The organism is Streptomyces sp. NPDC090106 (assembly GCF_044747265.1).
Classification (GTDB): Bacteria; Actinomycetota; Actinomycetes; order Streptomycetales; family Streptomycetaceae; genus Streptomyces.
Genome location: NZ_JBIVDS010000004.1, coordinates 616,505 through 716,576 on the forward strand (window position 1 = coordinate 616,505; position 100,072 = coordinate 716,576).

Below are 100,072 nucleotides of genomic sequence, written 5' to 3' on the forward strand. Positions count from 1 at the left end.
GCCCCGGTGGTCGCGGTGCCCACCACGTTGCCCGCCGCGTCCACGAGCGTGACGCGCGCGTCGGACAGCGGCCCGTGCGGTGCGCGGACGACGCCCTGGACCTCGGCGCCGGAGTCCAGGTCCACCTCGATCCGGGTGACCCCGGTCCCGCCGACCTCGACGGGCAGGGCGCGCGGCCGGTACCCGGCGGCGTTGACCGCGACGGTCACGGCCCCGGGGACCAGCTCGGCGAAGCCGAACTCGCCCTGCTCACCGGTGGTCCCGGTGGCCAGCAGATCACCGCGCACGTCCGTGACGATGACCATCGCGTCCTTGACGGGGAGCGCGCTCTCGGCCGCCCGGACGACACCGGTCAGCCCGCTCGTACCGCTGAGCAGGATGTCGAAGGCGACCGGCTCGCCGTTCACCACGACCGTGGAGGCCTGCGGCTGGAAGCCGTCGGCGGAGGCGATCAGGACGTACGAGCCCACGCTCGGCGCGTCCAGCGCGTACGAGCCGTCGGCCTGGGTCACCGACCGGCCCAGCTGCCGTCCCGCGAGGGAGATCAGCGTGACCGCGGCCTGCGGGACCGGCGCGGACTCGGCGCCGCGGACATGACCGCTGACCGGGATGCCGCCGCCGGAGGCGACCGTGGCCACACGGGTGACCTGGGCGATCGGTGCGGTCTCGGGCGTCTCGGCCCAGCTCGGGACCGGCACCGCCTGCTCGGCGGCGGGGGCCGCGGCCCCGGCCTCGGCGGGCGCCTGCTCCCCGTCCTCCGCGGACGCGGCCTGCGCCAGCGCACCCTTGGTCCGCAGCGGGACCTCCTTGATGAACAGCGTGATCAGGAAGGCGACGGCGGCGAGGCACGCGGCGATCAGGAACACGTCCGCGATGCCGTGGCCGTACGCGCTCTCCATGACCGTGCGCAGCGGCGCGGGCAGGGCGTCCATGTCCGGGATGCTGCTGGAGCCGTTCGAACCGGACGCGGCGGCGGCGTACTTGGGGCCGAGGGCGGCGATGCCGTCCGTGGCGTAGTCGGTGATCTTGGTGGCCATCACGGCGCCGAGCACCGAGACGCCCATCGCGCCGCCGAGGGACCGGAAGAAGGTGACCGTGGAGGACGCGGAGCCGAGGTCCTTGGGCTCGACCTGGTTCTGCGTGCACAGCACCAGGTTCTGCATCATCATGCCGATGCCGAGACCCAGCAGGGCCATGAAGATCGCGGTCTTCCAGTAGTCCGTGTCGTAGCGGATGGTGCCGAGCAGGCCGAGGCCCGCCGTGATGAGCACGCCACCGCTGACCAGCCACGCCTTCCAGCGGCCGGTGCGGGTGATGAACTGCCCGGAGACGGTGGAGGAGACGAACAGTCCGCCGATCATCGGGATGGTCAGCACACCGGACATGGTCGGCGACTCGTCGCGGGCCAGCTGGAAGTACTGGGCGAAGAACACCGTGCCGGAGAACATCGCCGTACCGACGAACATGGAGGCGATCGACGACAGGGTGATGGTCCGGTTGCGGAACAGCCGCAGCGGGATGAGCGGTTCGGCCGCCTTCGACTCGACGAGCACGAAGAGCAGGCCGAGCAGGATCGACCCGCCGACCATCGCGTACGTCTGCCAGGAGACCCAGTCGTACTTGTCACCGGCGAAGGTGACCCAGATCAGCAGCAGCGAGACGGCCGCGGCGACGAAGAACGCGCCCGCCCAGTCGACCTTCACGTCCCGCTTCACGACCGGCAGGTGCAGGGTCTTCTGGAGCACGATCAGCGCGATGACGGCGAAGGGGACGCCGACGTAGAAGCACCAGCGCCAGCCGAGCCACGAGGTGTCGGTGATGACACCGCCGAGCAGCGGGCCGCCGACGGTGGCGACGGCGAAGGTCGCGCCGAGGTAGCCGGAGTACCGGCCGCGCTCGCGCGGGGAGATCATCGCGGCCATCACGATCTGCGCGAGGGCGGACAGACCGCCGACGCCGATGCCCTGGACGACCCGGAAGGTGATGAGCATGCCCGCGTTCTGCGACAGACCGGCGGCGGCCGAGCCCAGGACGTAGATGACGAGAGCTATCTGGACGAGCGCCTTCTTGCTGTAGAGGTCCGCGAGCTTGCCCCACAGGGGCGTCGACGCGGTCATCGACAGGAGGGCGGCGGTGACGACCCAGGTGTAGGCGGACTGGCCGCCGCCGAGGTCGCCGATGATCTCCGGGAGGGCGTTCGAGACGATCGTGGACGACAGGATCGCCACGAACATCCCGAGCAGCAGCCCGGAGAGCGCCTCCATGATCTGACGGTGCGACATGGGGGCTTGCTCGGAGTGCGTGGCGCCTCCCCCGTGCTTGGCGTGGGCCCGCACACCGGCTGGTGTGGTCGTTGCCATGGGCTTCCTTCTCTACTGTGCGCTTCTCACGCGCTCGCGGGTGTACGGGTGGTCTCGTCGGACACGGGGTGGGGCGGGTGGGCGCGGCAGTCGTCGAAGCTCGCCCGGAGCCGGGCCATCAGGCCGGTCAGCTGCGCGACCTCGTCGTCGCTCCAGTCGCCCAGCCGCTCGGCGAGCAGCTGGCAGGTGCGCCGGGACAGTTCGTCGAGCCGGTCCTGGCCGGCCGGGGTGAGGCGCAGGATGCGCGAACGCTTGTCCGCGGGGTCGGGGGAGCGGTCGATCCAGCCGCGCTCGGCGACGTGGGCGACATGGCGGCTGGTCACCGACATGTCCACGGCGAGCAGCTCGGCGAGCCGGCTCATGCGCATGTCCCCGTGCCGGCCCAGCAGCGTCAGCACCGCGGCGGAACCGCTCGGGCAGTCGGACGGCAGGATCCGTCCCAGCTCACGCTTGACCGCGCCGAAGGCGCTGAACTGACGGACCAGTTCCTCGTACTGCGGCTGCCCGGCCATCCCACCTCCCGTGTTCGTTGCTTAGGGCAACCATAAGTTCTGATGGTTGCTACAGGCAAACAAATCGGCCGGGTGCGGCATAAAAACTTGGCAAAGGCAAGTATTGCGAACGTAAACGCCCACTTGGGAAGCGTTACGGCAGCTCCTGGCCCCCTACTTGGGCCGCCCGGGCGAATTCGCTAGTGTCTCGTGGCATGGCTAACACCCAGGGCCCCCAGGGCCACCACGACCCCGCCGGCAGCACCCAGATGTTCCGCGCGTTCGTCGACGAGGCCCCCCAGGGCCAGCAGCAGGCGGCCACCTCCTCCGGCCCCCGCATCGGTCTGATCATCGGCGTCGTCGCGGCCGTGGTGATCGTCGCGGCGGTGGCCTGGCTGGCGCTCAAGTAGGACGCGCCCGCCCCGGATCACGTCACTCCCACCGGACGTCCACGTCCCGTGTCTCGACGTGCATCCCGAGCGGCACCCGCCACTCGTCCACGCACACCGTCCAGGTCCTCTCCTTCCGTGCGCCGGCTCCGACCGGCGCCGGAAGAGCAACCTCCGACCCGACGGTGCCCCAGTCGATCCCGAGCGCGCCGATGATGTGCGTCCCGAACGAGACGGTGCCCGAACGCACCGCCGTGCCCCCGGAGTTGCGGAACACCAGGGTCACCTCGTCGCACCACCGCCGCTCACCGGCGGCCCGCACGGGCTCACCCCAGGACAGGGCGGCAGGCGACGCCGTACCGCTCTGATCCGGCGCCGGGGACGCCGAACCGGACGCCGCTGGAGGGGAGTTCGGTCCCTCGGACCCGGAAACGGTCCCGGCACCGGTCCCGGGAGTCGTGGGCGCGGTCTGCGAACCCCCGCTCCCCGGAGCGGACTTGCCGCCGCCGCCCGCCGCGTCCCCGGTCGCCGTGCCGCCCTCGGCCGCCCCGCCGCGAGCATCCTCCCGGGTCGGGTGCGGGGTCGGGTCCAGGGGCACCACCCGCACGTTCCCCGTCGGCCGCACGGCCGTGGGCGTACCGCCCGCCGGACCGACGGCCGTGTACCCCTCGCCGGCGCTCCCGCACGAGGCCAGCGCCAGGCCCAGACAGACGACGGCCGCCGACGCGCCGATCGCGGCGCCTCGACGGCCAGGTGTCCCTGTCGTACTCGTCGTACCCGGTGACACGCTCGATGTCGTACGAAGCATCGGGCCATGGTGGCTGACACTCCGTCAATTATGAAGACCTCTGCCGGACCGGCGAAGGTCAGTCGGAGATGAGCCCTTCGCGGAGCTGGGCCAGCGTGCGGGTCAGCAGCCGGGAGACGTGCATCTGGGAGATGCCGACCTCCTCGCCGATCTGCGACTGGGTCATGTTGGCGAAGAAGCGCAGCATGATGATCCGGCGCTCACGGGGCGGCAGCTTGGCCAGCAGCGGCTTCAGCGACTCCCGGTACTCGACGCCCTCCAGGGCCGTGTCCTCGTAGCCGAGGCGGTCCGCGAGGGAGCCCTCGCCGCCGTCGTCCTCCGGCGCCGGGGAGTCCAGCGAGGAGGCGGTGTAGGCGTTGCCGACCGCGAGGCCGTCGACGACGTCCTCCTCCGACACACCCAGCACGGCGGCGAGTTCGGGGACGGTCGGGGAGCGGTCGAGCTTCTGGGCGAGCTCGTCACTGGCCTTGGTGAGGGCCAGCCGCAGCTCCTGGAGCCGGCGCGGCACCCGCACCGACCACGACGTGTCGCGGAAGAAGCGCTTGATCTCCCCGACGACGGTCGGCATCGCGAACGTCGGGAACTCCACGCCGCGTTCGCAGTCGAAGCGGTCGATCGCCTTGATCAGGCCGATCGTGCCGACCTGGACGATGTCCTCCATGGGCTCGTTGCGGGAGCGGAAGCGGGCCGCCGCGTACCGCACGAGCGGGAGGTTGAGCTCGATCAGCGTGTCCCGGACATAGACGCGCTCGGGGCTGTTCTCGTCCAGCGCGGCGAGCCGCAGGAACAGGGAGCGGGACAGGGTGCGGGTGTCGATGCTGCCCGAGGTCGGCAAGGCCGGCGCCGGGAGGTCCTCGGCGGCGGGAGCCGGGAGGTCCTGGGCCGGAGCGGCCTCCAGGACCGCCACGTCGTCGATGGAGCCGAGCGCGGCGTCGGCGGGCGCGGACTCGCTCTTCACGAGCGTGAGCACCTTCGAGCTGCCCTGGTCTGCGGACATGCCACCCCCTCTGGGTCGCGGGACGGTCGCGGCGAACGCTCCGTCGAGGAACGCCAGCCTTCACCTGAATACCGGCGCCGAAGCTCCGGCAAACGCGCTTCCGGCAGAATGTCACATGTCGGCAACACGCTGTAGTGACATGTCGACATGCGAGACACGAATCCGCCCTGGATAAAGGGGGTCTGACGGTATTTCGGCTGAATCCGCCGGGATCCACGCCGGTGAGCGATTCGCTCGCGACGGTGACGACTAGCTCGGGCATTCGAGGAGCCCTGGTCCACCTCTCGACCAGGGCTCCGGCGCAGGTGCCCGCCGCGCGCTATGCCTCGATGCGGTTCGCCGACCTCAGCCGCTGGAAGCTGCGCGCGAGCAGCCGGGAGACATGCATCTGGGAGACACCGAGTTCCGCGCTGATCTGGGACTGGGTGAGATTGCTGTAGTAGCGCAGCATCAGGATCCGCTGTTCCCGCTCCGGGAGTTGCACCAGCAGATGCCGGACCAGGTCGCGGTGCTCCACGCCGTCCAGGGCCGGGTCCTCGTACCCGAGCCGGTCCAGCAGCCCCGGCAGCCCGTCGCCCTCCTGGGCGGCCTCCAGGGAGGTCGCGTGGTACGAGCGCCCGGCCTCGATGCAGGACAGCACCTCGTCCTCGCCGATGCGCAGCCGCTCGGCGATCTCGGCGGTGGTCGGGGTGCGCCCGAAGGACGTCGTCAGGTCCTCGGTGGCGCCGTTGACCTGGACCCACAGCTCGTGGAGGCGGCGCGGGACGTGCACGGTGCGGACGTTGTCGCGGAAGTACCGCTTGATCTCGCCCACGACCGTCGGCATCGCGAAGGTCGGGAACTGCACGCCCCGGTCCGGGTCGAACCGGTCGATGGCGTTGATCAGGCCGATCGTGCCGACCTGGACGACGTCCTCCATGGGCTCGTTGCGGGAGCGGAAGCGGGCCGCCGCGTAGCGCACGAGCGGGAGGTTCGCCTCGATGAGCGCCCCGCGCACGCGGTTGTGCTCCGGCGTGCCCGGCTGGAGCTCCTTGAGCTGGCCGAAGAGCACCTGGGTCAGCGCCCGGGTGTCGGCCCCACGACTGCGGGGCGCGGCCGGGGCGGGGGCGGCAGCGGCGGGAGCGGTTTCTTCCTGTGGTGGCGCAGTACTGGCCGACACGGTCAACGCCACCTCTTCATCGGTCTCATCGGTCAACTCATCCGTCAAAAGCGGTCATAGCATCACAAGACATGTGCACTGTGTGCAAGCACCGCATAACGCCGTGTTGGGTGACGAGTTGGGGCGTAGGACGTGAAAAGGCCCTCCGTGGTTCCGGCGGGGGCCGGGACGGAGGGCCGGAGCGGAGGGCCCGTACGAACGGGTGCCCGACTCAGTACGTGTAGTCGGCGATCACCCAGGTGGCGAACTCGCGCCACAGCGCCACGCCCGCCTGGTGCTCGGGGTGCTCCACGTATCGCCGCAGCGACTCGGCGTCCTCGAAGCCGGAGTTGATGGCGAAGTCGTAGGCGATGGGCCGGTCGCTCAGGTTCCAGCCCAGCTCCCAGAAGCGGATCTCCTCGATCCTCCCGTCCAGCGCCCGGAAGGCCTTCTCGCCCTCCACCACGCGCGGGTCGTCCCGCTCGACACCGTCGTTGAGCTTGAAGAGGACCAGATGGCGGATCATGTGTGCTCCTGGCTACTGCGCCCCGTCGGCGAGCCAGGTGAAGAACTCCCCGATGGCCTTGGCGGCGTCCGATATGCCCTCGAAGCCTATCTGGACGTAGTCGGCCGCCTTGGACGGGTCCGTGATGATCACGTACAGCACGAACACCACGACCAGATAGACGGCGATCTTCTTCGAATTCACCGCCATCGCGGCCTCCCCCGTGACTGTGACTGTGCTTGTCGTGATCAGTTGGGACTGCTGTATCGGCGGCGAGTGTAACTTCACGTCGTATTTAAGGACCAACGACCTGCCGTTACGGGTCCGTTGCGGTCCCCGGCGAGCGGCCCCGCGGCGCACGACGGAAGAGCCCGGAACGCACGAAGGGCCCCGTCTTTCGACGGGGCCCTTCAGAAGCGGTAGCGGAGGGATTTGAACCCTCGGTGACTTGCGCCACACTCGCTTTCGAGGCGAGCTCCTTCGGCCGCTCGGACACGCTACCGAGAGAGACCCTACAGCACGGTGGCCCGTGCTCTGAAATCCGTATTCAGGCGGTGCGGAAGAAGCGTGTGAGCAGGGCGGAACAGTCGTCGGCGAGGACGCCTTCGACGACTTCCGGGCGGTGGTTGAGGCGGCGGTCGCGCACGACGTCCCAGAGGGAGCCGGTGGCGCCGGCCTTGTCGTCGCGGGCGCCGTAGACGACCCGGTCCACGCGGGACTGCACCAGGGCGCCCGCGCACATCGTGCACGGTTCGAGGGTGACGACCAGGGTGCAGCCCGACAGCCGCCACTGCCCGAGCGCCGCCGCCGCCCTGCGGATCGCGAGGACCTCCGCGTGGGCGGTCGGGTCGCCGACCGCCTCGCGTTCGTTGTGGGCGCTGGCCAGGACCGTCGTACCGTCCGGAGCCAGTACGACCGCCCCCACCGGAACGTCCGGGCCGGCCCGCCCGGCCGCGTCCAGGGCGAGCCGCATCGCGGCCCGCCAGCGGTCGCGCACCGGGTCCGGCGGGCCGGCGGCCGGCTTCTCGGTCAGCGGACGGTCTCCAGGACGTCCGAGGCGCCCAGCGCCTCGGCGATCTCGCCGAGGGCGTCCTCCGAGAGGGCCTTCAGCTCCTTCTCGCTGACACCCAGGTCGTCGAGGACCCCGGCGTCACCGACCGGACCGTGCGGCACGGCCTCGGCGGAGCCGCCGCTCTCGCTGTCGTCGTCCCCGTCCTCGTCGTCCTCACCGTCCTCGGTGCCGTCGAGGTCGAGGGTGTCCAGGTCGTCGGCGTCGTCGGGGTTCCTCCCGAGGAGTTCGTCGGTGAGCAGGATCTCTCCGTAGCTGCTGCGGGCGGCGGCGGCGGCGTCCGAGACGTAGATACGCGGGTCGTCCTCGCCGTCGATCCTGACGACACCGAACCAGGCGTCCTCCTGCTCGATGAGCACGAGCACCGTGTCGTCCTCGGGCGAGGCTTCACGGGCCAGGTCGGCCAGATCCGCCAGCGTCTCCACATCGTCGAGCTCTGTGTCGCTCGCTTCCCACCCGTCTTCGGTGCGCGCGAGCAGTGCGGCGAAGTACACCGTGACTCTCCCACTGGTCTTAGGCGTGCCGGTTGGGGGTCCCCCCGGCGAAGGTGTGCGGGCGGAGAGGAGGCTTGCGCTCCGAGCCCCGCCCACTCGGAATCGTGGCAGAAACGAAGCGTTCAGGGGACGTCTTCGGCACCCTGTGTCCGCTCGTTTTGATCGTCCACCAGCGGGATCGTACGCGGCCCGGACGACGGAAACGTACGCGGGCGCCTGTGAATCCGGGTCCGTCTACCAGCGGAAGGTGCGCATACGCATGGCGTGGCGCAGCCGGGCCGCCTTGGCGCGCCGGGGCTGGACGCGGTCGCGCAGCTCGCGCGCCTCGGCGAGGTCGCGCAGGAACTGGGCCCGCCGGCGTCTGCGCTCGGCGTCGGTCTCCGGCCGCTGCGGCCGTGAGCCGTCGTCTGGGAACAGCTGATCGGACATCTCACCACCCCGTCACGTCCCTCCCACTTTCCCCCTGATGGCCGGTTTGATGCCAACGCACGGGTGACAGGGGACGGCGAGCGGTTTGGGCGGCGCCGGGACGACCGGCGAGCCGGGCCCGGCTAATGTTGTGGACATGCGTCTCCACGTCGTCGACCACCCTCTGGTCGCCCACAAGCTCACCACGCTGCGCGACCAGCGCACCGACTCCGCGACCTTCCGCCGTCTCGCCGACGAGCTGGTCACCCTGCTCGCCTACGAGGCCACACGTGACGTGCGCACCGAGCAGGTCGACATCAGGACGCCGGTCGCCGGGACCACGGGCGTCAAGCTCTCCTACCCGCGCCCGCTGGTCGTGCCGATCCTGCGCGCCGGGCTCGGCATGCTCGACGGCATGGTCCGGCTGCTGCCGACCGCCGAGGTCGGCTTCATGGGCATGGTGCGCAACGAGGAGACGCTGGAGGCGTCCACGTACGCCACGCGCATGCCGGAGGACCTCTCCGGGCGCCAGGTGTACGTCCTGGACCCGATGCTGGCGACCGGCGGCACGCTGGTGGCCGCGATCCGCGAGCTGATCCGGCGCGGGGCCGACGACGTGACCGCCGTGGTGCTCCTCGCCGCGCCCGAGGGCGTGGAGCTCATGGAGCGGGAGCTGGCGGGCACGCCGGTCACCGTCGTCACGGCGGCCGTGGACGACCACCTGAACGAGCTCGGGTACATCGTGCCGGGCCTCGGCGACGCGGGCGACCGCCTGTACGGGGCAGCGGAGTAGTACCGCGCCCTTCCCGATCCTGACCGAGACCCCGGAGCCACGGCCCCGGGGTCTCAGGCGTTCAGCACGCCTTGTGCGACGGCGTGGCCGTGGGCTGGGGGTGGGTGAGCGCCGTGAGCGCCTTGTCGGCGGCGGCCTTCGTCGTGAGCGTCTTGAAGCCGCTGCCGATGATCAGGTCGACGTCGGTGCCCTTGCGGCCGTCCGCGCGGCCCTCGGCGCCGGTGACCTGGGTGCCCAGAACCGTCAGCGAGGTGTTGAGCGCGGCGGGCGGACCGAGCAGCACCGCGGTGCCCTTGACCTTCTTGTCGTAGGCGGCGGGCGCGTTGCCCACGTCGCCGATCTTGAAGCCGCGCTTCTTCAGTTCGTCGGCGGTCTCCTTGGCCAGCCCCGCGGTGGGGGTGGCGTTCAGGACGTTGACGGTGATCTGCGCGGGCTTCGGCAGCGCGGCGGAGTCGCTCTTCGCGGCCGACGAGGAGGGGGACGGCGAGGCCGACGCCCCGCTCCCGCAGTCCGCCGTGGCGCCGGCCGCCGAGGCCTTGTCGCCGCCGGTGAAGACGTCGATGAGCTGGAGGACGCCCCAGCCGGCCAGGCCCAGTGCGGCGACGGAGGCGACCAGCGCGAGGCCGAGCCTGCCGCGCCGTCCGCGGCGGCGCATACGCGGGTACTTGTCCCCCGTGATCCGGTACTTGCCGCCCATGCCCGGGGGAGTCAGCATGCTCATGGGCGCAGCGTAGTGCGCCGCGGCGGCGATGCCTACTAAATGATCATTCGACGCCGGACAGGTGAACCCGAAAGGGCCAACCCTTCACACGAGCGCCACTCAGTCGAGTTCGAGGACCCGTGCGTGCAGCACCTGGCGCTGCTGGAGTGCCGCCCGGACCGCTCGGTGCAGGCCGTCCTCCAGGTACAGGTCGCCCTGCCACTTCACGACGTGCGCGAAGAGGTCGCCGTAGAACGTGGAGTCCTCGGCGAGCAGGGTCTCCAGGTCGAGCTGGCCCTTGGTCGTCACGAGCTGATCGAGGCGGACCGGGCGCGGCGCGACGTCCGCCCACTGCCGGGTGCTTTCCCGGCCGTGGTCGGGGTACGGCCGGCCGTTTCCGATGCGCTTGAAGATCACACGGAAAGCCTACCGGTCAAGACGTTCCGGGCGCAGCCATGGCGACGGAGTGCGAGGCTGGAAAAGATGGGGTGAATCGGGGCGAACCAGAACAGGTGCCTGAGATGAGTGACAGCGAGACCATGCCGCCGGCCGCCGCTCCCGAGGCTCCGGGCAGCGCCCCCGCGCTTCCGGAGGAGGCCCTGGAGATCGCCTCCGGGTACGCCTTCACCGGGCCCGCGCTCGACCTCGGCGCCCTGCTGTGGGACGGGGCGTGTCTGCCGGACGCGCAGGTCAGGATCCCGCTGCCGATGCTCAACCGGCACGGCCTGGTCGCGGGTGCGACCGGCACCGGCAAGACGAAGACGCTCCAGCTGATCGCCGAGCAGCTCTCGGCGCAGGGCGTCCCGGTGTTCCTCGCGGACGTGAAGGGCGACGTGTCCGGGATCTCGGCCCCGGGCGCGGAGAACGACAAGGTGCGCGGGCGCGCCGCCGACGTCCACCAGGAGTGGACCCCCACCGGTTTTCCCGCGGAGTTCTACGCGCTGGGCGGCATCGGCCACGGCGTCCCCGTGCGGGCCACGGTCACCGACTTCGGTCCGCTGCTGCTCTCCAAGGTCCTCCAGCTCAACCAGACCCAGGAGCAGTCGCTCGGCCTGATCTTCCACTACGCGGACCAGAAGGGGCTGGAACTCGTCGACCTGAAGGACCTCAGGTCGGTGGTGACCTTCCTGACCTCGGACGAGGGAAAGCCGGAGCTGAAGAACATCGGCGGGCTGTCCACCGCCACGGCCGGGGTGATCCTGCGGTCCCTGACGGCCTTCGAGGCGCAGGGCATGGCCGACTTCTTCGGTGAGCCGGAGTTCGACACCGCCGACCTCCTGCGCACCGCCCCCGACGGGCGCGGCGTCGTCTCCGTCCTCGAACTGCCCGCCGTGCAGGACAAGCCGGCGCTGTTCTCGACGTTCCTGATGTGGCTGCTCGCCGATCTCTTCCACGACCTGCCCGAGGTCGGGGACGCCGACAAGCCGAAGCTCGTCTTCTTCTTCGACGAGGCGCATCTGCTCTTCCACGACGCCTCGAAGGCGTTCCTCGACTCGATCACGCAGACCGTGCGGCTGATTCGCTCGAAAGGGGTCGGCGTCTTCTTCGTGACGCAGACACCCAAGGACGTACCGGCCGATGTCCTGGCCCAGCTCGGCAACCGGGTCCAGCACGCGCTGCGCGCCTTCACCCCGGAGGACCAGAAGGCGCTCAAGGCGACGGTGAAGACCTTCCCGAACTCGCCGTACGACCTGGAGGAGCTGCTCACCGGGCTCGGCACCGGGGAGGCGGTGGTGACGGTGCTGAGCGAGAAGGGCGCCCCCACACCCGTCGCCGCGACCCGGCTGCGCGCCCCCGAGTCGCTGATGGGGCCGATCGAGACGGCCGCCCTGGACGCGGCCGTCGCGGCCTCGCCGCTGCACGGACGTTACGCACAGGCTGTGGACAGGGAGTCGGCGTACGAGAAGCTCGAAGCGGCGCGCGGGGCGAAGGGCCCGGACGGGACGACGGCCGCGCCCGGGGGTGGGGCGCCCGAGCCGCAGCGCAAGGTGCCCAAGGCCGCGAAGGAGGACCCGTCCGTCGTCGAACAGGTCGTCGGCAGCGGCATGTTCAAGTCCCTCGCGCGCTCGCTCGGCACCCAGATCGGCCGGGAGATCACCCGCTCGATCTTCGGCACCGCGCGGCGGAAGCGGTAGGCGGCTGGCCCACCGCTCCCGCCGCGTGCGCTCAGGCGCGCTTGTCGTCCGCTCCCGCGGGCTTCTGCTCGGGGGCCGGTGCGGGGGGCTTGGGCGCGCTGCGGGCGGCTTCCGCGCGCACCAGGGCGCGCAGGATCGCGTACGGGTCGATGGACATGCCGGTGGTGCTCCTTGCGTGGGGGGTGGACGGGCCTCTTCGTGAGGGCCTGTCAGCAGCGCAGGACCACCGACCGCAGAAACCGCGGGGCGTACGACGGGTCCGGCGGCGCCGGGAGCGGGCGCGTCACCGGGACGAGGGGTGCGGGGGCCGGGAGAGCGGGGCGCAGGGGTACGGCGGGGCGGGGGTCGGTGCGGTGCACCGGCCGCACGACGGTGTCGAGCGCGTCGTACTCGGCGGCCTCCCCGGCGACGACCGGCGACGCGACCGCGTGCGCCCCGGTGTGGGCCCCGGGCATGAGCAGGGCGAGCAGCAGGACGAAGGCGCGGAGCCAGGTTCTGGTGCTCATGGTTGCTGATCTGCCCCGGGGCGGCCGGTGTTCATCGCGCCGCCCCCGAGATCCGCCCGCACGGGGGACTCACACCTCGCGGGGCACCCGGTGGGCGCGGCCCCGCATCCGGACCGCCGTGACGATCTCGATGACGCCGACGGCGACCAGCCAGATCCCGCCGACGACGGTGAGGACGGCAACCGACTCGAAGGGGGAGTCGATCAGCACGATCCCGGCGACGAAGGTGACCACGCCGAGGAGGATCTGCCAGCCGCGGGCCGGCATCGACGGGTCGGAGGCGGCGGCGAGGGTCTGTGTGATGCCGCGGATCAGCCAGCCGATGCCGATCCACAGGGCGAGCAGCAGGATCGACTGCATGGGGCCGCGGAAGCAGAACAGGCCCAGCAGGATCGACAGGGCGCCGCTGATGAAGGCGAGCACGCGCAGTCCGGTCGTGCGGTGCGTGCCGAACGCGGAGACGAGCTGGAAGACGCCGCTGACGACGAGGTAGACGCCGAAGAGGACGCCGGTGGCCAGCAGGGTGGAGCCGGGCCAGATCAGCACCAGCACGCCGAGGACCAGCGAGGCGATGCCGGTGAGCAGCACGATCTGCCAGGCCGCCTGGGACAGCGCGTGCAGGGGGCCCTCGAAGGGCGGCTCGGGCTCGTGGTCCCGGCGCTGCTGCGCGTGGACCCTGCGGTCGTCGTACTCCGGGCTCCAGGAGGAGCCGCTCGATGCCTCGGTCATGGTCCATGCTGGGACCGCGCCGGGCCGCCGCGCGAGACGGACTGCGCCGTACGGCTTACTTCCCGGGGCTCTTGGCGGCCTTCGCGGCCTTGGCGGCGGCCTTCATCTCCTGCTTGTGCGCCCGCACCTTGGTCAGCGACTCGGGGCCGGTGATGTCGGCGACGGACCGGAAGGACCGCGCCTCCCCGTAGGCGCCGGCCGCCTCCCGCCAGCCCTTGGGGGTGACGCCGAGCTGCTTGCCGAGCAGGGCCAGGAAGATCTGGGCCTTCTGCTTGCCGAACCCGGGCAGGTCCTCCAGGCGCCGCAGCAGTTCCCCGCCGTCGGTCACGCCCTTCCAGACGAGTTCGGCGTTGCCGTCGTAGTGCTCGACGAGGTACTGGCACAGCTGCTGGATCCGCTGGGACATCGAGCCCGGGTAGCGGTGCACGGCCGGCTTCTCCGACAGCAGCGCCGCGAAGGTCTCCGGGTCCTGGGCGGCGATCTCGTGCGCGTCGAGGTCGTCGCCGCCGAGCCGGTCCGCGATGGTGCGCGGGCCCTTGAACGCCCACTCCATCGGCACCTGCTGGTCCAGCAGCATCCCGACGAGCGCGGCGAGCGCCGACCGGCCGAGCAACGCGTCGGCCTCGGGCTCCTGAGCGAGGTGGAGGGTGACGTCCATGCCCTTGATCATGCCCCGCTCCGGAGCACATCTCCACGCGGGGCGGCCCGGCGCGGGGGTCAGGCGCGCCAGTAGCCCATCGCGTGCACCCGCTCCTTGGCCAGGCCGAGGTCCTTGCGGACGTAGGAGGAGAGCGTGCGGGTGGTGCGGGTGTCGCAGGTGATCCAGACGTAGGCGTCCGGGTGGGCGGCGAGCAGGTCGGGGAGGTCGCGCTTGACGTCGGTGACGAGGTCGTCGGTGGCGCGTACCTCGTGGCGGGACGGGTGGGTGCGGAGGGGCAGGCCGGCCGCGGAGCCCTCGAACCAGATCGTCGCCGGGGTGTCAGGAAGGGCCGCGAGCAGGGAGTTGACCGCCGGCAGGGAGGCCGGGTCGCCGATCGCGAACAGGCGGGAGGGCGTGGGGTCCGGGTGCTCGAAGCCGGTGCCGTGGACGGTGGCCTCGATGGTGTCGCCGGGCCGGGCGGCGCGCGCCCAGTCGCTGGCCGCGCCCTCGTGCAGGGCGAACTCCAGGCTGAAGGTGCCGGTCGAGGGATCGGCGTCGACGAGCGTGTAGGCCCGCTGGTGCGGCTTGCCCGCCGACGGGATCCAGAGGCGGACCCACATCGTGGGGTGCACGCCCGTCTCGGCGAGCATGCCCCCGTCGGTGAGGTGCAGCCGCCGGTAGTGCGGGGTGACGTCCTCGGCCCGGGTCACCTCGAGGACGTAGTCCCTGGCCCGCAGCAGTCGGAGGACCGCGCCCTCCCAGCCGTGCCCCTGCGCCATCGCCTTTTCACCCCTCGCGTACGATTTCACCACAACCTACTTAGGTGAGCCTAACCTAAAGCACGGGAGAGACACAGAGTGAGCGCCGAGATCTACCGGGATGCCTGGGGCATCCCGCATCTGCGTGCGGACGGCGCGCGTGAACTCGCCTACGCCCAGGGTCTGGTGACGGCACGTGACCGGGCCTGGCAGCTGGAGGTCGAACGGCACCGCGCCCGCGGCACCGAGGCGACCGTGCTCGGCGCCGACTCCGTGCACTGGGACACCTTCGTCCGCCGGGCCCGCCTCGACGACACCGCGCGCCGCTGCTTCACCGCCCTGGAGGACCGCGACCCCGAGACCGCCGACTGGGTACGGGCGTACGTCGACGGCGTCAACGCGGGCCTCGCCGAGGCGGACCTCCCCGTCGGCGCCCCCGGCCGCTGGGAGCCCTGGACCCCGCTCGGCGTCTGGCTGTCCACCCACATCCTGTTCGCCGGTTTCCCCGCCAAGCTCTGGCGCGAGGAGGCGATCCGGCACCTCGGCGAGGAGGCCGTCGGCCTGTTCGCGATCGACGGCCCCGGCACCTCCGGCAGCAACGGCTGGCTGGTGGGCCCCGAACGCTCCGCGACCGGCGCCGCGATCATCGCGGGCGACCCGCACCGGTTCATCGAGGACCCCGGCGTCTACCAGCAGATCCACCTCTCCTGCCCGGAGTTCGACGTCGTCGGCCTCGCCGTCCCCGGCGTCCCCGGTATCGCCCACTTCGGCCACACCGGCACGGTCGCCTGGGCCATCACCAACGCCATGGCCGACTACCAGGACCTCTACGAGGAGCGGCTGCGCCGCACCGGCGACGGCGGCGTCGAGTCCCTGGAACCCGACGGGACCTGGCGCCCCGCCCACCGGCACACCGAGACCGTCGAGGTGCGCGGCGCCGGCCCCGTGGACGTCGAGATCGTCGAGACCGCGCGCGGCCCCGTCATCGCGGGCGGCCCGGACACCCCGCACGCCCCCGCCCCGCTCAGCCTGCGCATCCCGCCCCGCGTCACCGGCGACCTCGGCTTCGCCGCCCTGCTGCCCCTGCTGCGGGCCCGTAGCACCGCCGACGTGGACCGCGCCTTCGACGCCTGGGCCGAGCCGGTCAACGTCGTCCTGGCCGCCGACACCGAGGGCGGCGTCCTGCACCGGGTCGCGGGCCGCGTCCCCGTCCGCCCGGCCGCGAACCGCACCCGGGTCGTGCCCGCGTACCGGCCCGGGCACGAGTGGACCGGCTGGCACGAGACGCCCGACGGCGCACTCACCGACGGTGTCGCCGTCATGGCCAACCAGCGGGGCGTCGCCGCGCCCCTCGGCGTCGAGTTCGCCCCGCCGCACCGCGCGCACCGCATCGCCGCCCTGCTCGCCGGGAAGGAGAAGTGGACCGCCGCGGACATGCCGGCGATCCACATGGACACCCATCTCGCCTCCGCCGGGCCCCTGCTGGACCATCTGGCCGCCCTGCCGGACCTCGGCCCCGAAGCCGCCCGGCTCCGCGACACCCTCCTGGCCTGGGACCGCCGCATGGACGCCGGCAGCACGGCCGCCGCCTCGTACGCGGCGGTGCGCAGCGCGGTCGTCCGCCGGCTCGCCGCGCACCCCGCGTTCGCCGCGCTGACGGCCGTCCCCGACCGCCCCGCGGTCCTGCTGCCCTGGCTCGCCCTCACCCCACGCATCGGCTACGCCCTCGAACACCTCCTGCGCGCCGAGGAGCTGTACGGCGTCGACCGGCCCGCCGAGATCCGCGCCGCCGTCGAGGAGGTGGCCGCCCGGGAGCCGGCCGGGACCTGGGGCGAGACCCACCGCCTGTTCGCCTGGCGGGCGCTGCCCGAGGAGTTCGACGGGCCCGGCCTCTCCGGCGACCACGACTGCGTGCTGTGCACCTCCGCCGTCCCCGGCGTCACCGACCTCGCCGCCCGCGGACCCGCCGCCCGCTACGTGTGGGACCTGGCCCGGCGCGAGGAGAGCCGCTGGGCCGTCCCGCTCGGCGCCTCGGGCCGACCGGACTCCCCGCACCGGCGCGACCAGCTCCCCCTGTGGACACGGGGCGAACTCGTCCCCGTCGTCACCGACTTCGCCCAGCTCACGAAGGAAACCGATGTACGTTCATGAACAGGCCGTCGACGGCTTCGGCACCGTCCGCATCCGCCCCCTCGACGCGCGGGGCGACGCCGCGACCGTGCACGCCTGGGTGCGTGAGGAACGCGCCGTCTTCTGGGGCATGAACGGCCTCGACGAGGACCAGGTGGCGGACGTCTACGCCCACATGGCCACCCTTGACACCCACCACGCCTTCCTCCTGGAGAAGGACGGCACCCCCGCCGGACTCCTCCAGACCTACGACCCCGAGGCCGACCGGGTCAGCGAGTGCTACCCCGTCGAACCCGGCGACATCGGCGTCCACCTGCTGCTCGCCCCCGCCGGACCGGACGGCGCCAGCCCCGGCTGGTCCGGCGCGCTGCTGGGGGCCGTCGCCTCGTACGTCCTGGTGACGCTGGACCGGCGGCGGGTCGTCGTCGACCCCGACGTCCGCAACGCGCCCGCCATCGCCCGGTTCCTCGGCCAGGGGTTCACGGCCGGGGAGCGGGTCGTGCTGCCCGAGATCGACATCCCGGACGTGCACCTGCCCGAGAAGCACGCCCAACTGGCCTTCCTGAGGCGGGAGGTAGCCTTCCCGGCGTGACCCCTGACGAGCTCGTCGCCCACTACGGACTGGAACCGATCCCCCGCGAGGGCGGCCTGTTCGCCCGGACGTGGGCGGGCCCCGAGCGCGCCGACGGCCGCCCCGAGGGCACGGCCATCGTCGCCCTGCTCACCGCCGGGGACCACTCCGCCCTGCACCGGCTGCCCAGCGACGAGGTCTGGCACTTCTACCTCGGCGACCCGCTGGAACTGCTCCTGCTCGCGCCGGACGGCTCGTCCCGCACCGAGGTGCTCGGCCCCCGCGTCGGCGCGGGCCAGCACCTCCAGCTCACCGTCCCGGCGGGCACCTGGATGGGCGGCCGGACCCGAGGGGCCTGGACGTTCTTCGGCTGCACGATGGCACCCGGGTTCACCTACGAGGGGTACGAGCACGGGGACCGGGCCGACCTCGTGGCGCGTTACCCGGGCGAAGCCGACCGGATCACGGCACTGTGCCGTCCATGACACAGCCAGAGAGCTCCCCACGGCTCCTCCACGGGCAGACCGCCCTGGTCACCGGCGCGGGCGGCGGCATCGGCCGGGGCATCGCGCTCGGGTTCGCCGCCCAGGGGGCGGCGGTCGCCGTGCACTGCCGGACCTCGGTGGCGGGGGCGCGGGACGTGGCCGCCCGGATCGAGGAGGCGGGCGGCCGTGCCGTCGTCCTGCGCGCGGACCTGCGCGAACCCGACGACTGCCGGCGGCTGGTCCTGGAGGCCGCCGAGTGGGGCGGCGGACTGACGGCACTGGTCAACAACGCCGGCGTGCAGCCCGTCCGGGCGCTGCCCGGGATGACGGCCGCCGAGTGGCGGGAGGTCCTGGACACCAACCTCACCGGCGTGTTCGCCTGCACCCAGGCCGCCGCCGAGGTCATGCGGAGCGGCGGCTCCGTGACCCACATCGCCTCCGTCGAGGGTCACGCGCCCGCCGTCGGCCACGCCCACTACGCCGCCTCCAAGGCCGCCGTCCTGCTGCACGCGCGCTCCGCCGCCCTGGAGTACGGCCCCTCCGGCATCCGCGTCAACACGGTCTCGCCCGGCCTGATCGACCGGGAGGGGCTCGCGCGGGACTGGCCCGAGGGGGTGCGCCGATGGGAACAGGCGGCTCCGCTGGGCCGGCTGGGACGCCCGCAGGACGTGGCGGACGCCTGTGTTTTCCTGGCCTCGCCGCTGGCCTCCTGGATCAGCGGACAGGACCTGGTCGTCGACGGAGGGGTGTCCGCACGGCCCACGTGGTGAGCAATCCGCCGCCCGTGTCCGTACTGCACCCGGAAGCAATCGCTAAGGCGGGTACTCACGTGGAGCGTGGTCGTGAACGAGGACGGCAGCGACGGCGGCGAGTTCAAGGGCTGGTGCTGCTGGGCACCCTGCTGGTCGTGCTCCTCGGCGGAGCGGGAACGGCGTCAGCGCACGCGGCCCTCCGCTCCACCGACCCCGGGGACGGAGCCGTCCTCAAGTCCGCCCCCCGCCACATCACCCTCACCTTCACCGAAGGCGTAGGCCTGCTCGACGACTCCTTCCGGGTCCTGAGCCCCGAGAACGAACGCGTACGGGTCAGCGACCCCGGCCACGCGCCCGGCCGCTCCGACACGGCCCGGGTGACCCTGCCGGACGGCCTCGGCGAGGGCACCTTCACCGTGGCCTGGCGGGTCGTCTCCGAGGACAGCCACCCCGTCGCGGGCGCCTTCACCTTCTCCATCGGCAAGCCCTCGGCGACGGCCGCGGTCCTGGACACGGGACCCGTGGAGAACCCGACGACCCAGAGCCTCTACAACATCGCCCGCTATCTCGCCTACCTCGCCGCCGCCCTGCTCATCGGCACCGCCGTGTTCCTCGCCGTGTGCCGTCCGGCGGACGCGAGCGTCCTGCCCCGGCTGCTGTGGGCGGGCTGGTGGACGCTCGTCGCGTCGAGCGTCGCCCTGCTGCTGCTCCGGGCGCCCTACGAGGCGGGCACCGCGCCCACCCTCGGCGGCCTCGACCGCACGCTGACGACCCGGCCCGGCCAGGTCCTGCTGGCCCGCCTCGCGCTGCTCGCGCTCACCGCCGGATATCTGCGCTGGGTGCGCCGGTCCTGGACGGCCCGCCCGGCCTGGGCCGCGGGCGGTGTCCTGAGCCTCGGCCTCGCCGTCACCTGGGCCGCCGGGGAGCACGCCTCCGCCGGCATCCAGGTACCGGTGGCCATGGTGTCGTCGGTGCTGCACGTCCTGGCCATGGCGGTCTGGCTCGGCGGCCTCACCGCCCTGGTCACCACCCTGTACCGGGCGCGCACCGTGGAGCCCGGCACGGTCACCCGCTTCTCCCGCCTCGCCTTCGGCTGCGTCACCGTCCTCGTCGTGACCGGCGTGTACCAGTCGTGGCGGGGCCTCGGCTCCTGGAGCGCCCTCGCCGAGACGGGCTACGGCAGGCTGCTGCTGTTCAAACTCGCCGCGGTGCTCCTCCTGCTGGGCGCCGCCGGGCTGTCCCGCCAGTGGACGGCCCGCCTGGCCACCGCCGACGCCGAGACCGTCGTCCGGGAGCCCGTGCTGGTCGGCGGGCCCCCCGCCGCCGGGGAGCGGCCGGAGGGCGCCGGGGAACGGACGGAACGGGACGACGGCGGGGTGTGGCGGCGCGGGCTGCGCCGGTCCGTCGGGGCGGAGGTGACCGTCGGGGTCGTCGTCCTGGTGCTCACCACCGTCCTCACCGGGACCCTGCCCGGCCGGGCCGAGGAGGAGGCGGCCGTCGCCGCGACGACGAGCGGCGCCGGGCTGCCCACCGCGTCCGTGACCCTGGTGCCCTTCGACGTCGGCACCGCGGGCGGACGGGGCCAGGTGCAGATCACCCTGCTCGACGGCCGGGTCGGCGAGAACAAGGTCGAGGCCGTGATCATCGGAGCGGACGGCGGCCTCAGCTCCGTCCCCGAACTCCGGCTCGCCTTCACCCTGAAGTCCCAGGACATCGGCCCGCTCGACGCCAAGCTCACGGACCGCGGCGGCTACTGGGCCACCGACGACCTCAACCTGCCCATCGCGGGCACCTGGACGATGAAGGTGACCGTGCGGGTCTCGGACATCGACCAGGTGAGCGTGACGAAGGACGTGGCCGTCGTCGGCTAGGACGCGCGGCTCAGAACAGCACCTGGACGAGCTGGTACGGCACCATCCACAGCCCGGCGTACAGCATCGCCGTACCGAAGACCGCGACGCCCAGGGTGCGGGCCACCCAGGTGCGGACGGGCAGCCGCGCGGCCACACGGTCCGGCTTGCGCGGATCGTAGGAGACCTGGACCCGTCTCGGGGTGGTGTGCGCCGAGACGGGCTCGGCGGCGCTGTCCGGCTCGCACTCGCGCCGTACGCCCTCCAGGTCGGTGAAGGCGTAGATCTCCTTCTTGCCGGTGCTGTGCGAGCGGGTCGCGAGGACGGTCACGCCGCGGCGGCGCAGGATCGCCCGGTCGTAGAGCGCGGACCCGGCGAGGAAGTAGACGGCCAGGCCGCCGATCAGGGGTTTCGTGCCGAGGACCCAGAGGATCGCGCCGATCAGGTCGGAGTGCCACAGCAGGGTCACGAACCCGGCGGCCCAGCCGCCCCCGAGGACCCCGACCACCGCCCAGATCACCCAGTCCCCGGAGCGCCAGTACGAGGAGCGCGGCGGCGCCTGCTCGCTGACCACCAGACTCTCGCCGTCGACACCGTCCCGGTCCCGGCCCGGAGGCAGCGCCGCGTTCACGGCGGAGACGAACACGGCCGTCTCGGCGGCCTTGCGGTGGGCGAGACGGTAGACGGTCGGCGCGGCGCCCCCGGAGGCGGTCAGCACGACCTCGACGCCGTGCGGGGCGGCCGTCGCGGCGCGGACCTCCTCGACGGCCGCCAGCGGTATGCGTCTTCGGACGCCGTCCTGTTCGAGGAGCAGCTTCCCGTCCTCCGCCCACAGGGCGCCGGAGCGCCCGCGCAGCGCGACGGAGGGGAGGTGCGATGCCTGGTGCGGTGTGGTCATGGCGGCAAACTAGCGGCGCGTTCGACCGGGTGACGGTGATTCGGGTGATCGGTGCCGCTCCGGCACGCCCCGGTCACATTTCCACAAAGGTGTCCGGTACCCCTTGCTCGCTGACAGGACATACGGCTGTCATGACGCCGACGCCGATCCGCACAGGAGTCGCCGCACGCCCGAACCCCCCGGCCTCCGCCCCTGCCCTCCGCCCGAAAGCGAACCACCGTGTCCCTCACCCCCGTCGCCACCGTCCCCATGGACCCGCGCAACGCCCGCGTCCACGAGGAGGGCTGGCAGTCCTGGAGCCCCAGCGGCGCCTACGCCCTGCGCGACCGCCCGCACCGCCCGGCCGGCGCCGACCGGGCGGCGGTGTGCCACCGCCCCGGCACCACCGTCCCCGCGGGCGCCTTCCAGGGCGAGGGCCTGCTCGCCCTCGACCCCGGGGACGGCTCGCCGGTCCGGCTGTGGGCGGCGGCCGACCCGCTGCTGGAGGTGCCGTCGATCCGGCTGGTGAAGGGCCTGGGCGATGTCGTGGAGGTCACGGCCGACGGCCCGGTCAAGGAGTGGACGGGCACCGACTTCCCCTCCCTGCTCGGGAGTTGGGCCACGTCCCTGGCGGTTCCGGCACCGCGCCCGGCCCCCACGGTCTGGTCCTCCCGGTACGCGTACGCCGGCGAGTGCACCGAGGAGGACGTCCACGAGAACCTGCGGGCGATGGACACCCTCGACCTCCCGATCGACGTGGTCCAGCTGGACGACGTCCCCCGGCGGGCACCGGGAGGCTCCGGGTTCCGTTCCCGCTGCGGGGAGGGCCTCGCCGCCACGATCCGCGCCCGGGGCCGCCGGGCGGGCATCCGGACGGCCCCCTTCCTCGTCGACCCCGCGAGCGAACCGGCCGTGGCCCACCCCGAGATGCTGCTGCGCACCCGCGACGGCGGCCCCGTCCACGCCGGCCCCGGCCTGCGCGTCCTGGACACCACCCACCCCGCCGCCGCGGCCCACCTCACCACCGTCTTCCGCGCCCTGCGCGCCGAGGGCCACGACCACTTCACGCTCGACCTCCTCCACGCGGGCGCCCTGGACGGCGTACGGCACGACGACATGGACGCGCTGACGGCGTACCGGGCCGGCGTCCGCCTGATCCGCGAGGCGATCGGCGCGGAGTCCTACCTGCTGGGCTGCGGCGCCCCGCTGCTCCCGTCCATCGGCCTGTTCGACGCGATGCGGGTCAGCCCCGGCACGGCACCCCACCGCCGCCCCGAGGCCGACGACTTCAGCCGGCCCGGCCAGGCCGCCGCCGAGTTCACGGGCGCGTCCCGCCAGTGGCAGCACGGCCGTCTGTGGACCAACGACCCCGACTGCCTCCTGGCCCGCCCCGGGGTGGAGACCCGTGAACGCTGGGCCGCGCACGTCGGGTCGACGGGCGGTGTGAGGGCATCGGGCGACCGGCTCCTCTCCCTCGACCCGTGGGGAGTGGAGACGACCCGCGGGCTGCTGGACGGAGCCGGGGACTGAGAGCCAGTGGGACCAGGAGGACCAGGAGGACCAGGAGGGCCAGAAGGGATGCCGGGCCGCGGGACCGATGAGTTCCGGGGGCCGGTGCGGTCCTACTCCCCGACGGACGACACCCCGCACCACTGCGAACCCGACCGAGCAGGGACGTGAACGAGATGACGACGGAACCCGTGAAGGGCCCCGCGAGCTACTTCCCCTCCATCGAGAAGAAGTACGGCCGCCCGATCGCCGACTGGACCGACCTGATCCGCTCCTCCCCCCTCACCCGGCACATGGAGCTCGTCACCTGGCTCAAGACGGAACACGGCCTGGGCCACGGCCACGCGAACGCCCTGGTCGCCCACACCCTGGCTCAGGGCACGTAGCCGGATGGCCGGTGCCTGCCGGGCTGGAAAGATCACCAGCCATGGAAGCAGCGGACACGGCAGACACGGCAGACACGACGGCAACGGCGGATACGTCGGACACGGCGGGCACAGCGGCGGACGAGCGCCCCGTGGCGCTGGTGACCGGCTCCACCTCGGGGATCGGCGAGGCGGTCGCGCGGCGGCTCGCGGCGGACGGCATGCGGGTCGTCGTGCACTCGCGCCGGAGCGGGGAGAAGGGCGAGCGGCTGGCCGCCGAGCTGGGCGGCACGTACGTCCGGGCGGACCTGGAGGCGGAGGACGAGACCCGGGCGCTGGTCGAGACGGTTCTCGACCGCTGCGGCAGGCTCGACGTCCTGGTGAACAACGCCGGCATCAGCTGGCCGATCCCGCACGCCGACCTGTCCGCCGCCACCCCGGCGGACTGGCGCCGCCTCCTGGAGGTGAACCTGATCGCCCCCTGGATCCTGTGCACGACGGCCCTGCCCGCCCTGCGCGCCGCCTCCGGCACGATCGTCAACATCACCAGCCACGCGGGAGTCCGCCCCAAGGGCTCCTCCGTCCCCTACGCGGCGAGCAAGGCGGCCCTGAACCACGTGACCCGGCTCCTGGCGGCGGCACTGGGCCCCGAGGTCCGGGTGAACGCGATCGCCCCGGGCCTGGTGGACACCCCGATGACGCAGGACTGGACGGATGCGCACGCGCTGTGGCGCACGGCCTCGCCCATGCGCCGCCCGGCCCGGCCCGCGGACGTGGCGGACCTGTTGTCGTCCCTGGTCACGAACACCTACCTCACGGGCGAGGTGATCGTCCTGGACGGAGGCCTGAACCTGAGGTGAACCGGGCCGCGAGGAGCGGCGGACGGCCGGTCAGGCGGCCCTGCCGTTCTCGTCGCTCTCGGAGGAGGAGAAGGCGTCTGTTTCTGCTGCGAAGTCCGGTGCCTGGAAGGGGTCCGTCGCCGGTCGCGGCGACGGGGCCTGGGACTGACGGGGTTGCCCTTCCAGGGCGGAGAACAGCGAGGTCGATTCGATGAGAGGTCTACCTTTCGGACAGGGAGAGTCCCTACAGCTTGGTCATCTTGGTGTACGGGCTCAGGATCCGCATCTGCGTGGACCCGAAGTCCACGAGGGCCGCGATCCCGTCCTCGACGCCGACCACCCGTCCGAGACCGTACATGTCGTGAGTGACCTGATCCCCCGTTTCGAACTGCTTGGGGACCGGCGCGACAGGCGCTCTGAACGGGCTGGTGGGCAAGTGACGCTTCGATGCCGCAGGCTTTGTCATGGCTCAGTATGAGCCCACGAACATCCGCCTCGCTGTGGCCATCGGCACAGATCAACACCACCCGCCGCACGTCCCCCCGGCTGACCTGGCCTTTCGCTCCAGCCCACGCCGAAAACTCACCCCGGGACGAATGCCCTTCTCCCTGACGGGCGCGCACGGCCGGGAAAGAGGCGGCGCGGAGACCGCAGTCGGAGCCGGACAACGTCGAAGGGCCCCACCTCGCGGTGGGGCCCTTCGACATCGTGCCCGGTGAGGCACTGGCGGAGGATACGAGATTCGAACTCGTGAGGGGTTGCCCCCAACACGCTTTCCAAGCGTGCGCCCTAGGCCTCTAGGCGAATCCTCCGCGGCAAACAATACAAGACGTTGAGGAGTGCTCGCGAACTCGTTCCCGCCCCCTGCCATCGGGTACTGTTTGGGCAGCCCCTCACGCGGCGCTATCTGACTGAACTCCCCCAGGGCCGGAAGGCAGCAAGGGTAGGTCGGCTCTGGCGGGTGCGTGGGGGGCGCTTGCGTTCCCGGGAGCGGAGGCGGGCCCGGTTGTCAGTGGGCGCCTATAACCTCGTACGCGTGTCGTCTCTCGCGCTGTACCGCCGTTATCGCCCGGAGTCGTTCGCCGAGGTCATCGGGCAGGAGCATGTCACCGACCCGTTGCAGCAGGCGCTGCGGAACAACCGGGTCAATCACGCGTACCTGTTCAGCGGGCCGCGCGGCTGCGGGAAGACGACGAGCGCGCGCATCCTCGCCCGCTGTCTGAACTGCGAGCAGGGTCCCACGCCCACCCCCTGCGGGGAGTGCCAGTCCTGCCAGGACCTGGCCAGGAACGGGCCGGGTTCCATCGACGTCATCGAGATCGACGCCGCTTCGCACGGTGGTGTCGACGATGCCCGTGAGCTGCGCGAGAAGGCCTTCTTCGGGCCCGCGAGCAGCCGCTACAAGATCTACATCATCGACGAGGCCCACATGGTCACGTCGGCCGGCTTCAACGCGCTGCTGAAGGTCGTCGAGGAGCCCCCGGAGCATCTGAAGTTCATCTTCGCCACCACCGAGCCCGAGAAGGTCATCGGGACCATCCGCTCCAGGACGCACCACTACCCCTTCCGGCTCGTGCCCCCCGGCACCCTCCGGGAGTACCTCGGAGAGGTCTGCGGGCGCGAGGCCATCCCCGTCGAGGAGGGCGTGCTGCCGCTCGTCGTCCGCGCGGGCCAGGGCTCGGTGCGTGACTCCATGTCCGTCATGGACCAGCTGCTCGCCGGTGCGCGGGAAGAGGGAGTGACGTACGCCATGGCGACCTCCCTGCTCGGGTACACCGACGGGTCGCTGCTCGACTCGGTGGTGGAGGCCTTCGCCACCGGTGACGGCGGCGCCGCCTTCGAGGTCGTCGACCGGATCATCGAGGGCGGCAACGACCCGCGCCGTTTCGTCGCCGACCTGCTGGAGCGGCTGCGGGACCTGGTGATCCTCGCCGCCGTCCCGGACGCCGTGGACAAGGGGCTCATCGACGCCCCCGCCGATGTCCTGGAGCGGATGCAGGCCCAGGCCGGGACCTTCGGCGCCGCCGAGCTCAGCCGCGCCGCCGACCTCGTCAACGAGGGCCTCACCGAGATGCGCGGCGCCACCTCGCCCCGCCTCCAGCTGGAACTGATCTGCGCGCGCGTGCTGCTGCCCGCGGCCTACGGCGACGAGCGTGCGCTGCTGGCCCGGCTGGACCGGCTGGAGCGCGGCGTGAACTCCTCCGGGGGCGGCGGCGCCCCCGCCATGGCCTACGCCCCGCCCGCGGGCCACGCCCCTCCCATGGCCCCCGCTCCCGCACCCGTATCCGACGTCCACGCGGGCATGGCCCCCGCGGCCGAGGTGCCCCCCGGCGGGGGCGTCGCCGCCGCCCGGGCCGCCGTCCGCGGCGCCGGTCCGGCCGCCCCCGCGCAGGCCGCGCCGACGCCTCCCGCCCCGGCCCCCGCACAGGCGGCCCCCGCGGCTCCCGCGGCCCCGGCACCCGCGCCGCCCGCTCCGGAACCCGCCGCCCCGGCCGCCCCCGGCGCCTGGCCCACCGCCACCCCGGTGGGCGGCGGCCGGCGCCCCGGCGGCTGGCCCACGGCCGCCCCGGCAGCACAGGCCCAGCCCGCACAGCCCCAGCCCCAGGCCCCGTCGCAGCCCCAGGCCGCCGCCCCCGCGCAGGCCGCCCCGGCGTCGTACGCGCCCCCGGCCGGTGGGATCGACCCGCGGATGCTCTGGCCGAACATCCTGGAGGCCGTGAAGAACCGCCGTCGCTTCACCTGGATCCTGCTCAGCCAGAACGCCCAGGTGGCCGGCTTCGACGGCACCACCCTCCAGCTCGGATTCGCCAGCGCGGGCGCCCGGGACAACTTCGTGAGCAGCGGCAGCGAGGACGTCCTGCGGGCCTGCCTGACGGAGCAGTTCGGCGTGCAGTGGAAGATCGAGCCGATCGTCGACGCGTCCGGCGGCGGTGGCGGCGCCGTACCCCCGCCGGGCGGCTACTCCGGCGGTGGCGGCGGTGGTGGTTACGGCGGTGGCGGCGCGCCCGGCGGTTACCCGCCCCCGGCCCCCGCCCCGGCACCGCAGTCCACGCCCGCCCCGGCCCCCGCGGCCCCGGCGCCTCCCCCCTCCGCCCCGGCGCAGGCCGCTCCGGCCCCGGCCCCCCGGCCCGCCCCGGCCCCGGAGCCGCCCCCGGTCGCCCCCGAGGACGACATCCCCGAGGACGACGACCCCGACCTCAACGAGTCGGCCCTCTCCGGACGGGAGCTGATCGTGCGGGAACTCGGCGCGACGGTGATGGAGGAGTTCACCAACGAGTAGCGGCCCGGCCGTATTCGTACGAACCTCCAGCCGTCCCGCCCCCCGGACCTCGGCGACCCGCACAACCCCGGGCCCGTTACCCTGAACCCCGTGAAGGTCCTCGTCATCGGCAGCGGTGCCCGCGAACACGCCCTGTGCCGCTCCCTGTCCCTCGACCCCGATGTCACCGCGCTGTACTGCGCGCCCGGCAACGCCGGCATCGCCGAGGTCGCCGAGCTGCACCCGGTGGACGCCCTGGACGGCGCCGCCGTGTCCGCGCTGGCGCTCGAGCTCGGCGCCGAACTGGTCGTCGTGGGGCCGGAGGCGCCGCTGGTCGCCGGTGTCGCCGACGCCGTGCGCGAGGCGGGCATCCCGGTCTTCGGCCCGTCCGGCGAGGCCGCGCAGCTCGAAGGGTCCAAGGCCTTCGCGAAGGACGTGATGGCGGGCGCCGGAGTGCCCACCGCCCGCTCCTACGTGTGCACCACCCCCGAGGAGGCCGAGGCCGCCCTCGACGCGTTCGGCGCCCCCTACGTCGTCAAGGACGACGGGCTCGCCGCCGGCAAGGGCGTCGTGGTCACCGGCGACCTCGCCGAGGCCGCCGCGCACGCCGCCGCCTGCGACCGCGTCGTCATCGAGGAGTTCCTCGACGGCCCCGAGGTCTCCCTCTTCGCCGTCACCGACGGCACGACGGTCGTCCCCCTCCAGCCCGCGCAGGACTTCAAGCGCGCCCTGGACGGCGACGAGGGCCCCAACACCGGCGGCATGGGCGCCTACTCCCCGCTGCCCTGGGCCGACCCGAAGCTGGTCCAGGAGGTGCTCGACACCGTCCTTCAGCCCACCGTGGACGAGCTGCGCCGCCGCGGGACCCCGTTCTCCGGCCTGCTCTACGCCGGTCTCGCGATCACCGGCCGCGGTGTGCGGGTCATCGAGTTCAACGCCCGCTTCGGCGACCCGGAGACCCAGGTGGTCCTGGCCCGGCTGAAGACCCCGCTGGCCGGTCTGCTGCTCGCCGCCGCGAACGGCACCCTGGAGGACCTGCCGCCCCTGCGCTGGAGCGACGACGCGGCCGTCACCGTCGTCATCGCCTCGCACAACTACCCCGGCACCCCCCGCACCGGCGACCCCATCACCGGCCTCGACGAGGTCGCCGCCGAGGACGCCCCGCACGCGTACGTCCTGCACGCGGGCACCCGGCGCGACGGTGACGCCGTGGTCAGCGCCGGCGGACGCGTGCTGTCCGTCACGGCGACCGGCGCGGACCTCACCGAGGCCCGCGAGCGCGCGTACACCGCCATCGGCCGCATCCGGCTCGACGGCTCCCAGCACCGTACGGACATCGCCTCGAAGGCCGCCGCGGAGGCCTGAACCGGCCCACCCGGTGAGTGAACCCGCCAGGCCCCGAACCCGTCTGAGGATTCGGGGCCTGCGCCCTGTCCGGCACCGTTCCGGCGCACCGCCCCCACGCTGAATCCGAGTCAGTAACCCGGGCCTGATCCTCGCTGTCCGTCATCCACCTTTCCCCAAAGCCATTCCATCGAGTGACCGATGTCTTTTCCGGCTGACGAGGGCCTGACCCCCAACTAGGGTGCGGCGCAAGCGTTCCGGCACTTGGCCCACCGGCATTGCGATGTCGGAAGGGGCTGCCACAGTGGGGGAGTGAGCAACGCCAGGACGGCAGGGCCGCGGCGGCAGCAGCCGGCGCGGCCAGGACGACAGGGAGGGGGTGGCATCCGATCGTGACCGGTATGGGTGTGGAGGCGGGTGCCCAGGCGGCCCGTTCCCGGGCGCTGGCGGTGCTGCGCGTGCGCAGTCGCGCGCTGGCCGTCGCCCTGCTGCCCGCGGCCGTCGGCGTGATCCTGCTCGCCGGGGCCTCCACCGGCCGTCTCGTGGGCCCCGGCTGGCACGCGGCCCGCTGGGCCGTGCTCCCGTTCGCCGCCCTCGTGCTGCTCGCCGCCGCCGGGATCTCCCTGGTCGTGGCCCGGGCCCGGCCGGCCGTGAGCCCGACCGTCCCGATCGCGGAGGAGTCGGCCCCGGACCTGTACCGGATGGTGCGCGACCTGGCCGACCGGCTCGACGTGCCCGCCCCGTCCGCGATAGCCCTGACCCCGGACTGCGACAGCTGGCTGGAGGACCGCACCCACCCGGCCCACGGCCCGCCCGCGCGCGCCGACCGCGCCGACGAACTCACCGGCGCGAGCGGCTCCAACGGCACCCGGCGCACCCCTGCCGCCCCGGTCCTCGTCATCGGCTCCCCCTTCCTGTGGTGGATGCGCGTCGGCGAGCTGCGCGCGGTCCTCGCCCCGGTCGTCGCCGGTACGGGACCGTCCGCGCACCCCGACATAGCCGCGGCCCGGCGTTTCGTCCGGGGCCTGGACGCGGCGGTCGCCGTCTCCTCGACGTCCGGCCGCTGCCCCGCCACCCGCGTGGTGTGCGCGGGCGTCGGCCGGGTGGCCCGGCTGCTCCTGCGCAGCTGTGGGGAGCACGCGTCCCAGATGGAGCGGGGGGTCGCCGCTGCCGCCGCCGAGCGCGCCCAGGCCGTGGACTACGGGCTGCGGATCGTCGCCCAGGAGCAGGTGGGACTCGCCTACGCCGGCTGGGACCGGCTGCTGACCCGGGTCGCGCTGCCCGCCTGGCGCATGGGCCGCTGGCCCTCCCGGCTGGACGCGGGCGTGGTCGCCGCCCTCACCGAACTCTCCCGCCGGGACCGCCTCGCCGAGGGTTTCGCCTCCCGGCTGGGCGAACGCCCCGCCTGCGACCTCCTGGAGGAACCCGGCGCGATCGACGAGGCCACGTCCCTGCTCGCCGCCCGCCTCTTCCACGGCGGCCCCGCCGAACCCGGCCCGGACTGGACCCCGGTCGACTGGCAGGACTACCCGGAGGAGGTCGTCGACCGGAAGTGGCGCACGGACGCGGCCCGGCTGCACCGCATCCTCGGCGACGAGGGGGTGAGCCGGACCCCGGAGACCTCCGGGACCGACGGCCCGACGCTCGCCCGCATCCTGGACCACCTCGCCACCCCGTACGGCCCCGGGCCGGGCACCCCGGCAGCCGGCCCCGCCACCCGCGCCGGCCGGACCGCCGATCCCGCCGCGGAAGCCGACCCCGAGGAACCCCGCGCCGACACCCGCGCGGACCACCTGGCCGCCCGCATCGCCGCCGAACTCGCCCGCGAGGAGACCTCGCCCGGCCCGGCCGCCCCCACCGCGCCCCCCTGGGACCCCGGCACCCTGCCCCTGTTCCCGCTCCAGCCCCCGCGCACGGCCCGTGAACTGCTCGCCGACCACGTCACCGCGATGGTGTGCTGCGCCGCGATGGACACCGCGGGCGCCACCCCGGGGCTCGACTGGCTCGACGGCCCGGTCCTGCTGTTCGACGGCGACCGCGCCACGGACCTCGCCCCGGGCGTCCTCAGCCTCGTCGAGGACGGCGACCCCACCTCGCTGCGCCACTGGCTGGCCCAGGCGGGCATACGCCCGGAGAAGCCGGTCCGTCTCGTCTGACCTCCGTGTCTGGTCCCGCCGTCCCGTCGTATCGGAGCGGGTGATTCCACTTTCGGTCAATTCGCAACGAACAGTGACCGCGTGCGTGCGTAATGTGATGTGCTGGGACCGGTCGCGCACATGGCAAGAGCTCGCGGCACCGGTCGCGCACGGGGGCGAGGAGGAGGGGGCGCAGCCATGGCTTCGGAGCACATCCGCCGCTGGGAGTCGGGAGCCCTGGCGCACGCCGTGACGGACCCCTTCGGCCAGGGCCCGGTCCCCTGGCTCCGCGGCGGCGAGACGTACTTCGACGACACCGGCCAGGTGGTCCCCTGGTACGCGGACTCGCCCACCGAGGACACCCCGCGCCTCCCGGCGCCGCGCAGCGCCTCCGGGGGCGGCCCGCGCGCCGCCGACGACGTGCGCCGGCAGATCAAGGGCTTCGCCTCGACCGGCGCGGTCGCCCCCGGCGAGGCCATCGACTTCCATGTCACGGTCGACCCGCCGCAGGAGTTCTCCGTCGACGTCTACCGCATCGGCCACTACGGCGGCGACGGCGCGGCGAAGATCACCACCAGCCCGCGGCTGTCCGGCATCGTCCAGCCCCCGCCGCTGACCGCGGACCGTACGGTCTCCTGCCACCACTGGTGGCTGAGCTGGCGGCTCCAGGTCCCCTCGTACTGGAGCGTCGGCGCGTACGTCGCCGTTCTCACCACCGCCGACGGATACCGCTCGCACGTCCCCTTCACGGTCCGCCACGGAGAGTCGGCCGACCTCCTGCTCGTCCTCCCGGACGTGACCTGGCAGGCGTACAACCTCTACCCGGAGGACGGCCGCACCGGCGCCAGCCTCTACCACGCGTGGGACGACGAGGGCCGGCTCCTCGGCGAGTCCGGGGCGGCGACGACGGTCTCCTTCGACCGCCCCTACGCGGGCGCCGGACTGCCCCTGCACGTGGGCCACGCCTACGATTTCATCCGCTTCGCCGAGCGCTACGGCTACGACCTCGCCTACGCCGACGCCCGCGATCTGCACTCCGGCCGCGTCGACCCCACCCGCTACCGCGGCCTGGTCTTCCCCGGCCACGACGAGTACTGGTCGGCGAACATGCGCCGCACGGTGGAGCGAGCCCGCGACCACGGCACCTCGCTCGTCTTCCTCTCCGCCAACACCCTCTACTGGCAGGTGGAGCTGGGCCCCTCCCCGTCCGGCGTGCCGGACCGCCTGCTGACCTGCCGCAAGCGCCGGGGCCCCGGCAGGCCCGTCCTGTGGCGCGAGGTCGACCGCCCCGAGCAGCAGCTGATCGGCATCCAGTACGCGGGCCGGGTCCCCGACCCGCACCCCCTGATCGTGCGCAACGCGGACCACTGGCTGTGGGAGGCGACCGGCGCCCACGAGGGCGAGCCGATCGAGGGACTGGTCGCCGGCGAGGCCGACCGCTACTTCCCGCGCACCCCGCTGCCCGAGCACGACGCCCGCATCCTGCTCGCCCACTCCCCGTACACCGACGCCGACAACACCTCCCGCCACCAGGAGACCTCCCTGTACCGGGCCCCCTCGGGCGCCCTGGTCTTCGCCTCCGGCACCTTCGCCTGGTCGCCGTCCCTGGACCGCCCGGGCCATGTGGACGCCCGCGTCCAGCGCGCCACGGCCAACCTCCTGGACCGCATCTGCAAGCGGGACTGACCCGCCCCCGGCGCTCGGACACCCCAGGTCAACGGCGAGGTTCCGCATACGGGACAATCGAGCCAGTTGGACAGAACCACGGGGAGGAACCGTGTCCGGATTCGTAGAAAAGCCCGAGCCGCTCCAGGTTCCGGGCCTGGTGCACCTCCACACCGGCAAGGTGCGCGAGCTGTACCGCAACGAGGCGGGCGACCTCGTGATGGTCGCCAGCGACCGCATCTCCGCCTACGACTGGGTGCTGCCCACGGAGATCCCCGACAAGGGCCGGGTCCTGACGCGGCTCTCCCTGTGGTGGTTCGACCAGCTCGCCGACCTGATCCCGAACCACATCGTCAGCACCGAGCTGCCCCCGGGCGCCCCCGCCGACTGGGCGGGCCGCACGGTCGTCTGCAAGTCGCTGCGCATGGTCCCCGTCGAGTGCGTGGCCCGCGGCTACCTCACCGGCTCGGGCCTGGCCGAGTACGACGTCTCGCGCACCGTCTGCGGTCTCGCCCTGCCCGAGGGCCTGACCGACGGCAGTGAACTGCCCGCCCCGATCTTCACCCCGGCCACCAAGGCCGAGGTCGGCGAGCACGACGAGAACGTCTCCTTCGAGGAGGCCGCCCGCCAGGTCGGCGAAGAGACCGCCGCGGAGCTGCGGGAGGCGACGCTCGCCGTCTACGCCCGGGGCCGGGACATCGCCCGCGAGCGCGGCATCATCCTCGCGGACACCAAGTTCGAGTTCGGCTACGACGGCGACACCCTCGTCATCGGCGACGAGGTCCTCACCCCGGACTCGTCCCGCTTCTGGCCGGCCGACCAGTGGCAGCCGGGGCGCGCGCAGCCGTCGTACGACAAGCAGTTCGTGCGGGACTGGCTGACGTCGGCGGAGTCCGGCTGGGACCGCAGGAGCGAGCAGCCCCCGCCGCCGCTGCCGCAGCAGGTCGTGGACCGCACCCGCGCCAAGTACGTGGAGGCGTACGAGCGCCTGACGGGCAGCAGCTGGGCGTAGGGCGTCTCCGGCGCACGAAGAAGCCCCCCGGTCGGAACCGGGGGGCTTCTCGCTGGAGCGAACGACGAGGTTCGAACTCGCGACCTCAACCTTGGCAAGGTTGCGCTCTACCAACTGAGCTACGTTCGCATGCGCCGTGGCGCGAGAACCACTATACCCAACCTCTCTCCCGCGCGAGACGCACCGCGGAGTGCCGGTTCTCCGCACCGAGCTTGGAGACGGCCGAGGAGAGATAGTTCCGCACGGTCCCCTGGGACAGCGCGGCCCGCTCGGCGATCTCCGCGACGGGCGCCCCGTCGGCGGCGAGTTCCAGCACCTCGGCCTCGCGCACGGTCAGCGGCGAGTCCCCGGCGGAGATCGCGTCGGCGGCCAACTCGGGGTCGACGTAACGGTTTCCGGCGTGCACGGTACGGATGATCTCGGCGAGCTTCTGCGCGCTGACCGTCTTCGGGACGAACCCGCGCACACCCGCCTCAAGAGCCCGCTTCAGATGCCCGGGGCGGCCGTGGCTGGTCACGATCAGCACCCGGCAGCCGGGCAGTTCGGACCGCAGCGATGTGGCGACCTTCACACCGTCCAGTCCGGGCATCTGCAGATCCAGTACGGCGACGTCGGGCGTGTGCGCCCGTGCCATCGCCAGCGCCTCGGGCCCGGACGCGGCCTCGGCGACGACGACCAGGTCGTCCTCCAGGGCCAGCAGCGCGGCCAGCGCGCCCCGGATGAGGTGCTCGTCGTCCGCCAGCAGCAACCGCACGCTCACGCCGTGACCTCTCTCACGCCGAGCGGCACCTCGGCCGTCACCCGGAACGCTCCACCCTCCACCGGCCCCGCCTGCAGGGTCCCCTCGACGGCCGCGAGGCGTTCCCGCAGCCCGGCGAGCCCGGACCCGGCGGCGCCCGCCGCGGCGGCGGCGCCGTCGTTCTCCACGGTCAGCACGACCCGCTCCCGTTCCCTCGTCACCAGCACCGAGCACCGCCCGGCGTTCCCGTGCCGCAGCACGTTCGTCGTCGCCTCCCGGACGACCCAGCCCAGCGCCGACTGCACGTCGGCGGGCAGCCCGGAGGCCGTCCCCGACACCTCGCAGCGGATGCCGGCCGCCTTCAACACACCCTGGGCGCCGGCCAGTTCGGCCGTCAGATCGGCCTCCCGGTACCCGCGGACGACATCGCGGACCTCGCGCTGCGACTCCCGGGCGATCCGCTGCACCTCGACCATCTGCCCGACGGCCTCCTCCCGGCCGCGCCGGGCGAGCTGCACGGCCAGTTCGCTCTTGAGGGCGATGACGGCCAGGTTGCGCCCCATCACGTCGTGCAGATCCCGGCCGAAGCGCAGCCGCTCCTCGGCGACGGCGAGCCGGGTCCGGGTCTCGCGGGCCGCGTCGAGTTCGTAGACGGCCCGCAGCAGCCACACCGAGAAGACGGCCGTGAAGGAGAGGAACCCGCCGCCGAACAGCACGACCAGGGCGGTGAGCAGCGCGCTGAGAAGGTCCCCGCTCAGGGCGAGGACGCCCAGCGCCGTGCCCGCGGCGAAGCCCGTGACGACGGCGTACACATGCCGGCGCTCGCGCAGCCCGAGGGCGATGATGCCCACCCCGAAGATCGTGACGACGCCGAAGACGGCGCCCGCCGCCGAGGCCGCGTCGTCGTCGCCCGGACCGTACCGGGCGAGGGCGAAGGAGGAGAGCGCGAGCACCGCGGTGAGGGCGCCGAGCGTCCACAGGAGCCGCACCGGCTGCTCCCGCCCGCCGCGCACCCAGTCCACCGACCGGGAGACGGTCAGCAGACAGACGGCGGCGTGCGCGCAGACCAGGGCGAGCAGCAGGGCGCCGGCCCCGCCGCCGATCTCGCCGATGACCGGCAGTCCGATCCCGGCGAGCTCCATCACCGCGAAGAAGTGGAACGACGCCCGTGTGTACGTCTCCACCTTCGCCGGGGTGCTCTTGCCCCGCCACCACCTGCCCGGCCCGCGCATGCTCACCCCGTACGTCAGCGCCGTGGCTCCCACCGGAACCACCGCCCTACAGCAAACACCGCGAGCACGGTCCAGGCCAGGGCGGTCGCGAGGGCGCCCAGCGCCTCGTAGGCCGACAGGTTCCCGGACCAGCCGCCGCGCACCAGCGTGATCACCGGCGACAGGGGCAGCAGTTCGCAGACCGAGGCGAGCCGGTCGGGCAGCAGCTCCAGGGGCACGGTGACGCCCGAGGCGACCATCGAGACGAGGACGAACGGCAGCGTGGTGACCTGCGCGCTCTCCACGGTCCGGGTCACGGTCGCGGTGACGGCCCCGAGCGCCGCGCACATCACGAGGCCCAGCAGCAGCCCCAGGACGGCGAGATGGGGTGCGGAGGGGGCGGGCAGGTCGAGCAGCGCCGTGGCTCCGGCGACCAGCACCAGCGACTGGACGAGCCCGGTCGCCACGATGGGCAGCGCGGTCCCGCACAGCACCTCGACGTCCCGCAGCTCCCCGGTGCGCAGCCGCTTGAGCACCAGTTCCTCGCGCCGCGAGGTGAAGATCCCGACGAGGGCGCCGTACACGCCGAACAGCAGGGAGAACCCGAGCCCGGCCGGGAGCAGCACCAGTCCGACGCTCAGCCCGGCGTCCTCGATGTCCATCTGGTCGACGGCGGTGCGCAGGCTGAACGGCAGCACCAGCGGGATCAGCAGGGCCGTGACGAGGGTGGCCCTGCTGCGTCCCAGGAGGGTGAACTCGGCGCGGGCGAGGGCACGGAGCCGTCCCGCGGGGGTGGTGAGGCGTTCCTCGGGGGTGGTGAGCGTGCTCATGCCGCAGCCTCCTGCCGCTCGGCGATCCCCAGGAACGCCTCCTCCAGTGACGCCGACCGCACGTCCAGCCGCCGCAGTTCCACCCCGGCCGCCTCGGCCCATGCCAGCAGCCCGGTGGCGGTCCGCTGGAGGGCGTGCGTGCGCAGCCGTACGAGGGTCCCGTCGACCTCGTGGCCGCTGACCCCGAGCCGGTCCAGGGGTGGCAGGTCGCCGAGGAGGTAGCCGTCGGGGAGCTCGAAGGAGATCCGTGAGGGCTGCTCGGCCGTCACCTCGGCGGGGGTCCCGGTGGTCGCGATCCGGCCCTCGTGCAGGATCGCCAGCCGGTCGGCGAGGTTCTCGGCCTCCTCCAGGTAGTGCGTGGTCAGCAGGACGGTCGTCCCCGCGTCGCGCAGGGCCCGGACCAGCTCCCAGGTGTCGCGGCGCCCTTCGGCGTCCAGCCCGGTCGTCGGCTCGTCCAGGAACAGCACCTCGGGACCGCCGAGGAGGGCCAGCGCCAGGTCCAGGCGCCGCCGTTCGCCGCCGGAGAGCTGCTTGACGCGGACGTCGCCCCGGCGGGTGAGCCCGACGGTCGCGAGCGCCTCCCCGACGGGGCGTGCCCCGCTGACGCAGCCCGCCCACATCCGGGCGGTCTCGGTGACGGTCAGCTCGGACGGGAAGCCGCCCTCCTGGAGCATCACGCCGGTGCGCGGCCGGACGGCGGCGCGTTCCTCGTAGGGGTCGTGTCCCAGTACCCGGACCCGGCCCGAGGCGGGCCGGGCGAGCCCTTCCAGCAGCTCGACCGTGGACGTCTTGCCGGCGCCGTTGGTGCCGAGCAGTGCGAAGACCTCGCCCCGGGCCACGGTGAAGCCGATGCCGCGGACCGCTTCGAACCCGCCCCCGTAGACGCGTCGCAGGTCGGTGACCTCAATCACGTTCGTGTTCATGCATCCCAGCTTCGCGGCGCCCGGGGCCCGGCAGGAGTGCGCGCTGTCACCACTCGGCATGACAAATGTCAGACGCCCGGGACGGCCGGCCCGGGACAGTTGCTCGGGGACAGGCGCTCCGGGCCAGTCGCTCGGGGACGCGAAAAAACCCCGGTCACCAGGACCGGGGTTTTCAATGGAGCGGACGACGAGGCTCGAACTCGCGACCTCAACCTTGGCAAGGTTGCGCTCTACCAACTGAGCTACGTCCGCATTGCCTCCGACCGGCTCTCACCGATCGGCGCGAGCATCAGCCTACCTGATCCACAAGTGGACCGGACCGGCGATGCAGAGCGGGTGACAGGAATTGCACACTGCGCCTTCCCCCTGGAAGGAGGATGTTCTGCTACTGAACTACACCCGCATGTACCTCGTGGGCTGGGCTTTTCCGTCCCCGCCCCTCGGCGTGCTCCAGACTCTAGCTGACCTGTGGGGGTGCAGCGCAAGTCGGTTGTCCCGAGGGGCGGATGACCGGGCGTCGGAGCCGGGGCTCACTGCGCGGCGGCGAACGCCTCGTAGACCTTCTTGGGGATCCGGCCGCGCGCGGGGACCTCCATCTTGTTCGCCTGGGCCCAGGCGCGGACGGCCGCCGGGTCGGGGGCCACCTCCGTCTGCCGGTAGGCCTTGCCGGACTTCGACCGCTTGCGGCCGGCCTCCACGTACGGCTCGAGCGCCTTACGCAGTTTCTTGGCATTGGCTTGATTCAGGTCGATCTCGTACGACTTGCCGTCGAGTCCGAAGGCGATCGTTTCCGCCGCTTCCGAGCCGTCGATGTCGTCAAAGAGCGTGACCACGACTTTCTGCGCCACGAATATCCGGTCCCTTCGTGCGGCACTTGCCAATTCATTTGTACAGTGCCCGACAATGCATTGGGAAGCTCGACTAAATCCTTCCGCGTGTCTAAAAGCAAGAGCGGAGCGGAGCGACTTCGTTTGAAGGGTGGTGGCGGGAGACGGGCGGGCGCAATAGGTGTCGGGTGTCGATCGCGGATCTTTCCCGGAAATTTTCGTCGTGGGCCTCACCGATGCCGGATCGTGATGGCGGTCACGTAGATTCCTACAAGTCGACGCGCGTAGAAATTTTGTGCAGGTAGTCTGAAGCCACCTGTAGGAGACACCCGCAGGAACCTTGCTCAGCACCACACACCGGGAGTGCCAGTGGCACGCGTCGTAGTCGACGTCATGCTCAAGCCGGAGATCCTCGACCCCCAGGGCCAGGCGGTGCAGCGCGCACTGCCGCGGCTGGGTTTCGAAGGCATCTCGGACGTCCGTCAGGGAAAGCGATTCGAACTGGAAGTTGACGGACCGGTCGACGAGGCCGCCCTCGCGCGCATCCGTGATCTCGCGGAATCCTTCCTCGCCAACACCGTGATCGAGGACTTCACCGTCAAGGTCGAAGAAGTCGCGGAGGCCGCGAAGTGACCGCTCGTATTGGCGTCGTCACTTTCCCGGGCAGCCTGGACGACCGGGACACCCAGCGCGCGATCCGTCTCGCGGGTGCCGAACCGGTCGCTCTCTGGCACAAGGACAAGAACCTTCACCAGGTGGACGCGGTCGTCCTTCCGGGCGGTTTCTCCTACGGCGACTATCTGCGCGCCGGTGCCATCTCCCGCTTCTCGCCGGTGATGGAGACCGTCATCGAGCAGGCGAAGGCCGGTCTCCCGGTCCTCGGTATCTGCAACGGCTTCCAGATCCTCACCGAGGCGCACCTGCTGCCCGGCGGGATGCTCGGCAACGACCACCTCCACTTCATCTGCCGCGACCAGAAGCTGCGGGTGGAGAACACCTCCAGCGCGTGGACGGCCGACTACAGCGCGGGCCAGGAGATCCACATCCCGCTGAAGAACATGGACGGCCGGTACGTCGCCGACGCGTACACGCTCGACCAGTTGGAGGCCGAGGGCCGCGTCGCGTTCCGCTACGTGGACTTCAACCCGAACGGCTCGCTGCGCGACATCGCCGGCATCACCAACGAGGCCGGGAACGTCGTAGGCCTCATGCCGCACCCCGAGCACGCCGTCGAGCCCCTCATCGGGTCCGGCCGCACCGACGGGCTCCCGTTCTTCACCTCGATCCTCAAGAAGCTGGTCAACGCATGAGCCGGACGCCTCTGGACACGGTCGAGCACGCGGCCGCGACCCCCGACGTCGAGCTGCCCTGGGCCGAACTCGGTCTGAAGAAGGACGAGTACGAGCGCGTGGTCGAGATCCTCGGCCGCCGGCCCACCGGCGCCGAGCTCGCCATGTACTCCGTCATGTGGTCCGAGCACTGCTCGTACAAGTCCTCCAAGGTCCACCTCCGCCAGTTCGGCGAGAAGGCCCCGCAGTCCGACGCGCTGCTCGTCGGCATCGGCGAGAACGCGGGCGTCGTCGACGTCGGCCAGGGCTACGCGGTCACCTTCAAGGTCGAGTCGCACAACCACCCGTCGTACGTCGAGCCCTACCAGGGCGCGGCCACCGGCGTCGGCGGCATCGTCCGCGACATCATCGCGATGGGCGCCCGCCCGGTCGCGGTCGTCGACCCGCTGCGCTTCGGCGCGGCCGACCACCCCGACACCAAGCGCGTCCTGCCCGGCGTCGTCGCCGGCATCGGTGGCTACGGCAACTGCCTGGGCCTGCCCAACATCGGCGGCGAGGTCGTCTTCGACGCCTGCTACCAGGGCAACCCGCTGGTCAACGCCGGTGCCATCGGCGTGATGCGGCACGAGGACATCCACCTCGCGAAGGCGTCCGGCGCCGGCAACAAGGTCATCCTCTACGGGGCCCGGACCGGTGGCGACGGCATCGGCGGCGCCTCGATCCTCGCCTCCGAGACCTTCGACGACGCGAAGCCCTCCAAGCGCCCGGCCGTCCAGGTCGGCGACCCCTTCCAGGAGAAGCTCCTCATCGAGTGCACCCTGGAGGCCTTCGCCGAGAAGCTGGTCGTCGGCATCCAGGACCTCGGCGCGGCGGGCCTGTCCTGCGCCACCAGCGAGCTGGCGTCCAACGGCTCCGGCGGCATGACCGTCACCCTGGACGACGTCCCGCTGCGCGACTCCACGCTCTCGCCCGAGGAGATCCTCATGAGCGAGTCGCAGGAACGCATGTGCGCGGTCGTCGAACCGGCGAAGGTCGACCGCTTCCTGGAGATCTGCGAGAAGTGGGACGTCATCGCCACCGTCATCGGTGAGGTCACCGACGGCGACCGGCTGGAGATCTTCTGGCACGGCGGCAAGATCGTCGACGTCGACCCGCGCACGGTCGCGCACGACGGCCCGGTCTACGAGCGCCCCTACGCGCGCCCCTCCTGGCAGGACGCGCTCCAGGCGGACGACGCGAACAAGCTGCCGAGGCCCGCTTCGAGCCAGGAGCTCAAGCAGCAGGTCCTCCAGCTGGTCGGTTCCCCGAACCAGGCGTCCAAGAAGTGGATCACCTCGCAGTACGACCACTTCGTGCAGGGCAACACGGTGCTGGCCCAGCCCGAGGACTCGGGCATGATCCGCATCGACGAGGAGTCCGGCCTCGGCGTCGCCATCGCCACGGACGGCAACGGCCGCTACGCCAAGCTGGACCCGTACGCGGGCGCCCAGCTGGCCCTCGCCGAGGCCTACCGCAACGTCGCGACCACCGGCGCCAAGCCGCTCGCGGTGTCGGACTGCCTGAACTTCGGTTCGCCCGAGGACCCGGCGGTCATGTGGCAGTTCGCGGAGGCCATCCGCGGCCTCGCCGACGGCTGCCTCCAGCTCGGCACCCCGGTGACCGGCGGCAACGTCTCGCTCTACAACCAGACGGGCGAGGCGGCCATCCACCCGACCCCGGTCGTCGCGGTCCTGGGCGTCATCGACGACGTCGCCCGCCGCACCCCGGTCGCCTTCCAGGAAGAGGGCCAGCTCCTCTACCTGCTCGGCGACACCCGTGAGGAGTTCGGCGGCTCGGCCTGGTCCCAGGTCGTCCACGACCACCTCGGCGGTCTGCCCCCGAAGGTCGACCTGGAGCGCGAGCGCCTGCTGGCCGAGATCCTGATCTCCGCCTCCCGCGACGGCATGATCGACTCCGCGCACGACCTGTCGGACGGCGGTCTCGTCCAGGCCGTCGTCGAGTCGGCGCTGCTGGGCGGCAAGGGCGCGCGACTGGTCGTCCCGGACGGGCTCGACGCGTTCACGTTCCTGTTCTCCGAGTCCGCCGGGCGCGCGGTCGTCGCCGTCCCGCGCTCGGAGGAGGTCCGCTTCAACGACATGTGCGGGGCGCGCGGCCTGCCCGTCACCCGCGTCGGCGTCGTCGACGGCGACTCGGTCGACATCCAGGGCGAGTTCGCCCTCTCCCTGGAGGAACTCCGCGAGGCCCACGAGGGCACGATCGAGGCCCTGCTCGCGTAAGGCCCCGTTCGCAGGCACGACGGTGAAGGCCCCGCCCGGAAGACGAACCTCTTCCGCGCGGGGCCTTCCTGCCGGGTCGGACGGTCCCGGCGGACACCCCGTGACGGCATAGGGTCGCTGACATGCCCCCGGCCAAGAAGCGCGCCCGTACGTACGATCCGGCGAAGATCCGTACCGCTGTCCTCGCTCAGTTCGAGCAGGTCAGGGAGAGGGCGCGGACGCTGACGCCCGAGCAGCTCGCGCTGCCGACCCGGCTCGGGGACTGGACCGTGCGGGAGCTGGCCGCGCACATCGGCACGGCGCTGACGGCGGTCGGGCGGGCGCTGGACCTGCCGGAACCCGCCAAGCAGGACGCGGTGCTGCTCGACTGGCCGTTCGCCACCTCCGCGCACTCCGCCGCCATCGAGGAGTTCGCGAGGAAGTCGGCCGCGGACCACCCCGACCTCGACGCCCATCTCGCCGCCTGCGCGCGGGACCTCACCGAGCGGCTGGACGCCCACCCGGGCACCCGGCTGCTGCCGACCAACGCCGGCGTCCTCCCGCTCGCCGACTACCTGGTCACCCGTACCGTCGAACTCGTCGTCCACACCGACGACCTGAACGCCGCCGTTCCCGGCCTCGACATCCCCTGCGACCGCCAGGCACTCGCCGCCTGCACCCGCCTCCTCGCCGACGCCCTCGCCGCGAAGGCCCCCGGCGGCTCGACCGAGGTGCGCGTCCCGCCGTACGCCGTCGTGCAGTGCGTCGAGGGGCCCCGGCACACCCGCGGCACCCCGCCGAACGTCGTCGAGACCGATCCGCTGACCTGGATCCGGCTGGCGACCGGCCGGGTGGCGTGGCGGGACGCCCTGGACGAGGCGAAGGTCCGCGCGAGCGGGGAGCGGGCCGACCTCGGCGGGCTGCTCCCGCTGATGGGCTGACCCCGGCGGCCGACCCCGGCTGAACCCATCGGGCACCTCGTGCGTCCAAGGGACATGAAACGGACGACACGTACGACACGGACGACGTACGCGGTCGCTCTCGCCGGCACCGCGCTCCTCGCCTCCTGCGGCACGGAACCGGGAGGGGACGCGGCCCGCAGCGCCGCCGGCACCGGCGTCGCGGACGTCGAGTGGGTGCCCCGGACGGTGACCGCCGACGGCGAGACCCACGCCCTGCCCGCGGACGTCGACGACGCCCGCATCACCTTCGCGCCCGGCGGTGCCGAGCCCGGGGAGGCCGGCGGGGCGTCGGGCGGCTCCGTGGGCTGCAACCACATCGGCGCCGACGTCGCGATCGACGGCGACACCGTGAAGGTCACCGACCTCGTCCGGACCGAGATGGCCTGCTCAGGACCGGTCGGGCGGTTCGAGGACCTCTTCGTCGACGCCCTCGCCGGCACCCACCGGGCCGCGGTCGAGGACCGCGACGGCACCAGGACCCTCACCCTGACCGGCTCGGACGGCGAGGCCATCACCCTGGTGGAGCGGACCGGCGGCGGGACCGAGGCCCGGGAAACCGCCCCTGACCGGCACCCGCTGGACCCTCGGCGGGGACGCGTACCTCACCCTCGGTGAGGACGGCACCGCGAGCGGCGACCTCGGCTGCAACACCTTCCGGGGCCGGGCCGCCGTCAAGGACGGCACCCTCGCCTTCGGACGCCTGTCCACCACCCGCATGGTGTGCGCGGGCCCGGTCATGAAGACCGAGCGGGAACTGGCCGGCATCCTCACCGGCAAGGTCTCCTACCAGCAAAAAGGCCGGAACCTGACCCTCACGGGGCCGACCGGGGACACCGTCGTCGCCCGCGCGAAGTAATCAAGCCCACTCTCAGCGAATTCGGACCAGTGGTCGATCTCGCCTACACTCGGAGCCGTGCCACGTGGTGACGGTCGACTCAATCATGATCTGCTCCCCGGCGAGAAGGGCCCCCAGGACGCTTGCGGCGTCTTCGGTGTCTGGGCTCCGGGTGAAGAGGTCGCCAAGCTCACTTACTTCGGGCTCTACGCCCTCCAGCATCGGGGCCAGGAATCCGCGGGTATCGCGGTCAGCAACGGCTCCCAGATCCTCGTCTTCAAGGACATGGGACTCGTCTCCCAGGTCTTCGACGAGACCTCTCTCGGTTCGCTCCAGGGTCATATCGCGGTCGGTCACGCCCGCTACTCGACCACCGGGGCCTCCGTGTGGGAGAACGCCCAGCCGACGTTCCGCGCCACCGCGCACGGTTCGATCGCGCTCGGCCACAACGGCAACCTGGTCAACACGGCGCAGCTCGCCGAGATGGTCGCCGACCTCCCCAAGGACAGCAACGGCCGCGCCACCCGGGTCGCCGCCACCAACGACACCGACCTGCTGACGGCCCTGCTGGCCGCCCAGGTCGACGAGGACGGCAAGCCGCTCACCATCGAGGAGGCGGCCCACACCGTCCTCCCGCAGGTCCGCGGCGCCTTCTCGCTCGTCTTCATGGACGAGCACACCCTCTACGCCGCCCGTGACCCGCAGGGCATCCGCCCGCTGGTCCTCGGCCGTCTGGAGCGCGGCTGGGTCGTCGCCTCGGAGGGCGCCGCCCTCGACATCTGCGGCGCCAGCTTCGTCCGCGAGATCGAGCCGGGCGAGTTCGTCGCCATCGACGAGAACGGCCTGCGCACCTCGCGATTCGCGGAAGCGAAGCCCAAGGGCTGTGTCTTCGAGTACGTCTATCTGGCCCGCCCCGACACCGACATCGCCGGGCGGAACGTGTACCTCTCCCGGGTGGAGATGGGCCGCAAGCTCGCGCAGGAAGCCCCGGTCGAGGCCGACCTCGTCATAGCGACCCCGGAGTCCGGCACCCCGGCCGCCATCGGCTACGCGGAGGCCTCCGGCATCCCGTTCGGCGCCGGACTCGTCAAGAACGCCTACGTCGGCCGGACCTTCATCCAGCCCTCGCAGACCATCCGCCAGCTCGGGATCCGGCTGAAGCTGAACCCGCTGAAGGAAGTCATCAAGGGCAAGCGCCTGGTCGTCGTCGACGACTCGATCGTCCGCGGCAACACCCAGCGGGCCCTGGTGCGCATGCTCCGCGAGGCGGGCGCGGCCGAGGTCCACATCCGGATCTCCTCGCCGCCGGTGAAGTGGCCGTGCTTCTTCGGCATCGACTTCGCCACCCGCGCCGAGCTGATCGCCAACGGCATGACGATCGACGAGATCGGCACCTCGCTCGGCGCCGACTCCCTCTCCTACATCTCCATCGACGGCATGATCGAGGCGACCACCATCGCCAAGCCGAACCTGTGCCGCGCCTGCTTCGACGGCGAGTACCCGATGGAGCTCCCGGACCCCGAACTGCTCGGCAAGCAGCTTCTGGAGACCGAGCTGGCGGCCGGTCCTGCCGCCACGGCCGCGGCCGACGCCATCCGTCGCCCGTAAGCCCGTATCACCTGCAGTACGACACGAAAGTTCTCACCGTCATGTCTGAGACAACTGGTGCCAGCTACGCAGCCGCGGGCGTCGACATCGAGGCCGGCGACCGCGCCGTCGAGCTCATGAAGGAGTGGGTGAAGAAGACGCAGCGCCCCGAGGTCCTCGGCGGCCTCGGCGGCTTCGCCGGACTCTTCGACGCCTCCGCCCTCAAGAACTACGAGCGCCCCCTGCTCGCCTCCGCCACGGACGGCGTGGGCACCAAGGTCGACATCGCCCGGCAGCTCGGCGTGTACGACACCATCGGCCACGACCTGGTCGCGATGGTCATGGACGACATCGTGGTGTGCGGCGCCGAGCCGCTGTTCATGACCGACTACATCTGCGTCGGCAAGGTCCACCCCGAGCGGGTCGCCGCGATCGTCAAGGGCATCGCCGAAGGCTGTGTGCTGGCCGGCTGCGCCCTGGTGGGCGGTGAGACCGCCGAACACCCCGGCCTGCTGGGCGAGGACGACTTCGACGTCGCCGGCGCCGGTACGGGCGTCGTGGAGGCCGACCGGCTGCTGGGCGCGGATCGTATCCGGACGGGTGACGCGGTCATCGCCATGGCGGCGTCCGGGCTTCACTCGAACGGGTACTCGCTCGTCCGGCACGTCCTGCTGAACCAGGGCAAGCTCTCGCTGGACGCGCGGATCGACGAACTGGGCCGCACCCTCGGCGAGGAGCTGCTGGAGCCGACCAAGATCTACTCGCTGGACTGCCTGGCGCTCACGCGCACGGCGGACGTCCACGCGTACAGCCACGTCACCGGCGGCGGTCTGGCCGCCAACCTGGCCCGTGTGATCCCGGACACCCTGCACGCGATCGTCGACCGCTCCACCTGGACCCCGGCCCCGATCTTCGACCTCGTCGGCAGGACGGGGCAGGTCGAGCGCCTGGAACTGGAGAAGACGCTCAACATGGGCGTGGGCATGATCGCGATCGTGCCCGAGGAGTCCGCCGACGTGGCGCTCGCGACGCTGGCCGACCGCGGTGTGGAGGCCTGGGTCGCCGGTGAGATCACCGAGCGCGGCGAGCACACCACGGGCGCGGAGCTCGTGGGCGACTACGCGAGCTGAGGCGCACGAGGCAGCGCAAAACCCGGTCCGGTGGTGGTGGCCACCCCGGACCGGGTCGAGCACAGCTGATGCGTCAAGCGCCGCGGCGTTGCGACGTGGGACCGGACTCGTCGTCCTCGTCCTCGTCGTCGTCGTTATAGAGATCCGCGTACTGGGCGTACGGGTCGTCTTCTTCGTCTTCGTCGTCCTCGAACGGCTCGCCATTCGGCGGCTGGCTCGAAGTCGAAGCGCCCAGCTCATTGGCCAGACGCGACAGGTCAGTCCCGCCGCTGCTGTACTTCAGCTGGCGGGCGACCTTCGTCTGCTTGGCCTTTGCCCGGCCGCGCCCCATGGCTCGACCCCCTCGGATACGGGGCTCGGTGGCCCCAGAGTCTTGACACGCGTTCATGATCTGGAACGGGCTCTCCGTGGAGAGACCGGTCCGTAGGGCTTCCACGGTACCTGAGCCCACGCCCATACGGTACGTCGCCCACAGGACGTGCCTGGACCGACGACCCTCGGGATGCCCTGTACCCGCTGGTCAACCGCGATTTTAACCACTTCTTGGCGGCCGACCCGCCGACGGGAGTGAGAGTTCTCTCCAAGTGCCCGCCGGCGGGTACCGGACCGCTCCCCGGCCGGAGCCCTCGGTCAGCGGGCCCGGCGCGCCGCGTCCGCCTCGTGGATGCGCTGTTCCGCGATCCGGTCGGCCGCGGCGGCCGGCGGAATCCCGTCCGCCTTCGCACGTGCGAATATGGCGAGCGTGGTGTCGTAGATCCTCGCCGCCTTCGCCTTGCACCGGTCGAAGTCGAAGCCGTGCAGCTCGTCGGCGACCTGGATGACACCGCCCGCGTTCACCACGTAGTCCGGCGCGTAGAGGATGCCGCGGTCGGCGAGGTCCTTCTCCACCCCCGGGTGGCCGAGCTGGTTGTTGGCCGCGCCGCAGACCACCTTGGCGGTCAGCGCGGGGACGGTGTCGTCGTTGAGGGCGCCGCCGAGCGCGCAGGGCGCGTAGACGTCCAGGTCACGGACCCGGATCAGGGTCGCGGTGTCGGCGACGGCCGTCACCCCGTCCGGGTGCGCCGCGAGGATCCGCCCGACGGCCTCCTCGCGCACGTCCGTGATCACGACCTCGGCGCCCTCGGCCCGCAGATGCCCGACCAGGTGGTGGCCGACCTTGCCGACGCCCGCGATACCGACCTTGCGCCCGGCGAGCGAGGCGTCGCCCCACAGGTGCCGCGCGCTGGCCCGCATGCCCTGGTAGACCCCGAAGGCCGTCAGCACGGACGAGTCGCCGGCGCCGCCGTTCTCGGGGGAGCGTCCGGTCGTCCACCGGCACTCGCGGGCGACGACGTCCATGTCGGCGACGTACGTGCCGACGTCGCAGGCGGTGACGTAGCGCCCGCCGAGCGAGGCGACCATGCGGCCGTAGGCGAGGAGCAGTTCCTCGCTCTTGTCGCGGTCCGGGTCGCCGATGATCACGGCCTTGCCGCCGCCGTGGTCCAGGCCGGCCATGGCGTTCTTGTACGACATCCCGCGCGCGAGGTTCAGCGCGTCCGCGACGGCCGCTTCCTCGTCGGCGTACGGGTAGAAGCGCGTGCCGCCCAGAGCGGGGCCGAGCGCGGTGGAGTGGAGGGCGATGACGGCCTTGAGGCCACTGGCACGGTCCTGGCAGAGCACGACCTGCTCATGGCCTCCCTGGTCCGAGTGGAACAGGGTGTGCAGGACGCCGGCTGATACTTCGGTCACTGTGGTGACTCCTGGATGCGTAGCGGCGGTTGGAGACCAGCTCCCGTGAAGGTGGCGGGCGCTGTGGGCACGAGATTAGGGCCTGGGCCCTCGAGCCCAGCTCGCCGTGCTCAGGATCACCCACCCCAGGGGTGCGCCCGTGCGACGATTTGCATAGATTTCCCGCCCGTTTGTGAGCGGGTTCCGCAGGTTTTCCTGACAGTGGGCGGGGGATGGAGCAGGCGTGCCCAAGGTGTCCTCGGTGGTCGTCCCGTACGCGACCTATCTGCGTGTGTACGAGCCGCTGGCGGCCTTCCCGGAGCCCGAGCGCGGCCACTGGACGCGCTACGCCCGCCGGGCGGACCGTCCCTCGTACCAGGACGAACTGCGGCGCTCCCTGGCCGACTTGCTGCCCACCCCGCCCGTCCCGGTGCCGGTGCACGAGAGCGCGGACGCGTTCGTCCTGGAGGTCGACGGGATCGTCTGCGTCTGCCCGTGGCGGACCCGGCTGCGCGGCTGGCAGGCGCTCGGTGAGCTGGCCGGGGAGCTGCCCGGGCCGGTCCTGGAGGCCGTGCTGCCCGAGGTGGTGCGCCGACAGGCCGCCCAGGACTACGAGCGCTGGCTGCTGCGCAACCCGGACGCCCGGCCCTGGATCCGCACCTCGACCTGGCAGGTGCCGCTGCACTGGTTCGTCCTGGTCGGCGACGAGGAGCGGCGCTACGACAAGGGGACGGCCGACGTCCCGCCGATGCTGCGCTACCGCACCCCGATGGTGCAGGCGCGGCGGCGCGTGGCGCGGGCGCTGCGCACCCTGAAGGACACCCTCGACGAGGGGCCGCTCATCGACGGCCTGGTGGACGTGGGGCGTTGGCTGGAGGAGTTCCACCCCCGCTCCCATGTCGAGCTGGACTACGGCGGGCTGGTGCACGCCCTGCCCGCGGGCGAGTTGGAGGACGACCACTCGGCGGCGGACGTGGCCGCGGGCGTCGAGGCGCTGCGCAAGGGCGACGGGGCCGGCGCCGGGGAGGCGTACGCGCGGCTCGTTGAGCGGTGGCGCTCGGTGCGGGACCGGCGTTCGGCGAACTGACGGGGTGTGACGCGGGTCACCCGGTGGGGCCTTGGTGGGCTGCCCGGTCGCGAACTGGCGTTTGACCTGACGCCCGTTTTGGGGTTTCGTCCTCGCACAGCGTGTTCTCGGGTTTCCCCTGATGTCCCGCCAACAAGGGACGTAGGTCCCTATCCGGGCGTTCGCCTCACTGTGTGTCAAGCGTGACGGACCGCACGTACCCGGCTCTTGCGCCTCTTCCCCCTCCTCGTGCCAAAATAGGACAAGGGGCCCGGGGGAGGTTCCGCTTTGGGGGGTCTGGTGACTCCTGATCGCCCTGTGACTGATCGTCACAGTGGCGTGACTGTCCGCTATGGCATGGTCCATCGGCTTCCGTCGCCGATGAACACCTGGGGGGCAATTCCATCGGTTTGGCCGACGCGGCTGGACGGATGGTGTAGTTGTAGTGCCGAGGACAAGCCGTTCGTCCTATAACCGACTCGACTCGCGTCCGCCATTTCGGGCAACGCGGGTCAAGGTGCAGAATTTAGAGGAAAGAACCGAGAACGATCGGTTCTCCCGAGGAGGCCGCTCATGACCGCTCGCACCCCTGATGCCGAGCCGCTGCTGACCCCGGCTGAGGTCGCCACCATGTTCCGCGTCGACCCCAAGACGGTCACGCGGTGGGCGAAGGCCGGAAAGCTCACTTCGATCCGCACGCTCGGCGGGCACCGCCGCTACCGCGAGGCGGAGGTCCGTGCACTGCTCGCGGGCATCCCGCAGCAGCGCAGCGAGGCCTGAACCAACTGAATAGCGGGCAAACCGGCAGGTCCCCCAACGTGCCGAGATGTCCGTGACCAAAGCTCCAAGCGACGCGGGAACCGCCCCAACGGGACCCACGCCCAAGTACTTCCCAGAACATCACAGGGTGTGTCGTGGATCGCGCTGGACTCCGCCGAGTCCAGCGCGATCTTTTTTGTGTGCGTGCGTGCGTGTGGGGGCAGCGTGACAAGGGGGTCTGTGTGTGGCCTTGTCGGACCCTGTCGGTATGCCCTCCGAGGTAGTGCAATTGCACATATTAAATTGACCTGTTGTAGGCGAGGTGTAAGAACCCAGGTTTCAAAAACTCATGCGGTGACACCCGTCACATGCCAGAGTCCTTGTCGCTCGCGTCGAGGGTGCGCTAGAGGAGCCTCGCGTTCCAGCGTCCCACGGGGGCAAGGGTGTTGGGGCCTGCGTCGGTCACGCGGGGGCGGGACTCTCGTCCCCGGCCGGCTCGTCGGGGACCTCGGCGGTGCCGGGGGGCGAGGCCATCGCCAGACGCAGCAGCTGACGGCAGACCGGACAGTGGTGGGTCCGATGGCGGTACGCGGAGGCGGCTGACAGGTGCGCGCGGAGCAACGCCCGCGTCTCGTGCCGTGCCGAAGCCGCCATGCGCCACCTCCACGGGCCGCACGGGGAACGGGGCCCTGTCTTCTGGGTACCGAGCGAATGTGACGGAGTCAAGATGCCCCGACCGCATGAGCCGTGCCGCGCGCGGCCCTGTGGGGCGCCTTGCGCGGCCTTTCGGCCCTCGGGGGCGGTAAGAAGTCCGGCACCCCGGGAGGGAGTTCGAGAGGGCCGCACAGCCGCCGCCGGTGGAAGGGGAGTTGCGGGTGGTCCCTGGGAGGCTCGAGGGCTCAGGGGCAACACAAGAAGGCCCGGATCCGAAGATCCGGGCCTTTGCTGCGGTCCTGACGGGATTTGAACCCGCGGCCTCCACCTTGACAGGGTGGCGAGCACTCCAAACTGCTCCACAGGACCAGGTTTCGCAGTGCGATTCGTGCGTTGCGCTGCGAGAAGAGACTCTACAGGAGCCGGTGCCCACCAGTCGAACTCACCCGGTGTGCAGGGCCGGTCACGGTACGGCGGCGTCGATCGCCTTCACGATGCGCTTGTCCGAGATGGGGTACGCCGTGCCCAGCGCGTGGGCGAAATAGCTGACCCGGAGCTCCTCGATCATCCAGCGGATGTCCAGGACCGTGGACGGCACCGGGCGGCCCTGCGGCATCTGCTCGAGGAGCCAGGCGTACTCGTCCTGCATCTCGTGGACCTTCTCCATGCGGGTGGTGTCCCGCTGGACGCCGGTCGGCATCTGCTGGAGACGGCGGTCCGCCGCGACCAGGTAGCGCATCAGGTCGGGCAGCCGGCGCAGCCCCGTCAGGGTCACGAAGCCGGGCTTCACCAGGGCGTTGAGCTGCTTGCGCACATCCGTCAGGTTGGCGAGCAGCGCCGGGCTGCTCACCGCCTTCAGGCGCCGTTCGCAGGCATGCCAGGCGGCGAGCACCTGCTGGACCTGCCCCACCGTACGGACCGTGGTGTCCACGATCTCCGCGCGGACCTTGTCGTACAGCTTCCGGTACGACTCCTCGTCCCATGCGGGGCCGCCGAAGTCGCCGATCAGCTTGTCGGCGGCGGCCATCGCGCAGTCGTCGAAGAGGGCCTGGATCGTCCCGTGGGGGTTGGCGGACAGGGCGAGCTTCTGCGGGTTGGTGAGCTTCTCGGAGGCGAACTTGGCCGGGTTCACCGGGATGTTGCGCAGGACGAGCCTGCGGGTGCCCTTCCACATCGCCTCGGCCTGCTCGGCCTCCGTGTCGAAGAGACGCACGGAGACGGTGTCGCCGTCGTCGACGAGGGCCGGGTACGCCTTGACCGGCTGGCCCGCGCGGCGCGTCTCGAAGACACGGGTGAGGGTGCCGATCGACCAGTCCGTCAGCCCCGAACGCTCCAGGGACTCGCCGCCCTCGCGGGAGGCGGTCGCCGCGGCGGCCTGGGAGATCGCCTGGCGCGCCTTCGGCCTCAGGCGCAGCCTCAGCGTCTCCAGGTCCTTGTCCTCGGCGAGCTTGCGGCGCCGCTCGTCGACGATCCGGAAGGTGATGCGCAGGTGTTCGGGGACGCGCGCCCAGTCGAAGTCCTCGGCCTCGAAGGGGACACCGACCATGCGCTTCAGCTCGCGCGCCATGGTGGTCGTCAGCGGCTCCCGCAAGGGCACCGCCGCGGCCAGGAAGCGCTGGGCGAAGTTCGGGGCGGGGACGTAGTTGCGGCGGATGGGCTTGGGCAGGGACCGGATCAGCTCCGTCACCAGCTCCTCCCGCAGGCCCGGGATCTGCCAGTCGAAGCCCTCGTCGGTGACCTGGTTGAGGACCTGGAGCGGGACGTGGACGGTCACACCGTCGGCGTCCGCGCCCGGCTCGAACTGGTACGTCACCCGGAACGTGAGCTGCCCCTGGCGCCAGGAGTCCGGGTAGTCGGCCTTGGTGACCGCCTCCGCGGACTCCCGGATGAGCATCTCCCGCTCGAAGTCCAGGAACTCGGGCTGTTCGTGCCGCTTGCGCTTCCACCAGGAGTCGAAGTGGGCGCCGGACACGACGTGTTCGGGAACGCGCTGGTCGTAGAAGTCGTACAGGGTCTCGTCGTCGACGACGATGTCCCGGCGGCGGGCCCGGTGTTCGAGCTCCGCGACCTCGCTGAGCAGCTTGCGGTTGTCGGCGAAGAACTTGTGGTGGGTGCGCCAGTCGCCTTCGACGAGCGCGTTGCGGATGAACAGCTCACGGCTGATCTCCGGCTCGATCCGCCCGTAGTTGACCTTGCGCTGGGCGACGATCGGCACGCCGTACAGCGTGACCTTCTCGTAGGCCATCACGGCCGCCTGGTCCTTCTCCCAGTGCGGCTCGGAGTAGGTCCGCTTCAGCAGGTGCCCGGCGAGCGGCTCGACCCACTCCGGTTCGATCCTCGCGTTGACGCGGGCCCACAGGCGGGAGGTCTCCACCAGCTCGGCCGACATCACGAAACGCGGCTGCTTCTTGAAGAGCGAGGAGCCCGGGAAGATCGCGAACTTGGCGCTGCGGGCGCCCAGGTACTCGTTCTTGTTGCCGTCCTTCACGTCCTTCATCCCGATGTGGGAGAGGAGGCCGGCCAGCAGGGAGACGTGCACGCTCTGGTCGGCGGCGTCGTCCTCGTTGAGATGGATGCCCATCTGCTTGGCGACGGTGCGCAGTTGGGTGTAGATGTCCTGCCATTCGCGAATGCGCAGGAAGTTGAGGTACTCCTGCTTGCACATCCGGCGGAAGGACGACGAGCCCCGCTCCTTCTGCTGCTCGCGGAGGTAGCGCCACAGGTTGAGGTAGGCGAGGAAGTCGCTCGTCTCGTCCCGGAAGCGGGCGTGCTGCTGGTCGGCCTGGGTCTGCTTGTCGGCAGGGCGCTCGCGCGGGTCCTGGATGGACAGGGCCGACGCTATGACCATGACCTCGCGGACACAGCCGTTCTTGTCGGCCTCCAGGACCATCCGGGCCAGGCGCGGGTCCACGGGCAGCTGGGCCAGCTTGCGGCCGGTGTCGGTCAGCCGCTTGCGCACGTCCTTCTCGGCCGGGTCGATCGCGCCGAGTTCCTGGAGCAGTTGCATGCCGTCGCGGATGTTGCGGTGGTCCGGCGGGTCGATGAACGGGAACTTCTCGATGTCGCCGAGGCCGGCCGCGGTCATCTGGAGGATGACGGAGGCGAGGTTGGTGCGCAGGATCTCCGCGTCCGTGAACTCCGGGCGGGCGAGGAAGTCGTCCTCGGAGTAGAGGCGGATGCACACACCGTCGGACGTACGGCCGCAGCGGCCCTTGCGCTGGTTGGCGCTGGCCTGGCTGATCGCCTCGATCGGCAGCCGCTGGACCTTGGTGCGATGGCTGTAGCGGGAGATCCGCGCGAAGCCCGGGTCGATGACGTACTTGATGCCGGGCACGGTGAGGGACGTCTCGGCGACGTTCGTGGCCAGAACGATCCTGCGCCCGGTGTGCGGCTGGAACACGCGGTGCTGCTCGGCGTGGGACAGCCGGGCGTACAGCGGCAGCACCTCGACGCCCTGCCGATGGGTGCCTCCGGCGCGGGGGTAGCGCTTCTCCAGCGCGTCCGCCGTGTCCCGGATCTCCCGCTCGCCGGAGAGGAAGACCAGGATGTCGCCCTGGCCCTCGCCCTGGAGCTCCTCGACGGCGTCGCAGATCGCGGTGATCTGGTCCCGGTCGGAGTCGTCCGAGTCCTCCTCCAGGAGGGGCCGGTAGCGCACCTCCACGGGATACGTGCGCCCGCTGACCTCGATGATCGGGGCGTCCCCGAAGTGCCGGGAGAACCGCTCGGGGTCGATGGTCGCCGAGGTGATGACGACCTTCAGGTCGGGTCTGCGGGGCAGCAGCTGGGCCAGGTACCCGAGCAGGAAGTCGATGTTGAGGGACCGCTCGTGGGCCTCGTCGATGATGATCGTGTCGTAGGCGCGCAGCTCGCGGTCGGTCTGGATCTCGGCGAGCAGGATGCCGTCGGTCATCAGCTTGATGAACGTGGCGTCCTGGTTCACCTGGTCGGTGAAGCGGACCTTCCAGCCGACGGCCTCGCCGAGCGGCGTCCGCAGCTCCTCCGCGACCCGCTCCGCGACCGTACGGGCGGCGATCCGGCGGGGCTGGGTGTGCCCGATCATGCCGCGCACGCCCCGGCCGAGCTCCACGCAGATCTTGGGGATCTGGGTGGTCTTCCCGGACCCGGTCTCACCGGCCACGATGACGACCTGGTGATCGCGGATGGCCTCCGCGATGGCGTCCTTCTTCTGGCTGACGGGCAGCTGCTCGGGATAGCTGACGGCGGGCACGCGCTCGCGGCGCAGCGCGATCCGTTCCTCGGCGCGGGCCACCTCGGCCTCGATCTCGGCGAGGACGGCGGCCTTGGCCTCCGGCTTGCGGATCTTGCGTGCGCCTTCGAGCCTGCGCCCGAGCCGCTGCGACTCACGCAGGGACAGCTCGGTCAGGCGGGGGGCGAGGGTGCCGAAGCTCGGGGCGCCGGGGGCGGGATGCGTAGACATACGCGATCCAGGATCTCATCCCGGGGAAATCCCTGGCGAACCCTTTTGCCCCCGCCGGTCCGGGCCGCCTCCGCGGCTACACCTGCGGCTCGCTCCGGGGCTGTCCCTGGGGCTGCCCCTGCCCTTGCTGCGGCTGCGGCTGCGGCTGTGTCGGCACCGGCACCGGCACCGGCGTCTCGGCCTCGCGGCGCCTGCGGGTCTCCTCCAGGGCGATGGACTTGGCGGTGTTGGAGACGGCCTTGATGCCCAGATACGCGGTGGTCATGCTGCTCACCGCGGTGAACGCCGCGGTGAGCACCCCCACGATCACCGCCTTGTCGCCGTCCAGCCGCCACACCCCGACGACCGCCACCACGGCGATCGCCAGATTGCTGAAGAGAACCGCGAACAGTCCGTACCGCGCCCGGGCCACCTCGACCCGGTCCCCCTGTGCCGCCATCGCCCTCGTCCTTCTCGCCGAAGCGACGAAAACCCCTCCGGTGGCCCGGAGGGGTTTTCGTACTGAGTGGCTGGGGCCGGGGTCGAACCGGCGACCTATCGCTTTTCAGGCGATCGCTCGTACCAACTGAGCTACCCAGCCACGAAGTTCACGAGGAACTTCAGCGGTCCTGACGGGATTTGAACCCGCGGCCTCCACCTTGACAGGGTGGCGAGCACTCCAAACTGCTCCACAGGACCAGGCGTTGCGTACGACAGTGTCGCACAGAGCGAACCAGGTCTTCAAAGTGGATCTGGCCAGGCTCTCAGGAAGCTGACTTCCCTTGGCTGACCTGCACTTTGTCGGTGCCCGATGTCGCTGGATCAGCATATCAGAGCTCCGCAGGTGTCCCGCACCGCTTATTCAGGGGCCGGTGTGGACGAATTATTCAGGGGCCGGTGTGGACGAACGCCGCCCACCACAGGGGATGCGCGTCCGGCTGCCGGCGCAGCCGGCCGACCGCCTCGTGGAGCGCGTGCGCCGCGCGGTCGGGGGCGAGCGCGGGACCCGAGCGCAGTCCGCCGTAGAAGGTCTCGGCGACCTGGGTGGCGCGGGCGTCGTCGACGACCCACTGGGCGGCCACGACATGCGTGAAGCCCGCCAGTTGCAGCGCCCCGGCCAGATGGACCGCCTCGTCGGGCAGCACGGCGGCGCCCCGTGCCGTCTCGCAGGCCGACAGATACGCCAGCCGCGCCCGGCGCAGCCGCAGCCGGGAGATGTCCGCGACCGTCAGCGGGCCCGCCGTCGCGTGGTCGTGGAGATAGAGCGCGCCGCCCGCCGAGTCGGTGGGGTCCTGGGTGCCGTGCCCGGAGAAGTGGAGACAGGGGTGGGCGGGCAGCGCGGACAGCAGTCGCTCCCGGGTGGCGGTGGCGCCGGCCAGGACGGTGGCGGCGCCGCCGAGCGCGCTCGTCAGGTCCTCGATCTCCTGGCGGGCGTGCGGCAGGGGAGGCAGCCCCGGGGTGTCCGACTGGTCGACGGCGAGCAGCCGCCCGTCCTCCTCCTCGTCCGCCGCGGCGGAGTTCCCGGCCGCCAGCGCGCGCAGCGTCGTCGTGTACGAGCAGACGTACCGGTCGGGGAGGTTGCGGTCGCCGTCCTCGTCGTAGTGGCCCGCCGCGTGCAGGGGGAGCAGGGAGAGCAGGCCGGTGGGGCACCACCACAGGCGCTCCCCGGCGTCGAGGCGGGCGAGGGCCTCGGTGACGGGGCCCGCGACGGTGTCCCACAGCCAGGCCAGGGTGCGGGTCAGCAGCTGCCGGGCCCGCCAGGTGTCCGCCGCGGAACGGCCCGCCGCGGCCAGCGCCTCCAGGAGCGCCCCGGTCCGCTCGGCCAGCCCGTCGTCCCCGGTCAGCCCGAGGCCGGGCAGCGGTACGGCGTGCACGTCGTCGGCGGTGACGATCAGGGCGTCGCAGCGCAGGAAGCTCGTGTTGACGATGACGACCGGGCCGTGCGCGGCGGCGGTGCGCAGCCGCTCCAGGGAGGGCGGACGCAGGAAGTCCTCCAGGCCGGGCAGTTCACGGACCCGGGCGGTCAACTCGTCCAGTTCGCGCGCCAGTTCCGCGGTCCTGTCCCGGTGCTCGGGGGACGTGGCCTGCGCGCCGGGGTGCTCCAGCAGGGCGCGGATCTCGCGGATGCGGGTGGCCGCCTCGGGGGCGCGTTCCCGGAGTTCGGCCATCTCGTCGCGGGCGTCCAGGGCCTGGGCCAGGAGAACACCGCGGCCCTGTTCCAGCAGGCGCAGCGCCTCCTGGAGGCGTCCGCAGTTCAGGGCGGCCGCGGCGGCCTCGCCGGCCAGGCCCGCCGCGCTGCCCAGGGCGTCGAGCCGGTCCCGGCGGTCCAGGCCGTGCCAGGCCATCAGGGGGAGTTCGGCGACGGCGGCGCGATGGGCGTCGAGGGAGTCGGTCCAGTCACCGTTCAGGGAGGCCGCCCGGGCCCAGGCCACGGCCGTCCGGAACCGGCCGAAGGACGGGGCGACGGTGACGGTCGTGGCCTCGCGCAGCAGGTCGTAGGCCAGCTGCCGGTCGGCCTCGGCGGTCTCCTCGTCGGGGTCCAGCGTGGCCCGCAGCACCAGCGCGACGCCGAGGGCGCTCAGGCACATCTGGCGCTGCGGATGGTCCCCGGGCACGGCGCGCAGGGCGGCGCGGGCGGCGAGCGCGGCCCGCGCGACGTCCTCGGCGGCGGCGTCGTCGCGCGGGGTGCGCGGGTCGATGCCGCCGCTGCGGGCGAGCAGCGCGGTGACGAGGTTGACGAGGTAGAAGGAGCGCTGCGGATGACCGGCCGGGCACAGGCGCACGGCGTGCCGCAGCCGGTCGACGGCCTCGTCGGCGTCGCCGGGCGTGCCCTGGCTCTCGTACCGGTGGCCGAGGGCGCGGCCGAGGTTGGACAGGTGGTTGGGGCGTTGCGGGTGCTCGTCGCCGACCCCGTCGGCCGCGGCGCGGGCGGCCCGGATCGCGGCGTCGAGGTCGGCGGCGTCCTCGGCGCGTTCGTAGCGGGACATGAAGGCGACGGCGAGGTTGCCGTGGTGCAGGGCGGCGTCCACGTGCGCCGGGGGCAGGGCGGCCACGGCGGCGCGGTGGGCCTCCACGGACTCGTCGAGGTCGGCCAGCGCCCCCGACCACTCGTGGCGGCGGCGCAGGACCGACCCCAGGTTCGTCAGATGGACGACGAGCGCGCCGGTCTCGGCGGCGGCCGTGCCGGCGACGGCCTCCCGGGCGGTCCGGACCGCCTCGGTGAGGTCCCGCTGGTCGCCCGCCCAGGTGTAGCGGACCGTCAGGGCGGTGCAGACGTTGGTGAGATACGTGGCCCGGTCGGGGTGACCGGCGGGCAGGGCGTCCACCGCCTGGAGGCTCAGCTCGACCGCGCGGTCCAGGTCGGCGCGGTCGCCGAGGCGTTCGGCGCGCACCCGCAGCACCGCCCCCAGGTTGGACAGGTGCAGGGCGTGGCCGGCGTCGGAGTACCGCGGGGAACCGGTGGCGCGCCCGGCCCGCAGGGCGCCCTCCAGCCGCCGGACCGCCTCGTCGAGCGGGGCGAGGCCGCCGTCGCGCTGGTGGACGGCCTGGAGGGCGCGGCCGAGGTTGAACAGGACCTGCGCGGCGTGCGGGCCGCTCTCGTCGGGGAGGCGCTCCAGGGCGCCGCGGCTCAGGCGCACGGACTCGTCGAGGTCGCCGTCGGCGCCGGTGACGCCGTGGCGCAGCAGCAGCGTCCCGGCGAGGTGGGACTCGTCGACGACCTGTTCCGGGGTCCCGGTGGGGTGCCGTACGGCCTCGCGGAAGACGTCGACGGCCTCGTCCAGGGCGGCCGGGTCGCCGGTGAGGAGGTGGCGCCGGCCGAGCGCCAGGCCGAGTTCCGACAGGCACTTGGCGACGGCGGTGGGGTGGAAGCCGGTGAGCAGGGCGCGGGCCTCGCGCAGGGCCTCGACGGCCGCCTCGATGTCCTCGGCGGAGCCGGTGCGCTGCGACCGCCGGCGCAGGGCCTCGCCGAGGCCGCCCAGGAGCAGACCGCGGTGGGCGGTGCCCGCGGCGACGCCGCCCAGCCCGCGCCGGGCGGCGTCGATCGCGGCGTCGGCGTCGGCCGGGTCCTCGGTGGCGTGGAACCGGGCCAGCAGGACCGAGCACAGGTTGAAGAACAGCTCGGGCGGGCTGCCCTCGCGGACCTGGTCCCCCAGCAGGGTGACCGCCTCGTCGATGTCCGCGCGCCGTCCGGTGTGCCCGAACCGGTCCCGCAGGGCGAGGGCCAGCCGTTCGGCCACGCCGTCCCGGTCGGCGTGCGCGGCCGGCACGGCGTCCAGCGCCTGGCGCCCGGTGCCGACGGCGGCGTCCAGGTCGGCGGACGCCCCGGTCCGGTTCGCCCGGGAGCGCAGGATGTCGCCGAGCGCGGAGAGCGCGGAGGCCCGCAGGGGGTGCCCCGGCGGGCAGCCGTCCACGGCCTCGCGGGCGGCGTCGGCGGCCCCGTCCAGGTCGGCCGCCCGGTGATGGCGCCCGTACCGCTGGTGCAGCGCCCGGGCCAGGTTCGACAGGTACAGCGGGCGCTGCGGGTCCGTGCGCTCGGCGCGGCGCACGGCGAGCCCGAACTGCTCGGCCGCCCGGTCCGGATCGGCGGGGTCGGACGTCGTCTCGTACCGCATCAGCAGGGCGATGCCCGCGTTGGAGTGGAACAGGGAGTGCGGCTCGGGGGCCACCCGCACGGCCTCGGCGCCCGTCTCGACGGCCTCGTCCAGCACCGCGGGGTCGCGGCCGGCGAAGCCGTGGTGCAGGCTCAGCGCGCCGGACAGGTTGGCCAGGTACAGGCACAGGGCCGGATCGCCGGGGTGCGCGGCCCGGACGGCCTCCCGGCCGAGGACGACCGCCTCCTCCAGGTCGGGCAGGGTGCCCTGGACCGTGAAACGGAAGCGGAGCGCGCTGCCCAGGTTGGACAGCATCATGGCGCGGCCGTTGAACCAGCCGGGCAGGATCTCGACGGCGGTGCGCCACACGGAGATCGCCTCGGCGAGCGCGGCCGGGTCGCCGCCGGCCTGCCAGCGGACGAACGACTCCAGGGCGCGGTTGGTCTCGGGGCCCAGTTCCCGCACGGCCGGGACCTTCATCCCGGCGATCAGCTCCTGCGCCTCCTGCGGCACCTCCTCGGGCGCGATCCGCCCCAGCACCGCGTAGAGCATCACCGCGAACCCCAGTTCCTCGACGGTCTCCGGGGTCTCGGTGCGGTGCAGGGTGCAGCGGGCGTGGAACAGCTGGGCGAGCCCCCGCAGCAGGTCCCGGTCGAGGACGTGGACGGGCTCGGTGGGACCGTCCGGGGTGACCAGGGCGGCCTGGCTCAGCTCCTCCGCCTCGGTGACGGCGGCCGGGTCGAGCACCGCCTGCGCGTCGCCGTCGGTGACGAAGGCGTCCAGCCGCTGCCCGAGCCGCTCGGCGAGTCCTTCGAGGCGTCGCCAGATGTCCTCGTTCCGCATCGTCCGCCCCCGTCGGCCGCCGCGTGCGCTGTGCTTGTGTGCATCATGATGATTCATCAACTCCCCGGGGGAGGAGAGGAATTCGTGGAGATGCCGGAGCTGTTGGGCGCACTGTGCCGGGAGCTTCCCGGACTGCGGTCCGCCGCCCGTGACCTCGGTGAGGGCCCGGCGATGGAGGAGCTGCTGGCCGCCGCCCGGCGCGGTGAACCGGTCGAGGACCGGCTGCGCGCGCTCGGCCTCCTGGACCCGCTCGGCCCGGACCGGCCCGGCACCGGCCGGAACGTCCCCGGCCAGTCCGGCGGCGCCCTGGTCCCGGTGCACGGCGTCGACGCCTCCGGGCACGTCGCCCCCGGCCACTACCGGTGCCCGGTGGACATCTGTTCGCGGGTGGAACGGCCCCGCCCCGGCGACGACCTGCCGCTGTGCGCGCTGCACGGCCGCCCGCTGAGGTTCGGCTGAGCCCGGCGTGAACACCGTCCTCGCCGAACTGGGCCGCAAGTACGCCGAGCGCTGGGTCACGCTGCTCCTGCTGCCCGGGACGCTGTACGTCGCCGGGACGGCCGCCGCCTGCCGGCTGGGCCACACCCACTGGGCCGATCCCGGCCGGCTGACCGCGCTGACGGAGCGGGGCGGGCCGATCGGCGGGCGGACCGTGTCGTCGGTGTGGCTGCTGGCCGTCGTCGTGCTGCCGGTGCTGTCGGCCGCCGCCGGGCTCGCCGCGCGGGGCGCCGCCGCCGCACTGGGCCGGCTCTGGTTCGACCCCTGGCCACGCGCCCTGGACCGGCCGGCCCGCCGGCTGACAGCCGCGCGCGCCGCGCGCTGGGAGGCCGCCGAGGCGGAGTACCGCGCCGAACTCGAGGGGCCGGCCGTGCCCGACCGGCTCGACGCGCTCGCCGCCCGCCGCAACGCCGTCGCGCTGGTGCCGCCGCGGCGGCCCACCTGGTGCGGGGACCGGCTGCGGGCGGTCGACGCGCGGGTGTGGGGCTGGTACCGGCTGGACGTCGTGTTCGGCTGGCCCCGGCTGTGGCTGGTCCTGCTGCCCGCCGAACAGGAGGCGCTGCGGGCCGCCCGCACGGAGCTGGACGCGGCCGTCGCGCTGTGCGGCTGGGGCGTGCTGACCCTGCTGCCCGCGCTGTGCTGGTGGCCCGCGACGGCGGTGGCCGCGGGCCTGTTCGCGGTGGGCCTGCGGCGCACCCGGGCGGCCGTGGACACCGTCGCCCATCTCACCGAGGCGGCCTTCGACCTGCGGGGCGCGCTGCTCGCCCGCCGGCTCGGCTTCGACGTACCGGCGCGGTCACGGCTGACGCCGCAGGTGGGGGCGCGGGTGACGGCGCATCTGCGCAAGCACGCGTGAAGGGGAGCCGGACGGGCGCGAGGACGGCCGAGGGGGAGCCGGACGGGCGCGAGCACACGTGAGGGGCGGCCCGGCGGGCGCGGGAAACGCGAAAACCCGTTCCTGGGAAGGAACGGGTCACTTGTGGTACCCCCAACGGGATTCGAACCCGTGCTACCGCCTTGAAAGGGCGGCGTCCTAGGCCGCTAGACGATGAGGGCAAGAACGAGAGCAGCATATGGGATGCCGGGAGCGATCGCCAAAACGGTTTACGACGGGCTGGGCGCGGGGCGGGGTGTCCCGGTCGCCGTGGGGTTCGGTGCGGGGCTCGGCGTGGGGCTCGGCGTGGGGCTCGGACCCGGTGTCGGCGTGGCCCCCGGCAGGTTCTCCTCGGGCAGATGGCGGCTCACCTCGGCGGTGGTGAGGCCGAGCCCGCCGAGCTTGATCTCGTCCCACGCCTGGAGGCGCCGGGTGTCGCGGTCGAAGTAGAGGATCGACGCCTCGATCGGGTCGGGGTACCTGCCCTCGACGGCGCGCAGTCCGCTGCCGCCGGTGGAGCCCTCGACGCGCAGCCGGGTGCCGTTGTCCATGACCTCCATCTCCTGGTGGTGCAGATGCCCGGAGAGCACGAGCGGGACCGAGCCGTCGACCTCGCGGGCCGCCGAGGGCTCGTGGATCACGGCGACGTCGACCGGCTTCCCGGCGGTCGTCCAGTCGCGCAGGCTCGCTGCGAGCCGGGCGCCCGCGGCCTCCTGGGTCTCCTCGGTGCCGGACCCCTCGCTGCGGTCGGGGGTGAACTGGGGGTCCCCGAGCCCGGCGAAGCGCAGCCCGGCGACGGTCACGGCCCGGCCGTCGTCGAGGACGCGCACGTTCTTCATGCGCTCCAGGTAGCGCTGGGTGATCCGCGAGTCGTGGTTGCCGCGCACCCAGACGTAGGGGGCGCCCAGGTCCTGGATCGGGTCGAGGAAGCCGTTCTCGGCGGCGGTGCCGTGGTCCATGGTGTCGCCGGAGTCGACGATCACGTCGACCTGGTACTGCTCGACGAGCGAGGCGATGATCTTCCAGCTCGCCGGGTTGAGGTGGATGTCGGAGACGTGCAGCACCCGCAGGGTCGTCGGGTCGGGCTGGTAGGCCGGGAGCGTGGACGTGACGTCGTACAGCTTGGTCACGTTCGTCACCAGCCGGGCCAGCTCCTTCTGGTAGACGTCGAACTCGGTGACGATGCTGCGCGCGTTGCCCACCAGCGACGGCGCCGAGGAGAGCAGGCCGGAGAAGCGGGGCTGGAGCACCGAGTCCGGGTTCCAGGTCGCGTACGCCGTGCCGCCCGACGCGGCGAGCAGGGTGAGGGCGAGACCGCCGGCGGCGAGCGCGCGGCGCGGGCGGCGGTAGACGGCGAGGCCGAGCGCGGTGGCCCCGGTGACGACGGCGACGCAGCTGCGCAGGGCCAGGTCGAGGGTGCCGTGCTCGACGTCCTGGGCCACCTCCTCCTGGAGGCCGGAGATGCGTTCGGGGTGGTCGACGAGGGCTTGTGCGCGGACCGGGTCGAGCTGGTCGACGTTGACGTCCAGGCGCACGGGGGCGTGGTGGCTGTCGAGGTGCAGGGCGCCCAGCGGCGACACGTTGATCTTCGTGCCGCCGGTCAGGGAGGGGCGCAGGGTCATCGTCGTGTCCATCGGCCCGACGGGCGCCCGCACGTTGCCGACGACCAGCAGCCCCAGCCACGCCCCGCACAGCACGACCGTGGTCAGACCGAGTGCGCGGGCCCAGGGGTGGGGCCGGTGGACGAGCTCCGGGGCGGGCGGCGGGCGGTGAGCGCGGTATCGGCGGACGAGGCCGCGGGGCGCGCGGCGTACACGGGTCAGAGCGGTCAGGACGGCGACGGGGACGCGAGCCATTGGTCGCGTATGCCCGGTTGGGCGGACGGATATGCGGCCCGGTTCCCGACGGGCCCCGGCGCCCCGGCCGGCGGCTCCCGGCGGTCCCTGGCGGTCCCCGGCGGTGGTCGCGTGGGGCTCCGGCGGGGGTCGCGTGGGGCTCCGGGTTCCGCGTCCCGTGCCTCCGCTGGCCCGGCGGGCTCCGCCGGAGGCGTTCCGTCCCTGACAATGGCTCTGTGCTGGAGATGACGCGCGAAGCCTTCGAAGAGCTCGTGAGCCAGGCCCTGGACCGGATCCCGCCCGAGCTGACGCGGGTCATGGACAACGTGGCCGTGTTCGTCGAGGACGAACCTCCGGCGGACGACCCGGAGCTGCTCGGGCTCTACGAGGGGACGCCGCTCACCGACCGGGGCGAGTGGTACGCGGGCGTGCTGCCCGACCGGATCTCCGTCTACATGGGGCCCACGCTGCGGTTCTGCGAGACCGAGGACGACGTGGTGCACGAGGTGGCGGTGACCGTCATCCACGAGATCGCCCACCACTTCGGCATCGACGACGAGCGGCTGCACGAGCTCGGCTGGGGCTGACCGCCCGTACGTACGCGTGTCCTCTTGCGGGCGGCGGGAGTTGGGCAGGGCGACTCCTTCACACCGCCCTCGGAGGTGGCTGCCCGTGCGCCGCTTGTACGTACCCGTCCGTCTGGCCGCCACGGTGATGGCCGTCGCCGCGGCCGCCGGCTGCATGAGCGTGGGCGACGACGACGGCGGCAGGAGCGCCAGGCCCAGCCACTCGACGGGCCGCGAGGGCGGTGACGCGCCCGACGGCGGTCAGGCGGTGTCCGGCGGCGGCTCGGGCGGGTTCGGGGCCGCCGGGGCCGACGGCAAGCACGGGAGGAAGAAGGGGCAGGAGGACGGCGCGGAGTCCGCCTCGCCCTCCGCCTCCGCGTCCGGTTCGCCCGGCGCCTCCCCGTCCACGGGCGCCGAACCGACCCAGCCCGGACAGCCCGGCCGGCCCACCCCCACCAAGGCCGACCCGACGCCCACCAGGACGCCGGACCCGGAGCCCACCCCGACGCCCACCACCGAGCCCTCGCCCCCGGACACGCCCAGCGCCGAGCCGTCCTCCTCCGCGCATCCGGAGACCGAGCCGCAGCTGGTGCAGCGGGAGCCGGCCCCGGCCGCGGGCACACCGGCGTAGCGGTGGCGGCGGACGCGGCCGTGGAGGTGCCCGCGGGTGGGACCGCGTGGGACCATGAGTGCGTCCGTGGACATGTCCACCGACGTGCCCACGGATGTGCCGTGGATGCGTCCGTGGCCGTGTCCGTGGCTGTGTCCGTGGATGTGACTTACGTCAAATGCCGCAGACTTGATTTGCCTTCGCCCGTGGCAGGTGCGTAAGGTGGTAGATCGTTTGATCCCATTTGCCCGGCGCCAAAGCAGAGAGCGCCGCGTGGCGCGTTCTCTCCCTTGCCGTGGCTGACCGCATTGAGGCGGTCTTATTGCGAATTCACGGAGTTGACGGGCGCGTGCCGACGAGACTCCGGAAGGTTTCGCATACGCATGTCCATTTCCAGTACTGATCACGTCGTCGTGCCCGAGAACGGCGAGAACGAGACGGCCGCCGAGGAGACCCCCACGGTCACCTTCGCGGACCTCGGTCTCCCCGAGGGCGTCGTGCGCAAGCTCGCGCAGAACGGCGTGACCACCCCCTTCCCGATCCAGGCCGCGACCATCCCGGACGCCCTGGCCGGCAAGGACATCCTCGGCCGTGGCCGCACCGGCTCCGGCAAGACCCTCTCCTTCGGTCTGCCGACCCTGGCGCGTCTCGCCGGCGGTCGCACCGAGCGTCACAAGCCCCGCGCGGTCATCCTCACCCCGACCCGTGAGCTCGCCATGCAGGTGGCGGACGCCCTCCAGCCCTACGGCGACGTCGTCGGCCTCAAGATGAAGGTCGTCTGCGGCGGCACGTCGATGGGCAACCAGATCTACGCCCTGGAGCGCGGCGTCGACATCCTCGTCGCCACCCCGGGCCGTCTGCGCGACATCATCAACCGCGGCGCCTGCTCCCTGGAGAACGTCGAGGTCGCCGTCCTCGACGAGGCCGACCAGATGTCCGACCTGGGCTTCCTGCCCGAGGTCACCGAGCTCCTCGACCAGGTCCCGGCCGGCGGCCAGCGCATGCTGTTCTCCGCCACCATGGAGAACGAGATCTCCACGCTGGTCAAGCGCTACCTGGTCGACCCGGTCAGCCACGAGGTCGACGCCGCCCAGGGCGCCGTGACGACCATGTCCCACCACATCCTCATCGTGAAGCCCAAGGACAAGGCGCCGGTCACCGCCGCGATCGCCTCCCGCAAGGGCCGCACGATCATCTTCGTCCGCACCCAGCTGGGCGCCGACCGCATCGCCGAGCAGCTGCGCGAGGCCGGTGTGAAGGCCGACGCGCTGCACGGCGGCATGACCCAGGGCGCCCGCACCCGGACGCTGGCCGACTTCAAGGACGGGTACGTCAACGCGCTCGTCGCCACCGACGTCGCCGCCCGCGGCATCCACGTCGACGGCATCGACCTGGTCCTGAACGTGGACCCGGCCGGCGACCACAAGGACTACCTGCACCGCGCGGGCCGCACCGCGCGCGCCGGCCGCACCGGCACGGTCGTCTCCCTGTCCCTGCCGCACCAGCGCCGCCAGATCTTCCGCCTCATGGAGGACGCGGGCGTCGACGCCGGCCGGCACATCATCCAGGGCGGCACGGCCTTCGAGCCGGAGGTCGCCGAGATCACCGGCGCCCGGTCCATGACCGAGGTCCAGGCCGAGTCCGCGGGCAACGCCGCCCAGCAGGCCGAGCGTGAGGTCTCCTCCCTCGCCAAGCAGCTGGAGCGCGCCCAGCGCCGCGCCGCCGAACTGCGCGAGGACGCGGACCGTCTCGTGGCCCGCGTCGCCCGTGAGCGGGGCGAGGACCCCGAGGCCGCCGTCGCCGAGGCGCAGGCGGAGGCCGTGGCCGCCGCCGAGGCCGCCGAGGCGTCCGCGCCCGAGCAGCCCGTCGCGCAGGACACCGACCGTGGGTTCGAGCGTCGTGACAACGACCGTGGCGGCTTCCGCCGTGACGACCGTCCGGCCCGTTCCTTCGAGCGTCGTGACAACGACCGTGGCGGCTTCCGCCGTGACGACCGTGGCGGCGACCGCCCGTTCAACCGTGACCGCCGCGACGACCGTGGTGGCGAGCGCGGTGGCGAGCGTTCCTTCAACCGCGACCGCGGTGACCGTGGGTTCGAGCGTCGTGACAACGACCGTGGCGGCTTCCGTCGCGACGACCGTCCGGCCCGTTCCTTCGACCGCCGTGACGACCGTGGCGGCGACCGCCCGTTCAACCGTGACCGCCGCGACGACCGTGGTGGCGAGCGTGGCGGAGACCGTCCGTTCAACCGCGACCGTGACGACCGTGGGTTCGAGCGTCGTGACAACGACCGTGGCGGCTTCCGCCGTGACGACCGTCCGGCCCGTTCCTTCGACCGCCGTGACGACCGTGGCGGCCACCGTGGCAGCGACCGTCCCTTCAACCGCGACCGCCGCGACGACCGCCCGGGCTTCCGCTCCGCCGGTCACGACCGTCCCCACGGCCGCCGCGACGACCACCGCGGCACCGGCGGCAACTCCTCGTCGTCCTTCGGCCGCCGCGACGACAAGCCCCGCTGGAAGCGCAACGGCTGACCCGGGCTGAGCCTCGGCGAGGCTCTTCCCGAGAAACACCCCCGCAAGGGCCCGCACGACTCCGGTCGTGCGGGCCCTTCGGCGTCTGTCCCGTTGCGAAAACCAACTATCGCGTCCAGAGGGCCAGTTGTTAGCATTCCCCGCGCTCGCGTGGCGGAATGTGGCCGAGGGGGAATGTGACGAGGCCTGCCGCGGCGCCTTCGTCCGAGCCTTCTGACATCCCTGGGGAGGGAACCTTGACCCGGCGTGCCCGGATCACTCTCGCTCTCGTCGGCCTGGCCGCCTTCGGCGCCGGCTCACTCACCACCGCGGGCCCGGCCGCCGCGGACACCACCCCGACGCCGATCAGCACGAGCGGCGTCTGGGGCCTCGACTTCGCGGGCGGTTTCCTGACCGATGTGGAGGTCGCGCCGAGCGGCTACCAGTGGGTGATCGGACGCCAGATCTCCGCCGACGGCTCCACGGTGCTGTCCTCGACGTCCCGCGGCTACGCGGAGACCTACGCGGGCGGCAGCCACATGCAGCGGGTGCCGTGCGACGCGGGCACCTGCGTGCCGCTGCGCACCTTCGGCAGCACCTACGTCGGCTACTTCATGGACGACGGCACCGGGAAGCAGACCGCCGAGATCCGGCTGACCGAGGACTCCCTGAGCGGCACGGACCAGCCGACGGTCACCGGTGGCCGCTTCGTCGACGTCACCGGCCGCTACTACGTCTACCAGGCGACCTCGACCGGCAGGCAGTACGTCGACGCCGTGGACACCTACCGCACCGCGGACGTCCGGCTGACCCGCTCCGTCACCGCCGCGTCCGTGTGGGGTTCGGCGCTGTGGACGCCCGGCTCGGGCAACGGCGTCGTCACCCAGTACGACCTGGAGTCGAGGAAGACGGTCGCCACCGTCTCCACCGGAGCGCCCTGCACGGTCAAGGAGCTCCAGGTCGTCGGCCGCTGGATCTACTGGAACTGCGGCGCGACGGGCGCCGCGGGCGTGTACGACCGCACGGCGAAGAAGAACATCACGGTCCCCTCCGGGCCCGCTCTCGTCGGTGACGGCTATCTCGTCCAGCACGACCGGAGCGCCGGGAAGCTGATGCTGACGGACTTCCACTCCGGTACGTCCGCCGCCGCGCGCGGGATCGCCGACCTGCCCGCCGGGAGCACCGCCGACCAGCGGCGGCTGACCTGGACGGTGGACAAGCTCGGCGGCGACATCGCGTACGTGGGCGCGGACGCGGCGATCCGGATCGTGCCGAGCGGGGTGCCCGCCCAGTCGCTGGCGAAGATCGAGTCGGACGTGGCCGGCGACGCGGTCGACGTCAAGGGCAGGAACGGCGTCGAGTACTGGGGCAGCTTCTGGCATCTGAACAAGCCCGCCGACTGGACCTTCACCGTCAAGGACGCGCAGGGCCGCACCGAGCGCACCATCACCGGCAGCGGCGCCGCCGTCGACGTCGACTGGGACCTGAGGTCCGACGCGGGCGCGTACCTCTCCAACGGCCCCAAGACCTGGAGCCTGCGTGCCGTCGCCCAGGACGGCGGCGGCACCTACACCACGGGCGGTTCGCTCGGGTACGGCGGCGGCCTCGCCGGCTTCCACGACCAGGGCTACTACAACTACGGCGAGCTGGTCACCCTCAACTCCTCGGGCGGCCTGACCCTGCACTTCACCAAGGGCAAGGGCACCTTCGACTTCAAGTACTCCGGCTCCGGCTGGCCCGCCGGGTCGCTCGCGGTGCCCTTCGCGGACATGGGCAGCGACCGGTGCGCCGAGATGCTGGTGCGGATGCCGGGCGGCGAGCTGCGGCGCTACACGGGCCGCTGCGGCAACACGTACAAGCCGTCCAACAGCTACGTCTCGCTCGGCACCGGCTGGAACGCGTACGACGTCCTGACCTCGCCGGGCGACCTCACCGGAGACGGCCGCGCCGACCTCCTCGCCCGCAAGGCGTCCAACGGCGACGTGTACCTCTTCGCCAACGGCGGCAACGGGAAGCTGAAGGAGGGCGTCAGGATCCGCACCTGGTCCGGCTACAAGAAGATCGTCGGCGCGGGCGACCTGAACGGCGACGGCTACGGCGATGTCCTGGCGCTGGACAAGTCCAACACTCTGTGGCGCTACGACGGTACGGGCGCCGGCCAGGTCAAGGAACGCGTCAAGCTCTTCACCGCCTGGGGCGGTTCCTACAACGCCGTCGTCGGGGTCGGTGACATCACCGGGGACGGGAAGGCGGATCTGGTCTCGCGGGACTCGGGCGGCACCCTGTGGCGCAACACCGGCAACGGCAAGGGGTCCTTCGCGGGCCGGGTGAAGATCGCGACGGGCTGGCAAGGTTACAAGGGTGTTTTCTAGCCGCACCGTTCTGTTTCTAGCCAAGTTGTGACGTGTGTCACGCCCCCGGCGAGGGCATTGCTGGGGGCATGACAGATGACGCGATAACGAGCGGGCCGTCCAAGGCCGCGTCCCAGGGCGAGGCCGGCCTCTCGGACGAGGAACGGCTCGCTCAGCTCGGCTACACGCAGGTCCTGGCCCGCCGGATGTCGGCGTTCTCCAACTACGCGGTCTCCTTCACGATCATCTCGGTCCTGTCGGGCTGCCTCACCCTCTACCTGTTCGGCATGAACACCGGCGGCCCGGCGGTGATCACCTGGGGCTGGGTGGCCGTCGGCCTGATGACGCTGTTCGTCGGCCTGGCGATGGCCGAGATCTGCTCGGCGTACCCGACGTCCGCGGGTCTGTACTTCTGGGCGCACCGCCTCGCGCCTCCGCGCACGGCGGCTGCCTGGGCCTGGTTCACCGGCTGGTTCAACGTGCTCGGCCAGGTCGCGGTGACCGCCGGCATCGACTTCGGCGCGGCCTCCTTCCTCGGCGCGTACCTGAACCTCCAGTTCGACTTCGAGGTGACGCCGGGCCGCACGATCCTCCTCTTCGCGGGCATCCTCGTCCTGCACGGCCTGCTGAACACCTTCGGCGTGCGGATCGTCGCCCTGCTGAACGACATCAGCGTGTGGTGGCACGTCATCGGCGTCGCGGTGATCGTCGGCGCGCTGACCTTCGCGCCGGACAAGCACCAGTCGGCGTCCTTCGTCTTCGGCGAGTTCGTGAACAACACGGGCTGGGGCAGCGGCGTCTACGTCGTCCTGATCGGCCTGCTGATGGCCCAGTACACCTTCACCGGCTACGACGCCTCCGCCCATATGACGGAGGAGACGCACGACGCGTCGACGGCGGGCCCGAAGGGGATCGTGCAGTCGATCTGGACGTCGTGGGTCGCCGGCTTCGTGCTCCTGCTGGGCTTCACCTTCGCCATCCAGTCCTACGACGGCGCCCTGAGCTCCCCGACCGGCGCACCGCCCGCCCAGATCCTCCTGGACGCGCTCGGCGCGACGGCGGGCAAGCTGCTGCTCCTCGTCGTCATCGGCGCGCAGCTGTTCTGCGGGATGGCCTCCGTCACCGCCAACAGCCGCATGATCTACGCCTTCTCGCGCGACGGCGCCCTGCCGTTCTCGTCGGTCTGGCACACGGTGAGCCCTCGTACCCGGACCCCGGTGGCGGCGGTCTGGCTGGCCGCGCTGGGCGCCCTCGTCCTGGGTCTGCCCTACCTGATCAACGTCACGGCGTACGCGGCGGTGACCTCCATCGCGGTCATCGGCCTGTACATCGCGTACGTCATCCCGACCCTGCTGCGGCTGCGCAAGGGGGACGAGTTCCAGCGGGGCCCCTGGCACCTGGGGCGCTGGTCGAGGGCGATCGGCGTGGTCTCGGTGGCCTGGGTCGGTGTGATCACGATCCTCTTCATGCTGCCCCAGGTCTCCCCGGTCACCTGGGAGACCTTCAACTACGCCCCGGTCGCCGTCCTGGTCGTGCTGGGCTTCGCGGCCACCTGGTGGTGGGCGTCGGCCCGCCACTGGTTCCTCAACCCCGACCACGAACGCACCCGGGCCCGGCTGGCCGCCCGCGCGCTCAAGGATGCCCCCGAACCGGTCGATCCCTGACCCTTCACCCCCGGGACGCGGCCGCGTCACCGATACCCGATCGGAGACGCGGCCACCTCCCGCTATGCTCGGGGAGGCAACATCGCCTGGGCCCTTAGCTCAATTGGCAGAGCAGTGGACTTTTAATCCATTGGTTGTGGGTTCGAGTCCCACAGGGCCTACCGGTCGCGGCAGCGCCCGATCCGACGTCCGTCGGGTCGGGCGCTGCGGTGTGTCCGGGGGCGGGGCCGCTCAGCCCGCCGTGCGGTCCGTCAACTCGCCGAGCGGCAGCGTGTGCTGGGTCTGGAGGACCTTCGCGCGCAGGTAGCGGACGTTGTGGGCGGTGGTGAAGACGCCCGTGGGGACGCGGTCGTGGACGTCGATGCCGAGCTCGCGCAACTGGCCCGCCTTGTCGGGGTTGTTGGAGAGCAGGTCCAGGGAGTCGATGCCGAGGGCGCGGAGCATCTGGGCGGCGGCCGTGTAGTCCCGGCCGTCCTCCGGCAGGCCCAGCGCGGTGTTCGCGGCGTAGGTGTCGAGGCCCTGGTCCTGGAGGGCGTAGGCGTCGAGCTTGTTGTAGAGGCCGATGCCGCGGCCCTCCTGGCGGAGGTAGAGCAGGACGCCGCCGCGCTCGGCGATCCGCTCCACGGCCTCGCGCAGCTGCGGGCCGCAGTCGCAGCGGGCGGAGCCGAAGACGTCGCCGGTGAGGCACTCGGAGTGCAGCCGCACCAGCGGTACGGCTCCCTGCCCGGGTTCGCCCAGGACGACCGCTATGTGTTCCTGGCCGTCGGTCAGGCCGTGGAAGGTGACCAGCTCCGCGTCGACGCTGTAACCGTCCCCGAAGCGCAGCGGAACGCGGACACGGGAGCGGAGGGTGGCGGCGGGGAAGTCGGTCATGGGGGTCTCCGGGTCCGTCTGTCGGCAGCTGCTTCAGTTTTGAAGCAGATCCATGGTCCGGAACCCTACCTATGTTTTAAATTTGAAGCAACAGTTTTCGGGAGGGGCCCCTGTCAGGCGTGGCTCATGAGGTGCCCGGACACGGACCCGATCCCGACGAACGCCGTCGCCACGGCACGTCCTCCGGCGTCGGGCGCTCCTCGTCGCTCTCCAGGGCCCGTACGACCCCCGTGAAGATCTCCTCCAACTGCCCCACCTGCTCCGGGGTGAGCTGGTCGAAGAGCAGCGAGCGCACGGTCTGTACGTGTCCGGGCGCGGTGCGCTCCAGGACCGCCATGCCCTCGTCGGTCAGCGAGGCGAAGCTGCTGCGCTTGTCCCAGTCGCAGTCCCTGCGGCTGACCAGCCCGTCCTTCTCCAGCCGGGTCACCGCGTACGTCAGCCGGCTCCGGGTGATCTTCGACTTCGCGGCCAGGTCGGTCATGCGCAGGCTGCGGTCCGGCGCCTCGGAGAGGTTGGCCAGGATGGAGTAGTACAGATGCGGCATGCCGGCGTCCTGCTGGAGCTGCCGGTCGATCGCGTCCTCCAGGAGGTGCGTCGCCGCGATGTACGCGCGCCAGGCGCGCTGCTCCTCGTCCGTGAGCCAGCGAGTCGTCATACCGCCAGTGTAAGTTTGTTTCAAACTTTAACCAAGCCCGCCCGTTCGGCAGTGAGAGTGAGCGCGCCCCATGCCCCCGTACCCCTACGTCCTGCTGTCCGCCGCCGTCTCCCTGGACGGATACCTCGACGACACCAGCCCCGAGCGCCTGCTCCTCTCCAGCCCCGCCGACTTCGACCGCGTCGACGACGTGCGCGCCTCCGTCGACGCCATCCTCATCGGCGCCGGCACCCTCCGCGCCGACAACCCGCGTCTGCTGGTCAACTCCGCCGAGCGGCGCGCCGCCCGCGTCGCCTCCGGCCGGCCCGCGTACCCGCTGAAGGTCACGGTCAGCGGCTCCGGCGACGTCGACCCGGCCGCCCGCTTCTGGCACACGGGCGGCGACAAGGTCCTCTACACGACGGCGAAGGGCGCCGAGACGGCCCGCGCGCGCGAGATCGCCGCCGACGTCGTCCCCCTCGGCCCCGACCTCGACTGGGACGCGCTGCTCCGGGACCTCCACGCCCGCGGTGTCCGCCGCCTCATGGTCGAGGGCGGCGGGCAGATCCACACCCAGCTCCTCCAGCGGGGTCTCGCCGACGAGCTCCAACTCGTCCTCGCCCCCCTCCTCGTCGGCGACCCGGACGCGCCCCGGCTCTTCGGCCCCGGCGCCTACGGACCCGGCCGGCTCCGGCTGGTGGAGACCCGGCGGATCGAGGACGTCGTCCTCATGCGCTACGAGCCCACCGCCCCCGGCCTCGCCTCCGCCGACCGCCACTGGCTGGCCCTCGCCTGCGACCTGGCCGCCCTCTGCCCGCCCTCCGAGACGGCGTTCAGCGTCGGCGCGGTCGTCGTCGCCTCCGACGGCACCGAACTCGCCCGCGGCCACTCCCGCGAGGGCGGCGACCCCGTCGTCCACGCAGAGGAGGCCGCCCTCGCCAAGCTCGACCCGGCCGACCCGAGGCTCCCCGGCGCCACCGTCTACAGCAGCCTCGAACCCTGCGCCCGCCGCGCCTCCCGCCCCGCCCCCTGCGCCCGCCTGATCCTGGACGCCGGCGTGCGCCGGGTGGTCACCGCCTGGCGCGAGCCCGACACCTTCGTCGCGTCCGCCGACGGCAACGGCCTCCTGACGGCGAACGGCGTCGACGTGGTCGTCCTGCCGGAGTATGAGAGCCGGGCCAAGGCACCCAACGGCCACCTGCCGGGCTGACGGGCAGCCACCTGCTGGCCTAACAGATCCTGCGGCCCGCCCCCGGGCACGTGACGCTGCCCCTATGAGGTCAGCCCGAATTCTCGCCGTACTGCTGGTCGTTCCGCTGCTCGGCACCGCGTGTGCGGTGACGGGCGGGGACGGGACCCGGACCATGGCCCGGGCGCTGCCGCCCGACGCGTCGTTCACCCACCCCGGGGTGCTGGTCAGCGACGCGCAGCTGAACGCCGTGCGCGAGAACGTCACGGCGGGCAAGGAGCCGTGGCTGACGGCCTATCTGGCGATGCGGGACAGCACGTACGGTGCCTACAAGTACCGGGCCGAGCCGTACGCGAGCGTGGACTGCCCCGGCGGGGACCACGCCGACCGGCCCGCGCACGGGTGCGTCCAGGAGCGCGAGGACGCCATCGCCGCCTACACCCAGGCGCTGCTCTTCCGGGTCACGGGCAAGCGGCAGCACGCCGTGAAGGCGCGGGAGATCATGGACGCCTGGTCGGCGAAGATGCGCCGGCACACCGAGGAGGACGCCGGGCTCCAGACCGGCTGGGCCGGCTCCACCTGGGCGCGGGCCGCCGAGATCGTCCGGCACACCGACGGCGGCGGCTGGCCCGAGGACCGGGTCGCCCGGTTCGAGCACATGCTGCGCACCGCGTACCTGCCGGCCGTCACCCGCAAGGTGCCCGACTACAACGGCAACTGGGACCTGGTGATGACCGACGCGGCCATCGGTATCGCCGTCTTCCTGGAGGACCGCAAGGCGTTCGACCACGCCGTCGAGCGGTTCCGGGAGCGCGTGCCCGCCTACTTCTACCTGGAGAAGGACGGCAAGGTCCCGCTCACCCCCGCCGGATCGACGGTCGGCACCCCGCAGAAGCTCACGACGTACTGGTTCGGGCAGAAGACGTACAAGGACGGGCTCTCGCAGGAGACCTGCCGCAACTTCAAGCACGTCGGGTACTCCGTCGCCGCGACCGCGCACATCGCCGAGACCGCCTGGCACCAGGGCGTCGACCTGTACGGCGAGGTCAAGGACCGGCTGGCCGACACCCTCGACTTCCACGCCCGCTACCAGTCCGGCGAGTCCGCGCCCGCGTGGCTGTGCGGCGGGAAGGTCGACCGGAACATGGGACCGGACCTGGAGGTCGCCCTCAACCACCTGGAGGGCCGGCTCGGCCTCTCCGTCCCCGCCGCCCACAAGCTCGCCGAGGAGAACCGCCCCGCCGGAACCGACGATCTCTTCGTCTCCTGGGAGACCCTCACCCACGCGAACAACCCCACCGACTGAGGAGAACCGCAGGTCAGGAATGTGTGCGACGAGCACTCCGGGAATGGGGTAAGGTTGGTCTCACCGACGCGGGGTGGAGCAGCTCGGTAGCTCGCTGGGCTCATAACCCAGAGGTCGCAGGTTCAAATCCTGTCCCCGCTACTCACGGCTCAGGGCCGGAAGTCATCCGATGACTTCCGGCCCTGAGTGTTTTGCGGCCCCCGGTTTCGCCCGGTCGGTCCACACCGCTCGCCGCCCGGCCCCGCTCCGGGAAATCTGGACCCGTGGCGGAGACGGCGGCGAGGGCGGCGGAAGGGCGGCGCGTCTTAGCCGTACGCCTGCTCCCGGTCCTGCTGATCGTCGCCGGCATCCCCTACGACGTGCTCACCCCGCGGGATTTCACCGCGATCCCCTTCTTCACCGCCGCCCCGCTGGTCGCCGCCCCCGTCTACTCGCTGACCGGCACCGCCGTCATCGGGGCCGCCTCCCTCGCCGCCACCTACGCCGTGCACGTGCGCTTCGGCGACGGCGTCGACCCGGACACCCTCACCGAGACGCTCACCGTGTTCACCGTCGCCGTGCTCGCCGTCGTCCTCAGCCAGGTCCTGCGCCGCGGCGACCGGCTGCTCGCCTCCCAGCGGGTGATCGCCGAGGCGGCCCAGCGGGCGGTCCTGCCGGTGCCCGGGGAGCGGACCGGCGGCTACGACGTCGCCGTGCGGTACGAGGCGGCGCAGCGGGACGCGTTCATCGGCGGGGACCTGTACGCCGTCCAGGACAGCCCCTACGGGGTGCGGCTGGTCGTGGGGGACGTGCGGGGCAAGGGGATGGGCGCGGTGGCCGCCGTCGCCGTCGTCATCGGGGCGTTCCGGGAGGCCGCCGAGCAGGAGGCCACCCTGGAGGCGGTCGCGGGGCGGCTGGAGCGGGCGCTGGCCCGCGAGGGCGGCCGGCGCGAGGGGTTCGACGCCGCCGAGGGGTTCACCACCGCCGTGCTCGCCGAACTCCCGCACGGCGACGGGACCGTGCGGATCGTCAACCGCGGCCACCCGCCGCCGCTGCTGCTCGGCCCGGACGGCACCGTGCGCGTCCTGCGTCCCACCGAGGCCGCACTGCCGCTCGGCATGGGCGACCTCGGCGGCCGGCCCGACCGCGCGGACGAGACCGGCTTCCCCGGCGGCGCCACCCTGCTGCTGTACACCGACGGGCTCTCCGAGGCCCGGGACCGCCACGGCGAGTTCTACGACCCCCGGTCCTGGCTCACCGGCCGGGTCTTCCGCGACCCCGGCGCCCTGCTCGGCGCGCTCGCCGCGGAGGTGCGCCGGCACACCGGGGGAGCGACGACCGACGACATGGCGCTGCTCGCCGTACGGCGGCCCTGAGGCCCTCGCGCAGCCGTTGCTACGGGGGGTGATCGGGCGAGCGCCCTCCGCATAACAACTGACATACCGTCAATACCTGTGAGATCACTGAGGCGCGGTCAACTCGCCCGTTTTTCACCGTCCATGACCCCTACGTCCAGCGGAAAAACGTTAACGATCAACGGGAACGGCTTGGAATACGGGGCCCGGGTCTATTAACGTTCGATAACGCAGCGCGGTCGTCCCAGCCGTCACAAGAGTCGGCTCCGTGCGCACGCGCCGAATCCCGCGAGGGAACCGGGGAACCACCACCTTGGGGTGAATCGCTCGTAAGTCGCCGTGGCAGCACGGCGGTTATACGCGCGTAGGAGACCTTCCTGCTCCGAACCCGTCAGCTAACCCGGTAGGCGAGAAGGAAGGAAAGGAGTACGCCCACGTGGCGTCGAACAGGCCTGCCCCCGAGGCCCCGTACATGCCGAGCCAGCGCTCCGAGAGCGACGTTTTCGGTTACGGCAGTTACCACCACGACGAGGGCCCGCAGGAGGTCTGGAATCCCACCGAGGAGTCCGTCCGTCCGGTACGCGGCAAGCACCGGGTCGCCAAGCAGCGCAGCAACGGCTTCGCGCGCAGCTCCACGGTTCTGGGCGTCGGTGTCATAGCCGCCGTCGGCGGGGCCGGCATGGCCAGCGCCAACACCGGCAAGCCGCCGGTCTCCATCTCCATGCCCGACGTCGTGCCGTCCTTCATCTCCGGCGGCGACGAGGAGCCCGAGGGCTCCACCACCCCGCTCAGCGACCTGGCCAAGTCGGCCACGGCGACGGCCGCGCCCACGGTCACGGCCGCCGGGTACGACGAGGACTCCACCTCCGGCGCCGGCGAGTCGCTGCGCAACCGGATCATGGCCCAGGCCGAGAGCCAGCAGAACCAGGTCGACAACAAGGAGCAGCTCGCGGTCCAGACCGCCGCTGCCGACCAGGTCGCCAAGGCCGAGGCCGCCGCCGCCAAGGAGGCCGCGGAAGAGGCCGCCGACGCGAAGAAGGCCGCCGAGAAGAAGGCCGCCGAGGAGGCCGAGGCCAAGCGTCTCGCCGAGCTCGCCAAGCAGTACACGCTGCCGACCTCGTCGTACACGATCACCTCGACCTTCGGTCAGGCCGGTTCGCTCTGGTCCTCCGGGTACCACACGGGCCTCGACTTCGCCGCTCCCACGGGCACCCTCATCAAGGCCGTGCACTCCGGGACGATCACGGAGGCCGGCTGGGCCGGCTCCTACGGCTACCGCACGATCCTCACCCTCGACGACGGCACCGAGCTGTGGTTCTGCCACCAGTCCTCGATCAGCGTCAGCGTCGGCCAGAAGGTCGCCACCGGTGACGTCATCGGCCGCGTGGGCGCGACGGGCAACGTGACCGGCGCCCACCTCCACCTGGAGGTCCACCCCGGCGGCGCCGAGACCGGCATCGACCCGATGGCCTGGCTGCAGAGCAAGGGCCTGACCCCCTGATCCGTCGCTCCTCCGGAGATGTCCGGCAGTCCTGACGCTCACCCCCCGACGTCAGGGCTGCCGGTTTTTGCGCGCCTTTGCCGACGGGCCGGAATAGGGTCCTTCGCCACCGGGGTTGTCACTGTCCATGACTTCTCTTCGCAAGCTGGGCACGTCCGACCTTGAGGTTTTCCCGCTCTCCCTGGGCGGCAACGTCTTCGGCTGGACCGCCGACGAGGCGCAGTCCTTCGCCGTCCTCGACGCGTACACCGCCGCGGGCGGCAACTTCGTCGACACGGCCGACTCCTACTCGGCGTGGGTGGCCGGCAACTCGGGCGGGGAGTCCGAGACCGTCATCGGCAAGTGGCTCAAGGCCCGCGGCAACCGCGACGACGTGGTGATCGCCACGAAGGTCAGCCAGCACCCGCGGTTCCAGGGGCTGACGGCCGCCAACATCAAGGCGGCGGCCGACGCCTCCCTGGCCCGCCTCGGCGTGGACCACATCGACCTCTACTACACCCACTTCGACAAGCCCGAGGTGCCGGTCGAGGAGATCGTCGGCGCGCTGGACGAGCTGGTGAAGGCGGGCAAGGTCCGGCACATCGCCGCCTCCAACATCTCCCCCGAGCGCCTGGACGCCTCGCTGCGCTTCTCCGAGCGCGAGGGACTGGCCCGCTATGTGGCCCTCCAGCCCCACTACAACCTGGTCTCCCGGGACACCTACGAGGGTGAGCTCCAGGACACGGCCGAGCGCTGGGGCCTCGCCGCGGTGCCGTACTACGCGCTCGCCGCGGGCTTCCTCACCGGCAAGTACCGCCCGGAGGCCACCGTCGACAGCCCGCGCGCCGCCGGCGCCGCCAAGCACCTGGACACCGAGCGGGGCCGCAGCGTCCTCGCCGCCCTCGACGACATCGCCGAGGCCCACCTCGTACCGGTCGCGACGGTCGCCCTCGCCTGGCTCGCCGCCCGCCCCACGGTCGCCGCGCCCATCGCCTCCGCCCGCACCGTCGACCAGCTCCCCGCGCTGCTGAAGCTGGCGGACCTGACCCTGACGGACGCGGAACTCGCCCGCCTCACCGAGGCGTCGGCCTGACCCCCTAGGAGCGGTACGGGTTGTACGACGGGTGCGGTCCCGCCGGCTGCCCGTACCCGTAGGCCTGCCCGTGGCCGTACCCCTGGCCGTACACCCCGGGGATCGGCCACGGGGGCGCGGCCACCGGTACCGGCGGGGCCGTCATCCGGGCGGCGTGGTCCAGCGCGGGCCGGGCCGCGTCCCGCCGGGCCCACAGCTGCTGCAGCAGCTCCCGCTCCCGTACGACGAAGTCGGCGCCGGCGCGGCCGTGACGGCCCCGGTGGCGCAGGAACGCCAGCGAGGTCGCGTACGCCTCGTACTCGGCGACCGCGCGGGCGGCGGAGCGGCCCGCGTGCAGCTTGGCGTACTGGCGGGCGATCCGGCGGGCGCGCATGGAGCCGAGCGCGAAGGGTTCGGCGGGGATGAGCCAGCCGGCGACGGCGTAGGCGGGGAGTTCCTCGCGGACGGTGCGCAGCTCGCGCTGGCGGGTCCACACGACGAGCCAGGTCAGCAGGCCGAACGCCGGGACCATGAAGGCTGCGTACACGGCGAAGAAGCCGAACTCGCCGAACGCCGAGGAGCCGTTCCACAGGGCGTGCATGCCCATCGCGAGCAGCAGCCCGGACAGCGGGAACAGGACGCGGCGGATGTGGTGGCGGTCCGCGGACAGCGCCGCGATGCCGAAGCCGATGCCGGTCAGCACCGTGAACAGGGGGTGCGCGAACGGGGACATGATCACGCGCACGAAGAACGTGGCGGCGGTGACGGAGGCGATGCCGCTGTCGCCGGTGAGCTGGTCGGTGCCGAACGCGGTACCGAGGTAGAGGATGTTCTCGGTGAACGCGAAGCCGGTCGCGGTGACCCCGGCGATCACCACCCCGTCGACGATCCCGGTGAAGTCCCGTCTGCGGAAGAGGAAGAGCAGCAGGACCGCCGCGGCCTTCGCCGACTCCTCGACGACCGGGGCTATGACCGTCGCGCCCAGGGTGTCCGCGCCGGACGGGTCCGCGGTCGCCGTCGCTATCCAGCGGGTCGCGAAGCTGTTGGCGACGATCGCTATCAGCGCCGCCGCGCAGGCGCCCCAGGAGAACGCGAACAGGGTGTTGCGCCAGGGGCCCGGCTCGACCCGGTCCAGCCAGCGGAACGCGGCTATCAGCAGCGGCACGGGCAGGATCGCCAGCCCGAGCCCGACCAGGAAGCCCTCCGTGCCGGTCTGTTCGCGCACGAGGGCGAGGATGACCAGCCCGGACAGGGCGAGCAGGGTGATGAGCGCGCCGTAGCGCACCCATCCGCGCTGCCACCAGTGCGCACGCCGTGGCGCGGCACCGCCGGGGGGACCGGTGGGGTGCGGCGGATACGGCGGAAGGGCGGTCACGGCATCGACCCTAACGAGCGAGGGGTTGTCCCCGCTGTACGCGACGGAACAACAGGTCGTTCACGACATGACCCTTGTCCAGTCCCTGGCCTTCGAAACGGGTCAGCGGCCGGTGGCCGGGACGTGGCGCGAAACCGCCGTGGGCCTGGGTGTTCTCGAAGTCGGGATGGGCCGTGAGCACTTCGAGCATCTGTTCGGCGTACGGCTCCCAGTCCGTCGCGCAGTGCACGATCGCGCCGGGCCTGAGCCGGGTCGCGGCGAGGTCCAGGAACTCGGGCTGGAGCAGCCGCCGCTTGTGGTGCCGCTTCTTGGGCCAGGGGTCGGGGAAATAGACGCGCAGCCCGTCGAGGGAGTCGGGGGCGAGCATCTCGCGCAGCAGGATGATGGCGTCCCCGTTGGCGACCCGGACGTTGCTCAGCCCGCTCTGGTCGGCGAGGTTGAGCAGATTGCCCTGCCCCGGGGTGTGCACGTCCACGGCGAGGATGTTCGTGCCGGTGTCGGCGGCGGCCATCTGCGCGGTCGCCTCGCCCATCCCGAAGCCGATCTCCAGCACCACGGGGCGGGCGTTGCCGAACAGCTCGGCCAGGTCGATCACCGCGTGCCCGTCGATGTCCAGCCCCCACTGGGGCCACAGCCGCTGCAACGCGTCCGCCTGCCCGGCCGTCACCCTGCTGCGCCGCGGCTGGAAGCTGCGGATGCGCCGCTCGAAGTGCGACCCGGCGGGATCGGCCTTCGGCCCGTCGGGGAACCGAGGCTCGCCCTTGCCGCGGGTGTGCCGGACGGAGACGCCGGGAGTGTGCGCGGACGCGTCGTCGGGCCGGGACGCTTCGGGGGTGTTGGGGAAGTCAGACACAGTGCGCCCGATTTTACGTTCTCGACGAGAGGACCACGCCCTGGTGCGCCGCACCACGTCCCGGGGCGCCCGGGGGTGCCCGAGGGCCTCCGGGGAGGACGGTCCCGGCCCGGGGTGGGACCGGGCATCCCTCGGTGCGGCCGGGCGGCCGGGTGGCTTGGCGGCTCGGCGCGGTGGAGCCTGCCGTGGTGCGTGCGGGGTGCCTCCGGCGCGGCGGCCCGTTCCCGGGTGGGGCCGGGTGCTCGCGGCGCGTGGCTCGGGCGACGGTCCTCCTCGGTATGGCGGACCAGGATCAGGCGTTCCCCGGTGCGCTGGGCATTCCTAGGTGCGGCTGGGCGGCCGGGCGGTTTGGTGCGGCGGGTCCTGCCGCAGCGTTTCCGGGGTGCCCCGGTGCGACGGTCCGTTCCCGGGTGGGGCCGGGTGCTCGCGGTGCGTGGCTCGGGCGACGGTCCTCCTCGGTATGGCGGACCAGGATCAGGCGTTCCCCGGTGCGCTGGGCATCCCTAGGTGCGGCTGGGCGGCCGGGCGGTTTGGTGTGGCGGGTTCTGCCGCAGCGCTTCCGGGGTGCCCCGGTGCGACGGTCCGTTCCCGGGTGGGGCCGGGTGCTGCCGGTGTGCCGCCCGTGCGGTGGGGCTCGCCGGTAGGCCGGACCAGGTGCGGACGCTCCAGGGGCGCCGGGCATCCCCAGGTGCGGCCGGGTGGTTCGGGGTGGTGGGGCGCTTCGTGGTGGGGTCGGGGTGTCCCCGGTGTCGGGGTGTTCCCGGTGGGTGGGGGCGGCCTCAGTCCGTGGCCAGAGCCGCCAGTGCCCGGCGGGCCACCTCCCGGCCGATCGGGAGTGAGGCGGTGGCCGCGGGGGAGGGGGCGTTGAGTACGTGCACGGTCCGCGGGCCCTCCTTGATGAGGAAGTCGTCGACCAGCGTCCCGTCCCGCAGCACGGCCTGGGCCCGCACCCCGGCCGCCGTCGGCACCAGGTCGTCCTCCCGTACCGCGGGCAGCAGCCGCCGCACCGCCTGGGTGAACGCCCCCTTGGACACCGACCGCCGCAGCTCGCCGGCGCCGTAGCGCCAGTGCCGCCGGGCGATGTGCCAGGAGCCGGGCCAGGCGAGCGTCGCCCCCAGCTCCCTCGGCCGCACGACCCCCCAGCCGTATCCCTCGCGGGCCAGCGCCGGCACCGCGTTCGGCCCGATGTGCACGCCGCCGTCGATGCCGCGTGTGAGATGCACGCCGAGGAAGGGGAACGCCGGGTCCGGCACCGGGTACACCAGGCCCTGGACCAGCTCCGGCCGCGCCAGCTCGTAGTACTCGCCGCGGAACGGCACGATCCGCATCTCCGGGTCGTCCCCGGCCAGCCGGGCCACCTCGTCGCAGTGCAGTCCGGCGCAGTTCACCAGCGCGCGGGCGCGCAGGACGTCCCCGGTGGCCGTGCGCACGGCGACCCCGAGCGACGGGCGGCGGTCGATGCGCTCGACGCGCGCGCCGTACCGGATCTCCGCGCCGGACGCCTCGGCGAGCTGCCGGGCGACCCCGACGAAGTCGCACACGCCGGTCGTCCCGACGTGGATCGCGGCGAGCCCCACCACCCGGGGCTCGTACTCGGCTATCTGCGCGGCGCCCAGCTCCCGCACCGGGATGCCGTTCTCCCGGCCGCGCTGGACCAGGCCGTGCAGGCGCGGCAGCTCGTCCCGTTCCGTCGCGACGATCAGCTTGCCGGTGACCGCGTGCGCGATGCCGTACTCGGCGCAGAACTTGACCATCTCGGCCGCGCCCCGCACGGCGTACCGCGCCTTGAGCGAGCCGGGGCGGTAGTAGATCCCGCTGTGGATGACCCCGCTGTTGCGCCCGGTCTGGTGCCGGGCGGGGCCGTTCTCCTTCTCCAGCACGGTCACCCGCGTCCCGGGTGCGGCCCGCGTGATCGCGTACGCCGTGGACAGCCCGACGATGCCCCCGCCGATCACGAGCACGTCACAGTCGTGAGCGACCGCAGAACGCACGTGCACCACCTCCCACCTCGATAGTGCACTGTGCCACTGACAACGCGTTCAAACGCCCGAAGGGCCGCCTCTCTAGGCCGGGGCCATCAGCAGCGGCCTCGCCCGCTCGCGCAGCTCCACCACGCGCGGCTCGTCGCCGTACGGTTCCAGGCGGTGCAGCAGGTCCTTGACGTACTCGGTGGTGCGGGCGGAGGAGATCCGTCCGGCCACCTCCACGGCCCGCACGCCCTGCTCGCAGCAGGCGTCGAGATTGCCCGACTCCAGCTCGGCGACGGCCGAGACGACGAGCCGCAGCCCGTGCGAGCGCACGAACTCCTCCGTCGGCTTCGACAGGGCCTGCTCGGTGAAGCGCCGCACCTGGCGGGGCGCCTTGAGGTCCCGGTAGCACTCGGCGGCGTCGGCGGCGAACCGGTCGTAGCCGTAGAAGCCGAGCCAGGACGGGTCGGCGTCGCCGTCGCGGGCCCGCTCCAGCCAGCCCTCCGACGCCTTCAGGGCGGCTCCGGCGGCGTGCGCGTCACCCGCGCGCGCGTGGGCGCGTGCCTCGACCAGGCGGAAGAAGCTCATGGTGCGGGCGGTCGCCAGGCCCCGGTTGCGTTCCACCGCGGCCTGCGCGAGGTCGACGCCCTCGTCGCCGAAGCCCCGGTAGGTCGCCTGGAGGGACATGGAGGCCAGGACATAGCCGCCGAGCGGCACGTCGGCCGCCGCGCGGGCGAGCCGCAGCGCCTGGATGTAGTAGCGCTGCGCGGCCTCCTGCTGGCCGGTGTCGAACGCCATCCACCCGGCGAGCCGGGTCAGTTCGGCGCTGGCACCGAAAAGTGCCCGGCCCACCTCGTCGGAGTAGGAGCCGAGCAGCAGCGGTGCCGCCTCCACCCGTAAGCACTCCGGCACCATGGACGAACGCCAGTCGCCACCCCCGTACTTGGAGTCCCAGCGCCTCGCGTCCTCGGCGGCCTCGCGCAGCTTCTGCACATCGCTGTGGCCGACTTTGAGCGCCGCGGCGGCGCCCCCGTCGGGTCCGACCTCCCGGGCGACCGAGCTGTCGGCCGGGGTTATCAGCCACCGGGAGGCGGGCGTCGCGTAAGCGCTCACCGCGAACGAACCCGCCAGTGACTGCCAGATACCGCCCGTACCGGCACGGCGGCCGGCGAGGTCGAGCCGGTACAGCTCCGTCGCGGACCGGACGGCCTGGCCCACGTCCCTGGGGAAGGCGAGCCCTACTTCCGGTGCGGGATCCGCGTCCGCCAGACCGATCTCGTGGAGCGGTACCGGGCGGCCGAGCTTCTGGCCGATCGCGGCGGCGATGAGGTGCGGCGCGGCGCCCTGCGGCACCATGCCCTTGGACACCCAGCGCGCCACCGACGTCTTGTCGTAGCGAAGTGTCAACCCGCGTTGAGCGCCAAGATCGTTGACGCGACGCGCGAGGCCTGCGTTGCTGATTCCCGCGAGGGCGAGAACGGCGCCGAGTTTTTCGTTCGGCCCGCGTTGCTCCCTGGACATGCGCCACCCCTCGACACAGACGGCTGCCGCGCTGGCATAACCACGCGGCATTCGTAAACCCAGCGTAGTTCGCCGCATCCCAAGCGTTAAGGGGCATTGTTCCGGTTGGCGGGATTGTGGTCCGTACGCGCGTGCGGCCTCCCTACGCACCGTCGTGGCGTGCTCCCGTTGTGTGGCCGTGCGCCCGTGCGTGCGCTCTTCTCCGGCCACACCGGGAGCGGTTCCATGGATCGTGCGTGGGTCGGCCCGCTGTACTGGATCCAGTGGGCTGGGGGATTCCGCCGCCTCCATCCCCGCGGGCGGCGGAACGGTCCGGGGGGCGAACTCCGTTCCCCGGACTGCGCGTTGCCCAGGCGGTGCGCAGAGCCTGTACGGAGCGTGCGCGAGCCTGTCCCCGCTCCACCGATTTGGCCGAAAACCGACCCCTCGTCTCCTGGGCGATTAAGCCTCCCACCACGGAAATTGACGGCGCGAAGGGCGTTCGGGGGGAGCATTCCGGGGGCGCATTCGCGTCGCAGACACCGTGCCCCGTACGGGTGTTCAAGCGTTTGCGGGCAGGTGCGCGGGGCCGGGTCCGACGGATCTCGAGCGGCTCCGTCGGCCCTCCGGCATGCCTCCTTCATGGCAGCATGGTGAACCGGTTCGTACGGTGCACTGGTTGTCCACAGCCTGTGGAGGCGTCCATGCGGTGGTTGGTGGGATGGAGCAGCACCGCAGCGGGAGCAGTCGAGACCGGCTCCGCGGGCGCCCACGGCGGCGACGGCGAGACGGTGCATCCGGTCGGCTCCCACCTGCTGTGGGGCGACCCGGATCCGCTGTGGGCGGTCGGCGACTGGCGCCCCGACGAGGTCCGCGTGATCACCGTCGACCCCCGGACCCGGATCGCCGTCCTCGGCACCTGCGGTGCGAGCGACGAACAGCTCAGGGTCGGCCTGCTCGCCGCGCGCGGCGGGGCGCTGCGCCATCTGACCCACTGGTCGGGCAGCTACACCGCGGTCGTCCAGGTCGGCCGCCGCCTCACCGTCTGCGGCGATCTCGCGGGCGCCCGCCCGGTCTTCTACAGCCCCTGGGCCGGCGGCACCGCCTACGCGACGGCCGCGCTCCCGCTCGCCGACCTCATCGAGGCCAACCTCGACTTCGGGCACCTGGCGGCGCTCCTGGCCGCCCCCGACGTCCCCGCCGCCCTCCACGACTCGACCCCCTACGAAGGCGTACGGCGCATCCCTCCGGGGCACGCGCTGATCCTGCGGGCCGGGGCGCGCGAGATCGCCGGGTACGACCCGGTGGCCTCCCTCGCCGTCGCCGCGCCCGCCGCCGACCCCGACCGCGCCGTGGACGCCGTACGGGACGCGCTCGTCGAGGCGGTACGCGCCCGCCTGTCCGCCCCGCGCCACGTCCCCGGTGCCGACATCGACCCCGGCCCCGTCCCCGGCATGGGCCCCGCCGAGCGCCGCGCCGCGCGCGGGACCCCGGTCCCCGGCATCGGCGCGGACCTCTCCGGCGGCCCGGCGTCGGGCACGCTCGCGCTGCTGGCCGCCGGACTGCCGGGCGCCCCCGGAACCGTCCTCGGGCACGGCACGGGGGCCGGGGAGCGCCTGCTGGCGGTCACCTTCAACGACCTCGCGGTCGGTGGCCGGGAGGCCGAACTCCAGCGCGCGGGCAACCTCGCCGCCAACCCCCGCTTCCACCACGTGGTGGTCGCCGGGGGCGAGGAGACCCTCCCGTACGCCGACCTGGACGGCCCGCTCACCGACGAACCCGGCCCCAGCCTGGTCACCGCGGCCCGCCACCGCGCCCGCCTCGCCTCCGGCAGCGCGGACCACTTCACCGGCTACGGCGCCCGCCAGGTCCTCGACGCCCATCCGGCGCGCCTCGCCGACCTCCTGATGGACCGCAAGCGCCGCCATCTCGTCCGCCCCGTCGCCGCGCTGGCGAAGGCGGACGGCTCGGTGCTGGTCCCCGCGCGCGTGTACGGCGCCGCCCGCCGGCTGGCCCGCACCCCCTACCGGACCGGCCTGGAGGCGCTGTCCGACCGGCTGATGGCCCGCCGCTTCGAGGAGCCCGGCGGGGCCGTGGGAGCCTCCCTCGCCGCCCTCACCTGGGCCAGACCCGGCCCCGCGGCCCGCTGGCTGACCGGCGAGGCCCTCGCTGAAGTATCGGTTCGCCTCCAGGGTGCGACGAACCGCTCCGGCATCGGCCCCGGCCAGCGCCCCGGCGACTACCGCGCGCGGGCCGCGCTCGCCCGGCACGCCGCGGACCTGCGCGTGCTCGAACAGGCCGCCGAGATCCGCTTCCAGCGCCTGCACGCCCCCTTCCTCGACAACCAGGTCGTCCGCGCCTGCCGGGCCCTGCCGGAGGCGCTGCGCGTCCAGCCGGGGGCGCGGGCCGCGATCCTGCGCACGGTCCTCCAGGGCGCTGGCGTCGGCGACCTCCCCCCGGGCTGGGGCGCGCCCTCCCACGCCCCGGCGGCCGTCGCCGCCCGCACCGGGCTGCGCGTCTCCGTGGACTCCCTGATGTCCCTCTTCGGCACCCCGCTGTTGGCCGAGGCCGGTCTCGTCGAGGCCCGCGTGGTGCGCAAGGCGCTCCGCGCGGCGGCGGAGGGCGAACCCCTCCCCCTGGACGGCCTCGCCGACCTCGTGGCGCTCGAACTCTGGCTCCGCCGCCTCCTGGCCCGCCGAGGCACCTGCTGGACCGGCACACCGGCCCGCGCGCGTGCGGTCCCGGCGGGCATCACACCGCAGAGGGGGGTGCTGGGGGCGGGGGCGAGAAGGGGCTGATTCCAACGCCGGGTCAGTCGCCGGGTCAGTGGCTTCAGCCCGTCCGGCGTGTGAGGACGAGGCCCGTTCGGGGCCGATGGCGGCGGCCAGGGGGCAGCGCCCCCTGGTACGGGAAAGGGAAAGGGCGGCGGGGGCGAAAAAAGCCCGCCCGTGCATCCCCCGTCCACAAAGCCCGTGCTCCCCACAGCCACCCCGGCGACAATGACTTGGTGCGGTACAGAATCCTGGGCGTCACCCAGGCCGAGGACGATCACGGCGACGCCCTACCCCTGGGCGGCCCCCGCGTCCGCGCCCTCCTCACCGCCCTGGCCCTGCGCCCGGACACCGTCACCACCCCCACCACCCTGATCGACGAGGTCTGGCCCGACGACCCGCCCCAGGACGCCCCCGCCGCCCTCCAGGCCCTCGTGGGCCGCCTCCGCCGCGCCCTCGGCCGCACGGCCGTCGCCTCCGCCCCCGGCGGCTACCGGCTCACCGCCACGCGCGACGACATCGACCTGTACGTCTTCGAACGCCTCGTGGCCGAGGGCACGGCGGCCCTGCGCGCCGGCGACGCGCGCACCGCCGCCCGCACCCTGGACGAGGCACTCGCCCTGTGGCGCGGCCCCGCCCTCGCGGACCTCCCCGACCGCACCGCCCCCGCCACCCGCCCCGAGGCCCTGCACCTGGAGGCGACCCGCACCCGCGCCGAGGCCCGCCTGACCCTCGGCCAGGCCCGCGAGGCCGTACCGGAACTCACCGAACTGACCACCGCGCACCCCTACGACGAGCCGCTGCACGCCCTCCTGGTCCGCGCCCTGCGCGACACGGGCCGGGGCGCCGACGCCCTCGCGGCGTACGAACGGGCCCGCCGCGCCCTGGCGGAGGGCCTGGGCACCGACCCGGGCCCGGAACTGCGTGCCCTGCACGCCCAGTTGCTCACCCCTGCCCCGGCGGCCCCGCCCCGGCGCCGTACCGGCAACATCCGTCCCCGCCTCAACTCCTTCGTGGGCCGGGAACCGGAACTCGACGCCATCCGGTCCGACCTGCGCGGGGCCCGCCTCGTGACGCTCACGGGCCCCGGCGGCTCCGGCAAGACCCGCCTCGCCGAGGAGGCCGCCGCCGGCACCCCGCAGGCGTGGCTCGTCGAACTGGCGCCGCTGGACCGTCCCGAGGCGGTGCCCGGCGCGGTGGTCAGCGCGCTCGGCCTGCGCGAGACCGTGCTGCTGACCAACGAACTCACCGCCCCGCAGGACGACCCCGTCGCCCTGCTCGTCGAGCACTGTGCCCCGCGCGATCTGCTCCTGGTCCTCGACAACTGCGAACACGTCATCGAGGCCGCCGCCCGCCTCGCCGAGACCCTCCTGACCCGCTGCCCCGGGCTCACCGTCCTCGCCACCAGCCGTGAACCCCTCGGCGTCCCGGGCGAGTCGGTGCGCCCCGTCGAACCCCTGCCCCCTGATCCCGCGCACCGCCTGTTCACGGAACGCGCGACGGCCGTGCGCCCCGACGCCGCGGAGACCGTGCTGCGCGACGGCGACGCCGTGGCGGAGATCTGCCGCCGCCTCGACGGCCTGCCCCTCGCCATCGAACTCGCCGCCGCCCGGCTGCGGCTGCTCACCCCGCGGCAGATCGCCGACCGCCTCGACGACCGCTTCCGTCTCCTCACCTCCGGCAGCCGCACCGTCCTGCCCCGCCAGCAGACCCTGCGCGCGGTCGTCGACTGGTCCTGGGACCTGCTCGACGAGCGTGAACGGACCGTCCTGCGCGAGGTGTCGGTCTTCGCCGGCGGCTGGGACCTCGCCGCCGCCGAGGCCGTGTGCACCGGCCCGGCCGCCGAGCTGATCGGCGCGCTCGTCGACAAGTCCCTGATCGTGGCCGCCCCGTACGAGGGCACCGGCGAGCGCACCGGCGACGGCACCATGCGCTACCGCCTGCTGGAGACGATCCACGAGTACGCCGTCGAGCGCGCCGCCGAGATCCCCGGCCTGCGCGCCGGAGCCGAGCGGCGCCACCGCGCCTGGGTCGACGCCCTGCTCACCGAGGCCGGGCCCGAACTGCGCTCCGCGGGCCAACTCCCGTGGATCTCCCGCCTGGAGACCGAGCTCGACAACATCCGTGCCGCCCTCCACCGCGCCGTCGAGGCGGGCGACGAACGGGAGGCGGGCGGCCTCGTCCTCGCGATGGGCTGGTTCTGGTGGCTGCGCAACTACCGCTGGGAGGCGGTGGACTGGACCGACCGCGTCCTGAGACTGGGCATCGCCCTGGACGGACACGAGGGCGACCCCGTCGACGCGCTCCTCACCGCCCCCGACGGCGAGGCCCACCACCCGCTGCACGCGCTCCGCATGGACGTACGCATGCTGGACCTCCTCCTGCGCTCCGAGATCGAGCCGCTGCGCCACGCGTCGGACACCCGCCGTCTGCGGTACGTCGGCCTGGTCCGCGCCTTCTACGAGCGGGGCGGCCCGCAGGCGGCCCGGATGCCCGGCCTGATCTGGCCCCTGACCGCGTTCTTCATGGCCGGCGCGGGCGCCGGGAGCGAGGGGGAGGACGGCGGCACGACCGACATCCGCGTCCTGATGGACAGCGCGGTCGCCAACGCCCGCGCGCACGGCGGCGCCTGGGAGATCGGCGCCACCCTGATGTTCCGCACACACATGGTCGTCGACTCACCCGGCGGCATGGCCGGCGTGGACGACGACCTCGCGGAGCTGCGCGACCTCAGCCGCCGCGCGGGCGACCGCTGGCTGCGCGCCCAGGTGTGCAGCGCGGCCGGGGAGACCGCGATGGCCCGCGGCCGGCTGGAGGAGGCCGAGGAAGAGTTCGAGGAGGCGCTCCAACTCGCCTACGAGGTCGGCGCGTACACCGAGACGCCGTTCCTGATCGCCCGGCTCGGCGAGATCGCCTACCGCGCGGGCGACCGTGCCGCCGCGCTGAAGGCGCTGGACGAGGCGAGCACCGCCGCCGAACGCCACAACGCGGCCGACAGCCGGGGGTTCGTGCTGCTGATGCGGGCCCACATCGCGCTCGACGAGAAGGAGCCCGCTGTCGCCCGCGCGCTGGTGGAGGAGGCCCGCGCGGAGGCCGAACGGGGCACCCCGCCACCGCAGTTCATGGTGATGCTGAACTCGGTTGCGGCGAGGGTCACGGTCGCCGAGTCGGGCCCCGAGCACGGCCTGCCCCAGATGGCCGCCGCCGTCCGCGAGGCGGTGGAGCGGCGGTGCGCCGACCTCGTCGTGGCGACGCTCCTGGAGGCCGTGGCCTGTCTGCTCTCCGACCTCGGCGACCAGGCCCGCGCGACCCGGCTCCTGGCGGCCGGTGAGCGCTGGCGCGGTGACGGGCAGCTCTCCGTCCGCGAGACCGAGAGCGTCGACCGGGCCGGGGCCGCCGCCCGTGCCGCGCTGGGCCCGGTCCGCTACGGCGTGGAGTACGCCCGGGGCGCCGCCTACACCCAGGGCGACGCCCTCACCGACCTCGACGAGGCCCTGGGCCCGGCTACGAGCAGGTGAACCGGGACTCCGCCCAGTCCGCCAGCATCAGGTCGTCGAACTCGCTGTGCGGCTCGACGACCAGCCGTACCGTCTCGCGCCCGGCGATGTTCACGTGCACCGGCACCGCGCCGTCCCCGCCCTCGACCATCGAGGACTTCCACAGCGGGACCCCGTCGGCGTAGACGGAGAAGTACACCTTCCCGAGCCCGAGCGTCATGTCGTCGACACCGACCAGCGCGTCGTACGTGGTGCACGCCCGGTTGAGGTCGATCGTCACCGAGGACCGCCCGTGGACGGTGACCCCGTGCGCGTAGCTCTTCCCGGCGATCGACACCCCGGACCGCTGCCACGCCCAGCTGCTCTCGCCGATGCGCATCTCGGGCTGCGACCCGTCGCCGCTGACGTCGTACGCCAGCTCGCTCCACTGGTACACGGCCGGGGCGGGCGGAGGCGTGGGCGTGGGAGTCGGGGTCGGGGTGGGCGTCGGCGTCGGGGTCGGTGTGGGGGTGGGCGTCTGCTTCGGGGTCGGCGTCGGGCTGGGGGTCGGCGTGGGTGTGGGGGTGGGGGTCGGCGCGACGACGGGCACCTGCGGCGCGGACGCCTTCCTCGGCGGCGTCGGGGTGGGCGTCGGCGTGGGCTCGGCGGGTTCCACCACCGGCGTGGACACGGGCGCCTTGGCGTCGGGCGTGATCGGCTCGGCGTTGTTGGTCAGCGCGTACACGACCCCGGCGACCACGGCCGCGGCCACCCCGACCCCGATGGCGACCTTCGCCGGCAGCCCCACGCCCTCGGAAGCCGCCGCGCCGCCGCCCGCGCTCGCGCCGCCCGACGAACCGCCCGCCGCGGCGGCGGCACCGGCCGCGCCCGCCGCGCCCGCTCCGGCACCGCCCGCGACGAGCGCCGCGGCCTTCGCGTACCCGGCGGCACCGAACCAGCCGATGACGGCGACGGGCACCACGGCCGGGATGCTGCTCGCGACCTCCTCGATCTGGAGGGCCGCGAGACGGCACTTGGCGCACTCCTCCAAGTGCTTGCGCACCCCGCGTTCGGCCCGGGTGCGCAGCCGGCCGCGGGCGTAGGTGCCCAGCTGGTCGGCGTAGCGGGCGCACTCCTCGTCGTCGGCGAGGGTGGCGCTGACGTGGGCCTGGAGGTAGGCCTGCTTGAGGCCCTCACGGGCCCGGGAGGCGAGCACGCGCGTGCCGTTGGCGTCGAGCCCGAAGAGCGTGGCCACGTCGCTGGGCGATTCGTCCTCGACCTCGGTGTGCCACAGCACGGCCTGCCAGCGCTCGGGCAGCGACCGGAACGCCTGCATCGCCATGGACTGCTCGGCCTCGTGCATCGCCCGCACGTCGGCGCCCAGGTCCAGGGTGTCGTCGTCGGACACCTCGGAGGAGCGCGCGGCCTGCGTCGCGAACAGCGCGAAGTCGTCGACGAGCTGCTCCCGCTTCGCCGACTTCGTCCAGTTCGCCGCGACCCGGCGCACGGTGGTCAGCAGATAGGCGCGGACGGCGTGTTCGGGACCCGAGCCGCCGCGCACCGCCTGGAGCATGCGGGCGAAGACCTCGGCGGTGAGGTCGTCGGCGGTGTGCGCGTCACGGCAGCAGGTGCGGGCGTAGCGGCGCACCGCGTCCGCGTGGCGGCGGTACAGCTCCTCGTAGGCCGAGTCGTCGCCGGAGCGCATCCGGCCGATGAGGTCGGCGTCGGCGGGCGGTGTGTCGCGCGGCGGCGGCAGGACGCCCTCGTCGCGCCAGTCGCGCTGGGGCGGGACATTGCCGTCCGGCGGCGGCAGCGGGCTCGGCGCCGGTTCGCCGCCCAGCGGCCGGGCGGCGCGTCCGCCCTGGCTCGGCACCTGCGGCACCGCGTGGCCGCCGGCCTCCGCGTCACCGTCGCCGTGCGACCCGTCCCGCCCGTCAACGCTCATCGCGGAAAGCCCCCGAAGCCTGCCCAACCGTCCCTACCACCGGGTCAGAGTGCCATATTGGCTTTTGTTCAGGACCCGGAGGTGCGCGGCATCCACTCGTCCGTGGGGTCCGGGCGCACGGCTGTCATAGTCGTCACCCGTTCGGGGCAGGCTCAACTGACGTTTGCCGAACAGAAGTTGGGTGTCGTTCCGGAGATTCCGGACATGCGTGCCGAGGTGCGGGTGCGCGCGGCACCCACACCTCGTGGTCACTCCTTCGAGTCACCGGGTCACGCCAGGTTCACGCGGGCCGTGCCGGCATCGCGCGCCCGGCCAGGTTCACGCGGGCCGCGAACGCAGCCCCTCCAGCAGGATGTCCAGCAGCCGCGCCGAAGCCGCCGCCTGCTGCGCGGCGTCCGGCAGTGAGGGCGCCGCCGTCGCGATCACCAGCAGCACGTCCGCCACGGACACGTCCGCCCGCAGCTCACCCGCCGCCCGCGCCCGCTCCACGAGCTGGCCGACCACGTCGAGCAGCGCCGCCGCCCCCGCGTCGTCCTCCGCGCCCGTCCCGGAGGAACTCTCCTCCGGCACCAGCCGCAGTTCGCCCGTGCCCGGCTGCGTCCGCTGCTGGGGCACCCGCGTCTCGTCGAAGACCGGGACACCCGCCTGCTCGGTGCCCTCGTCGGAGACCCCCACGCGCAGCACCTGCGGCGGCAGCAGCCGCCCGGCGCCCGAGGCCACCGACGTCCGCAGGAAGCGCGACAGCGCCGACCACGGCTCGTCCTCCTGCCCGAGCGCGGTGCGCGCCTGGTCGGTCAGCCGGGAGGTCTCCTCCTCGGCTATCCGCCGGACCAGGACGTCCTTGCTCGGGAAGCGCCGGTACACCGTGCCGACACCGACCCGCGCGCGCCGCGCCACGTCCTCCATCGGCGCGCCGTAACCCAGCTCGCCGAAGACCTCGCGCGCCGCACGCAGCACGTGCTCCAGATTGCGCTGTGCGTCCACGCGCAGCGGTGCCGCGCGACCGTCCCCACGGCCGTTGCCCGCCGCGCTCATCGCTCCGCCACCTGGTGCGATGGCAGACGCGGATGACCAATGAGAGTCCTGAACATGCATAAGCGATCCCCCGGTAATGACGTCTCCCCCCGGAGACACTCCCCGCCATATGAAAGCCGGAGCACGTGGGACAAGCCCGGGACCCGAGCCCGCCCGTCGCGGGCTCGATGAGCGCATCCCCCTACACTCCGTCGACACACGAACATAGTTGAGTGGGAGTCAATTCAGAAGGGGCACGTTCCGCACGGAGCGCCCCCCGATCGGAGTACGGGTCGTATACGTCCCGAATGCACCCCCATCAAGCCCCCGGCGCACACCCGCTGACCTGCATTCCTTCCACACGCGCCGACGATTCGGCCAACCCCGCGCGCGGCAGACGCGCGGTCACACAATGTGCCGAGGCTGTGGACAAACTCAAGCGCCGGGTGCGTCATGGGGTGGTGAAGGAACGTGCGCGCATTCTCGTTGTCGGCGGCGGCTACGTCGGGATGTACACGGCTCTGCGTCTTCAGCGGAAGCTGAAACATGAACTCCGGCGCAAAGACGTCGAGATCACGGTCGTCACCCCCGACCCCTACATGACCTATCAACCGTTTCTTCCGGAAGCCGCGGCAGGCTCGATCTCACCCCGGCACGTCGTCGTCCCCCTGCGCCGCGTCCTCGACCGGTGCGAGATCGTCGTCGGCGAGATCACCGCCGTCGACCACGCCAAGCGCACCGCGACGCTGACCACACTGGCCACGGACGAAGAGGGAACCGGCGCCCGCCAACTGCCGTACGACGAACTGGTCCTCGCGCCCGGTTCGGTCTCCCGCACCCTGCCCGTTCCCGGTCTCGCCGAGCACGCCATCGGCTTCAAGACCGTCGAGGAGGCCATCGGGCTGCGCAACCACGTCATCGAACAGATGGACATCGCCTCCTCCACCCGCGACCCCGCGATCCGCGACGCGGCCCTCACCTTCGTCTTCGTCGGCGGCGGCTACGCCGGGGTGGAGGCGCTCGGCGAACTGGAGGACATGGCCCGCTACGCCGCGCGGTACTACCACAACGTCCGCCCCGAGGACATGAAGTGGATCCTCGTGGAGGCATCGGGCCGCGTCCTGCCCGAGGTCGGCGAGGAGATGGGCCGCTACACCGTCACCGAACTGCGCCGCCGCAACATCGACGTGCGCCTCGAAACCCGCCTGGAGTCCTGTACCGACCGGGTCGCCGTCCTCAGCGACGGCGCCCGCTTCCCGACCCGTACGGTCGTCTGGACGGCCGGCGTCAAACCGCACCCCCTGCTCGCCGCCACCGACCTCCCGCTCACCGGACGCGGCCGGCTCCGGTGCACCCCCCGGCTCACCGTCGAGGGCGCCCCGCACGCGTGGGCCGCCGGAGACGCCGCGGCCGTCCCCGACGTCACCGCTCCTGGCCAGGACACCGCCCCCAACGCCCAGCACGCGGTACGCCAGGCCAAGCTCCTCGGCGACAACATCGCGCACGCCCTGCGCGGCGAGGAACTGGAGACCTACTCCCACCGGTACGTCGGCTCGGTGGCCTCCCTCGGACTCCACAAAGGTGTCGCGCACGTCTACGGACGCAAGCTGAAGGGCTACCCTGCCTGGTTCATGCACCGCGCCTACCACCTCAGCAGGGTGCCCACCTTCAACCGCAAGGCCCGGGTCCTGGCCGAATGGACCCTGTCCGGACTCTTCAAGAGGGAGATCGTCTCGCTCGGATCCCTCGAACATCCCCGAGCGGAGTTCGAACGCGCGGCCGGTGGAAAGGCTCCCGGTGACCCCGACGACGACCCGAAGGGGTCGTCCTGACCGGACCCAGGAACTCCAGCGGCGCGGCAGGCGTCTGACGGATGTCGGCCCGGTCGGTCACACTGCCACACTGATTCCCGACCCGCACGGGTCACCGAACCGCGAGGACCTGGGTCAGGTCCGGAGCCGGCCGAAGACGACGACACGAGGCAAGGATTCGTGAACTTCACGCGCTGGAGCGCCCGGCTCCCCGGAACGCAGCGCCGCGCAGCAGCGCGGACCGACCACGAGCTCACCCCCGACCGTCCGGGAGAGGGCTCGGTGCCCGCGGCCCGCGCCGAACAGCTCACCGACGACGCACCCCCCACCCCCGCCGTCGACGAACTGCGCGTCCGCGAGGTCCTCGACCGTGTCCCGGCGCTCGTCGCCCTGGTCCACGGCACCGACCACCGCCTCGCCTACGTCAACGACGCCTATGTGGCGGCCTTCGGCCCGCGCACCCAGGGCGCCCCCGCGCGCGAGGCCCTCCCCGAGCTGGACGAACTGAGCCTGCTCCCGCTCCTGGACCAGGTCCTGCGCAGCGGCAAGCCCCGCACGGTCAAGTCCCGCAAGGCCCCCGACGGCCGCTCCTACACGTTCACCTGCACCCCGGTCACCGAGGGCGACCTGGGCGGCGTCCTGATCTTCGCCATCGACGTCACCGACCACGCCGAGGCCGCCGAACGCCTCAGAGCCAGCGAACGCCGCCAGCGCGAGACGGCCGTCACCCTCCAGCGCAGCCTGCTGCCCCAGGTCCTGGAGGAGCCCGACGACCTCCGCATCGCCGCCACCTACCAGCCCGGCGGCACCGAGGCCGCGGTCGGCGGCGACTGGTACGACGTCATCACCCTCGGCGGCGGCCGGACCGCCCTCGTCATCGGTGACGTCATGGGCCGCGGCGTCCGCGCGGCGGCCGTCATGGGCCAGCTCCGCACCGCGGTCCGCGCCTACGCTCGCCTCGACCTGCCCCCGCACGAGGTGCTGAACCTCCTCGACGGCCTCGCCACGGAGATCGACGCCAACCAGATCGCCACCTGCGCGTACGCCATCCACGACCCCAACGAGGGCAAGCTGGTCTACGCCTCCGCCGGCCACCTCCCGATCCTCGTCCGCGACGAGAGCGGCGCCGTGCAGAGAGCCGACGAACCGACCGGCCCGCCGCTGGGCACCGGCGGCTGGATGCATTCCTCCGGCTCCATCCCGCTGGGCCCCGGCTCCACCGCCGTCCTCTACACCGACGGCCTGGTCGAACGCCGCAACGAAGACCTGGACGAGGGAATCGCCGCCCTGGAACACGCCCTCTCCGGCGCCACCGGCACCCCGCAGGTCGTCTGCGACCGCCTGGTCCGCTCGGCAGGGGTGACCGCCGACCACGACGACGACGTCGCCGTCCTCGTCCTCCAGCACCCCGCCCGCACCGGCCACGACAGCGACCTCTTCCGCAACGCCGCGCTCGAACTCCTCGGCGGCGTCGAGGCGGCCCCCCGCGCGCGTGCCTTCGCCTCGGGCGTGCTCACCAGCTGGCGGTTCCCGGCGGAACTGCACGACCTCGGGGTCCTCGCGGCGAGCGAACTGGTCGCCAACTCCCTCCAGCACGGCACCCCGCCGATGAGGCTCCGCCTGCGCCGCACCGACCGCCGCCTGATCATCGAGGTCACCGACGGCGACGACCACCTCCCGCGCCGCCGCCGCGCCGAACCCGGGGACGAGTCCGGCCGGGGCATCGCCATCGTGGCGACCATCGCCTCCCACTGGGGATCGCGCCGGACACCGGGCGGCGGCAAGGCGGTCTGGTGCGAGTTCCTGCTCCCCAAGGGGTAGCCCGGTGAGAGCGGGCGAGGTCAGGCGGCGACGGACTCCTGCGGCGCGCCGCCCTGAGCCACCACCCGGCTCCTCGCCCGCCACGGGTGGTCCTGCACCGGCGTGAGCTGCCGGCCCAGCCGGACCGCGAGGTAGGAGATCCCCAGCGAGAACAGCAGGAACGTCACGATGTACGGGGCGTGCAGCGACGCCCCCATCGGACCGCCCACCGCCGGACCGATCGCCAGCGCGAGCTGCTTGACCAGCGCGAACGCCGAGTTGTACTGCCCGGCCATGCCCGTCGGCGCCAGATCGGCGACCAGCGGTGCCACGGTCGGCGACAGCATCGCCTCCCCGAGCCCGAACAGCGCGTACGTGGAGATGAACGCGGCCGTCGCCATGGTCCTGCTGCCGTGCCCGAGCCCCGCGTACCCGGCCGCGACCCAGGCCACGGCCCAGATGATCCCGACCGCGGCGATCACCCGGGACCGCCGGCGCCGCTCGACGAACCGCAGCACGGCGAACTGCGCGACGACGATCATCGCGGTGTTCGCGGCCAGCGCCGTTCCCAGCGCGGAGGTGGAGATCCCGGCGGCCTCGACGCCGTACGCGCTCAGCCCCGACTCGAACTGCCCGTAGCAGGCGAAGAACAGCACGAAGCCCAGCACGCACAGCTGCACCATGGCCCGGTTGCCCAGCAACTGCTTCCAGCTGCCCTTGGCGGACCGCGGCGCCCCCTCGACCCGCGGCGAGTGCGGCAGCCGCACGGTCGCCATCACGACGACCAGCACCAGGAACATCGCCGCCTCGATCGAGAACAGCAGGGTGAACGACGACACGTCCGAGGTGTCGACGAGATGCCCGCCGATGAGCCCGCCGACGCCGAGACCGAGGTTCTGCAGGAAGAACTGCATGGCGAACGCGCGCGACCGCGTCTCGGCCGTGGAGCAGTCCACGATCATCGTCGCGAGCGCCGGAGACATGACGGCCTGCCCGGCCCCCAGGGTCATCGCGGCGAGCAGGACGGCGGTGGCGTTGCCCGCGAGCCCCAGCGCCAGCGCGCCGACGGAAGCGGTGACCAGGGCGGCGAGCAGCACCGGAAGCGGGCCCCGCTGCACGATCGCCCGACCGGCGAACGGCAGCACGATCAACGCGGCCACGGCGAAGACGGCGAGGACGAGCCCCGCCGTCATCGAACCGAGGCCCCGCACCTGCGCCACATAGACGTACAGGTACGGGACCGTGAAGCCGAGCCCGAACGCGCTGAGTGCGTTGCCCACGTGAATCCGGCGCATCGCTGCGCCCATCGCCCTGGTCACGTTCACCTCTCTCAGATAGTTGGAGTCCCTCAGTTCTTACGACCGAAGACTTCAAAGCTAAAGTTCGAAGCTAAAGAGTACACAGAGAAGGACTTCAACGCCAAGCGGTCGCGTGCGATACTGACCGCCATGACGGCCACGGGCGCCACCCCCGGCAGTGCAGGGAGGGAGAGGGCATGAGCAGCGAGCTGACCCTCGAAGAGCAGATCGCCGCCTACCAGCGCGAGTTCCGGGACCTGGACCCCCAGGTCGAGCAGATCGTCTCGGCCCTGTCCCGGCTGAACCGCCGCATGAACGTGGCGTACGGCCGTCAGACCGCGGCGCTGGGCATCAGCAGCACGGACTGGGAGGTCCTCAAGGCCCTCGTCCTCGCCGGCGCCCCGTACCGGATGGGCCCCAGCGACCTGGCCAAGCGGCTCGGTCTGACGCCGGCCGCGATGACCCACCGCATCGACCGCATGGTCACGGAGGGTCTGGTCACCAGGGAGCGCGACGAGACCAACCGGGTCCGGGTCATCGTCGAGCTGACCACCGAGGGCCGCGAGAAGTGGCTGGAGGCGATGCGCCTCGCCACGGTCTTCGAGGAGGACCTGCTCCAGGACCTCACCGCGCAGGAGCGGACCACCCTCGGCGACGTCCTCACCCGCCTCCTGCGCAGGGTGGAGCACGCCCAGCCGGACGCGGGCGGCCGTCTCAGCGATCTCGATTAAAAGATCTTGACAGCGCGGGTTGACATCCCCCTACGCCATCCGTAGAGTTCTTCGGGTTGCCGCTGAGCCGTAACGGTTCGCCGGTGACACCTTCCGCCGCGAGAGCGGCAACTCAAACCACCAGCACTACCTCCCAGCCGGGATGAATTCGGCGTGCCCGAATTCAATTCGATTTGGGGCCGGCCGCTCGATTAGGAACTGCCGGACGGATCCGCTAAGGTTTGAGACGTCGGAACGGCCCAACAGCCGCGAAGGCGAAACCCGCTGACTGGGAGTCAGGCCCGAAAGGATCTGATAGAGTCGGAACCGCCGGAAAGGGAAACGCGGAAGCGGAAACCTGGAAAGCACCGAGGAAATCGGATCGGGAAACGGTCTGATAGAGTCGGAAACGCA

83 protein-coding genes, 11 tRNA genes, 1 other RNA gene and 1 riboswitch (1 of these 96 only partly in view) are annotated in these 100,072 nt (G+C 72.6%); of the genes, 46 read left to right on the top strand and 49 right to left on the bottom strand.

Going from position 1 to position 100,072, the window contains the following annotated elements; all coding sequences use genetic code 11:
- Both ACIPSE_RS16575 and ACIPSE_RS16580 read right to left on the bottom strand, forming a co-directional pair.
- Positions 1-2,360: the 5' portion of an MFS transporter gene (locus ACIPSE_RS16575; protein ID WP_401662930.1), read on the bottom strand. Its footprint begins 145 nt before the window's first position; the window shows 2,360 of its 2,505 coding nt (coding positions 1-2,360); its start codon is at positions 2,358-2,360; the stop codon falls past the left edge of the window.
- A 26-nt stretch (positions 2,361-2,386) separates the two neighbouring features.
- The gene (locus tag ACIPSE_RS16580; RefSeq protein ID WP_401662932.1) at positions 2,387-2,872 is read right to left on the bottom strand and encodes a MarR family winged helix-turn-helix transcriptional regulator; all 486 of its coding nucleotides are present in this window, start codon (positions 2,870-2,872) and stop codon (positions 2,387-2,389) included.
- A 194-nt stretch (positions 2,873-3,066) separates the two neighbouring features.
- Between ACIPSE_RS16580 and ACIPSE_RS16585 the strand changes: the two genes are divergently transcribed.
- Positions 3,067-3,261 carry a hypothetical protein gene (locus ACIPSE_RS16585; protein ID WP_401662934.1) on the top strand — a complete coding sequence of 65 codons (195 nt, stop codon included), beginning with the start codon at positions 3,067-3,069 and terminating at the stop codon, positions 3,259-3,261.
- A 22-nt stretch (positions 3,262-3,283) separates the two neighbouring features.
- Here the strand turns inward: ACIPSE_RS16585 and ACIPSE_RS16590 are convergent, their stop codons facing one another.
- The 9 genes from ACIPSE_RS16590 to ACIPSE_RS16630 all read right to left on the bottom strand — a co-directional run bounded on the left by ACIPSE_RS16590 (position 3,284) and on the right by ACIPSE_RS16630 (position 8,680).
- Positions 3,284-4,048 (bottom strand): hypothetical protein, encoded by a 765-nt coding sequence (locus ACIPSE_RS16590; RefSeq protein WP_401662936.1) that lies wholly within the window; start codon positions 4,046-4,048, stop codon positions 3,284-3,286.
- Between the two features lie 58 nt (positions 4,049-4,106).
- Complete coding sequence (locus ACIPSE_RS16595) at positions 4,107-5,045, bottom strand: RNA polymerase sigma factor SigF (RefSeq protein WP_401662938.1); 939 nt, start codon at positions 5,043-5,045, stop codon at positions 4,107-4,109.
- A gap of 319 nt (positions 5,046-5,364) precedes the next feature.
- Entirely contained in the window at positions 5,365-6,216 is an 852-nt protein-coding gene (locus tag ACIPSE_RS16600; RefSeq protein WP_401663131.1) for an RNA polymerase sigma factor SigF, read from the bottom strand.
- A 199-nt stretch (positions 6,217-6,415) separates the two neighbouring features.
- On the bottom strand, positions 6,416-6,709 hold the full coding sequence (locus tag ACIPSE_RS16605; RefSeq protein ID WP_401662940.1) for a Dabb family protein: 294 nt from the start codon (positions 6,707-6,709) through the stop codon (positions 6,416-6,418).
- 12 nt (positions 6,710-6,721) lie between these two features.
- Entirely contained in the window at positions 6,722-6,898 is a 177-nt protein-coding gene (locus ACIPSE_RS16610) for a hypothetical protein (protein WP_401662942.1), read from the bottom strand.
- Positions 6,899-7,105: 207 nt separating this feature from the next.
- Positions 7,106-7,190, bottom strand: a tRNA-Ser gene (locus tag ACIPSE_RS16615).
- A 45-nt stretch (positions 7,191-7,235) separates the two neighbouring features.
- Positions 7,236-7,661 carry a tRNA adenosine(34) deaminase TadA gene (tadA, locus tag ACIPSE_RS16620; protein ID WP_401663133.1) on the bottom strand — a complete coding sequence of 142 codons (426 nt, stop codon included), beginning with the start codon at positions 7,659-7,661 and terminating at the stop codon, positions 7,236-7,238.
- Between the two features lie 56 nt (positions 7,662-7,717).
- Positions 7,718-8,251 carry a hypothetical protein gene (locus tag ACIPSE_RS16625; RefSeq protein WP_401662944.1) on the bottom strand — a complete coding sequence of 178 codons (534 nt, stop codon included), beginning with the start codon at positions 8,249-8,251 and terminating at the stop codon, positions 7,718-7,720.
- Positions 8,252-8,485: 234 nt separating this feature from the next.
- Positions 8,486-8,680, bottom strand: a complete 195-nt coding sequence (locus tag ACIPSE_RS16630; RefSeq protein WP_401662946.1) for a hypothetical protein — start codon at positions 8,678-8,680, stop codon at positions 8,486-8,488.
- 136 nt (positions 8,681-8,816) lie between these two features.
- Here ACIPSE_RS16630 and upp point away from each other — a divergent pair, with 136 nt between their 5' ends.
- Positions 8,817-9,452 (top strand): uracil phosphoribosyltransferase, encoded by a 636-nt coding sequence (upp, locus tag ACIPSE_RS16635; RefSeq protein WP_401662948.1) that lies wholly within the window; start codon positions 8,817-8,819, stop codon positions 9,450-9,452.
- Positions 9,453-9,513: 61 nt separating this feature from the next.
- On the opposite strand, the gene ACIPSE_RS16640 is transcribed toward upp, so the two are convergent.
- On the bottom strand, positions 9,514-10,173 hold the full coding sequence (locus ACIPSE_RS16640) for a LytR C-terminal domain-containing protein (protein WP_401662950.1): 660 nt from the start codon (positions 10,171-10,173) through the stop codon (positions 9,514-9,516).
- 99 nt (positions 10,174-10,272) lie between these two features.
- Entirely contained in the window at positions 10,273-10,569 is a 297-nt protein-coding gene (locus tag ACIPSE_RS16645; RefSeq protein WP_003999914.1) for a type II toxin-antitoxin system VapB family antitoxin, read from the bottom strand.
- 104 nt (positions 10,570-10,673) lie between these two features.
- Here ACIPSE_RS16645 and ACIPSE_RS16650 point away from each other — a divergent pair, with 104 nt between their 5' ends.
- A complete protein-coding gene (locus ACIPSE_RS16650) occupies positions 10,674-12,287 on the top strand; it encodes a helicase HerA-like domain-containing protein (protein WP_401662952.1) in 1,614 nt (537 codons plus the stop codon).
- Between the two features lie 31 nt (positions 12,288-12,318).
- Here the strand turns inward: ACIPSE_RS16650 and ACIPSE_RS16655 are convergent, their stop codons facing one another.
- The 5 genes from ACIPSE_RS16655 to ACIPSE_RS16675 all read right to left on the bottom strand — a co-directional run bounded on the left by ACIPSE_RS16655 (position 12,319) and on the right by ACIPSE_RS16675 (position 14,941).
- Positions 12,319-12,444 (bottom strand): hypothetical protein, encoded by a 126-nt coding sequence (locus tag ACIPSE_RS16655; protein ID WP_401662954.1) that lies wholly within the window; start codon positions 12,442-12,444, stop codon positions 12,319-12,321.
- A gap of 52 nt (positions 12,445-12,496) precedes the next feature.
- Positions 12,497-12,793 carry a hypothetical protein gene (locus ACIPSE_RS16660; RefSeq protein WP_401662956.1) on the bottom strand — a complete coding sequence of 99 codons (297 nt, stop codon included), beginning with the start codon at positions 12,791-12,793 and terminating at the stop codon, positions 12,497-12,499.
- A 69-nt stretch (positions 12,794-12,862) separates the two neighbouring features.
- Entirely contained in the window at positions 12,863-13,522 is a 660-nt protein-coding gene (locus ACIPSE_RS16665; RefSeq protein WP_401662958.1) for an HdeD family acid-resistance protein, read from the bottom strand.
- Between the two features lie 55 nt (positions 13,523-13,577).
- Entirely contained in the window at positions 13,578-14,180 is a 603-nt protein-coding gene (locus ACIPSE_RS16670; protein ID WP_401662960.1) for an HhH-GPD-type base excision DNA repair protein, read from the bottom strand.
- 59 nt (positions 14,181-14,239) lie between these two features.
- Positions 14,240-14,941 carry a siderophore-interacting protein gene (locus ACIPSE_RS16675; protein WP_401662962.1) on the bottom strand — a complete coding sequence of 234 codons (702 nt, stop codon included), beginning with the start codon at positions 14,939-14,941 and terminating at the stop codon, positions 14,240-14,242.
- Between the two features lie 78 nt (positions 14,942-15,019).
- Between ACIPSE_RS16675 and ACIPSE_RS16680 the strand changes: the two genes are divergently transcribed.
- From ACIPSE_RS16680 to ACIPSE_RS16700, 5 genes are all read left to right on the top strand, one after another.
- Positions 15,020-17,071, top strand: coding sequence for a penicillin acylase family protein (locus ACIPSE_RS16680; RefSeq protein ID WP_401662964.1), 2,052 nt, complete (start codon positions 15,020-15,022; stop codon positions 17,069-17,071).
- Positions 17,058-17,642 carry a GNAT family N-acetyltransferase gene (locus ACIPSE_RS16685; protein ID WP_401662966.1) on the top strand — a complete coding sequence of 195 codons (585 nt, stop codon included), beginning with the start codon at positions 17,058-17,060 and terminating at the stop codon, positions 17,640-17,642. The genes ACIPSE_RS16680 and ACIPSE_RS16685 overlap by 14 nt, the downstream gene beginning before the upstream one ends.
- A complete protein-coding gene (locus tag ACIPSE_RS16690) occupies positions 17,639-18,106 on the top strand; it encodes a cupin domain-containing protein (protein WP_401662968.1) in 468 nt (155 codons plus the stop codon). Before ACIPSE_RS16685 ends, ACIPSE_RS16690 begins: the two co-directional genes overlap by 4 nt.
- Complete coding sequence (locus ACIPSE_RS16695) at positions 18,103-18,876, top strand: SDR family NAD(P)-dependent oxidoreductase (protein ID WP_401662970.1); 774 nt, start codon at positions 18,103-18,105, stop codon at positions 18,874-18,876. The genes ACIPSE_RS16690 and ACIPSE_RS16695 overlap by 4 nt, the downstream gene beginning before the upstream one ends.
- A 113-nt stretch (positions 18,877-18,989) precedes the next feature.
- A complete protein-coding gene (locus ACIPSE_RS16700; protein WP_401663135.1) occupies positions 18,990-20,729 on the top strand; it encodes a copper resistance CopC/CopD family protein in 1,740 nt (579 codons plus the stop codon).
- A 10-nt stretch (positions 20,730-20,739) separates the two neighbouring features.
- Here ACIPSE_RS16700 and ACIPSE_RS16705 read toward each other — a convergent pair whose 3' ends face one another.
- Positions 20,740-21,606, bottom strand: a complete 867-nt coding sequence (locus ACIPSE_RS16705; RefSeq protein WP_401662972.1) for a hypothetical protein — start codon at positions 21,604-21,606, stop codon at positions 20,740-20,742.
- A gap of 249 nt (positions 21,607-21,855) precedes the next feature.
- On the opposite strand from ACIPSE_RS16705, the gene ACIPSE_RS16710 reads away from it, so the two are divergent.
- The 3 genes from ACIPSE_RS16710 (at position 21,856) to ACIPSE_RS16720 (ending at position 24,319) form a co-directional block, all read left to right on the top strand.
- Positions 21,856-23,115, top strand: coding sequence for an alpha-galactosidase (locus ACIPSE_RS16710; RefSeq protein WP_401663137.1), 1,260 nt, complete (start codon positions 21,856-21,858; stop codon positions 23,113-23,115).
- A gap of 155 nt (positions 23,116-23,270) precedes the next feature.
- Positions 23,271-23,480, top strand: coding sequence for a DUF4287 domain-containing protein (locus tag ACIPSE_RS16715; RefSeq protein ID WP_401662974.1), 210 nt, complete (start codon positions 23,271-23,273; stop codon positions 23,478-23,480).
- Between the two features lie 41 nt (positions 23,481-23,521).
- Entirely contained in the window at positions 23,522-24,319 is a 798-nt protein-coding gene (locus ACIPSE_RS16720; protein WP_401662976.1) for an SDR family NAD(P)-dependent oxidoreductase, read from the top strand.
- A 223-nt stretch (positions 24,320-24,542) separates the two neighbouring features.
- Here ACIPSE_RS16720 and ACIPSE_RS16725 read toward each other — a convergent pair whose 3' ends face one another.
- A complete protein-coding gene (locus ACIPSE_RS16725) occupies positions 24,543-24,764 on the bottom strand; it encodes a hypothetical protein (RefSeq protein ID WP_401662978.1) in 222 nt (73 codons plus the stop codon).
- 258 nt (positions 24,765-25,022) lie between these two features.
- Positions 25,023-25,110 (bottom strand) — tRNA-Ser (locus ACIPSE_RS16730).
- A gap of 72 nt (positions 25,111-25,182) precedes the next feature.
- Here ACIPSE_RS16730 and ffs point away from each other — a divergent pair.
- The 6 genes from ffs to ACIPSE_RS16760 all read left to right on the top strand — a co-directional run bounded on the left by ffs (position 25,183) and on the right by ACIPSE_RS16760 (position 33,713).
- Positions 25,183-25,281: signal recognition particle sRNA small type (gene ffs / locus ACIPSE_RS16735), an RNA gene on the top strand.
- 53 nt (positions 25,282-25,334) lie between these two features.
- The gene (locus ACIPSE_RS16740) at positions 25,335-27,578 is read left to right on the top strand and encodes a DNA polymerase III subunit gamma and tau (RefSeq protein WP_401662980.1); all 2,244 of its coding nucleotides are present in this window, start codon (positions 25,335-25,337) and stop codon (positions 27,576-27,578) included.
- Positions 27,579-27,668: 90 nt separating this feature from the next.
- On the top strand, positions 27,669-28,922 hold the full coding sequence (gene purD / locus ACIPSE_RS16745) for a phosphoribosylamine--glycine ligase (RefSeq protein ID WP_401662981.1): 1,254 nt from the start codon (positions 27,669-27,671) through the stop codon (positions 28,920-28,922).
- A 380-nt stretch (positions 28,923-29,302) separates the two neighbouring features.
- Entirely contained in the window at positions 29,303-31,057 is a 1,755-nt protein-coding gene (locus ACIPSE_RS16750) for a hypothetical protein (protein ID WP_401663138.1), read from the top strand.
- Positions 31,058-31,234: 177 nt separating this feature from the next.
- Positions 31,235-32,722 carry a N,N-dimethylformamidase beta subunit family domain-containing protein gene (locus tag ACIPSE_RS16755; RefSeq protein ID WP_401662983.1) on the top strand — a complete coding sequence of 496 codons (1,488 nt, stop codon included), beginning with the start codon at positions 31,235-31,237 and terminating at the stop codon, positions 32,720-32,722.
- 91 nt (positions 32,723-32,813) lie between these two features.
- Entirely contained in the window at positions 32,814-33,713 is a 900-nt protein-coding gene (locus tag ACIPSE_RS16760; protein ID WP_401662985.1) for a phosphoribosylaminoimidazolesuccinocarboxamide synthase, read from the top strand.
- Positions 33,714-33,766: 53 nt separating this feature from the next.
- On the opposite strand, the gene ACIPSE_RS16765 is transcribed toward ACIPSE_RS16760, so the two are convergent.
- The 8 genes from ACIPSE_RS16765 to ACIPSE_RS16800 form a co-directional block, all read right to left on the bottom strand.
- Positions 33,767-33,842, bottom strand: a tRNA-Gly gene (locus tag ACIPSE_RS16765).
- A gap of 22 nt (positions 33,843-33,864) precedes the next feature.
- The gene (locus ACIPSE_RS16770; RefSeq protein WP_401662987.1) at positions 33,865-34,473 is read right to left on the bottom strand and encodes a response regulator; all 609 of its coding nucleotides are present in this window, start codon (positions 34,471-34,473) and stop codon (positions 33,865-33,867) included.
- On the bottom strand, positions 34,470-35,684 hold the full coding sequence (locus ACIPSE_RS16775) for a sensor histidine kinase (protein ID WP_401663140.1): 1,215 nt from the start codon (positions 35,682-35,684) through the stop codon (positions 34,470-34,472). Before ACIPSE_RS16775 ends, ACIPSE_RS16770 begins: the two co-directional genes overlap by 4 nt.
- Before the next feature lie 14 nt (positions 35,685-35,698).
- Positions 35,699-36,493 (bottom strand): ABC transporter permease, encoded by a 795-nt coding sequence (locus ACIPSE_RS16780; RefSeq protein ID WP_401662989.1) that lies wholly within the window; start codon positions 36,491-36,493, stop codon positions 35,699-35,701.
- Positions 36,490-37,416: an ABC transporter ATP-binding protein gene (locus ACIPSE_RS16785; RefSeq protein WP_401662991.1), complete on the bottom strand. Its 927-nt coding sequence runs from the start codon at positions 37,414-37,416 to the stop codon at positions 36,490-36,492. The genes ACIPSE_RS16780 and ACIPSE_RS16785 overlap by 4 nt, the downstream gene beginning before the upstream one ends.
- A gap of 176 nt (positions 37,417-37,592) precedes the next feature.
- Positions 37,593-37,668: transfer RNA gene (locus ACIPSE_RS16790), tRNA-Gly, on the bottom strand.
- 79 nt (positions 37,669-37,747) lie between these two features.
- Positions 37,748-37,819 (bottom strand) — tRNA-Gly (locus ACIPSE_RS16795).
- A 127-nt stretch (positions 37,820-37,946) separates the two neighbouring features.
- On the bottom strand, positions 37,947-38,264 hold the full coding sequence (locus tag ACIPSE_RS16800) for an Lsr2 family protein (RefSeq protein WP_401662993.1): 318 nt from the start codon (positions 38,262-38,264) through the stop codon (positions 37,947-37,949).
- A gap of 348 nt (positions 38,265-38,612) precedes the next feature.
- On the opposite strand from ACIPSE_RS16800, the gene purS reads away from it, so the two are divergent.
- The 8 genes from purS (at position 38,613) to purM (ending at position 46,301) form a co-directional block, all read left to right on the top strand.
- Positions 38,613-38,876, top strand: coding sequence for a phosphoribosylformylglycinamidine synthase subunit PurS (purS, locus tag ACIPSE_RS16805; protein ID WP_234519085.1), 264 nt, complete (start codon positions 38,613-38,615; stop codon positions 38,874-38,876).
- The gene (gene purQ, locus ACIPSE_RS16810; RefSeq protein ID WP_401662995.1) at positions 38,873-39,553 is read left to right on the top strand and encodes a phosphoribosylformylglycinamidine synthase subunit PurQ; all 681 of its coding nucleotides are present in this window, start codon (positions 38,873-38,875) and stop codon (positions 39,551-39,553) included. The genes purS and purQ overlap by 4 nt, the downstream gene beginning before the upstream one ends.
- Entirely contained in the window at positions 39,550-41,808 is a 2,259-nt protein-coding gene (purL, locus tag ACIPSE_RS16815) for a phosphoribosylformylglycinamidine synthase subunit PurL (protein WP_401662997.1), read from the top strand. The genes purQ and purL overlap by 4 nt, the downstream gene beginning before the upstream one ends.
- 122 nt (positions 41,809-41,930) lie before the next feature.
- Positions 41,931-42,728, top strand: coding sequence for a sterol carrier family protein (locus tag ACIPSE_RS16820; RefSeq protein ID WP_401662999.1), 798 nt, complete (start codon positions 41,931-41,933; stop codon positions 42,726-42,728).
- Positions 42,729-42,782: 54 nt separating this feature from the next.
- Positions 42,783-43,364, top strand: a complete 582-nt coding sequence (locus ACIPSE_RS16825; RefSeq protein ID WP_401663001.1) for an META domain-containing protein — start codon at positions 42,783-42,785, stop codon at positions 43,362-43,364.
- Positions 43,312-43,605, top strand: coding sequence for an META domain-containing protein (locus tag ACIPSE_RS16830; RefSeq protein WP_401663142.1), 294 nt, complete (start codon positions 43,312-43,314; stop codon positions 43,603-43,605). The genes ACIPSE_RS16825 and ACIPSE_RS16830 overlap by 53 nt, the downstream gene beginning before the upstream one ends.
- A 57-nt stretch (positions 43,606-43,662) precedes the next feature.
- Positions 43,663-45,192: an amidophosphoribosyltransferase gene (purF, locus tag ACIPSE_RS16835; RefSeq protein ID WP_401663003.1), complete on the top strand. Its 1,530-nt coding sequence runs from the start codon at positions 43,663-43,665 to the stop codon at positions 45,190-45,192.
- A 41-nt stretch (positions 45,193-45,233) separates the two neighbouring features.
- A complete protein-coding gene (gene purM / locus ACIPSE_RS16840; protein WP_401663005.1) occupies positions 45,234-46,301 on the top strand; it encodes a phosphoribosylformylglycinamidine cyclo-ligase in 1,068 nt (355 codons plus the stop codon).
- 73 nt (positions 46,302-46,374) lie between these two features.
- Here purM and ACIPSE_RS16845 read toward each other — a convergent pair whose 3' ends face one another.
- Positions 46,375-46,632, bottom strand: a complete 258-nt coding sequence (locus tag ACIPSE_RS16845; RefSeq protein ID WP_401663007.1) for a DUF3073 domain-containing protein — start codon at positions 46,630-46,632, stop codon at positions 46,375-46,377.
- A 299-nt stretch (positions 46,633-46,931) separates the two neighbouring features.
- On the bottom strand, positions 46,932-48,029 hold the full coding sequence (locus tag ACIPSE_RS16850; RefSeq protein ID WP_401663009.1) for a Leu/Phe/Val dehydrogenase: 1,098 nt from the start codon (positions 48,027-48,029) through the stop codon (positions 46,932-46,934).
- A gap of 223 nt (positions 48,030-48,252) precedes the next feature.
- On the opposite strand from ACIPSE_RS16850, the gene ACIPSE_RS16855 reads away from it, so the two are divergent.
- Together ACIPSE_RS16855 and bldC are read left to right on the top strand one after the other, a co-directional pair.
- Complete coding sequence (locus ACIPSE_RS16855) at positions 48,253-49,095, top strand: hypothetical protein (RefSeq protein ID WP_401663011.1); 843 nt, start codon at positions 48,253-48,255, stop codon at positions 49,093-49,095.
- Between the two features lie 552 nt (positions 49,096-49,647).
- A complete protein-coding gene (bldC, locus tag ACIPSE_RS16860) occupies positions 49,648-49,854 on the top strand; it encodes a developmental transcriptional regulator BldC (protein ID WP_003949541.1) in 207 nt (68 codons plus the stop codon).
- A 441-nt stretch (positions 49,855-50,295) separates the two neighbouring features.
- On the opposite strand, the gene ACIPSE_RS16865 is transcribed toward bldC, so the two are convergent.
- The 7 genes from ACIPSE_RS16865 to ACIPSE_RS16895 all read right to left on the bottom strand — a co-directional run bounded on the left by ACIPSE_RS16865 (position 50,296) and on the right by ACIPSE_RS16895 (position 60,339).
- Positions 50,296-50,487 (bottom strand): DUF6274 family protein, encoded by a 192-nt coding sequence (locus ACIPSE_RS16865; RefSeq protein WP_401663013.1) that lies wholly within the window; start codon positions 50,485-50,487, stop codon positions 50,296-50,298.
- Positions 50,488-50,781: 294 nt separating this feature from the next.
- Positions 50,782-50,856, bottom strand: a tRNA-Asp gene (locus tag ACIPSE_RS16870).
- Between the two features lie 94 nt (positions 50,857-50,950).
- Positions 50,951-54,925, bottom strand: a complete 3,975-nt coding sequence (gene hrpA, locus ACIPSE_RS16875; protein WP_401663015.1) for an ATP-dependent RNA helicase HrpA — start codon at positions 54,923-54,925, stop codon at positions 50,951-50,953.
- 76 nt (positions 54,926-55,001) lie between these two features.
- Complete coding sequence (locus ACIPSE_RS16880; RefSeq protein WP_401663017.1) at positions 55,002-55,364, bottom strand: hypothetical protein; 363 nt, start codon at positions 55,362-55,364, stop codon at positions 55,002-55,004.
- Between the two features lie 67 nt (positions 55,365-55,431).
- Positions 55,432-55,505 (bottom strand) — tRNA-Phe (locus ACIPSE_RS16885).
- Positions 55,506-55,528: 23 nt separating this feature from the next.
- Positions 55,529-55,603: transfer RNA gene (locus ACIPSE_RS16890), tRNA-Asp, on the bottom strand.
- A gap of 188 nt (positions 55,604-55,791) precedes the next feature.
- Positions 55,792-60,339, bottom strand: a complete 4,548-nt coding sequence (locus ACIPSE_RS16895; protein WP_401663019.1) for a CHAT domain-containing protein — start codon at positions 60,337-60,339, stop codon at positions 55,792-55,794.
- A gap of 84 nt (positions 60,340-60,423) precedes the next feature.
- Here ACIPSE_RS16895 and ACIPSE_RS16900 point away from each other — a divergent pair, with 84 nt between their 5' ends.
- Together ACIPSE_RS16900 and ACIPSE_RS16905 are read left to right on the top strand one after the other, a co-directional pair.
- Positions 60,424-60,798, top strand: coding sequence for a hypothetical protein (locus tag ACIPSE_RS16900; protein WP_401663021.1), 375 nt, complete (start codon positions 60,424-60,426; stop codon positions 60,796-60,798).
- Positions 60,799-60,805: 7 nt separating this feature from the next.
- Positions 60,806-61,693 carry a hypothetical protein gene (locus tag ACIPSE_RS16905; protein WP_401663023.1) on the top strand — a complete coding sequence of 296 codons (888 nt, stop codon included), beginning with the start codon at positions 60,806-60,808 and terminating at the stop codon, positions 61,691-61,693.
- Positions 61,694-61,817: 124 nt separating this feature from the next.
- Here ACIPSE_RS16905 and ACIPSE_RS16910 read toward each other — a convergent pair.
- Together ACIPSE_RS16910 and ACIPSE_RS16915 are read right to left on the bottom strand one after the other, a co-directional pair.
- Positions 61,818-61,893: transfer RNA gene (locus ACIPSE_RS16910), tRNA-Glu, on the bottom strand.
- Between the two features lie 48 nt (positions 61,894-61,941).
- Entirely contained in the window at positions 61,942-63,567 is a 1,626-nt protein-coding gene (locus tag ACIPSE_RS16915; RefSeq protein ID WP_401663025.1) for a metallophosphoesterase, read from the bottom strand.
- A 215-nt stretch (positions 63,568-63,782) separates the two neighbouring features.
- Between ACIPSE_RS16915 and ACIPSE_RS16920 the strand changes: the two genes are divergently transcribed.
- From ACIPSE_RS16920 to ACIPSE_RS16945, 6 genes are all read left to right on the top strand, one after another.
- Complete coding sequence (locus ACIPSE_RS16920; RefSeq protein ID WP_401663027.1) at positions 63,783-64,133, top strand: metallopeptidase family protein; 351 nt, start codon at positions 63,783-63,785, stop codon at positions 64,131-64,133.
- 85 nt (positions 64,134-64,218) lie between these two features.
- Positions 64,219-64,743 carry a hypothetical protein gene (locus tag ACIPSE_RS16925; RefSeq protein ID WP_401663029.1) on the top strand — a complete coding sequence of 175 codons (525 nt, stop codon included), beginning with the start codon at positions 64,219-64,221 and terminating at the stop codon, positions 64,741-64,743.
- A 362-nt stretch (positions 64,744-65,105) separates the two neighbouring features.
- Positions 65,106-67,256 carry a DEAD/DEAH box helicase gene (locus ACIPSE_RS16930; RefSeq protein WP_401663031.1) on the top strand — a complete coding sequence of 717 codons (2,151 nt, stop codon included), beginning with the start codon at positions 65,106-65,108 and terminating at the stop codon, positions 67,254-67,256.
- A gap of 236 nt (positions 67,257-67,492) precedes the next feature.
- A complete protein-coding gene (locus ACIPSE_RS16935; RefSeq protein ID WP_401663033.1) occupies positions 67,493-69,607 on the top strand; it encodes an FG-GAP repeat domain-containing protein in 2,115 nt (704 codons plus the stop codon).
- Between the two features lie 68 nt (positions 69,608-69,675).
- On the top strand, positions 69,676-71,250 hold the full coding sequence (locus ACIPSE_RS16940; protein ID WP_401663035.1) for an amino acid permease: 1,575 nt from the start codon (positions 69,676-69,678) through the stop codon (positions 71,248-71,250).
- 88 nt (positions 71,251-71,338) lie between these two features.
- Positions 71,339-71,411, top strand: a tRNA-Lys gene (locus ACIPSE_RS16945).
- A 70-nt stretch (positions 71,412-71,481) separates the two neighbouring features.
- Here ACIPSE_RS16945 and ribA read toward each other — a convergent pair.
- Together ribA and ACIPSE_RS16955 are read right to left on the bottom strand one after the other, a co-directional pair.
- Complete coding sequence (gene ribA, locus ACIPSE_RS16950; protein ID WP_401663037.1) at positions 71,482-72,123, bottom strand: GTP cyclohydrolase II; 642 nt, start codon at positions 72,121-72,123, stop codon at positions 71,482-71,484.
- A 124-nt stretch (positions 72,124-72,247) separates the two neighbouring features.
- Entirely contained in the window at positions 72,248-72,778 is a 531-nt protein-coding gene (locus ACIPSE_RS16955; RefSeq protein WP_401663039.1) for a MarR family winged helix-turn-helix transcriptional regulator, read from the bottom strand.
- Between the two features lie 70 nt (positions 72,779-72,848).
- On the opposite strand from ACIPSE_RS16955, the gene ACIPSE_RS16960 reads away from it, so the two are divergent.
- From ACIPSE_RS16960 to ACIPSE_RS16985, 6 genes are all read left to right on the top strand, one after another.
- Positions 72,849-73,967 (top strand): dihydrofolate reductase family protein, encoded by a 1,119-nt coding sequence (locus ACIPSE_RS16960; RefSeq protein ID WP_401663041.1) that lies wholly within the window; start codon positions 72,849-72,851, stop codon positions 73,965-73,967.
- A 64-nt stretch (positions 73,968-74,031) separates the two neighbouring features.
- Positions 74,032-75,252, top strand: coding sequence for an alginate lyase family protein (locus ACIPSE_RS16965; protein ID WP_401663043.1), 1,221 nt, complete (start codon positions 74,032-74,034; stop codon positions 75,250-75,252).
- A 67-nt stretch (positions 75,253-75,319) separates the two neighbouring features.
- Positions 75,320-75,393, top strand: a tRNA-Met gene (locus ACIPSE_RS16970).
- Positions 75,394-75,515: 122 nt separating this feature from the next.
- Positions 75,516-76,607 (top strand): PP2C family protein-serine/threonine phosphatase, encoded by a 1,092-nt coding sequence (locus tag ACIPSE_RS16975; RefSeq protein WP_401663045.1) that lies wholly within the window; start codon positions 75,516-75,518, stop codon positions 76,605-76,607.
- Between the two features lie 246 nt (positions 76,608-76,853).
- Positions 76,854-77,011, top strand: a riboswitch (cyclic di-AMP (ydaO/yuaA leader).
- Positions 77,012-77,022: 11 nt separating this feature from the next.
- Complete coding sequence (locus ACIPSE_RS16980) at positions 77,023-78,087, top strand: M23 family metallopeptidase (RefSeq protein WP_401663047.1); 1,065 nt, start codon at positions 77,023-77,025, stop codon at positions 78,085-78,087.
- Positions 78,088-78,214: 127 nt separating this feature from the next.
- Complete coding sequence (locus tag ACIPSE_RS16985) at positions 78,215-79,159, top strand: aldo/keto reductase (protein WP_401663049.1); 945 nt, start codon at positions 78,215-78,217, stop codon at positions 79,157-79,159.
- Between the two features lie 4 nt (positions 79,160-79,163).
- Here ACIPSE_RS16985 and ACIPSE_RS16990 read toward each other — a convergent pair whose 3' ends face one another.
- The 4 genes from ACIPSE_RS16990 to ACIPSE_RS17005 all read right to left on the bottom strand — a co-directional run bounded on the left by ACIPSE_RS16990 (position 79,164) and on the right by ACIPSE_RS17005 (position 84,854).
- Positions 79,164-80,513 (bottom strand): PrsW family intramembrane metalloprotease, encoded by a 1,350-nt coding sequence (locus ACIPSE_RS16990; protein WP_401663051.1) that lies wholly within the window; start codon positions 80,511-80,513, stop codon positions 79,164-79,166.
- 10 nt (positions 80,514-80,523) lie between these two features.
- The gene (gene trmB / locus ACIPSE_RS16995) at positions 80,524-81,366 is read right to left on the bottom strand and encodes a tRNA (guanosine(46)-N7)-methyltransferase TrmB (protein WP_401663053.1); all 843 of its coding nucleotides are present in this window, start codon (positions 81,364-81,366) and stop codon (positions 80,524-80,526) included.
- Positions 81,367-82,145: 779 nt separating this feature from the next.
- Positions 82,146-83,366, bottom strand: coding sequence for an L-2-hydroxyglutarate oxidase (gene lhgO, locus ACIPSE_RS17000; protein WP_401663055.1), 1,221 nt, complete (start codon positions 83,364-83,366; stop codon positions 82,146-82,148).
- Between the two features lie 63 nt (positions 83,367-83,429).
- A complete protein-coding gene (locus ACIPSE_RS17005) occupies positions 83,430-84,854 on the bottom strand; it encodes an MFS transporter (protein ID WP_401663057.1) in 1,425 nt (474 codons plus the stop codon).
- Between the two features lie 683 nt (positions 84,855-85,537).
- Between ACIPSE_RS17005 and ACIPSE_RS17010 the strand changes: the two genes are divergently transcribed.
- Both ACIPSE_RS17010 and ACIPSE_RS17015 read left to right on the top strand, forming a co-directional pair.
- The gene (locus tag ACIPSE_RS17010) at positions 85,538-87,631 is read left to right on the top strand and encodes an asparagine synthase-related protein (protein ID WP_401663059.1); all 2,094 of its coding nucleotides are present in this window, start codon (positions 85,538-85,540) and stop codon (positions 87,629-87,631) included.
- Positions 87,632-87,840: 209 nt separating this feature from the next.
- Positions 87,841-91,122, top strand: a complete 3,282-nt coding sequence (locus tag ACIPSE_RS17015) for a BTAD domain-containing putative transcriptional regulator (protein ID WP_401663061.1) — start codon at positions 87,841-87,843, stop codon at positions 91,120-91,122.
- Here ACIPSE_RS17015 and ACIPSE_RS17020 read toward each other — a convergent pair.
- Both ACIPSE_RS17020 and ACIPSE_RS17025 read right to left on the bottom strand, forming a co-directional pair.
- Positions 91,109-93,025, bottom strand: a complete 1,917-nt coding sequence (locus tag ACIPSE_RS17020) for a sigma-70 family RNA polymerase sigma factor (RefSeq protein ID WP_401663063.1) — start codon at positions 93,023-93,025, stop codon at positions 91,109-91,111. The genes ACIPSE_RS17015 and ACIPSE_RS17020 overlap by 14 nt on opposite strands.
- Before the next feature lie 318 nt (positions 93,026-93,343).
- A complete protein-coding gene (locus ACIPSE_RS17025) occupies positions 93,344-94,120 on the bottom strand; it encodes a TetR/AcrR family transcriptional regulator (RefSeq protein WP_401663065.1) in 777 nt (258 codons plus the stop codon).
- 377 nt (positions 94,121-94,497) lie between these two features.
- On the opposite strand from ACIPSE_RS17025, the gene ACIPSE_RS17030 reads away from it, so the two are divergent.
- Together ACIPSE_RS17030 and ACIPSE_RS17035 are read left to right on the top strand one after the other, a co-directional pair.
- Entirely contained in the window at positions 94,498-95,871 is a 1,374-nt protein-coding gene (locus tag ACIPSE_RS17030) for an NAD(P)/FAD-dependent oxidoreductase (RefSeq protein WP_401663144.1), read from the top strand.
- Between the two features lie 159 nt (positions 95,872-96,030).
- Positions 96,031-97,671, top strand: coding sequence for a SpoIIE family protein phosphatase (locus tag ACIPSE_RS17035; protein ID WP_401663067.1), 1,641 nt, complete (start codon positions 96,031-96,033; stop codon positions 97,669-97,671).
- Between the two features lie 20 nt (positions 97,672-97,691).
- On the opposite strand, the gene ACIPSE_RS17040 is transcribed toward ACIPSE_RS17035, so the two are convergent.
- Positions 97,692-98,945 (bottom strand): MFS transporter, encoded by a 1,254-nt coding sequence (locus ACIPSE_RS17040; RefSeq protein WP_401663146.1) that lies wholly within the window; start codon positions 98,943-98,945, stop codon positions 97,692-97,694.
- 200 nt (positions 98,946-99,145) lie between these two features.
- Here ACIPSE_RS17040 and ACIPSE_RS17045 point away from each other — a divergent pair, with 200 nt between their 5' ends.
- Positions 99,146-99,679 carry a MarR family winged helix-turn-helix transcriptional regulator gene (locus ACIPSE_RS17045; RefSeq protein WP_401663069.1) on the top strand — a complete coding sequence of 178 codons (534 nt, stop codon included), beginning with the start codon at positions 99,146-99,148 and terminating at the stop codon, positions 99,677-99,679.
- Positions 99,680-100,072 lie beyond the last annotated feature (393 nt).

Bases quoted from the DNA above. Each gene is read 5' to 3' on its own strand.
- ACIPSE_RS16580 (WP_401662932.1), bottom strand. From the start codon at position 2,872: ATGGCCGGGCAGCCGCAGTACGAGGAACTGGTCCGTCAGTTCAGCGCC.
- ACIPSE_RS16585 (WP_401662934.1), top strand. From the start codon at position 3,067: ATGGCTAACACCCAGGGCCCCCAGGGCCACCACGACCCCGCCGGCAGC.
- ACIPSE_RS16590 (WP_401662936.1), bottom strand. From the start codon at position 4,048: ATGCTTCGTACGACATCGAGCGTGTCACCGGGTACGACGAGTACGACA.
- ACIPSE_RS16595 (WP_401662938.1), bottom strand. From the start codon at position 5,045: ATGTCCGCAGACCAGGGCAGCTCGAAGGTGCTCACGCTCGTGAAGAGC.
- ACIPSE_RS16605 (WP_401662940.1), bottom strand. From the start codon at position 6,709: ATGATCCGCCATCTGGTCCTCTTCAAGCTCAACGACGGTGTCGAGCGG.
- ACIPSE_RS16610 (WP_401662942.1), bottom strand. From the start codon at position 6,898: ATGGCGGTGAATTCGAAGAAGATCGCCGTCTATCTGGTCGTGGTGTTC.
- tadA (WP_401663133.1), bottom strand. From the start codon at position 7,661: ATGCGGCTCGCCCTGGACGCGGCCGGGCGGGCCGGCCCGGACGTTCCG.
- ACIPSE_RS16630 (WP_401662946.1), bottom strand. From the start codon at position 8,680: ATGTCCGATCAGCTGTTCCCAGACGACGGCTCACGGCCGCAGCGGCCG.
- upp (WP_401662948.1), top strand. From the start codon at position 8,817: ATGCGTCTCCACGTCGTCGACCACCCTCTGGTCGCCCACAAGCTCACC.
- ACIPSE_RS16640 (WP_401662950.1), bottom strand. From the start codon at position 10,173: ATGAGCATGCTGACTCCCCCGGGCATGGGCGGCAAGTACCGGATCACG.
- ACIPSE_RS16650 (WP_401662952.1), top strand. From the start codon at position 10,674: ATGAGTGACAGCGAGACCATGCCGCCGGCCGCCGCTCCCGAGGCTCCG.
- ACIPSE_RS16655 (WP_401662954.1), bottom strand. From the start codon at position 12,444: ATGTCCATCGACCCGTACGCGATCCTGCGCGCCCTGGTGCGCGCGGAA.
- ACIPSE_RS16660 (WP_401662956.1), bottom strand. From the start codon at position 12,793: ATGAGCACCAGAACCTGGCTCCGCGCCTTCGTCCTGCTGCTCGCCCTG.
- ACIPSE_RS16665 (WP_401662958.1), bottom strand. From the start codon at position 13,522: ATGACCGAGGCATCGAGCGGCTCCTCCTGGAGCCCGGAGTACGACGAC.
- ACIPSE_RS16670 (WP_401662960.1), bottom strand. From the start codon at position 14,180: ATGGACGTCACCCTCCACCTCGCTCAGGAGCCCGAGGCCGACGCGTTG.
- ACIPSE_RS16675 (WP_401662962.1), bottom strand. From the start codon at position 14,941: ATGGCGCAGGGGCACGGCTGGGAGGGCGCGGTCCTCCGACTGCTGCGG.
- ACIPSE_RS16685 (WP_401662966.1), top strand. From the start codon at position 17,058: ATGTACGTTCATGAACAGGCCGTCGACGGCTTCGGCACCGTCCGCATC.
- ACIPSE_RS16695 (WP_401662970.1), top strand. From the start codon at position 18,103: ATGACACAGCCAGAGAGCTCCCCACGGCTCCTCCACGGGCAGACCGCC.
- ACIPSE_RS16705 (WP_401662972.1), bottom strand. From the start codon at position 21,606: ATGACCACACCGCACCAGGCATCGCACCTCCCCTCCGTCGCGCTGCGC.
- ACIPSE_RS16710 (WP_401663137.1), top strand. From the start codon at position 21,856: ATGGACCCGCGCAACGCCCGCGTCCACGAGGAGGGCTGGCAGTCCTGG.
- ACIPSE_RS16715 (WP_401662974.1), top strand. From the start codon at position 23,271: ATGACGACGGAACCCGTGAAGGGCCCCGCGAGCTACTTCCCCTCCATC.
- ACIPSE_RS16720 (WP_401662976.1), top strand. From the start codon at position 23,522: ATGGAAGCAGCGGACACGGCAGACACGGCAGACACGACGGCAACGGCG.
- ACIPSE_RS16725 (WP_401662978.1), bottom strand. From the start codon at position 24,764: ATGACAAAGCCTGCGGCATCGAAGCGTCACTTGCCCACCAGCCCGTTC.
- ACIPSE_RS16750 (WP_401663138.1), top strand. From the start codon at position 29,303: ATGGGTGTGGAGGCGGGTGCCCAGGCGGCCCGTTCCCGGGCGCTGGCG.
- ACIPSE_RS16755 (WP_401662983.1), top strand. From the start codon at position 31,235: ATGGCTTCGGAGCACATCCGCCGCTGGGAGTCGGGAGCCCTGGCGCAC.
- ACIPSE_RS16775 (WP_401663140.1), bottom strand. From the start codon at position 35,684: ATGCGCGGGCCGGGCAGGTGGTGGCGGGGCAAGAGCACCCCGGCGAAG.
- ACIPSE_RS16780 (WP_401662989.1), bottom strand. From the start codon at position 36,493: ATGAGCACGCTCACCACCCCCGAGGAACGCCTCACCACCCCCGCGGGA.
- ACIPSE_RS16785 (WP_401662991.1), bottom strand. From the start codon at position 37,416: ATGAACACGAACGTGATTGAGGTCACCGACCTGCGACGCGTCTACGGG.
- purL (WP_401662997.1), top strand. From the start codon at position 39,550: ATGAGCCGGACGCCTCTGGACACGGTCGAGCACGCGGCCGCGACCCCC.
- ACIPSE_RS16820 (WP_401662999.1), top strand. From the start codon at position 41,931: ATGCCCCCGGCCAAGAAGCGCGCCCGTACGTACGATCCGGCGAAGATC.
- ACIPSE_RS16825 (WP_401663001.1), top strand. From the start codon at position 42,783: ATGAAACGGACGACACGTACGACACGGACGACGTACGCGGTCGCTCTC.
- purM (WP_401663005.1), top strand. From the start codon at position 45,234: ATGTCTGAGACAACTGGTGCCAGCTACGCAGCCGCGGGCGTCGACATC.
- ACIPSE_RS16845 (WP_401663007.1), bottom strand. From the start codon at position 46,632: ATGGGGCGCGGCCGGGCAAAGGCCAAGCAGACGAAGGTCGCCCGCCAG.
- bldC (WP_003949541.1), top strand. From the start codon at position 49,648: ATGACCGCTCGCACCCCTGATGCCGAGCCGCTGCTGACCCCGGCTGAG.
- ACIPSE_RS16865 (WP_401663013.1), bottom strand. From the start codon at position 50,487: ATGGCGGCTTCGGCACGGCACGAGACGCGGGCGTTGCTCCGCGCGCAC.
- hrpA (WP_401663015.1), bottom strand. From the start codon at position 54,925: ATGTCTACGCATCCCGCCCCCGGCGCCCCGAGCTTCGGCACCCTCGCC.
- ACIPSE_RS16880 (WP_401663017.1), bottom strand. From the start codon at position 55,364: ATGGCGGCACAGGGGGACCGGGTCGAGGTGGCCCGGGCGCGGTACGGA.
- ACIPSE_RS16895 (WP_401663019.1), bottom strand. From the start codon at position 60,339: ATGCGGAACGAGGACATCTGGCGACGCCTCGAAGGACTCGCCGAGCGG.
- ACIPSE_RS16915 (WP_401663025.1), bottom strand. From the start codon at position 63,567: ATGGCTCGCGTCCCCGTCGCCGTCCTGACCGCTCTGACCCGTGTACGC.
- ACIPSE_RS16930 (WP_401663031.1), top strand. From the start codon at position 65,106: ATGTCCATTTCCAGTACTGATCACGTCGTCGTGCCCGAGAACGGCGAG.
- ACIPSE_RS16940 (WP_401663035.1), top strand. From the start codon at position 69,676: ATGACAGATGACGCGATAACGAGCGGGCCGTCCAAGGCCGCGTCCCAG.
- ribA (WP_401663037.1), bottom strand. From the start codon at position 72,123: ATGACCGACTTCCCCGCCGCCACCCTCCGCTCCCGTGTCCGCGTTCCG.
- ACIPSE_RS16955 (WP_401663039.1), bottom strand. From the start codon at position 72,778: ATGACGACTCGCTGGCTCACGGACGAGGAGCAGCGCGCCTGGCGCGCG.
- ACIPSE_RS16960 (WP_401663041.1), top strand. From the start codon at position 72,849: ATGCCCCCGTACCCCTACGTCCTGCTGTCCGCCGCCGTCTCCCTGGAC.
- ACIPSE_RS16965 (WP_401663043.1), top strand. From the start codon at position 74,032: ATGAGGTCAGCCCGAATTCTCGCCGTACTGCTGGTCGTTCCGCTGCTC.
- ACIPSE_RS16985 (WP_401663049.1), top strand. From the start codon at position 78,215: ATGACTTCTCTTCGCAAGCTGGGCACGTCCGACCTTGAGGTTTTCCCG.
- ACIPSE_RS17005 (WP_401663057.1), bottom strand. From the start codon at position 84,854: ATGTCCAGGGAGCAACGCGGGCCGAACGAAAAACTCGGCGCCGTTCTC.
- ACIPSE_RS17010 (WP_401663059.1), top strand. From the start codon at position 85,538: ATGCGGTGGTTGGTGGGATGGAGCAGCACCGCAGCGGGAGCAGTCGAG.
- ACIPSE_RS17020 (WP_401663063.1), bottom strand. From the start codon at position 93,025: ATGAGCGTTGACGGGCGGGACGGGTCGCACGGCGACGGTGACGCGGAG.
- ACIPSE_RS17025 (WP_401663065.1), bottom strand. From the start codon at position 94,120: ATGCATGTTCAGGACTCTCATTGGTCATCCGCGTCTGCCATCGCACCA.
- ACIPSE_RS17040 (WP_401663146.1), bottom strand. From the start codon at position 98,945: ATGCGCCGGATTCACGTGGGCAACGCACTCAGCGCGTTCGGGCTCGGC.
- ACIPSE_RS17045 (WP_401663069.1), top strand. From the start codon at position 99,146: ATGAGCAGCGAGCTGACCCTCGAAGAGCAGATCGCCGCCTACCAGCGC.